Origin of the sequence: Pseudomonas sp. Nvir (assembly GCF_963778085.1) — a bacterium.
GTDB classification, from domain to species: Bacteria; Pseudomonadota; Gammaproteobacteria; order Pseudomonadales; family Pseudomonadaceae; genus Aquipseudomonas; species Aquipseudomonas juntendi.
The window spans coordinates 2,120,128-2,226,060 of record NZ_OY970405.1; the positions used below are offsets into that span (position 1 = coordinate 2,120,128).

133 protein-coding genes and 3 tRNA genes (2 of these 136 cut by a window edge) are annotated in these 105,933 nt (G+C 59.1%); 80 read left to right on the forward strand and 56 right to left on the reverse strand.

From position 1 onward, the window contains the following. Positions 1–1,081, reverse strand: partial view of an SIR2 family protein gene (locus tag AACG97_RS10020; protein ID WP_225785706.1) — the 5' portion only. The gene continues 437 nt to the left of window position 1, outside the view; the window shows 1,081 of its 1,518 coding nt (coding positions 1–1,081); it begins with the start codon at positions 1,079–1,081; its stop codon lies off the left edge, out of view. A gap of 39 nt (positions 1,082–1,120) precedes the next feature. Beyond that, the gene (locus tag AACG97_RS10025) at positions 1,121–1,324 is read right to left on the reverse strand and encodes a hypothetical protein (protein ID WP_225785705.1); all 204 of its coding nucleotides are present in this window, start codon (positions 1,322–1,324) and stop codon (positions 1,121–1,123) included. A 265-nt stretch (positions 1,325–1,589) separates the two neighbouring features. Between AACG97_RS10025 and AACG97_RS27995 the strand changes: the two genes are divergently transcribed. Continuing rightward, positions 1,590–1,835, forward strand: coding sequence for a c-type cytochrome (locus tag AACG97_RS27995; protein WP_397460042.1), 246 nt, complete (start codon positions 1,590–1,592; stop codon positions 1,833–1,835). Between the two features lie 267 nt (positions 1,836–2,102). Here the strand turns inward: AACG97_RS27995 and AACG97_RS10035 are convergent, their stop codons facing one another. From AACG97_RS10035 to AACG97_RS10060, 6 genes are all read right to left on the reverse strand, one after another. Continuing rightward, positions 2,103–4,793 (reverse strand): hypothetical protein, encoded by a 2,691-nt coding sequence (locus AACG97_RS10035; protein WP_225785704.1) that lies wholly within the window; start codon positions 4,791–4,793, stop codon positions 2,103–2,105. Between the two features lie 77 nt (positions 4,794–4,870). Further along, positions 4,871–6,021, reverse strand: a protein-coding gene (locus AACG97_RS10040; protein ID WP_182275479.1) for an IS3 family transposase whose coding sequence is annotated in 2 segments (ribosomal slippage) — positions 4,871–5,787 and positions 5,787–6,021 — 1,152 coding nt in all. Because the reading frame shifts where the segments join, the coding sequence is not laid out codon by codon here. 859 nt (positions 6,022–6,880) lie between these two features. Continuing rightward, on the reverse strand, positions 6,881–8,242 hold the full coding sequence (nhaA, locus tag AACG97_RS10045; protein WP_009682098.1) for a Na+/H+ antiporter NhaA: 1,362 nt from the start codon (positions 8,240–8,242) through the stop codon (positions 6,881–6,883). 176 nt (positions 8,243–8,418) lie between these two features. Then, positions 8,419–9,060, reverse strand: a complete 642-nt coding sequence (locus tag AACG97_RS10050; protein WP_009682099.1) for a 3-oxoacid CoA-transferase subunit B — start codon at positions 9,058–9,060, stop codon at positions 8,419–8,421. Positions 9,061–9,068: 8 nt separating this feature from the next. Next, the gene (locus AACG97_RS10055) at positions 9,069–9,764 is read right to left on the reverse strand and encodes a 3-oxoacid CoA-transferase subunit A (protein ID WP_009682100.1); all 696 of its coding nucleotides are present in this window, start codon (positions 9,762–9,764) and stop codon (positions 9,069–9,071) included. 213 nt (positions 9,765–9,977) lie between these two features. Next, positions 9,978–10,175, reverse strand: a complete 198-nt coding sequence (locus tag AACG97_RS10060) for a hypothetical protein (protein WP_177433802.1) — start codon at positions 10,173–10,175, stop codon at positions 9,978–9,980. Between the two features lie 1,492 nt (positions 10,176–11,667). Here AACG97_RS10060 and AACG97_RS28000 point away from each other — a divergent pair. Continuing rightward, entirely contained in the window at positions 11,668–12,318 is a 651-nt protein-coding gene (locus AACG97_RS28000) for a methyl-accepting chemotaxis protein (protein WP_371928193.1), read from the forward strand. A 25-nt stretch (positions 12,319–12,343) separates the two neighbouring features. Here the strand turns inward: AACG97_RS28000 and AACG97_RS10070 are convergent, their stop codons facing one another. Further along, positions 12,344–13,561 carry an amidohydrolase family protein gene (locus AACG97_RS10070; RefSeq protein WP_115293715.1) on the reverse strand — a complete coding sequence of 406 codons (1,218 nt, stop codon included), beginning with the start codon at positions 13,559–13,561 and terminating at the stop codon, positions 12,344–12,346. A 206-nt stretch (positions 13,562–13,767) separates the two neighbouring features. Then, complete coding sequence (locus AACG97_RS10075; RefSeq protein ID WP_009682105.1) at positions 13,768–13,953, reverse strand: hypothetical protein; 186 nt, start codon at positions 13,951–13,953, stop codon at positions 13,768–13,770. Positions 13,954–14,448: 495 nt separating this feature from the next. Here AACG97_RS10075 and AACG97_RS10080 point away from each other — a divergent pair, with 495 nt between their 5' ends. Continuing rightward, positions 14,449–14,802 (forward strand): SH3 domain-containing protein, encoded by a 354-nt coding sequence (locus tag AACG97_RS10080; protein WP_029885003.1) that lies wholly within the window; start codon positions 14,449–14,451, stop codon positions 14,800–14,802. Positions 14,803–15,212: 410 nt separating this feature from the next. After that, on the forward strand, positions 15,213–15,407 hold the full coding sequence (locus tag AACG97_RS10085; RefSeq protein ID WP_009682107.1) for a hypothetical protein: 195 nt from the start codon (positions 15,213–15,215) through the stop codon (positions 15,405–15,407). Between the two features lie 130 nt (positions 15,408–15,537). Here AACG97_RS10085 and AACG97_RS10090 read toward each other — a convergent pair whose 3' ends face one another. Beyond that, complete coding sequence (locus AACG97_RS10090; protein WP_009682108.1) at positions 15,538–16,443, reverse strand: LysR family transcriptional regulator; 906 nt, start codon at positions 16,441–16,443, stop codon at positions 15,538–15,540. 98 nt (positions 16,444–16,541) lie between these two features. On the opposite strand from AACG97_RS10090, the gene AACG97_RS10095 reads away from it, so the two are divergent. Next, positions 16,542–17,303 (forward strand): sulfite exporter TauE/SafE family protein, encoded by a 762-nt coding sequence (locus AACG97_RS10095; RefSeq protein ID WP_009682109.1) that lies wholly within the window; start codon positions 16,542–16,544, stop codon positions 17,301–17,303. A 1-nt stretch (position 17,304) separates the two neighbouring features. Here the strand turns inward: AACG97_RS10095 and AACG97_RS10100 are convergent, their stop codons facing one another. The 4 genes from AACG97_RS10100 to AACG97_RS10115 all read right to left on the reverse strand — a co-directional run bounded on the left by AACG97_RS10100 (position 17,305) and on the right by AACG97_RS10115 (position 21,482). Further along, positions 17,305–18,726, reverse strand: a complete 1,422-nt coding sequence (locus AACG97_RS10100) for a GGDEF domain-containing protein (protein WP_009682110.1) — start codon at positions 18,724–18,726, stop codon at positions 17,305–17,307. A gap of 135 nt (positions 18,727–18,861) precedes the next feature. Then, positions 18,862–20,694: an SLC13 family permease gene (locus tag AACG97_RS10105; RefSeq protein WP_197885055.1), complete on the reverse strand. Its 1,833-nt coding sequence runs from the start codon at positions 20,692–20,694 to the stop codon at positions 18,862–18,864. Positions 20,695–20,838: 144 nt separating this feature from the next. After that, a complete protein-coding gene (locus AACG97_RS10110; protein WP_009682112.1) occupies positions 20,839–21,231 on the reverse strand; it encodes a glycine zipper domain-containing protein in 393 nt (130 codons plus the stop codon). Between the two features lie 77 nt (positions 21,232–21,308). After that, positions 21,309–21,482 (reverse strand): hypothetical protein, encoded by a 174-nt coding sequence (locus AACG97_RS10115; protein ID WP_165944143.1) that lies wholly within the window; start codon positions 21,480–21,482, stop codon positions 21,309–21,311. A gap of 221 nt (positions 21,483–21,703) precedes the next feature. Between AACG97_RS10115 and AACG97_RS10120 the strand changes: the two genes are divergently transcribed. Further along, positions 21,704–22,864 (forward strand): GGDEF domain-containing protein, encoded by a 1,161-nt coding sequence (locus AACG97_RS10120; RefSeq protein WP_144189613.1) that lies wholly within the window; start codon positions 21,704–21,706, stop codon positions 22,862–22,864. 1 nt (position 22,865) lies between these two features. On the opposite strand, the gene AACG97_RS10125 is transcribed toward AACG97_RS10120, so the two are convergent. Then, entirely contained in the window at positions 22,866–23,156 is a 291-nt protein-coding gene (locus AACG97_RS10125; RefSeq protein ID WP_009682115.1) for an RcnB family protein, read from the reverse strand. Between the two features lie 116 nt (positions 23,157–23,272). Between AACG97_RS10125 and AACG97_RS10130 the strand changes: the two genes are divergently transcribed. Next, complete coding sequence (locus tag AACG97_RS10130) at positions 23,273–23,623, forward strand: hypothetical protein (protein ID WP_009682116.1); 351 nt, start codon at positions 23,273–23,275, stop codon at positions 23,621–23,623. A gap of 119 nt (positions 23,624–23,742) precedes the next feature. After that, positions 23,743–24,564 carry a class I SAM-dependent methyltransferase gene (locus AACG97_RS10135; protein WP_197885057.1) on the forward strand — a complete coding sequence of 274 codons (822 nt, stop codon included), beginning with the start codon at positions 23,743–23,745 and terminating at the stop codon, positions 24,562–24,564. Here the strand turns inward: AACG97_RS10135 and AACG97_RS10140 are convergent, their stop codons facing one another. From AACG97_RS10140 to AACG97_RS10155, 4 genes are all read right to left on the reverse strand, one after another. Continuing rightward, positions 24,565–25,332 (reverse strand): SDR family oxidoreductase, encoded by a 768-nt coding sequence (locus AACG97_RS10140; protein WP_029884994.1) that lies wholly within the window; start codon positions 25,330–25,332, stop codon positions 24,565–24,567. 33 nt (positions 25,333–25,365) lie between these two features. Beyond that, positions 25,366–26,433: a phosphotransferase family protein gene (locus tag AACG97_RS10145; RefSeq protein WP_009682120.1), complete on the reverse strand. Its 1,068-nt coding sequence runs from the start codon at positions 26,431–26,433 to the stop codon at positions 25,366–25,368. A 202-nt stretch (positions 26,434–26,635) separates the two neighbouring features. Next, entirely contained in the window at positions 26,636–26,953 is a 318-nt protein-coding gene (locus AACG97_RS10150) for an SCP2 sterol-binding domain-containing protein (protein WP_009682121.1), read from the reverse strand. A gap of 56 nt (positions 26,954–27,009) precedes the next feature. Beyond that, positions 27,010–27,720 (reverse strand): histidine phosphatase family protein, encoded by a 711-nt coding sequence (locus AACG97_RS10155; protein ID WP_009682122.1) that lies wholly within the window; start codon positions 27,718–27,720, stop codon positions 27,010–27,012. 196 nt (positions 27,721–27,916) lie between these two features. Here AACG97_RS10155 and sohB point away from each other — a divergent pair, with 196 nt between their 5' ends. The 3 genes from sohB (at position 27,917) to AACG97_RS10170 (ending at position 30,287) form a co-directional block, all read left to right on the forward strand. Next, positions 27,917–28,942, forward strand: coding sequence for a protease SohB (gene sohB / locus AACG97_RS10160; RefSeq protein WP_009682123.1), 1,026 nt, complete (start codon positions 27,917–27,919; stop codon positions 28,940–28,942). Between the two features lie 153 nt (positions 28,943–29,095). Then, a tRNA-Cys gene (locus AACG97_RS10165) sits at positions 29,096–29,169 on the forward strand. Positions 29,170–29,309: 140 nt separating this feature from the next. Further along, a complete protein-coding gene (locus AACG97_RS10170) occupies positions 29,310–30,287 on the forward strand; it encodes a site-specific integrase (protein WP_070086140.1) in 978 nt (325 codons plus the stop codon). On the opposite strand, the gene AACG97_RS10175 is transcribed toward AACG97_RS10170, so the two are convergent. The 8 genes from AACG97_RS10175 to AACG97_RS10210 form a co-directional block, all read right to left on the reverse strand. After that, positions 30,284–30,529, reverse strand: a complete 246-nt coding sequence (locus tag AACG97_RS10175) for a helix-turn-helix transcriptional regulator (protein ID WP_070086141.1) — start codon at positions 30,527–30,529, stop codon at positions 30,284–30,286. The genes AACG97_RS10170 and AACG97_RS10175 overlap by 4 nt on opposite strands. 10 nt (positions 30,530–30,539) lie before the next feature. Next, positions 30,540–30,716 carry a hypothetical protein gene (locus AACG97_RS10180; RefSeq protein ID WP_232555114.1) on the reverse strand — a complete coding sequence of 59 codons (177 nt, stop codon included), beginning with the start codon at positions 30,714–30,716 and terminating at the stop codon, positions 30,540–30,542. 14 nt (positions 30,717–30,730) lie between these two features. Beyond that, complete coding sequence (locus AACG97_RS10185) at positions 30,731–31,468, reverse strand: metallophosphoesterase (protein WP_232555113.1); 738 nt, start codon at positions 31,466–31,468, stop codon at positions 30,731–30,733. 56 nt (positions 31,469–31,524) lie between these two features. Then, positions 31,525–31,710: a hypothetical protein gene (locus AACG97_RS10190; RefSeq protein WP_232555112.1), complete on the reverse strand. Its 186-nt coding sequence runs from the start codon at positions 31,708–31,710 to the stop codon at positions 31,525–31,527. Next, positions 31,707–32,195 (reverse strand): hypothetical protein, encoded by a 489-nt coding sequence (locus tag AACG97_RS10195; RefSeq protein ID WP_338463501.1) that lies wholly within the window; start codon positions 32,193–32,195, stop codon positions 31,707–31,709. Before AACG97_RS10195 ends, AACG97_RS10190 begins: the two co-directional genes overlap by 4 nt. Positions 32,196–32,281: 86 nt before the next feature. Beyond that, the gene (locus AACG97_RS10200) at positions 32,282–32,548 is read right to left on the reverse strand and encodes a hypothetical protein (RefSeq protein WP_232555110.1); all 267 of its coding nucleotides are present in this window, start codon (positions 32,546–32,548) and stop codon (positions 32,282–32,284) included. Continuing rightward, positions 32,545–33,039, reverse strand: a complete 495-nt coding sequence (locus AACG97_RS10205) for a hypothetical protein (protein WP_232555109.1) — start codon at positions 33,037–33,039, stop codon at positions 32,545–32,547. Before AACG97_RS10205 ends, AACG97_RS10200 begins: the two co-directional genes overlap by 4 nt. A 237-nt stretch (positions 33,040–33,276) precedes the next feature. Then, positions 33,277–34,200 (reverse strand): DNA cytosine methyltransferase, encoded by a 924-nt coding sequence (locus AACG97_RS10210; RefSeq protein WP_059395579.1) that lies wholly within the window; start codon positions 34,198–34,200, stop codon positions 33,277–33,279. Between the two features lie 43 nt (positions 34,201–34,243). On the opposite strand from AACG97_RS10210, the gene AACG97_RS10215 reads away from it, so the two are divergent. Next, entirely contained in the window at positions 34,244–34,732 is a 489-nt protein-coding gene (locus AACG97_RS10215) for a hypothetical protein (protein WP_059395578.1), read from the forward strand. A 29-nt stretch (positions 34,733–34,761) separates the two neighbouring features. On the opposite strand, the gene AACG97_RS10220 is transcribed toward AACG97_RS10215, so the two are convergent. After that, positions 34,762–35,400, reverse strand: a complete 639-nt coding sequence (locus tag AACG97_RS10220; RefSeq protein ID WP_059395577.1) for a hypothetical protein — start codon at positions 35,398–35,400, stop codon at positions 34,762–34,764. Positions 35,401–35,508: 108 nt separating this feature from the next. Between AACG97_RS10220 and AACG97_RS10225 the strand changes: the two genes are divergently transcribed. Continuing rightward, the gene (locus AACG97_RS10225; protein ID WP_185279409.1) at positions 35,509–35,886 is read left to right on the forward strand and encodes a hypothetical protein; all 378 of its coding nucleotides are present in this window, start codon (positions 35,509–35,511) and stop codon (positions 35,884–35,886) included. Here AACG97_RS10225 and AACG97_RS10230 read toward each other — a convergent pair. From AACG97_RS10230 to AACG97_RS10285, 12 genes are all read right to left on the reverse strand, one after another. Continuing rightward, positions 35,870–36,385, reverse strand: coding sequence for a hypothetical protein (locus AACG97_RS10230; protein WP_185279408.1), 516 nt, complete (start codon positions 36,383–36,385; stop codon positions 35,870–35,872). The genes AACG97_RS10225 and AACG97_RS10230 overlap by 17 nt on opposite strands. Continuing rightward, positions 36,360–36,725: a DUF7740 domain-containing protein gene (locus AACG97_RS10235; protein ID WP_232555108.1), complete on the reverse strand. Its 366-nt coding sequence runs from the start codon at positions 36,723–36,725 to the stop codon at positions 36,360–36,362. Before AACG97_RS10235 ends, AACG97_RS10230 begins: the two co-directional genes overlap by 26 nt. A gap of 81 nt (positions 36,726–36,806) precedes the next feature. Then, positions 36,807–37,349, reverse strand: a complete 543-nt coding sequence (locus tag AACG97_RS10240; protein ID WP_232555107.1) for a hypothetical protein — start codon at positions 37,347–37,349, stop codon at positions 36,807–36,809. Beyond that, positions 37,346–37,975 carry a lambda exonuclease family protein gene (locus tag AACG97_RS10245; RefSeq protein ID WP_232555106.1) on the reverse strand — a complete coding sequence of 210 codons (630 nt, stop codon included), beginning with the start codon at positions 37,973–37,975 and terminating at the stop codon, positions 37,346–37,348. The genes AACG97_RS10240 and AACG97_RS10245 overlap by 4 nt, the downstream gene beginning before the upstream one ends. Beyond that, positions 37,962–38,906, reverse strand: coding sequence for a recombinase RecT (locus AACG97_RS10250; protein WP_232555105.1), 945 nt, complete (start codon positions 38,904–38,906; stop codon positions 37,962–37,964). The genes AACG97_RS10245 and AACG97_RS10250 overlap by 14 nt, the downstream gene beginning before the upstream one ends. A 7-nt stretch (positions 38,907–38,913) precedes the next feature. After that, a complete protein-coding gene (locus tag AACG97_RS10255; RefSeq protein ID WP_232555104.1) occupies positions 38,914–40,038 on the reverse strand; it encodes a hypothetical protein in 1,125 nt (374 codons plus the stop codon). Positions 40,039–40,335: 297 nt separating this feature from the next. Beyond that, a complete protein-coding gene (locus AACG97_RS10260; RefSeq protein WP_232555103.1) occupies positions 40,336–40,557 on the reverse strand; it encodes a hypothetical protein in 222 nt (73 codons plus the stop codon). Then, the gene (locus tag AACG97_RS10265; RefSeq protein ID WP_232555102.1) at positions 40,554–40,769 is read right to left on the reverse strand and encodes a hypothetical protein; all 216 of its coding nucleotides are present in this window, start codon (positions 40,767–40,769) and stop codon (positions 40,554–40,556) included. The genes AACG97_RS10260 and AACG97_RS10265 overlap by 4 nt, the downstream gene beginning before the upstream one ends. Further along, positions 40,766–40,960, reverse strand: a complete 195-nt coding sequence (locus AACG97_RS10270; RefSeq protein ID WP_232555101.1) for a hypothetical protein — start codon at positions 40,958–40,960, stop codon at positions 40,766–40,768. Before AACG97_RS10270 ends, AACG97_RS10265 begins: the two co-directional genes overlap by 4 nt. Further along, complete coding sequence (locus AACG97_RS10275) at positions 40,957–41,370, reverse strand: hypothetical protein (protein ID WP_232555100.1); 414 nt, start codon at positions 41,368–41,370, stop codon at positions 40,957–40,959. Before AACG97_RS10275 ends, AACG97_RS10270 begins: the two co-directional genes overlap by 4 nt. 20 nt (positions 41,371–41,390) lie before the next feature. Then, on the reverse strand, positions 41,391–41,612 hold the full coding sequence (locus AACG97_RS10280; RefSeq protein WP_232555099.1) for a DUF551 domain-containing protein: 222 nt from the start codon (positions 41,610–41,612) through the stop codon (positions 41,391–41,393). 698 nt (positions 41,613–42,310) lie between these two features. Further along, positions 42,311–42,454: a hypothetical protein gene (locus AACG97_RS10285; RefSeq protein ID WP_232555098.1), complete on the reverse strand. Its 144-nt coding sequence runs from the start codon at positions 42,452–42,454 to the stop codon at positions 42,311–42,313. Positions 42,455–42,644: 190 nt separating this feature from the next. Here AACG97_RS10285 and AACG97_RS10290 point away from each other — a divergent pair, with 190 nt between their 5' ends. Next, positions 42,645–42,926 carry a hypothetical protein gene (locus tag AACG97_RS10290; protein WP_156858474.1) on the forward strand — a complete coding sequence of 94 codons (282 nt, stop codon included), beginning with the start codon at positions 42,645–42,647 and terminating at the stop codon, positions 42,924–42,926. Here the strand turns inward: AACG97_RS10290 and AACG97_RS10295 are convergent. After that, a complete protein-coding gene (locus AACG97_RS10295) occupies positions 42,887–43,303 on the reverse strand; it encodes a hypothetical protein (RefSeq protein WP_232555097.1) in 417 nt (138 codons plus the stop codon). The two genes, AACG97_RS10290 and AACG97_RS10295, sit on opposite strands and share 40 nt — an antisense overlap. Before the next feature lie 705 nt (positions 43,304–44,008). Here AACG97_RS10295 and AACG97_RS10300 point away from each other — a divergent pair. Next, entirely contained in the window at positions 44,009–44,323 is a 315-nt protein-coding gene (locus AACG97_RS10300; RefSeq protein WP_024086956.1) for a DUF1654 domain-containing protein, read from the forward strand. 136 nt (positions 44,324–44,459) lie between these two features. On the opposite strand, the gene AACG97_RS10305 is transcribed toward AACG97_RS10300, so the two are convergent. The 4 genes from AACG97_RS10305 to AACG97_RS10320 form a co-directional block, all read right to left on the reverse strand. After that, on the reverse strand, positions 44,460–45,155 hold the full coding sequence (locus AACG97_RS10305) for a hypothetical protein (RefSeq protein ID WP_054882089.1): 696 nt from the start codon (positions 45,153–45,155) through the stop codon (positions 44,460–44,462). After that, positions 45,130–45,486: a hypothetical protein gene (locus AACG97_RS10310; RefSeq protein ID WP_024086958.1), complete on the reverse strand. Its 357-nt coding sequence runs from the start codon at positions 45,484–45,486 to the stop codon at positions 45,130–45,132. Before AACG97_RS10310 ends, AACG97_RS10305 begins: the two co-directional genes overlap by 26 nt. Positions 45,487–45,617: 131 nt before the next feature. Further along, positions 45,618–45,854 (reverse strand): hypothetical protein, encoded by a 237-nt coding sequence (locus AACG97_RS10315; RefSeq protein WP_024086959.1) that lies wholly within the window; start codon positions 45,852–45,854, stop codon positions 45,618–45,620. Positions 45,855–45,856: 2 nt separating this feature from the next. Then, complete coding sequence (locus AACG97_RS10320; protein WP_024086960.1) at positions 45,857–46,678, reverse strand: S24 family peptidase; 822 nt, start codon at positions 46,676–46,678, stop codon at positions 45,857–45,859. Positions 46,679–46,768: 90 nt separating this feature from the next. Here AACG97_RS10320 and AACG97_RS10325 point away from each other — a divergent pair, with 90 nt between their 5' ends. Then, positions 46,769–46,978 carry a hypothetical protein gene (locus tag AACG97_RS10325; RefSeq protein WP_024086961.1) on the forward strand — a complete coding sequence of 70 codons (210 nt, stop codon included), beginning with the start codon at positions 46,769–46,771 and terminating at the stop codon, positions 46,976–46,978. Positions 46,979–47,008: 30 nt separating this feature from the next. After that, on the forward strand, positions 47,009–47,215 hold the full coding sequence (locus AACG97_RS10330) for a hypothetical protein (protein WP_019751332.1): 207 nt from the start codon (positions 47,009–47,011) through the stop codon (positions 47,213–47,215). A 327-nt stretch (positions 47,216–47,542) separates the two neighbouring features. Here the strand turns inward: AACG97_RS10330 and AACG97_RS10335 are convergent, their stop codons facing one another. Continuing rightward, positions 47,543–47,716 (reverse strand): hypothetical protein, encoded by a 174-nt coding sequence (locus tag AACG97_RS10335; protein WP_338463502.1) that lies wholly within the window; start codon positions 47,714–47,716, stop codon positions 47,543–47,545. Positions 47,717–47,756: 40 nt separating this feature from the next. Between AACG97_RS10335 and AACG97_RS10340 the strand changes: the two genes are divergently transcribed. From AACG97_RS10340 to AACG97_RS10580, 49 genes are all read left to right on the forward strand, one after another. After that, positions 47,757–48,746, forward strand: a complete 990-nt coding sequence (locus AACG97_RS10340; RefSeq protein WP_054882091.1) for a replication protein — start codon at positions 47,757–47,759, stop codon at positions 48,744–48,746. After that, complete coding sequence (gene dnaB / locus AACG97_RS10345; protein WP_054882092.1) at positions 48,743–50,083, forward strand: replicative DNA helicase; 1,341 nt, start codon at positions 48,743–48,745, stop codon at positions 50,081–50,083. Before AACG97_RS10340 ends, dnaB begins: the two co-directional genes overlap by 4 nt. Continuing rightward, entirely contained in the window at positions 50,083–50,724 is a 642-nt protein-coding gene (locus AACG97_RS10350) for a hypothetical protein (RefSeq protein WP_054882093.1), read from the forward strand. The genes dnaB and AACG97_RS10350 overlap by 1 nt, the downstream gene beginning before the upstream one ends. 58 nt (positions 50,725–50,782) lie before the next feature. Next, entirely contained in the window at positions 50,783–51,025 is a 243-nt protein-coding gene (locus tag AACG97_RS10355; protein WP_015269578.1) for a hypothetical protein, read from the forward strand. Next, a complete protein-coding gene (locus tag AACG97_RS10360) occupies positions 51,025–51,423 on the forward strand; it encodes a hypothetical protein (RefSeq protein ID WP_232555096.1) in 399 nt (132 codons plus the stop codon). The genes AACG97_RS10355 and AACG97_RS10360 overlap by 1 nt, the downstream gene beginning before the upstream one ends. Beyond that, the gene (locus AACG97_RS10365; RefSeq protein WP_232555095.1) at positions 51,416–51,886 is read left to right on the forward strand and encodes an HNH endonuclease; all 471 of its coding nucleotides are present in this window, start codon (positions 51,416–51,418) and stop codon (positions 51,884–51,886) included. Before AACG97_RS10360 ends, AACG97_RS10365 begins: the two co-directional genes overlap by 8 nt. Beyond that, the gene (locus AACG97_RS10370; RefSeq protein WP_232555094.1) at positions 51,883–52,353 is read left to right on the forward strand and encodes a hypothetical protein; all 471 of its coding nucleotides are present in this window, start codon (positions 51,883–51,885) and stop codon (positions 52,351–52,353) included. The genes AACG97_RS10365 and AACG97_RS10370 overlap by 4 nt, the downstream gene beginning before the upstream one ends. Continuing rightward, entirely contained in the window at positions 52,350–52,649 is a 300-nt protein-coding gene (locus tag AACG97_RS10375; protein WP_196133951.1) for a response regulator transcription factor, read from the forward strand. The genes AACG97_RS10370 and AACG97_RS10375 overlap by 4 nt, the downstream gene beginning before the upstream one ends. Beyond that, the gene (locus tag AACG97_RS10380; RefSeq protein ID WP_232555093.1) at positions 52,640–53,242 is read left to right on the forward strand and encodes a recombination protein NinG; all 603 of its coding nucleotides are present in this window, start codon (positions 52,640–52,642) and stop codon (positions 53,240–53,242) included. The genes AACG97_RS10375 and AACG97_RS10380 overlap by 10 nt, the downstream gene beginning before the upstream one ends. Continuing rightward, a complete protein-coding gene (locus AACG97_RS10385; protein ID WP_232555092.1) occupies positions 53,239–53,385 on the forward strand; it encodes a hypothetical protein in 147 nt (48 codons plus the stop codon). The genes AACG97_RS10380 and AACG97_RS10385 overlap by 4 nt, the downstream gene beginning before the upstream one ends. Beyond that, entirely contained in the window at positions 53,382–54,080 is a 699-nt protein-coding gene (locus AACG97_RS10390; protein WP_232555091.1) for a hypothetical protein, read from the forward strand. The genes AACG97_RS10385 and AACG97_RS10390 overlap by 4 nt, the downstream gene beginning before the upstream one ends. 338 nt (positions 54,081–54,418) lie before the next feature. Beyond that, positions 54,419–54,488, forward strand: a tRNA-OTHER gene (locus AACG97_RS10395). An 81-nt stretch (positions 54,489–54,569) separates the two neighbouring features. Next, positions 54,570–54,893 (forward strand): hypothetical protein, encoded by a 324-nt coding sequence (locus AACG97_RS10400; protein WP_054882101.1) that lies wholly within the window; start codon positions 54,570–54,572, stop codon positions 54,891–54,893. Between the two features lies 1 nt (position 54,894). After that, a complete protein-coding gene (locus AACG97_RS10405) occupies positions 54,895–55,158 on the forward strand; it encodes a hypothetical protein (protein ID WP_232555090.1) in 264 nt (87 codons plus the stop codon). 76 nt (positions 55,159–55,234) lie between these two features. Continuing rightward, the gene (locus AACG97_RS10410) at positions 55,235–55,525 is read left to right on the forward strand and encodes a hypothetical protein (protein WP_054882245.1); all 291 of its coding nucleotides are present in this window, start codon (positions 55,235–55,237) and stop codon (positions 55,523–55,525) included. A 49-nt stretch (positions 55,526–55,574) separates the two neighbouring features. Further along, complete coding sequence (locus tag AACG97_RS10415; RefSeq protein WP_166524978.1) at positions 55,575–55,739, forward strand: hypothetical protein; 165 nt, start codon at positions 55,575–55,577, stop codon at positions 55,737–55,739. After that, positions 55,736–56,188 (forward strand): proteasome subunit beta, encoded by a 453-nt coding sequence (locus AACG97_RS10420; protein WP_016487771.1) that lies wholly within the window; start codon positions 55,736–55,738, stop codon positions 56,186–56,188. Before AACG97_RS10415 ends, AACG97_RS10420 begins: the two co-directional genes overlap by 4 nt. Further along, positions 56,163–56,786 (forward strand): putative metallopeptidase, encoded by a 624-nt coding sequence (locus AACG97_RS10425; protein WP_070085604.1) that lies wholly within the window; start codon positions 56,163–56,165, stop codon positions 56,784–56,786. The genes AACG97_RS10420 and AACG97_RS10425 overlap by 26 nt, the downstream gene beginning before the upstream one ends. Positions 56,787–56,817: 31 nt before the next feature. Then, entirely contained in the window at positions 56,818–57,294 is a 477-nt protein-coding gene (locus AACG97_RS10430) for a DUF2280 domain-containing protein (protein WP_054882200.1), read from the forward strand. After that, the gene (locus AACG97_RS10435; RefSeq protein WP_054882199.1) at positions 57,269–58,588 is read left to right on the forward strand and encodes a phage terminase large subunit family protein; all 1,320 of its coding nucleotides are present in this window, start codon (positions 57,269–57,271) and stop codon (positions 58,586–58,588) included. The genes AACG97_RS10430 and AACG97_RS10435 overlap by 26 nt, the downstream gene beginning before the upstream one ends. 2 nt (positions 58,589–58,590) lie before the next feature. Further along, positions 58,591–59,997 carry a DUF4055 domain-containing protein gene (locus tag AACG97_RS10440; RefSeq protein WP_054882198.1) on the forward strand — a complete coding sequence of 469 codons (1,407 nt, stop codon included), beginning with the start codon at positions 58,591–58,593 and terminating at the stop codon, positions 59,995–59,997. Beyond that, positions 59,997–61,073, forward strand: a complete 1,077-nt coding sequence (locus AACG97_RS10445; RefSeq protein WP_054882197.1) for a hypothetical protein — start codon at positions 59,997–59,999, stop codon at positions 61,071–61,073. The genes AACG97_RS10440 and AACG97_RS10445 overlap by 1 nt, the downstream gene beginning before the upstream one ends. Positions 61,074–61,104: 31 nt before the next feature. Then, positions 61,105–61,971, forward strand: coding sequence for a DUF6651 domain-containing protein (locus tag AACG97_RS10450; RefSeq protein ID WP_329608844.1), 867 nt, complete (start codon positions 61,105–61,107; stop codon positions 61,969–61,971). A gap of 9 nt (positions 61,972–61,980) precedes the next feature. Next, complete coding sequence (locus AACG97_RS10455) at positions 61,981–62,949, forward strand: major capsid protein (RefSeq protein WP_070085606.1); 969 nt, start codon at positions 61,981–61,983, stop codon at positions 62,947–62,949. Between the two features lie 42 nt (positions 62,950–62,991). After that, positions 62,992–63,288, forward strand: coding sequence for a hypothetical protein (locus AACG97_RS10460; RefSeq protein WP_054882230.1), 297 nt, complete (start codon positions 62,992–62,994; stop codon positions 63,286–63,288). Then, positions 63,288–63,659 carry a hypothetical protein gene (locus AACG97_RS10465; protein ID WP_054882229.1) on the forward strand — a complete coding sequence of 124 codons (372 nt, stop codon included), beginning with the start codon at positions 63,288–63,290 and terminating at the stop codon, positions 63,657–63,659. The genes AACG97_RS10460 and AACG97_RS10465 overlap by 1 nt, the downstream gene beginning before the upstream one ends. A gap of 1 nt (position 63,660) precedes the next feature. Continuing rightward, entirely contained in the window at positions 63,661–64,044 is a 384-nt protein-coding gene (locus tag AACG97_RS10470) for a hypothetical protein (RefSeq protein ID WP_054882228.1), read from the forward strand. 2 nt (positions 64,045–64,046) lie between these two features. Further along, positions 64,047–64,436 (forward strand): HK97 gp10 family phage protein, encoded by a 390-nt coding sequence (locus AACG97_RS10475; protein ID WP_232555089.1) that lies wholly within the window; start codon positions 64,047–64,049, stop codon positions 64,434–64,436. Further along, positions 64,433–64,840, forward strand: a complete 408-nt coding sequence (locus AACG97_RS10480) for a phage tail terminator-like protein (protein ID WP_232555088.1) — start codon at positions 64,433–64,435, stop codon at positions 64,838–64,840. The genes AACG97_RS10475 and AACG97_RS10480 overlap by 4 nt, the downstream gene beginning before the upstream one ends. A gap of 126 nt (positions 64,841–64,966) precedes the next feature. Further along, on the forward strand, positions 64,967–65,470 hold the full coding sequence (locus AACG97_RS10485) for a KilA-N domain-containing protein (protein WP_232555087.1): 504 nt from the start codon (positions 64,967–64,969) through the stop codon (positions 65,468–65,470). 66 nt (positions 65,471–65,536) lie between these two features. Beyond that, positions 65,537–66,706 carry a phage tail tube protein gene (locus AACG97_RS10490; RefSeq protein ID WP_232555086.1) on the forward strand — a complete coding sequence of 390 codons (1,170 nt, stop codon included), beginning with the start codon at positions 65,537–65,539 and terminating at the stop codon, positions 66,704–66,706. A 57-nt stretch (positions 66,707–66,763) separates the two neighbouring features. Continuing rightward, complete coding sequence (locus AACG97_RS10495; RefSeq protein ID WP_102667632.1) at positions 66,764–67,204, forward strand: hypothetical protein; 441 nt, start codon at positions 66,764–66,766, stop codon at positions 67,202–67,204. Between the two features lie 83 nt (positions 67,205–67,287). Next, positions 67,288–67,569 (forward strand): hypothetical protein, encoded by a 282-nt coding sequence (locus AACG97_RS10500; protein WP_232555115.1) that lies wholly within the window; start codon positions 67,288–67,290, stop codon positions 67,567–67,569. Positions 67,570–67,616: 47 nt separating this feature from the next. Further along, positions 67,617–67,928: a hypothetical protein gene (locus AACG97_RS10505; RefSeq protein ID WP_102667633.1), complete on the forward strand. Its 312-nt coding sequence runs from the start codon at positions 67,617–67,619 to the stop codon at positions 67,926–67,928. A gap of 42 nt (positions 67,929–67,970) precedes the next feature. Further along, positions 67,971–71,000: a phage tail length tape measure family protein gene (locus tag AACG97_RS10510; RefSeq protein ID WP_232555085.1), complete on the forward strand. Its 3,030-nt coding sequence runs from the start codon at positions 67,971–67,973 to the stop codon at positions 70,998–71,000. A gap of 9 nt (positions 71,001–71,009) precedes the next feature. Continuing rightward, positions 71,010–71,321: a hypothetical protein gene (locus tag AACG97_RS10515; RefSeq protein ID WP_061203076.1), complete on the forward strand. Its 312-nt coding sequence runs from the start codon at positions 71,010–71,012 to the stop codon at positions 71,319–71,321. 39 nt (positions 71,322–71,360) lie between these two features. After that, the gene (locus AACG97_RS10520; RefSeq protein ID WP_232555084.1) at positions 71,361–71,945 is read left to right on the forward strand and encodes a hypothetical protein; all 585 of its coding nucleotides are present in this window, start codon (positions 71,361–71,363) and stop codon (positions 71,943–71,945) included. After that, entirely contained in the window at positions 71,945–72,541 is a 597-nt protein-coding gene (locus AACG97_RS10525; protein WP_232555083.1) for a hypothetical protein, read from the forward strand. The genes AACG97_RS10520 and AACG97_RS10525 overlap by 1 nt, the downstream gene beginning before the upstream one ends. A 5-nt stretch (positions 72,542–72,546) precedes the next feature. Further along, positions 72,547–72,945, forward strand: a complete 399-nt coding sequence (locus AACG97_RS10530) for a DUF6950 family protein (RefSeq protein WP_041506408.1) — start codon at positions 72,547–72,549, stop codon at positions 72,943–72,945. A 53-nt stretch (positions 72,946–72,998) separates the two neighbouring features. Beyond that, on the forward strand, positions 72,999–79,769 hold the full coding sequence (locus AACG97_RS10535) for a phage tail protein (protein WP_338464363.1): 6,771 nt from the start codon (positions 72,999–73,001) through the stop codon (positions 79,767–79,769). Continuing rightward, positions 79,766–80,146 (forward strand): hypothetical protein, encoded by a 381-nt coding sequence (locus tag AACG97_RS10540; protein WP_232554942.1) that lies wholly within the window; start codon positions 79,766–79,768, stop codon positions 80,144–80,146. The genes AACG97_RS10535 and AACG97_RS10540 overlap by 4 nt, the downstream gene beginning before the upstream one ends. Next, the gene (locus AACG97_RS10545; protein WP_169775235.1) at positions 80,130–80,300 is read left to right on the forward strand and encodes a hypothetical protein; all 171 of its coding nucleotides are present in this window, start codon (positions 80,130–80,132) and stop codon (positions 80,298–80,300) included. The genes AACG97_RS10540 and AACG97_RS10545 overlap by 17 nt, the downstream gene beginning before the upstream one ends. A 59-nt stretch (positions 80,301–80,359) precedes the next feature. Beyond that, positions 80,360–80,584, forward strand: coding sequence for a hypothetical protein (locus tag AACG97_RS10550; RefSeq protein ID WP_047594974.1), 225 nt, complete (start codon positions 80,360–80,362; stop codon positions 80,582–80,584). Positions 80,585–80,686: 102 nt separating this feature from the next. After that, positions 80,687–80,869, forward strand: a complete 183-nt coding sequence (locus AACG97_RS10555) for a hypothetical protein (RefSeq protein WP_070086287.1) — start codon at positions 80,687–80,689, stop codon at positions 80,867–80,869. Between the two features lie 125 nt (positions 80,870–80,994). Further along, on the forward strand, positions 80,995–81,426 hold the full coding sequence (locus AACG97_RS10560) for a lysozyme (protein WP_232554943.1): 432 nt from the start codon (positions 80,995–80,997) through the stop codon (positions 81,424–81,426). Further along, on the forward strand, positions 81,423–81,932 hold the full coding sequence (locus tag AACG97_RS10565; protein WP_232554944.1) for a DUF2514 family protein: 510 nt from the start codon (positions 81,423–81,425) through the stop codon (positions 81,930–81,932). Before AACG97_RS10560 ends, AACG97_RS10565 begins: the two co-directional genes overlap by 4 nt. A 13-nt stretch (positions 81,933–81,945) precedes the next feature. Continuing rightward, the gene (locus AACG97_RS10570) at positions 81,946–82,170 is read left to right on the forward strand and encodes a hypothetical protein (RefSeq protein ID WP_070095167.1); all 225 of its coding nucleotides are present in this window, start codon (positions 81,946–81,948) and stop codon (positions 82,168–82,170) included. 87 nt (positions 82,171–82,257) lie between these two features. Next, complete coding sequence (locus AACG97_RS10575) at positions 82,258–82,602, forward strand: LexA family protein (RefSeq protein WP_232554945.1); 345 nt, start codon at positions 82,258–82,260, stop codon at positions 82,600–82,602. Positions 82,603–83,185: 583 nt separating this feature from the next. Continuing rightward, entirely contained in the window at positions 83,186–83,686 is a 501-nt protein-coding gene (locus AACG97_RS10580) for a GNAT family N-acetyltransferase (RefSeq protein WP_009682124.1), read from the forward strand. Between the two features lie 36 nt (positions 83,687–83,722). Here AACG97_RS10580 and AACG97_RS10585 read toward each other — a convergent pair whose 3' ends face one another. Beyond that, positions 83,723–84,442 carry an SOS response-associated peptidase family protein gene (locus AACG97_RS10585; RefSeq protein WP_009682125.1) on the reverse strand — a complete coding sequence of 240 codons (720 nt, stop codon included), beginning with the start codon at positions 84,440–84,442 and terminating at the stop codon, positions 83,723–83,725. A gap of 102 nt (positions 84,443–84,544) precedes the next feature. Between AACG97_RS10585 and AACG97_RS10590 the strand changes: the two genes are divergently transcribed. Next, complete coding sequence (locus AACG97_RS10590) at positions 84,545–84,973, forward strand: LexA family protein (RefSeq protein WP_009682126.1); 429 nt, start codon at positions 84,545–84,547, stop codon at positions 84,971–84,973. Further along, on the forward strand, positions 84,963–86,237 hold the full coding sequence (locus AACG97_RS10595; RefSeq protein WP_054890210.1) for a Y-family DNA polymerase: 1,275 nt from the start codon (positions 84,963–84,965) through the stop codon (positions 86,235–86,237). The genes AACG97_RS10590 and AACG97_RS10595 overlap by 11 nt, the downstream gene beginning before the upstream one ends. Before the next feature lie 60 nt (positions 86,238–86,297). On the opposite strand, the gene AACG97_RS10600 is transcribed toward AACG97_RS10595, so the two are convergent. After that, positions 86,298–86,639, reverse strand: a complete 342-nt coding sequence (locus tag AACG97_RS10600; RefSeq protein ID WP_009681233.1) for a hypothetical protein — start codon at positions 86,637–86,639, stop codon at positions 86,298–86,300. 107 nt (positions 86,640–86,746) lie between these two features. Further along, the gene (locus AACG97_RS10605; RefSeq protein WP_033690011.1) at positions 86,747–86,983 is read right to left on the reverse strand and encodes a hypothetical protein; all 237 of its coding nucleotides are present in this window, start codon (positions 86,981–86,983) and stop codon (positions 86,747–86,749) included. A gap of 207 nt (positions 86,984–87,190) precedes the next feature. Between AACG97_RS10605 and AACG97_RS10610 the strand changes: the two genes are divergently transcribed. Continuing rightward, positions 87,191–87,421, forward strand: coding sequence for a hypothetical protein (locus AACG97_RS10610; RefSeq protein ID WP_125855064.1), 231 nt, complete (start codon positions 87,191–87,193; stop codon positions 87,419–87,421). Between the two features lie 73 nt (positions 87,422–87,494). Here AACG97_RS10610 and adhP read toward each other — a convergent pair whose 3' ends face one another. Continuing rightward, positions 87,495–88,505, reverse strand: coding sequence for an alcohol dehydrogenase AdhP (gene adhP / locus AACG97_RS10615; RefSeq protein ID WP_009681232.1), 1,011 nt, complete (start codon positions 88,503–88,505; stop codon positions 87,495–87,497). A gap of 401 nt (positions 88,506–88,906) precedes the next feature. Between adhP and AACG97_RS10620 the strand changes: the two genes are divergently transcribed. Next, positions 88,907–89,110 carry a hypothetical protein gene (locus tag AACG97_RS10620; RefSeq protein ID WP_009681231.1) on the forward strand — a complete coding sequence of 68 codons (204 nt, stop codon included), beginning with the start codon at positions 88,907–88,909 and terminating at the stop codon, positions 89,108–89,110. 1 nt (position 89,111) lies between these two features. Here AACG97_RS10620 and AACG97_RS10625 read toward each other — a convergent pair whose 3' ends face one another. Both AACG97_RS10625 and AACG97_RS10630 read right to left on the reverse strand, forming a co-directional pair. Continuing rightward, positions 89,112–89,525: a DoxX family protein gene (locus AACG97_RS10625; RefSeq protein ID WP_009681230.1), complete on the reverse strand. Its 414-nt coding sequence runs from the start codon at positions 89,523–89,525 to the stop codon at positions 89,112–89,114. 499 nt (positions 89,526–90,024) lie between these two features. Continuing rightward, positions 90,025–90,109 (reverse strand) — tRNA-Leu (locus AACG97_RS10630). A gap of 73 nt (positions 90,110–90,182) precedes the next feature. Here AACG97_RS10630 and AACG97_RS10635 point away from each other — a divergent pair. From AACG97_RS10635 to AACG97_RS10655, 5 genes are all read left to right on the forward strand, one after another. Continuing rightward, positions 90,183–90,449, forward strand: a complete 267-nt coding sequence (locus AACG97_RS10635; protein ID WP_009681229.1) for a hypothetical protein — start codon at positions 90,183–90,185, stop codon at positions 90,447–90,449. A gap of 35 nt (positions 90,450–90,484) precedes the next feature. After that, positions 90,485–91,540 carry a recombinase gene (locus tag AACG97_RS10640; RefSeq protein WP_197885058.1) on the forward strand — a complete coding sequence of 352 codons (1,056 nt, stop codon included), beginning with the start codon at positions 90,485–90,487 and terminating at the stop codon, positions 91,538–91,540. Between the two features lie 532 nt (positions 91,541–92,072). Further along, positions 92,073–92,798 carry a helix-turn-helix transcriptional regulator gene (locus AACG97_RS10645; RefSeq protein WP_115293845.1) on the forward strand — a complete coding sequence of 242 codons (726 nt, stop codon included), beginning with the start codon at positions 92,073–92,075 and terminating at the stop codon, positions 92,796–92,798. Between the two features lie 97 nt (positions 92,799–92,895). Continuing rightward, on the forward strand, positions 92,896–94,407 hold the full coding sequence (gene iaaH / locus AACG97_RS10650) for an indoleacetamide hydrolase (RefSeq protein ID WP_009681225.1): 1,512 nt from the start codon (positions 92,896–92,898) through the stop codon (positions 94,405–94,407). Between the two features lie 40 nt (positions 94,408–94,447). After that, entirely contained in the window at positions 94,448–95,749 is a 1,302-nt protein-coding gene (locus AACG97_RS10655) for a carbohydrate porin (protein WP_009681224.1), read from the forward strand. 47 nt (positions 95,750–95,796) lie between these two features. Here the strand turns inward: AACG97_RS10655 and AACG97_RS10660 are convergent, their stop codons facing one another. Next, the gene (locus AACG97_RS10660; RefSeq protein ID WP_009681223.1) at positions 95,797–96,705 is read right to left on the reverse strand and encodes a LysR family transcriptional regulator; all 909 of its coding nucleotides are present in this window, start codon (positions 96,703–96,705) and stop codon (positions 95,797–95,799) included. Between the two features lie 111 nt (positions 96,706–96,816). Between AACG97_RS10660 and mdlC the strand changes: the two genes are divergently transcribed. The 5 genes from mdlC (at position 96,817) to AACG97_RS10685 (ending at position 103,842) form a co-directional block, all read left to right on the forward strand. Next, a complete protein-coding gene (gene mdlC / locus AACG97_RS10665; RefSeq protein ID WP_033690010.1) occupies positions 96,817–98,406 on the forward strand; it encodes a benzoylformate decarboxylase in 1,590 nt (529 codons plus the stop codon). A 41-nt stretch (positions 98,407–98,447) separates the two neighbouring features. Beyond that, positions 98,448–99,782 (forward strand): MFS transporter, encoded by a 1,335-nt coding sequence (locus AACG97_RS10670; protein ID WP_033690009.1) that lies wholly within the window; start codon positions 98,448–98,450, stop codon positions 99,780–99,782. 21 nt (positions 99,783–99,803) lie between these two features. Beyond that, the gene (locus AACG97_RS10675) at positions 99,804–101,282 is read left to right on the forward strand and encodes an aldehyde dehydrogenase family protein (RefSeq protein ID WP_197885059.1); all 1,479 of its coding nucleotides are present in this window, start codon (positions 99,804–99,806) and stop codon (positions 101,280–101,282) included. A gap of 95 nt (positions 101,283–101,377) precedes the next feature. Then, positions 101,378–102,652, forward strand: coding sequence for an OprD family porin (locus tag AACG97_RS10680; protein WP_009681594.1), 1,275 nt, complete (start codon positions 101,378–101,380; stop codon positions 102,650–102,652). Between the two features lie 164 nt (positions 102,653–102,816). Beyond that, positions 102,817–103,842 (forward strand): helix-turn-helix domain-containing protein, encoded by a 1,026-nt coding sequence (locus AACG97_RS10685; protein ID WP_009681593.1) that lies wholly within the window; start codon positions 102,817–102,819, stop codon positions 103,840–103,842. On the opposite strand, the gene AACG97_RS10690 is transcribed toward AACG97_RS10685, so the two are convergent. After that, positions 103,811–105,034 (reverse strand): MFS transporter, encoded by a 1,224-nt coding sequence (locus tag AACG97_RS10690; protein ID WP_009681592.1) that lies wholly within the window; start codon positions 105,032–105,034, stop codon positions 103,811–103,813. The genes AACG97_RS10685 and AACG97_RS10690 overlap by 32 nt on opposite strands. A gap of 178 nt (positions 105,035–105,212) precedes the next feature. Continuing rightward, a protein-coding gene (locus tag AACG97_RS10695) for a carbon-nitrogen hydrolase family protein (protein WP_009681591.1) crosses the window boundary here: on the reverse strand, positions 105,213–105,933 show its 3' portion. 296 nt of this gene lie beyond the right edge of the window; the window shows 721 of its 1,017 coding nt (coding positions 297–1,017); the start codon falls outside the window, past its right edge — the gene reads right to left on this strand; it ends in the stop codon at positions 105,213–105,215.

Consider the following 105,933-nt stretch of genomic DNA (forward strand, 5'->3'; position numbering starts at 1 on the left):
CGGCATAATGTTCATGCACCAAAGGCGTGTTGAGTAGCCGATGCAGGTCTTGCCACCGGCCCGCTCTGGTCAAACCAAGTCCGTAACCATAGAACACCAGCGCAGCGGGATAATTGTTCAGCGCCTGCCAGTGGAAAGAACCCCTTGGGTAGCTCTGGCCCACGCGGTACATGGACTTGATGGCCTCGATCATGGAGTCTACTTCGCCACCACAGCCCCAACGTCCCAGTATGGTGCCCAAGCGCGCGAGAGGTTCTGCTGCAGCTTCACGCGAATCCACCAGATCTGGAAATGGCGGGCAAGGAGTGGGCTCACCTGTGCCTAATAACTTGGCAACCTGGTCAAGCGCGTGTCGGGTCTCAGCGCTGATGAGGTCATCCAGGCGAATCCTGTACTCAGGCTTTGCCATGAAGCGCTTGGCCATGGCGAGAGTGAGCTCCAATCCCATGGCATCTGTTTGCTTCGCTTCTTGAAGGGTTTCGAGTTTGAATCGCAAGCCTGTGAAAAAGCTGTCCGCATCACCAAAGGCCACAACCGCTCGGCGGTGGTGGATGAGCTCCTGGCCGCGAGACACTGGCTGTGCGTGGGACAGCCAGAATGTTGGGTAGCGCCGGGCAGGGGCCCGCATGAATGCTGAGCGCAGAGCGTGATCCCATTCCCCTGACCAACCTGCGACGATTAACCCGAACTCGTCAATGATCCTGTCAAGAAGCGCGTTCATAGGTTCAGGGTAATTGCTCAACTCACAGTCGGTGTTGAGAATGCGAGCATCCTTGTAATCGCCATGAATTTTAAGGATGTAGCAAGACGAATGTACCAGCGGCTCAGCGCCAATTAGCGAGTCGACGCTGCTGACGACGGTCGGCTCGATCCCAATATTGCGAAGCGAGCTTTCCATCAGCCGGTCAAAATTGGTAGTCATGATGACTCGGATATGCCCCGCCTTCACCATCGCAGCGATTGCTGTGTGAGCGGCTGTGGGAATTTTTAGACCGTCTTGCAAATCCTGCTCGCTTGGCTCAAGAAATCCCTGAATGATGGATCGGCGCTCAGTTTGCGTGCTGGCCAGTTCTTCGAGCACGCTTGAATAATGAGGCTGATGACCGGTTTGCTGAACATACTAGGTGAGCCAGTCAGATTGTTCACCCGCGCCGGCTGCAGTACCGGCACGTTTGACCAGTTCCATCGTGATCTCCCAACCTGTGGGGATGCCGGCAGCACGAGAAACTCCTGAACCGAGGAGCAGTGCATACACGCCTCGGTTTTCGATCATTGAGAACGCTAATCGGCTTGTCGCATCATCAGAGATTATCGACATGATCATCTGCCTGCTACTGGCCTGCTAGGCCAGCTAGTTGATTGAAGAAGAGTAGCTCACGATGTTCGAGTGGGGTACGAATGTACTCCTGTCTTGGAGGGGCTCTGCCTGTAGCTTGGCTGCCAACTTTTAGCAGGTGGCGGTTGTTCGGTTGCTAGCTCGGAGCGCAATCCACCTCCCTTAAGCACTGATTGGTGCTACCTCAAACCCTGCATTCATCGACGATCCCTTTTCCATTACACCAGCGGGTGATGCTGGGCGACTCAGTTGCTTGGCTGCAGGGCTTGGGCAATCTCAAACAACCGAATCGCTCCACAACCTTCAGATCCAGAGCAACCTGGGCGCTCGGGTCTATGCCGATAACTGTAAGGCTTGTCATCGCAGTGATGGCCAAGGTTATGCGCAGACCTTCCCGGAGCTTGCAGGAAACGGCGTGCTGAATGAGGAAGACCCCACCTCCGTGATAGGATCATATCCTTGGCGGGTATACCCTGGCAGGTACAGAAAAAAGCTGTGACTGCCTTTACGATGCCCGGATTCGGATGGCGCCTGAGCGACGAGGAGGTCGCCGAGGTGGTTACGTTCATCCGAGCGGGCTGGGGAAATCAGGGTAGTCAGGTGACCGCGGAGGACGTTGCGGGTGTGAGAAGCTCAATGACTTCCGCTCAACTCACTGTCCCGGGCATGGACGTGCATGAAGGTGCCATCCGTTCTTTCAAACCATAAATGGTTACCACCTTTCTTGTGTCTACCCCAAGAAATGTGGTTTCGATTCCGCTGGTAATCACTTCATCCTGAAATCGAGCAGGTGATGATAGATGGTGATTTCCTCGCCCTTGAAGCGACGCGTTTCGACGTAATGGCGAGCGGCACTTCTTCTGAGAGTCATAGGAGCTTTTTCCAGCCTGCCTCCCATGGCATCAAACCCGTGGTAATCGATCGACTCTACATGTTCCTTGTACTTTTGACACAAACCTTCAAAGTCGTCAGCTGACGTGTAGACGATGACGAAGAGTGGGCTCAACCCCACGCTGTTGTATCTGGAAAGTTTATCAAGATGGACTTTGATAGTGTTTTTGGCTAGAAAGTCACCGAGCCGGAATGCCTCAATGAGACTGATGTAGTTCTTGTGGTTATCTCGAATCAATCCGTCTAATTCACCTACACCTTTGCCCGAGCCAGAGTGACCCATCCTGGTTTGATCTGAAATTGACCAGCCTGCAAATCGCAAACGCAAATCAAGCAAAGAGGTGAGCCAGTCATTAATCATGTTCTCCTCATCCATGAGGATGACATTGGATTTTCCTTGGATTTCTTTCTTGCGTTGCAAATTGGCAGTGCGCGCAAGAAGCTCACAACAGACCTGCTCTATCGCGGAAAAAAGAAAATTATTAACTGAATCTGATGGCTCATGAAATATTTGACTGTGGGCGTATCCGTCTTTTGCCAAAATATTAAGCCAGAGAGTCCTGAGTTGTTGATGGCTCGAAATTATTTCCGGGGTGGGGGATGGAGTTACCCGGTGCACGAGACTGGAGTTCTCGTTGGAGAGTGTGGTCTCTAAGTGCGATAATTCGTCTAATATTTCTTGCGGAGCGCCTTGGTGTATGCGGATAAGGTCATCCAGGTATTTTTTCGCTTCTTCCAACCGATTGGTCTTCTTCAAGTGTTCAACACGAACCGGAGCCAGCTCGTAAGCCATGCGCTGTTGACGCGTAGCTTTTTCCCATAAGTCGCTGAAAACATCAAGGCGTGAGAGTTTCAAGCACATCTGCAAGATGTAATTGAGGTCGTGATCAGATAACCCTATGTGGCGATTGCCCGGGCGCAACGTATCGTACGTCTGCATCCACATTTCGAAGTAGGTAAGCAGCGGAGCGGGGGGTTGACTGTTTTCTGGCCACTGCAGGACTGCCTGTAGTATGCCTGTAGCATTTTCGAGTGAAGGATTACTTCTTAGTAAATTAACGAAGCTGGATAAAGCTTTGGTGCTGTCTAGCTCAATATTGAGTAATGAGATCAAGTACGCTTTGTAAGCTGTGACCTCCTTGGCGACCTGCCTATGATTGTGCTGGGTCGCATAGGCCCGAAGTGCTTCAAGCTTGTCGTCATTCTGAGTGGTATTGTCATCAAAAATTGCCTTGAGTTCAATCTTGGAGGCGATTTCTTCAATCTGATTATTGAATGTTTTGTGTGCGTGTTTTTTAGCGAATTGGAGAAAGTGGAGGGCAATTTTAGTGTTACCACTGTTGATGGCCTTAAGAATTACGTCAATTACCTCGGGCATCCAGTTGGGTTGTTCTGAGCTGAGATCAAGTTTGTTCAAGACGTCCAGAATCTGCTTTTTATATCCATAGGGTGCAGATTTCTCCAGTAGGGTCAGCAGAGCACTCACAGGCGCATTACAGGAATCCAGCATGGCTAAAAACTTTGTGAATTCTTCTGGGGTGAATTCGTTGGCCATGTCGCAGATCGAAGGCCACAGCCGAATGGGGCTGTGGTTGGACTTGTCATACATGTGGTCAAATCCGCCGAGGAACGCGTCCTGGGTAAACCCAAAGCGTCGGATGATTAACACTATTGCAGGCAACACTTCTGTACGATCGTTCTGTGACACCTTGGCCATGAGGTTGATCAGTAGGCGTAGGTGGGTTCGAGCTGAGAAAGCTATGCTGCGCTTCTTGTCAGAATCGTCCTTCTGCTCAAGCAGTTTGCTTTCATCCAGCAGATGTATGAGGCGCATTTGGCTAAGCCGGGATGCCATCTCGAATGCTCGATGCCAATCAAATTCTTCGATGGCTATGCCGTCATCACAAGCTGTGAAGGGCCCGTTAGATCGCATCTCCATGAGGTCAAGGTAACTGTCAATTATCACCTGGCCTATGACTGCCGGAGTCATTGATGTGTATTCCGGTGCTTGCTTACTTAGCCAGTCGAAGCACCAAAATAGTATCGACCATTCACCCAGCGGCGCTGTTCCATCCTGTATTGTGGCCGCTAGGCTGGCTCGGACGGCCTTGAAAATGCCAGAGAGGTTATTGTCAATAAGGGACTGATGCTGGCCATTGGGCCCGACATATTGCAATCTCTCTATGACATGTCTAAGGCCGGGCAGCTTTGTCTCGGTGATGGATTTGTGCCGCGAATTGTGGCCCAGTTCATTCTGCGAGAACCACACAACCATCTCACAAATATTGGTCATGCAACACTCAATATCTGCTTCGTTCAGATAGATGTCGAAGCTCTCTGTGAAGATCTCGATAGCTTGCATCCACAAAAGATCGTTCCACTTTGTTTCGTAGTCGACATTCTCTGAAATGGCGCGCGTTGACCTTCTCAAGGTTTTGTAGATGCCTATCAGGCCAATATGACTGGTGGTCCACTGAGAGAGCAGGTAGCATTGATAAGGCGGGTAGTCGTGATGCTGGAAAAGGATTTTGACAAGCTTTGGCAACGATTGACTTACTTCAATCATTTGGCGAGTCAATGGGAAACTACTGTTTTTGTAAAAAAGGTTGTTTTCACTCCGAATTATGAATCGCCCCTGGTTTCCTAGACACTCTCCAAGCTCAGGAAATAGCGTTTCTCATATTCTATTGGAGACAGCTGCATAGCACTGCTGTGTCGGCGTTTAGGGTTATAGAACATTTCGATGTAATCGAAAATATCACTTCGGGCTTCTTCACGGGTTGTGTAGATCTTTCGTCGGATTCGCTCCCGCTTCAAAAGCTGGAAAAAGCTCTCGGCTACGGCATTGTCGTGGCAGTTTCCCCGCCGGCTCATGCTGCTGATTACATTGTTAGCCTTCAAGAAGCTTTGCCAATCTGAGCTACTGAACTGACTACCTTGATCTGAGTGAATCATCACTTGCTGCTGTGGCTTGCGTCGCCACACAGCCATCAACATTGCGTCGATAGCCAGGTCGCTGCACATCCTTGGCTTCATTGACCAACCAATTACTTGGCGTGAGAACAGATCCAGCACTACCGCCAGATAGAGCCATCCTTCATAGGTGCGGATGTAAGTGATATCTGTCACCCAGACCTTGTTCGGCTCACTGACCTTGAACTGCCGCGCGAGGTGGTTGGGCGAGGCCACTGTTGGTTTTCCACCGTAAAACCCTGGACGCCGCCGATAGCCCGTTTGCGAACGCAGCCCCTCCGCCTGCATCAAGCGCCCGACTCGATTTCGTCCGCATTCCTCTCCCAGCTCACGTAGGTCATCGTGAATTTTGCGGTAGCCGTATACACCTCCGCTTTCTAGCCAAGCGTGTTTGATCAAGCCAAGCAGACGTTGATCTTCTTTTGCTCGGGCAGATTGAGGCTCGGCCAGCCAGGCGTAGTAGCCGCTGGGGTGCACCTTGAGGGTTTGGCAAAGGCGCCGCACCGGGTAATCAGTCGAGTGCTTCTTGATGAAGGCGTACTTCAGCCGCACTCCTTGGCAAAGTACGCGGCGGCCTTTTTTAAGATGTCTCGCTCTTCCGTCACGCGCTTGAGTTCAGCGCGCAGCTTGCGCAGTTCGGCCTGCTGATCGTCGTCTTGCTGACGCTGCTCTTGGGGCTTGCTGTAGACCTTGATCCAGGCGTAAAGGCTATGCACGGACACGCCCAGGCGCTGGGCGACATCGGCGACGGGTTTGCCTTTCTCGGTCACTTGCTTGACCGCTTCGATCTTGAATTCTTCGGGGTAACGCTGACGACTCATGGCACCTCCTATTTGGGCCTCATTATGAGGCTTGGAGGTGTCTACGAAACCAGGGGCGATTCAGTCAGAGGCAAGCCGCCCAGTGTCTGGGGTCTGGCAGAGAATGTAGGGCCTCAGCGTTCTGCGAATCCCTGCAGCGAGAGTGCTTTCTGCTCCAATGCCTGGATGTCCCAAGGCAGCTCCGGCATTTCTCAGTTGGAGTTAAAAAAATAGGTAATTTCGGTAATCACCCCTTGTCGATCGCCTCCGAGGCCACGGAATTCGTGGCTTGTAGCGATTACTAAAAAAGGTAAGAAAAGGTAAGTGAAAAGGTAATTTTTTGCTAACCCATTGATTTTACTGGGGTTGAGTATTCCCCGATCCAACCAATGGTTTGGGTAATTGGATTACCTACTGATTACTAAAAAATTACCTTTATGTATTTCTCTCAAGCCGTTGATTTACAAGGGTTTCACGGCTGTTTTTAAAATCGATTACCAAAATTACCTTTTTTTGATGGGTCAACATGAAATGGAAAATCTCCATGGGGGAGGGGTGGCAGGGTGACGCCTACAGAAGAGCTGGGAACACTATGGGAACACAGATGCGCGCTCACCCGCTCTCTACCTCACGTAAATCAAGGCCTCCAGCCGTGCTAGCGCCAATACGTTGAGTTCGAATCTCTACGCTTCCGCCACTATTTTTCATCAAAGCCCTGATTTTTCAGGGCTTTTTTGTGGCTGATGGTTTTTCGCCTCATGCTCATGCCAGCATCAGCGGCGTCGGCTGCTCCTGTGTATTAAGAGGGGCCGTCGAACCTGTCCTGGCCAGGGCATTTCAGCCCCGGCCAGCCCGGCAAAGCGGCCCAGTGCAGGCGCTGCTAGGTTGACGAACCCAGGTTGCCTGCAGGGGCTGCACGGCGCACGCTACATACGCCCCAGGTCAGCCCCAACACCGCCGCGATCACCGAGGCCGATAGCACGCCAAGTTTGGCTGCCCCCAGTGAGCCGGGGTCGACGAACGCCAGGTTGGCGATGAAGATCGACATGGTGAAACCGATACCGGCCAACAGGCCCACCAGCGTGATGCTGCGCCAGTTCACCCCGGCGGGAAGCGCGCACCAGCCCAGGCGTACCATCAACCAGCTGACGCTGATGATGCCCAAGGGCTTGCCTGCGACCAAAGCGACTATCACGGCGATCATGACCCATTGTGGGCCCGCCGCAGACAGGTCGACCCCAGCCAGGCTGACCCCGGCATTGGCCAGGGCAAACACTGGCATGATGCCGTAGGCTACCCAAGGGTGCAGCGTGCCTTGCATCCGCACCACCGGCGGCAGCAGTTCGCGCTGTGCCAGGCGCAGGCGTTTCAACGGGTCGATGAGTTCGCTGGCATCGCGCTCTGGTGCTTTGGCGCGGCCCAGCAACTCGTTGGTGAAGCGGCTAATGGCGTCCAGAGGGCGCTCACGCATCGGCATGGCGGCTACCGGGGTCATCAGCCCGAGCACAACGCCGGCGAGGGTCGGGTGGGCACCGGTCAACAGGATGCCTAGCCAAACGATCGCACCGGGCACGATATAGGCGTAGGCCGATCCCACACCAATCTTCTGCAGCGCGATTACCATCAGCAGGCCGATCGCCGCGACGCCGAAACCGCTGTAGTCGAGGCCACCCGAGTAGAAGACCGCGATGATCAGCACAGCGATAATGTCATCGATGATCGCCAGGGCAAGCAGAAACACACGTACGTTGGACGGAATCGACTTGCCCAGCAGGGCCAGTACGCCTACCGCAAAAGCGATATCGGTGGCCGTTGGCACTGCCCAACCCTGATGGTCGGCTGGCGAATGAACGATACCGAGGTAGAGAAGTGCCGGTGCGATTACCCCGCCGACAGCAGCGGCCATGGGCAGCATGGCCTGGCGCAGGCTGGCCAGGGCGCCCTCGTGGATTTCGCGGCGGATCTCCATGCCCACCACCAGGAAAAAGATGGTCATCAGCCCATCATTGACCCAGAAATGCAGGGACTGCGAATACACATACGAGCCCACGCCGAACGTTATCGGGGCATGCCACAGGGCCTCATAACTGTGTGCGGCAGGGGAATTTGCCCAGATCAGGGCGGCGACAGCGGCAACCAACAGGACGATGCCACTGACTGCTTCAATATGCAAAAAGCGTTGAAGGCTGGCCAAGGCGCGCTCGGCCACTTTCTGGGCGCGAGGCAAATCTGTTTTAGGCATAGGCGCAAGTACTCCCGCATGGCGGCCCGACCTGCGCTGTTCTTTAACCTGCCTCACTGCACCATGCAGCAGACACCCGGGCGCTAGTCTACCGAATAACCGCATTCAGATGAACCCGAATGCGGTTATCGATCATACGCCGCGGGGTTGCCTGTACAGCGGGCGCCTGCGCTCGATCACTGGATCAGTGGCACACCGCTGAGTTTCTGCAGTTCATCGAAGTCGATGTCTGCGCATATTTCGATCACTTTCAACCCATCAGCCGTAACTTCCAGCACTGCCAGGTCGGTGTAGATACGGCTGACGCAGCCAATACCGGTCAGCGGGTAGGTGCATTCAGGCACCAGCTTGCTTTCGCCTGTCTTGGTCAGGTGGTCCATCATCACGAACACCTGGCGCGCGCCGGTGGCCAGGTCCATCGCGCCGCCCACCGCCGGGATCGAACCCTCGGCGCCGGTGTGCCAGTTGGCCAGGTCGCCCTTGACCGAAACCTGGAAGGCACCCAGTACCGCGATGTCCAGGTGGCCACCGCGCATCATCGAGAACGAGTCGGCATGGTGGAAGAAAGCGCCACCGGTCAACAGCGTCACGTGCTGCTTGCCGGCATTGATCAGGTCATCGTCTTCTTCGCCCGGGGCCGGGCTAGGGCCCATGCCCAGCAGGCCGTTTTCGCTGTGCAGGAATACTTCCTTGTCACCCAGGTAATTGGCCACCAGGGTTGGTGCGCCGATGCCGAGGTTTACGTAGGCACCTTCCTGAATGTCTGCGGCCACGCGCTTGGCCATCTCGGTACGGGAGAGCTTTTTGGTGATGGTCATGGCAGGCCTCATTCAGCGGTGGCAAGCGAAGCAGCGCTGGTGCCGGTGACGGCGACGACGCGCTGGACGAAGATACCCGGGGTGATGATGTGTTCCGGGTCCAGTTCACCCAGTTCGACAACCTGGTCGACCTGGGCGATGGCCGTCTTGGCGGCCATGGCCATGATCGGGCCGAAGTTGCGCGCCGCCTTGCGGTAGACCAGGTTGCCCCAACGGTCGCCTTTGTGCGCCTTGATCAGCGCAAAGTCGGCGTGCAGCGGCATTTCCAGCACGTACATGCGGCCGTCGATTTCACGGGTTTCCTTGCCTTCGGCCAGCAGCGTGCCGTAGCCGGTCGGCGAGAAGAACGCACCAATGCCCGAGCCCGCTGCGCGGATACGCTCGGCCAGGTTGCCCTGAGGTACCACCTCCAGTTCGATCTTGCCGGCGCGGTACAGTTCGTCGAACACGTACGAGTCGGACTGGCGCGGGAACGAGCAGATCACCTTGCGCACGCAGCCGGCCATCAGCAAGGCTGCCAGGCCGATCTCGCCGTTACCGGCGTTGTTGCTGATGATGGTGAGGTCGCGGGCGCCGGTGGCGATCAGGCCATCGATCAGCTCGGACGGCATGCCGGCAGTGCCGAAGCCACCGACCATGATGGTCGATCCGTCGGTGATCCCTTCCACCGCGCTGGCGATGGACTCGTACGTTTTATTGATCAAGGCGAGCTCCTGGTTGTTCCTGGAGTTGGAGTTGTCGGGCTGGCCGGCGCCTTTAAAGCGGTGGGCCTGTCAGCATGTGCAATCGCTTGCTGACTTTGGCCATAGCGTGCCGCAAGACAGGGCTACAGTAGAGGGGGTTTGGCGGAATTCGTGCGATTATCGAACTGTTGTGCGATCTGCGAGCATCCCGAACGGCGGCGCAGTCCCGTGCGCTCAGGGGCTTGGCGCCTCACTTTGCACCTGAATGGTGCTACCCGCCACCCGAATGGTGTGTTTTTGCACCGTTAGCGGGCGGGATGCGGTGGTAGACCGTGATTCTACCCCGATGCCTCTATTGGCCTGCGACTTGCTATCAAATTGCCATTCGATGTCGCGTATGGTGAAGATAATGTCGCTTTCCAGTGCTTCCATGCAGTTGTCATCCCAAGAGAAGGGCTGGCTGCCCTGGTTTGGCAGAACCGGCAAGTTCAGCATGGGCTGGGCATGTCACTTGAACCGGGCAAATTATCCGCAAATCGAGCAAACCTTCGAGGCCATTGCCCAGACCCGCGTCCGTTTGCTGCAGGAGTGGGCGCACGAACAGTGGGAGCACCTGGCCGAGCTGGCCGAGCAACTGGCCCCCGGCTTTGACCGGCTGGGCAGCGCGCAATTGCAGGACAAGCTGGCCCAGGCCGAGGACTTCTCCGAGCTGTTCGTCGTCGACCCCACTGGCAAGGTGCTTGCCTCGACCTGGCCGCAACGGGCAACAGCGCCAGTCGAGCACACCCGTGCGCTGGCGCAGGGGCTGAAGGCGCCATTTTTGCACGGCCCCTATTGCGACCCGCTGACCTTGAGCATCGGCCCGTCCTCTTCGCGCTTTCACGATGAGGTAACCCTGATGTTCTACCAGCCTGTGAAGGTTACCGGCAACGTCGTGGGTTGCCTCTGTGGTCGCGTACCCAACGATGTGCTGGGCGATTTGATCCAGCGCGAGGCTGGGCATATTTACGCCGAATCGGGTGACAACTACCTGTTCATGGCGCAGTCGCGCTTCGACCCGACGATCCAGCCGGGTACGGCGTTGTCGCGCTCGCGTTTCGAGGATGCCACCTTCACCCACGGCGAGAACCTGAAAAACGGCGTTCACACGGCGTGGGGCACCGTGCAGGTGCAGCGCCATACCGAGCTGGAGCTGCGTTTCACCGACCCATCCACCCGCGAGCTGCACCCGGGGGTACGCGAAACCATCCGTTGCGGCGCCAATGTGTTCGTTACCTACCCCGGGTATTCCGACTACCGCCATGTGCCAGTGGTGGGCAAGGGCGTGACCTTCCAGCTGCCGGGCTCGCCGGACCGCTGGGGAATGATGTGCGAGGCAGACCTCGAGGAAGTCTACCGGCGCCGCTCGCTCAGTTATGGCTTGATGAAGCCCTACCTTGCGACGATGGTCGGCCTGTTCGGTTGCAACTACCTGGTGCAGCACTACGCGGGCCTGCCGCAGGGCCTGAACGAGGTGGTCGAAGCCTTGGCCATGCTCGCCGCCGCGGTGCTGTTCGGCGTGCTCGGGCCGCGCCGTGTGGCGGCGCGCCTCAATGGCATGAGCAATGTGCTGCGGACCATCGCCGAGGGTGAGGGCAACCTGCGCCAGCGGCTGGATACCCACACGGTGGGCAACGATGAAAGCGGCGACATGGCCCGCTGGATCAACAGCTTCATCGACCGCCTGGATGCAGTGGTAGGGCAGGTGGTCAAGGCCAGCCACACGGTGGGCGTCACCAACCAGATGATGCTGGGCCGTAGCCAGGATGCCAGCGTCACTTCGGCTGACGTGGCCGAGGCCGTGCATCAGATGATGATCATCATGGAAGAGCAGTTGGGCGAATTGCAGCAGGCCTCGGTCAGCGCCGAGCAGATGAAGCAGGCCATGGACGAAGTGGTCACCCGCGCCCGCGAGCAGTTCCAGGCGGTGCAGGCCGGTACGCAGTCGATCCGCGACGTGGTGGCGCGCTCGTCCTCCAGTGTGCAACGCCTTGACAGCCGCATGGTCGAGATCGACAACATCACCGGGTTGATCAGTGACATTACCAACCAGACCAACCTGTTGGCGCTCAATGCTGCGATCGAGGCGGCGCGCGCTGGCGAGCACGGCCGTGGCTTTGCCGTGGTGGCCGACGAGGTGCGCAGCCTGGCGGCGCGAACGGCGCGGGCTGCCGATGACATACGCACCATGGTCGAGAGCCTGCAGGGTGAGACCCGTCAGGCCGTGAGTTTCATGGAGCGGGGCGTGCAGGACGTGGACAGCAGCCTGCGCCTGGCCGAGGACGCCTCGTCCGAAAACGTGCAACTGCACCAGGCGGTGGAGGGTATGTTCGCGATCATCCAGCAGCTCAACCGGCGCAGCCTGGAATATGGCAAGACCATCGAGCAGGTCAACCAGTCTTCCCAAGAGATGCGTCAGACTGCGGTGGTGTTGCAGAGCAGTGCGCAGAAGGTGCGGGTGGATGCCGGCAAGTTGCAGAAGCTGGTCGGGCAGTTCGAGACCAGCGAAGAGGGCAAACGGGCGGCTGCCGCTTGAGTGCCGAAGCTGGCCAGGGCTGTTGTCAGCGCCGCAGTTCGGCAGCGAATTGGCCAGCCTGCAGGTGCACCTGTGCAGGCCCGCCCCAGAACGCGCCGTGGCGGACGATCACCCGTTCATGAATGGCAGCCGCCACCGCGGCCGCCGCATTGGGCGCCCTCAACAACACGAAGCTGGCCTCGTTACCTAGGTGCAGGCCGTAATCCTGCTTGCCCATGACCGCGGCACTGGCCTCGGTCGCCATCTGCAGCGCCACCCGCAGCTCTTCGTCGGTGTTGAACCCCGAGCGGTAACCGACCAGCATCGCCCGCTGCAGCATGTCGCCATTGCCATACGGCCACCAGGCATCCTGGATGTTGTCGTTGCCGGTGAACACCTGCACACCCCCGGCGCGCAAGCGCAGCACTGGCGGAAAGGCCCGGTCGCCCGGGGCATTGGTCATGATCGAGATACCTGCGCCCGCCAACGCCTCGGCGGTGTGGTCGACCACCGCGTCGGTGACGTCGCCCAGGCCGTAGGCGTGGCTGACCGCAACCAGGCCTTGCATGCCCAGGGCCTGGGTGCGCGCGGCAATGCGCTGAAGTTGGGCGATGCAGATATCGCCGGGTTCATGCAGGTGGATATCGACTTTAACGCCATGCCGCTCAGCGATGCCGAAGACGATATCCAGCTGGGCGTCAGCGTCGCCGTCCAAGGTGGTGGGGTCGATGCCGCCAACCACCTGAGCCCCTTCGCCGATAGCGGCCTCCATGACCTGGGCGGTGCCAGGGCAGGTGACCACGCCGGCCTGGGGGAAGGCCACCAGCTCGATGTCGAGCAGGTGTTTCCAGTTGTCCCGGGCTTCGAGCATGGCGTGCAGGTGACTCAGGCCGGTGGTGGCGTCCACGTCCACATGGCAACGCATGGCCAAGGTGCCGTACGCAGCTGCCTGACGCATCAGCGCGTCGGCGCGCTCGATGATGGGCGGTGCGCTCGCCAGCTCACGTTTTTCCACGGCCAGGCGCTCGCGCAGGCTGGCGACAGGTTGGTGCGGGCGCCAGCGATCACCCACGAAGCTCTTGTCCAGGTGAATGTGGCCATCAACGAAACCCGGCAATACCAGCAAGCCTTCCAGGTCGATCGTTTCGCGGGCCGGGGTGCTGGCGCGCTGCGCGCCAATGTGGCTGATGCGGCCGTTGCTGACAGCAATGTGCAGGGGCAGGCCATCGGCATCGATGGCATTGATGAACTCACGGTCGTTCATGGAACTGGCCTTTTCTACTGGGGCTTGGTGGCTTGCCACGGTAAGGCGGATGAGCGCTTGCCTCCAATTAATTATCAGGATCAAGGCCAGTGGAATTGTGGATGCGGGGCAGCGTCAGCCGGCCGCAGGGGATCGTTGTGCGGGCCCCCAGGCGGCGCTTTTCAGCCCGGCAGGCTTCACCGGCTGGGGGCACCGCGTGGGTATTCTTACTGCAAGGTTTTTGGTTTGAGGTCATCTGGCAACTGCTGCAGAGCCGCCTCCAGTTGCGCGACAGACTGGGCAAGTTGATCAGCTTCCTGGTGTTTGCCCGCACTTCTCAGGCGGTCCCGCTCAATGCGCAGGTTCAGCAGGTTTTTCTGCAGTTTCAGGGCTGAAGCGTTGAAAGGGTCCATGGGCTTCTCACACTGTGGGCTTCCGTGCCGTTGTAGGAAACATGGACCGTAGCAGCTCGAATTACCTCTAGAAACTGATGTTTCATACAGGAAAATCTGGTGTTCGCGGTATTTCCTACATTGAGCGGTAAAGTTTCCTACAAGATGCATTTCTGTATATGTCGCCACGTGCCGTCTGGCATCCAGTATCCGCTGGGTTGGGCCGGTTCTCCCTCGGCAGGCCCACTGCGCAGGGCTCGATCAGCTTTGGAAATGTTATGTTGCACTTACCTTGCACACCCAGCAGGTGCCGGGCCTTCAGCGACCTGCGCGGGACCTACCCAGAGCCGGTGCAACTTCTGCAAAACAGGGGCTGTCACAATGCTCTGCATGCCGCAGGAAACACCGTGGCATTTGGTATGTATCATTGCCGTTGTCGCCCCATACATGCGCCGATGACGGGCGGTATCTGCCGCCTGAGCTTGGCGCGAAGGTTTTCCGGCCAAGGAGAGGCCCATGCACTACGTTGTGATCGAATCCCACCGCAGTGAGTACCCGCGGCCTATCCGCTTTGCCAAAGGCACTTTGCTGGAGATTGGCCCGCGCTATGAAGGCGAGCCTGGCTGGCAGGACTGGTATTTGTGCAGTTGCACCGGCCAGGAGCCCGGCTGGGTGCCCGCGCAGCTGATTGAACGGCTCAGCGTTTGCCAGGGGCGGGCGCTCGATCATTACTGTGCGCACGAACTGGACGCCGACCCGGGGCAACTGGTGCAGATGGTGCGGCCGCTCAATGGCTGGCTCTGGTGTCGGCGCCATGGTAACGGCGAGCTGGGCTGGTTACCGGCAGAGAAGCTTCAGCAATTGGGCTGAGGGGCGCCCCAGCGCTGCCACGTGCCGTGCGCTGCATCTGATACGCTTTTTTTGCGCCAACCTGAATCTGTAACCGTATCAGCCCAGGCCCGACAATACGCCCATTCCCGCTTCACAACTGTCGAGGTTCCAATGGGCAAGCTGGCGCTGTTCCTGGGGGGTTTTCTGCTACTCACTATTCTGATCGGTCTACTTGGCACCATTCCGCCAAGCTGAGGGTGATCGGTTTTTTCTGCGCGGCCCGTCTACTTCAAGCTCGGGCCCAATTTCCTGGCAAATGGCCACTATTCTCTTCGTCAGCATCGCTGGACCAGCGGTCGCTGCATGGCATTCTCAAGCATTAATACCTCGTGTAGTCTCCCGCCGCCGCTCATTCGGGTCGGCCTTTTCCGCTGGGAGTCGACACATTAATGGAATGCAAGAAAGGCGCCTGCGCCGCCCTGGAGTGGCGTAGCCGTTTCCTCGCCGAGGGCACGTTGGATGAGCAGGGTTACGAGCAGGCGCTGCGTAATGCACAAGCGCTGGAGCAGGCTGGGGATATCAGCATGTCAGAGTGGATCGAGCTGGTAAAGCTGGCCAATGCGGCATTGCTGGGTGTGGGATAAGTCATTCTTTGCGTTGGGAAATCTGTCCACAAAAAACGTGGGTAGGTCTGTGGATAAAGTGCTGTAAGCCATGCCGGTGGCGGGCTCTGTTAAATTGAGCAGAAATTGAACAGCCTTTTCGAAGGGCTGTTCATGGCGCCCGGCCGGCCTGGCGCAGGGCTATCAGCAAGTCGCGCACCCGGGCGGGCAGATCGCCAGCCGGGTATACCGCGTGCATCTGCGGGTCCTGGCCAGTGCTGGAGGTCAGGCGGTATGGCGCGCATACCCGCACCAGGCGCCCGGCCTTGACCTGCGCCTCGCCTACCCAGGCTGCCAGGCGCGCGATACCGGCACCCGCCAGGGCGCCGTGGTACACCGCAGTGCCCGAGGCCAGGCGCAACCGCGGCCTGGGCCGCACGCTGGTGATCTGGCCATCGCGGCAAAAGTGCCAGGCTTTGAGGATGCGCGGTGCGGTATGCAGGATCAGCGAGTGGCCTTCCAGCTGTTCGGGATGCGCCGGCGTACCGGCCAAGGCCAGGTACGCCGGGCTCGCATACAAGTGCCGCTGGTAGGGCCAAAGCGGATAGCCGATCAGTTCGCTGGACTGCGGGAAGGCGCCGCGTACTGCGAAATCCAACTTGCCCAGCAGTGGGTCGAGCGCTTCGTCGCTGTACTGCACATCCAGCGTGACTTGGGGGTGGCGACGGGAAAAATCCGCGAGCACCTGGGGCAACAGGTGTTCGGCCAACAGTTGCGGCACGGCGAAGCGGATCCAGCCTTGTGCGTTCCCGCTGAGCGCAGCCAGTTCGTCGGCTGCATCGCGTTGCACATCCAGCAAGCGCTCGGCGTGCGGCAGCAAGCGTTCGCCCGCTGCGGTCAGGGTGACCGCATTGGCGTTGCGGTTCAGCAACTTGCTCCCGGCGTTGTCTTCCAGGGTTTGCACCGCGCGTGTAACCGCGCTGGGCGAACGCCCTAACGCCCGGGCCGCGGCGACAAAGCTGCGCTTGTGCGCGACGCTGACGAACGCCTGAATTTCCCGCAGCATGTCCAATGCCATGCCCTGCTCCTTGTTGCAGTTTTCGCAATATGGCATTTCAACACAGCCACGCCCTTTTGGTTAGCCTTGCACCTGTACCCACTGCCTGGAACCGCGTCATGATGGATATCGCTGTACTTTCTGTATTCGCCTTCGCCGCCGGCCTGATCGATGCGGCCGTGGGCGGCGGCGGCTTGATCCAGATTCCCGCGTTGTTCAACGTGCTACCCACCGCGCAACCGGCGGCATTGCTAGGCAGCAACAAGCTGGCTTCGGTGTGTGGCACGGCCTTCGCAGCGCGTTCGTTCATCCGCAAGGTCACGTTGGACTGGGGCTTGATCGTGCCCGCGGCGGTCAGCGCCTTTGTCATGTCGTTCGCCGGTGCTGCCACGGTGTCGCTGCTGCCGCCGGGGGTAATGCGCCCGGCGGTGTTGGTGCTGATCGTGCTGATGGCGGTGTACACGTTCTGCAAGAAAGACTTCGGCACCCTGCACAAACCGGCCCGGATCGGCCGCAAGGAGCAATGCCTGGCAGTGCTGATCGGTGGGGCGATCGGTTTCTACGATGGCCTGTTCGGCCCTGGCACAGGCAGCTTCCTGATCTTCCTGTTCATCCGCTTCTTCGCCTTGGATTTCCTGCATGCATCGGCCTCGGCCAAGGTCGTGAACATCGCCACCAACCTGGCGGCGCTGGTGTTTTTCGTGCCGTCGGGCAACGTGCTGTACGCCATTGCCCTGCCCATGGCCCTGTGCAATATCCTTGGCGCGTTGACCGGCACCTGGCTGGCCGTGCGCAAGGGCGCGGGCTTCGTTCGCGGGCTGTTCCTGGTGCTGTTGTGCGTGCTGATCGCCAAGCTGTCGTGGGATGTGTTCGTCGGCTGACTCACACCACCTGGCGCTGCGGGTCGGCATGCTCCACACAGTTGCGGCCGTGGGCCTTGGCCCGGTACAGTGCCTGGTCGGCGCTGGCCAGCAGCAGGTCCAGGCTGGGTGACGGCATGTGCGCTTCGCAGCCGGCCACGCCAATGCTGACCGTAATTTGCAGGCATTTGTCGTCCTGGACCACGTGCAGGTCCTGCACGGCACGACGCAGCCGTTCGGCGGTGAACGTGGCCCGCTCGGGCGCAAGGCCTGGCATCACCACAACGAACTCCTCGCCGCCCAGGCGGGCAAACAGTTCATTGTTGTGCAACTGGTCTTGCAGGGCGCCGGCGAACTGGCGCAACACCTGGTCGCCCACGGCATGGCCATGGGCGTCGTTGATCGACTTGAAATGGTCGATATCCAGCATCATCAGGGTCAGTGGCAGTGCCTGGGCGTGTTGCCGGCTGTCCAGCAGCGCGTTGGCGCGGCGGGTGAAGGCGCTGCGGGAGAGCGCGCCGGTGAGGTGGTCGATGGTAGCCTGGTGGGCCAAGCGGGCCATAAGGCTGCGGTTGGCCTGGCTGACGCAGGCCACCACCAGCGGCCCGAGCACCAGCATGGCAATGCCCAGGCGCGCGGACAACAGTGTCGTCACCCCCGGCGCACTTTGCGGCACGCTGAAATGCATGAGGTTTTGTGCCACGGCCACGATCAGCGTACTCCCAGCGGTAAGCGCCAGCAGCGACACCAGAAACGGCGAGTAGGTCCAGGCACACCACAGCAGTGCGGCGATGGGGAAGGCGATGGCGCCAGGGCCGCCGAAGGCAATGCTGAACGCCAGTGAGGCCAGCAGCCCCAGCAGTGGTGCCAGCCGTACAGGCTGCGCGCCACCGCGTATAAGGGCTCGCATCGAGGGTGCAGTGAGCAGTACGGGCAGGATCAGCACACTGGTCGAGAACTGTTCGCTGAACCACGCCCGCCAAGTGGCGCCAAGGGACTGTTCAAACCAGGGCGCGGCCATGGCTGCTGCCATGCTGGCCGCGACCACGGCGCCGGCGGCACAGGCGGCGAACACGCTGAGTACACCCTGGGGGGTGCGCAAGCGCCGGTGCACACGGGGCAGGCGCGACAGTAGCAGCCAGAGAGTGACCACGACACCTAGATTGCACAGGTTGAACCACAGTGCGGGCAGCCAGGCGCTGCCGCACAGCAGGTCGGCGCCGACCATGGCCAGCCACACCAGGCTGAAGCCGGCCAGCGTGGCTTGGCGCGGGTGCCGCAGCAACACGCCGGCCAGTACCGCATTCACAGGCCAGAACAATGACAGGGATTCGATCGGGCGCGCAAGAATGCCGCCCAAGGTAAGGCCGAAGGTCAGGCATAGCAGAGCAACGTAGGGCAACAGGCGCGATGGGGCTGGGAAAACCATGGGCTCGACCGGCAAGCGGAGACGAAATCCAGGACAACGCCTTGTAGCACCTGGGACTTTGCTCGGCAGTGTGTTTCGTCATGGCAGTTGATGTCAATCTGCCGCGGCCGGTCGTAATAATGCCAAATTGCCGCTACTGCTTGGCAGTTTTTACTGCAGGCCGAAGAACCACGGCACCATCAGCACGGTGACCAGCATCACCAGCACGGTGAACGGCACACCGATCTTGACGAAATCGGCGAAGCGGTATTGGCCCGGGCCCAGCACCAACGTGTTGACCGGCGAAGACACCGGCGTCATGAACGCCGCCGATGCAGCCAGCGCCACGGTCATGGCAAACGGGTAGGGCGACATGCCCAGCTGCGCCGCCGTGCTGACCGCAACGGGTGCCATCAGCACGGCCGTGGCGGTGTTGGAGATGAACAGGCCGATCACCGCGGTAACCGCAAACAGGCAGGCCAGAATGGCACTGGGGCCGGCTCCGCCCAGCACGCTGACCAGGCCGCCCACGGCCAGGTCGATGCCGCCGGTTTTCTGCAGTGCCTGGGCAAATGGCAGCATGCCCACGATCAGCACCAGGCTTTGCCAGTGGATGGCGCGGTAGGCGCTGTTCATGTCGATGCAACGGCCTGCGCCCATCAGCAGGCAGCCGATCAGCGCGGCGATGACATTGGGTACCACGCCGCTGACCATCAGCCCCACCATGACTGCCAGGCTCAGCAACGCCTGCGGTGCGCGAGTGCGGGCTGGTGCTACCTGGTCGATCTCTGCAGGCAGGCTCAGTACCAGGAAGTCCTTGGGTTTGCCCTGCAGCAGGCGCACAGCCTTCCACGGGCCGACCACCAGCAGGGTGTCGCCAAGGCGCAGCTTTTCTTCTACCAACTGGTCTTCAATCGCCGCTTGCTCGCGGCGCAGGCCGACCACGTTGAGGTCATAGCGGGTACGAAACGCCAGTTCAAGGATGCTTTTACCGATCAGCTGCGAGCCAGGCGGCAGCGACACCTCGGCCATGCCCAGTTCCTGGGATTGGTCGATGAAATAAGCCGCCTTGAAGTGCATGGGCTCCAGTTGCATGGTCTGGCACAGGCTACGCAGGTTGTCATGGTTGGCGAACAGGTCGAGCAGCAGCACGTCGCCCTGGTGCAGCACCGTGTTGGAATCGGCGGTGATGACCCGGGTGGTGAACTTGTGCTGGCGCTCGATACCGATCACGTTGGCGCCATGCCGCGTACGCAGTTTCAGTTCGCCAAGGGTATGGCCGATCAGCGGCGAGTGTGGGCGAATACGCAGGCGCCGCTCGCGCCCGTTGAGCTTGTAGTCCAGTACCAGGTCCAGCAGGGTGCGGCGGCTTTCCACGCGGCCGTCCTTGCGCACTTCGCCATTGAGCCAGTTGCGGGTCAGTAGCATGTAGCCGACACCCAGCACCAGCACCACCAGGCCGAAGGGGGTGAAACTGAAGAAGCTGAAGCCGGCGTGGCCATGGCGTACCAGCTCGCTGTGCACCACTACGTTGGGTGGCGTGGCGACCAGGCTGAGCATGCCGCTGATCAGGCCGGCGAAGGCCAGCGGCATCATCAGGCGGCTGGGCGAGAGCTGCAGGCGCGCGGCAATGCTCAGCACCACCGGGATGAAAATGGCGACCACGCCTGTGGAACTCATGATCGAGCCCAGGCCGGCTACCGCCACCATCAGCAGCACCAGCAGGCGCGCCTCGCTGTTGCCGGCCCGCTCGCTCATCCACTCGCCAATGCGGTAGGCAATGCCGGTGCGGACCAAGCCCTCGCCGATCACGAACAAGGCGGCGATCAGCACCACATTGGGGTCGCTGAAGCCGGCCAGTGCCTGCTCCACGCTGAGGATGCCCAGCAGCGGCAGGGCAAGGATCACCATCAGCGCAACCACGTCCATGCGTGGGCGGTTGATGACGAACAGGACAATGACGATGGCCAGCAGGCCAAGCACCCAAAGCAACTCTTGGTTCATGGGGAGGGGGTGTTCCTTCACGCAGGGGCACGTTAGACAGTAGCAGCCAGTGTGCCACCTTGCGGTGAAGGGGGTGTTGATGTACTGCAGGGTTTAAGGCCGCTGCTGCCGATCGGCGTCAGCGGCCCCGTCCAGCTCGGCTGGTCAGTGACGGTGCCGGCGGTGCTTCTTGCCGCCACGGTCGTCGTCGCCTAGATGGTTGCCCAAGGCGCCCCCGGCGGCGCCACCCAGGCCTGCGCCTACAGTCGAGCCGGTCTGCCCGCCAACGGCACCGCCCAGCAATGAGCCGCCCGCCGAGCCCAGGCCGCCGCCCAGCGCCGCTTCGGTACGGTTGCCCTTGCGAGCCCCTACCGCACTGCCTGCTGCGCCGCCAACGCCAGCACCAATGGCTGCGCCGGTCTTGCCGCCCAGTTGCTGACCAACCACATTACCCAGTACGCCACCCAGGCCACCGCCGATGGCGGCAGTACCATCACCGGCGAAAGCGCCTTGGCACAGCAGCAGGCCAAGGGCAACGGAAGGCAGAGTCAGACGCATGATATGAACCTCGAAAATTTCACCAGGTTAAGGTGCCGCCTGAACGGCGGCGAGCCGGGGCTGTAGCCGCTTCAGCGTTAGTAGCGGTCGCCGCGGTATTGACGGTCGTCATCGTCGCGGTCATGCCGGTGGTGGCGATGGTCACGGTCGCGATCACGCCAGCCATCGTCGTCATGGTAGCGATGGCTGTGGCATCCTGCAGTCAGCAGTACAACAGCAACCAGCGAAAGGCTTGCAAGACGGTTTGTCACGAGATAGGTCCTTGATCCACAAAGGTTTACCGCACACTCTGTGAGACCCGGATCGATCCATTTGGTTTCCTGGGCGGACAAAAATTTGTGCTATCCACGATCTTCCACGTGCTTCTCGGTTGCTGTTCTGTCCCGTACGGTCATGGCCGGGCGCCCGTGGCGGCTCTAGACTGCACGGTAAGCCGCAGCCAAGACGGCATTCTGCCATTCAGTGAATCATGATGATCGCGCATACCCCTACCTTGTTCGCCGCTGTTGCTTTGGTTGCCACCATCCTGGCGTTCTGCCTGTTGCTGGTCGGGCACGGCAACCGCCGTGACAACCTGATGCTCACCGGTTGCGGGTTGCTGGTGCACGCGCTGGCTTACGTCTGCTACACCCTTTACGCCCAGGCCCCCCTGTGGCTCAGCTACGGGCTGGGCAACAGCCTGCTTTCGCTGGCGCTGGCCTTCTATACGGCCAGCTTGTTCCGTGTGCGCGAGCGGGTAGTGCCCTGGCGGGTCATTTTCATCATCCCGGCGTTCATGCTGGTGGGGTTGATGCTGCTGCTCGATACCCTGGAGCCGCGCATGTTGCTGGCGACCCTGGTGCTGATGTTGCAATGTGCGCTGATCCTTTATTGGGCATGGCGCCATGGCGAACGACCGGGCAAAGCGCACCTGCTGCTGGAGATCGGTGCGCTGATCAGCCTGGTGGGCCTGGGCATGCGGGTGGTTGCGGTGGCCAATGGCACGGCTGTGGAAATGCGCTATGACACCAGCAACCTGAAACAGAGCATCTCGGTAGCCATTGGCACCGTGACGGTAATGATGTATTCGATCGGGCTGGTGCTGATGGCCAAGGAGCGCAGTGAATCGCGCCTGCAGCACCTGGCCTTGCATGATGTGCTCACCGGTACCCTCAACCGTCGGGCGATTCTCGAGCGCTTTGCCAGCGAACTGGACCGCGCACGCGGGCAGCAGGCGAGCCTTGCGGTGGCGATGATCGATATCGACCATTTCAAGCGCATCAACGACTTGTATGGGCACTTGGCCGGTGACGAAGTGTTGTGCCATTGCGTACGCCAGTTGCAGCAACGCCTGCGCCAGGGCGATAGCCTCGGGCGTTACGGTGGAGAGGAGTTTCTGTTGCTGCTGCCTGCTACCGACCGCGCCGGGGCGCTGACTGCCGTGCAAGGGCTGCGCGAGGCCATTGCGCGCAGCCCGGCCCGGTTTGCCGGTGACCACATCGAGCTACGTTTCAGCGTTGGCCTGTGGTGCGGTGTGCCGGGGAACAAAGACAGCACCGCCAGCCTGTTGGCGCAGGCCGATGCGGCGCTTTACCAGGCCAAGGCCGCCGGGCGCGACAGCGTGCACATGGTGGCGCTGGACGCAGCGGGTTGAATCAGGACGCAGGCTGAATGGCCAGCACCACGCCGTTGGTAATCTGTATCAGCACATAGTGATCGCCCATGCGCACCCAGTGGCTTTCCTTCTCAGGCTGTGGCAGGCCCTTGGCTTTCCAGTTCTTGATGGCTTCCTCGTCACGCTTGTACTGGTCTGGCGCTTTGTCACCGACCTTCAGCTCGCGGTTGTGGGTTTCCGGGGCGGTGACGCTTTCTTCGCTCGAGGGGGCAGCGGTGGCAGCCAATGGCAGGCAGGGCAGGGCGGCGAACAGTAGATAGTGCAGTTTCATGGCAATGTCCTTATGACGGCTTGTATTGTCTGCGACAGCGGAATACGCGTGACAATTCACTCGCGCTGCGTGCCAATGCTAGAGTCGCTTCTTTTTCAAACCCCCGAGGATGGAACATGCGTGCGATTCTGCCGATGGCTGCGGCGCTGATGCTGGTTGGTTGTGCTGCTGCGACCATGGACACTGCCCGCGGCGGCAAGCCGACGGCGCAGCTCGACTCGCGGAAGGCGCCAGAGCTGGTGGCCCAGTGCATTCAGTACAGCTGGCAGGAAGAGAGGGTGTTCGGTGACGATGCCAGTGGCTACCTGCAACCGCGCAAGCAGGGTGGGTTGACGGTATATACCCGTGAAGCCGAAGCGTTCGTGGACGTGTACCCGCAGGCCGGTGGCACGCGGGTCGACTACTACGCGCAGAAGCACGACGGCGTGGCGCTGCAGCGCCGGGCAGCGGCAGCGACCTGCTTGTAAGGGTATTTGGCTACCCTTTGGCGGACAGAGACAGCTGGTTTACATTTTTTTGCAAGGTAGTTCTGTCGGCCAGTGAGTGCGGCGTCTAGCATCAATTGCTCGCATTCAAGGAAGACACCATGGACCATTCCCTGCAACTCAACCGTGCCAGTTGGGATGAACGCGCCCCGCTGCATGCTGCCTCGAAGGACTACGCAATCGAACAGCTCGTCCGCGACCGCGACCGGCTGTCCGACACCGTGCGTTTTGATTTGCCATTGTTGGGCGATATCGACGGCCTTGATGTGATCCACCTGCAGTGCCACATCGGCACCGACACCCTCTCCCTGGCCCGCCTTGGCGCACAGGTGTGCGGGTTGGACTATTCTGCCGCTTCGTTGGCCGAGGCCAGGGTGTTGGCAGCACGCTGCAGAACGTCTATCGAGTATGTCGAGTCTGATGTTTACGCGGCTGACAAGGCGCTGCCAGGGCGCACCTTCGATCTGGTCTACACCGGGATTGGCGCGCTCTGCTGGCTGCCTCGCATCGAGCCCTGGGCCCGTACCGTCGCGGCCTTGCTGAAACCGGGCGGGCGGCTGTTCCTGCGCGATGGCCACCCCATGCTGATGGCTGTCAACGAGGACCACCAGGACCGCTTGCAGCTCGAATACCCCTATTTCGAGCAGCAGGAGCCGACGGTGTGGCATAGCGACCAGACTTACGTCGAAACCGATCAGCGGCTGGCCCACAGCGAAACCCACGAATGGAACCACGGTCTTGGCGAGGTGATCAGTGCCTTGCTGAGCCACGGCCTGTACCTGACCACGCTGGTCGAGCACCAGAGCATTCCCTGGGAGGCGCTGCCAGGGCAGATGATCAAGGGCGACGACGGCGAGTATCGCCTTCGCGAACAGCCCGCACGCCTGCCCCTGAGCTATACCCTGGTGGCGGTCAAAGCCTGATCAGGACAGGAAACCACCGTCGACGTTCAGCGCGGTGCCGGTGGTATAGCTGGAGGCATCGCTGGCCAGGTAGAGCACCGCGCCGGCCATCTCCTTGGGGTCGGCCACGCGTTTGAGGGGGATCTGCTGCAAGGCCGCGTTGAGAATGGCATCGTTCTTCACCAGCGCCGAGGCGAACTTGGTGTCCGTGAGGCCCGGCAGCAGGGCGTTGCAGCGGATACCGAACTGGGCGCATTCCTTGGCGAACACTTTGGTCATGTTGATGACCGCTGCCTTGGTTACCGAATAGATACCCTGGAACAGGCCTGGCGAAACCCCGTTGATCGAGGCCACGTTGATGATGCTGCCGCCGCCATGTTCGCGCATCAGCTTGCCGGCCTCGACCGACATGAAGAAGTAACCGCGGATGTTGACATCCACGGTTTTCTGAAAGGCGCCTGCGTCGGTGTCCAGCACGTTGCAGAATTGCGGGTTGGTGGCGGCGTTGTTGACCAGCACATCCAGGCGCCCGAACTGCTCGCGGATGCCGGCAAACACGTGCTGGATCTGCTCCAGTTCACCGATGTGGCAGGCCACCGCCGTAGCCTTGCCCCCTGCAGCGGTGATGGCGTCCGCCACTTGCTGGCAGCCCTCCAGCTTGCGGCTGGAAACGATCACGTGGGCGCCTTGCTGCGCCAGCAAGTGCGCAATGGCCTCGCCAATGCCACGGCTAGCGCCGGAAACGAAGGCAATCTTGCCATCGAGGTCGAACAGGTGGGTCTTGGGCATGCTGTTTTCCTTGTGATCCGTGGTGGGCGGGGCTCAAAGGCTGGACTTGGCGATGACCTGCAGGGTCATCTGTTCCAGCAAGCGGTTCATGTGGATGAACTGGGCGAAGCGCTTGTCCTGGGTCTGGCCGTGGTAGTAGCGGTAGTAGATCTGCTGGACGATGCCGGCCAGGCGGAACAGGCCGTAGCAGTAGTAGAAATCGAAGTTTTCCAGGCGAATTCCGGCCCGCTCGGCATAGTAGTCAACGAACTGCCGACGGCTGAGCATCCCTGGTGCATTGCTGGGTTGGCGGCGCATGAGTTGCACTGGGGCCGGGTCACCGGCTTCGATCCAGTAGGCGAGGCTGTTGCCCAGGTCCATCAAAGGGTCACCCAGGGTGGCCATTTCCCAGTCCAGTACGCCGATGATGCGCATAGGGTTGTCCGCGTCGAGGATCACGTTGTCGAAGCGGTAATCGTTGTGCACGATGCCGGGCCGCGGGTGGTCGGCGGGCATTTTTTCGTGCAGCCAGGCGGTCACGTGTTGCCAGTGCGGCGCATCCGGTGTCAGGGCCTTCTCGTAACGGTTGGTCCAGCCTTCTACCTGGCGCTGCACGTAGCCTTCCGGCTTGCCCAGGTCGGCCAGGCCGCAGGCGCTGTAGTCCACCTGGTGCAGTTCGACCAGCCGATCGATGAAGCTTTTGCACAAGGTTTCGGTGCGCTCGGCATCCAGCTTGAGTTCAGCCGGAATGTCCGAGCGCAGGATGACGCCCTTGACCCGTTCCATCACATAGAATTCGCTGCCGATCAGGCTGGTGTCGGTGCAGTGTACGTAGGCCTTTGGGCAGTATGGGAAGCCGCTGTTCAGTTGGTTGAGGATGCGGAACTCGCGGCCCATGTCGTGGGCGGACTTGGCCTTCTGGCCGAACGGCGGGCGGCGCAGCACCAGGTCGCGACCAGGGTAGCTGACCAGGTAGGTGAGGTTCGAAGCGCCGCCCGGAAACTGGCTGATGCTGGGCTGGCCATCAAGGCCGGCGATGTTGGCCTTCAGATAAGGATCGATGACGCCCGCGTCGAGCTCTTCGCCGGGGCGTGCCTGGGTGGACTGGTCGGTGAGCGTCATGCGTTTTCCTTATTCTCGATCGCAGGAACTATTGGCTAATCTAATGGCCTGCCCGTTATGGAACAAGCGTCCCAGGTGCGTAATAGGTGGGGGTGTTGCTGTACGATCAGCTGCCTTGATGCAGTCATTGATGGGTTGGGCAGGCAAAAAAAAACCGAAGCCGGTCAGGCTTCGGTTTTCGATCATGCGCTGTTCCCGGCCTTCAGGATGGGAACAGTTCGCTCAACTTCATCGACAACATCATGTCGCCTTCTACGCGCAGCTTGCCGCCCATGAAGGCCTGCATGCCGTCGGTTTCGCCACTGACGATGCCCTTCAGGGTTTCGCTGTCCATCACCAGGGTGCAGTTGGCATCCGGGTTTTCACCTTCCTGCAGTTCGCAGGTGCCGTCCTTGACGATCAGTGCGTAGTGCTTGTCTTCATCGGTGATGTTGAAGCCGAACACCAGGTCCAGGCCGGCGGCAGCGGATGGGTTGAACTTCTCTTGCATCTTTTTGACGGCATCAGCTACGGAGGTCATGGCGCATTCCTTATTGAGTGATTTACACGTCCCCGCAGGGACATAACTAGCCGGATCTATCGGTAAGTGACAAGCTCCGGCGCCCTCAACAGCTGCACATGGGCCTGGCTGTTGAAGGAAGCCAACGCCACGTCGCGGCCGCGAAACTTCAGCTGGCTGAGCGACGTGTTGATGATCTGCCAGTTCAGCGCGAACGCCTGGCTGGGGGTGATACGGGTCACCAGGTGGAGCAGGGCAGCAATGGTGCCCCCCGAGGTGAAGATAGCGATGTTGTCGCCGCTGCCGGCTGCATCCAGCACGCGTTGCAGGCCGGCGTGCACACGGCCGGTGAAGGCCTGCCAGGTTTCCAGGTCATCGTCGCCGTGCTCGCCATCGTGCCAGCGCTGCACCATCAGTGCGAACAGGCGCTGGAACTCGCTGCGGTGCTCGGCACCGTTGCGCAGCACCTGCAGCGCATCGGGCTCTGCCGGCAGCAGCCCAGGCAGCATGGCCCGGATAACACCGTCGGCATCGAACTCGTTGAATGCCACGTCGGTCTCTACAGCGGGTACCGGGCAACCCGTGGCGTGCAAGGCCTGCAGCGCCAGGCGCGCGGTGTCCTGCTGGCGGCGCAGGTCCCCAGCTACGCAGCGGTCCAGCCGCACGCCGAGTCGGGCCAGGTGTTCGCCCAGCGCCAGGCTCTGACGTTCGCCCACTGGCGAAAGTACGTCGTAGTCAGCGGCACCGAAAGAGGCTTGGCCGTGTCGGATCAGGTAAAGGTTGCCCACGGAAGGTTCCGGCCTGTAGGAGGTTGCTGCGAGGTTAGGACGCGGCACAGAGGCTGTCAACGAAAAACATACAAGCGTTTGAAAAGGTTGTTTGAAAGATGTTGCCAGCGTTTGCGTACGCTGGCAGCACGCCAGATGCACCGGTATGCTTGCAACAGTTACGCGCCGTGATGGCGCTGGTATTTAAGGAGTCAACGTGGAGTTTCTTGCCGAATACGCAAGCTTTCTCGCCAAAACCGCCACCCTGGTCATCGCCATTCTGGTGGTTTTATCGGCCATCGCCGGGCTGCGTGGCAAAGGGCGGCGCAAATCGGGTGGGCAGTTGCAGGTCACCCGTCTGAACGAGTTCTACAAGGACCTGCGCGAGCGCCTGGAATCCGGTTTGCTCGACAAGGCCCAGCTAAAGGCGCTGCGCAAGCAGCAGGCCAAGGCGGAGAAACAACAGAAGAAGGGCAAAGGCAAGGCTGACGAGCAGGGCCGCGTGTTCGTCCTGGACTTCGATGGCGACATCAAGGCCTCGGCCACTGAAAGCCTGCGCAATGAAATCACTGCCCTGCTGACCCTCGCTACCGCACGCGATGAAGTGGTACTGCGCCTGGAAAGCGGCGGTGGTCTGGTGCACAGCTACGGCCTGGCCGCCTCCCAGCTGGCGCGCATTCGCCAGGCAGGCATCCCGCTGACCGTGTGCATCGACAAGGTGGCTGCCAGCGGTGGTTACATGATGGCCTGTATCGGCGACAAGATCGTCAGTGCGCCATTCGCCGTACTGGGTTCGATCGGCGTGGTGGCGCAACTGCCCAACGTCAATCGCTTGCTGAAGAAACACGACATCGATTTCGAGGTGCTGACCGCTGGCGAATACAAGCGCACGTTGACCGTATTCGGCGAAAACACCGAGAAAGGCCGGGAGAAGTTCCAGGAAGACCTCGACATCACCCACCAGTTGTTCAAGGACTTCGTTGCCCGCTATCGCCCGCAATTGCACATTGACGAAGTGGCTACCGGTGAAGTGTGGCTAGGTGTGGCGGCCCTCAACCGCCAGTTGGTGGATACCTTGCAGACCAGCGACGAGTACCTGAGCGAACGTGCCCGCAACGCCAACCTGTTCCACCTGCACTATGCCGAGCGTAAAAGCCTGCAGGAGCGAATCGGCGTGGCAGCCAGTGGCGCGGTGGAGAACACCTTGGTGGGTTTGTGGAGCAAACTCGGCCGCCTGCGCTAACACCTTGAACCCGTTGAAATTTTTTTTCGTCGAGGGGGTTGCAAGGTTAAAAGAATGAAGACATAATGGCGCCCATCGAAACGCAGCGAACTTTGAAAAAGGTTCAGTGTTTCAAGGGGATAGCAAAGCGCAAGCTGCTATGTCCGACTTTGAGGCCGAGTAGCAAAGTGGTTATGCTCCGGATTGCAAATCCGTCTACGCCGGTTCGATTCCGACCTCGGCCTCCACCATTCGAAAGCCCCGCAGCCCTTGAGGTTGCGGGGCATTTTTTAATGCCTGCGGATTGACCCCGCCACCTGCATTTGGGACAAATTTGGGACAGCAAAGGAAATTGCGTGTCCCATCTGTCCCCGGCAAAATCCGGTGCATGGCTACCTACGAACAGCGCCCAGGCGGCGCATGGCGGGCAAAGATCCGCCGCAAAGGATACCCGCAACTGTCTGCAACTTTCGATACAAAGGCCGAGGCCCAGCGCTGGGCGGCCGAGATCGAGGGTGACATGTCGCGGGCGCGCTTCGTTGACATGCGGGAGGCAGAGCGCACGACCCTGGCCGAGGCCTTGGACCGTTACGCCAGGGAGATCACCGCGTCGAAGAAAGGCGCGAAGCAGGAGATGACCCGGATCAACAAGTGGAAGAAGCACGCTCTGGCCGACAAAGGCTTGGCTGCGCTGAAATCCAGCGACTTTGCTTTATATAGGGATGGTGAGCTCAAGGAAGGGAAGTCCACGGCCACGGTCCGGCTTGACCTGGCCATCATCAGCCACCTGTTCACGGTGGCGATCAAGGACTGGGGTATTCAGGGGCTGAGCAACCCGGTGATGAAGCTGCGGATGCCCAAGGGGGCAAAAGAGCGGGATCGACGGCCGCAAAGCTTCGAGCTCACGGCGGTGATCGAGAAGGCGGGGGAGATTCACGCCGAAATGCCGGCGATCATCCAGATAGCTGTGGAGACGGCCATGCGCCGCAGCGAGCTGCTGGGCCTGCGCCGCGAGAACGTCAAAGGCAAGCATGTGCTGCTTGAGGACACAAAGAACGGAAGTCGTCGACTCGTGCCGCTATCCACCAAGGCCAGGGCGCTGCTTGATGGCCTGCCTGCGCGCCTGGATGGCCGAGTGTTCTCGCTGGCACCTCACTCGGTCAGTCAGTACTTCAACCGAGCCTGCAAAGCTGCCGCGGTGAAAGACCTGCACTTCCACGACCTGCGACATGAAGGCACATCGCGGCTGTTCGAGAAAGGGTTGTCCCTGATGGAGGTGGCCAGCATCACCGGGCACCGCACCTTGTCGATGCTCCGGCGATACACGCACCTTTGCCCTGACTCCCTGGCCGACAAGCTGGGTTAACGCACGCTGGCGAGCGTCGGCGGGGCCTGGCGCTTCCGCCCGGGCTTTGCCGGGGTGTGTAGGCCCTGCTCAAACTCTTCCAAGAACTTGCGGACGGTGGCGACCCGCCAACACACCCGCTTTCCCTGTTTGAAGAACGGCGGGAGCCAGCTCGCCCCGTCCTGTCGCGCACTGCGGATGGATGATTCAGTTCGGCCGAGCATCTTCGCCAGCTCGGGAACGTGGATGATTTCTTGCTCCATCTGTGCCTCCTTAGGCCAAGAAGTGGTGCCCGACCTTCGCCGCCCTGGCGGCTTCCTCGGTGCGGAACATGAGCCGTGTTTTGCTGGTGCGGCCCCAGCTGTTGTATTCGACGTCGACCCACCAGTGGCCGAACTTGCGGTACGGCTCGCCTAGGATCTTCGTGACGTAGCAGTCGATCAGGTTCATGGATGGCTCCCGGCTCAGTCCCAGCTGAGCTTGGCGGGCGTGGGCGGGATGGTTTCGAGCGTGGCCAGGTTCAACAGGGTGAAATACCCGCCGTCCTGCGGCCGCCAGCCCATGGTGTCGATGTGGATTACGTTGCCGAGCGCTGCCGGCTTGTGCAGCGGCGTGTGGCCCACGACCAGCGCCCGGACGCCTGCAACACCTTCGGTCTCGCCCAGTTCAATGCGGCTTCGCGACCACATGCAGGTGTTCTGCGTCAGGCGCAACTGCTTGGCAGTCTCCGGCGCTTCAAGCGCGGCCCGCAGTTGATCCCAGGACGGGAATGGGCAGTCGGCGTGCACGACACCGACCAGGCCGCCGGGCGTCTCCACCTCGATGGCGATCGGCAGCTCGCGGAACTGGGCGGCGAACTCGCGTTGCTCATCCCAGGACAGGCCGGCGAACCATGCGCCCCCGTTGTACACCCAGTTGTCCACGTCGCAGGTATCGAATCTGCAGACGTAGTCGTCGTGGTTACCGCGCACCGGGTGGAACCAGGGCCTTGCCAGCCATTCGAGCACGTTGCGGCACTCTGGCCCGCGGTCGACCAGATCGCCGACGCTGAACAGTCGGTCAGCCTTCGGATCGAAGCCGGCTACGTCCAGGGCAGCCTGCAGCCGGGTAAAGTGCCCATGAATGTCGCCGACCGCGAAATCGCGGCCAGCCGTGTTTGCGGTGAAGCGCTTGATGCGCACCACCTCGATGTTTTCGAGCATGCAGAATCCTCACCCGCGCATGTCGGCGGGCGTGAGTAGTAGGGGGAGGGGTTCGGTTACAGCAGGTGTGCGCCGGACTCGAGCATCCCGTCGCGATCCTCGCGTAGGCTGTCGCGCTCCTTGGCCAGGCGCTGGATCTCGCGGTGCAGGTACTTGGCGAAGGTCTCGCCGCCGCGCAGGTCGTTGGGCTTGACGCCTTTCAGGATGGCCTCAAGCTCGTTCACGCTGAATTGCTCGATCATGGCGCCACCTGCTTGCGGTAGCCGGCGTCGTGCAGAGCCGCGATCGCGCAATCGACATACTCGCGGGCAGTTAGGAGCTCACCTGCACTGAAGTCCAGCTGGGCATCCGCTGCCATCTGGTCGATTGCAGATTTCCGCTGTTCCGCCGCGATCTGCTCAGGCGTTCGACGAGGGCGAACACGCTTTGCCTCATCTCGATACATGGCAATCTTCTTGCCGCACTGAACCACGCAGAAGTCCTCGCGGCCTTCCGGGTCTTCACCTACGGCAACGCAAACCCCGTCGTGCCATTTTTCGAAGTCTTCGCAGGCGAATGATGCTTCAACCAGTGTGCCAACAGGCGGAAGGCCTTCGCCATCCCAGCGCGCTGGCCGCGGCGTGATGTACTGGATCTGGCCCCGCGTGAAATTGTGCCGGTGATCGCCGGTACCGCCACCGTATGGATAGGCGCGATCCTCGGCGCCTACCACGGCGTACTGGTCCATGTTGATCCACACCTCGGTAATGCCGTGGTGGGCCACAAGGCCGTGACCGTCTGCCCACTCAGGCGCTTTGCTCCAATCGATCTTGCTCACAGCTCATACCTCTCATCAATCCAGCGCCCAGGCGCCAGAGCGGGTGTAGGTTCGGGTTTGGTTTCGTGCGGGGAGATCTGGCGCTCGTTGCCGGCCTGCAGCTGGCTGTCGGGGATGCAGCTGATGCCGCCTTGATTCCCGCCCTGGTAGAGCCAGCAAGTGGCGCCGTGCTCATCGTCGTGGAAGACGCGAACGCCGTACGGCAAAGGTGCTGCGCTGGCGCCGGTGGCCAGCAGCAGGAGGCAGAGGGCGAGGCGGGTCATTGCTCCACCTCAGCGCCGTCTCTGATTTCCTCAAACCGGTACATCTTGATGACCCGTTCCTCGACGCCGGCGACCTTGATGAACTTGGCCTCATTCACCCACGGGTAGGCATTCGGCTCGCCGTGCTTTCCGCCGCCGCTCATCTCGCAGAAAGCCAGGGCGCGGCCGTCAGGCAGGATGAATGCTTTCACGTCGATGTCGTAGTTCCTTCCCCAGCTGTAGTGGCACCACTCGCGGATGCCGCTGACCTGTTCAGCTTCGTATCGCACTTCGTTGATGGCGTCGTCATGCTCGTTTTCTTCGAAAAGAACCTCGAGCAGCTCGCCAGGTGCCGCAGCCAGGAAGGCCAGATCGACGTCGGTAGACTGCCCATCATCGTCGGTGAACGTGTAGCCGTAGCCGAACTGGAGGCCCTTGCGCATGACAAGCAGCTTGGCCAGCTGGCTTGCGGTGAGGGTGCTCAGGTGCTGGTTGATGTTTGCTTCGAGCATACGACTTCCTTGGCCGCCATATCGCGGCAGTGAATAAAGGGGAGGGGGGGTTACAGCTGGTTGGAGTACAAATGTTCTCTAAATTAATTGGCTCCGTATAACCAGAGAAACGGTTTTTCTGGGCTGTAGAGGAGCTTTTAGAGATGGAAAATCTGACTACTGTTTTAGGCTTTGCGAAAGAGCTACTTCAGGTAGCTGGCTTGGTCATTGACTTGTACTTGGCGTTGCGCGATGTGTTTAAGCCGCCTGTAGAAGCGCCTCGATCACCCGCTGGCCTGCCAGCGGCGGTACCGCATTGCCCGCCATGTGCATTGTCAACCGGTGATTGTCTGGGCGCAGAGTGTCAGCCGGAAACGACATCGCGGCCAGGGCCTCGCTGGCGCTGAGCATCCGCATGCGGCCGCCTTCGACCAGGGCCCAGCGATCGAGGGTGGTGATGGTGCCGATCGGCCGGTTGATGTCGCGGCCGGTGGTGCCGGAGCCTTTGCCGTAGTAGGGCATGATGAAGCGGTCGCCGAAGCGCTGGCGGCCGTTGCGTACCCTTTCTAGCGTGGCCTGGGCCCGGCCTGGCTTCTCGATCTGCGACCAGCGCCCGGCGTCAAAGTCGAGGAAGCTGGCGGCCGGCACATGCCGCTCTTGCGGCAGCTGCAGCATCAGAGGGGCCTTGCTGCGCGTCAGCACCATGAACAGGCGCACCCGGTGCTGCGGAACGCCGAGGTCCGCGCAGTCCACGATGTGCGGAGCAGCCTGATACCCCAGCGACTGCACTGCTTGCAGCCAGGCCGGGTAGAGAACCCAGTCGGTGAACTCGGGCACGTTCTCTATCACCGCCGCCTGTGGCCGGTGAAACTCAAGGGCCGATACCGGCGCCCATGCCGTCGAGCGCGAAGCGTCGTGCTCAGGGTTACCCGACTTCTTGCCGCGGGCCTTGGCGTGTCCCTGACAGCAGGGCGAGGCAAGCAGGATGTCGTGCGCCGGCACCTGCTCCCAGCGGGCCTGGTGCAGGTCTTGGCAGACGTGCTGCGTCTCGGGGTGGTTGGCGCTGTGCCATTCAACGGCCACCGGCCAGTGGTTTGCCGCCCAGAGAACCTGGACGCCTGCGGCGCGCGCGCCGGTGCTCCATCCGCCGAGGCCGGCGAATAGGTCGATTGCTGTAGGCATGAGGGTACCTTTGCGCTAGCTTCACTCAAAAAAGGAGGAAGGCATGCTTTATCGAGGGGTTCGGTTAGAAATGCATAAGGCGCTTGAGGGGCGGATCAGTCCGCGTGGCGACCAAATTGAGGTTGTTCCGAGATATGACGGCACCTGGTCATATGACGGGACATTCACCTACGGGTACTCGGAAGATAACGCCGCCCGTGCACATCACATCGAAAACGGGAAGTGGGGTGGCTGCTTTGTATCGACTACTAGAAATTATGAAGTGGCAAAGTATTTTGCTACCACCGACGCTCAAGGTCGCTCATGTCAAGGGGTCGTATACTTCATAGATGACAGTCTGTTCGAGCTCCATGGCGTGGTTTCGAAGTCGTTTGACGACCCTCTATATCCGGAAGAGGAAGAGGTTTCCATTCGAGCATCTGATGCGGGAGATATCCCAACTTCGGTCATCGTCGATATCCGCGAAGTTGGATGCCCCGGGCGTTACATCAGGCAGGAGAGAGATGAGGATCCTTCAATTTCTGCGAAGTAGTTAAGGCGCTGGCGGGCAGCTCCGGAGGGTCAGGCGGCTGGGCGCTCTGCGATGAAGTAGTCCCAGGCAGCTTTGTCGCCCTGGGCAATGAACCACTTCAGGACCTGGCCATCCTCGGTCTCGCTGACCGAACCGCCGTACTGGGCACCAGGGAAGGTGAATCTCGCGCCGTCGCCGCAATACGGGTATCCGCCGGTGAACTCGGTGAAGGTGACGCCGGGCTGGGCAGCAACGACGCGCTCCTTGAACTTTTCGAACCTGGCGTTGCGTGCAGCAACCTCGCTCTCGTGGCCTTCCTTGCATTCCGCCGAGCAATAGACGACGCGACCGTCGAACACCAGGTCCAGAGAGATATCGGTTTCAGCTTCTTCGTCCCAGCGGCTGGCATCGCTGTCGCACCTCGTGCCGCAGTGGTTGCAGTCAAACCACCAGCCTGCATCGATGTAGGCCTGGGCAGGGATGAAGGGCTGATCGGCATACTGATCGGCCCATTGCGCGCGGCGGCAAGACACGTCGCCGAAGTCAACCCCGACCTCCTCCGCGCCCTGGCGCCTAGCCGCAGCGTTCGACGAGGCGAACTGGATCGTGGATTCCTCTGGGTCATTGGTTTCGACGGTGTAGGCCAGCACCTTGCGTGATGCTGGATCTGCTTTCGGCTTCTTGCTCATGGCTTTCTCCAAGCATGCGCCGCCCTCCATTGCCGGGTGCGGCATGGTGGCAATTTGGTTGGGGATGGGGTATTACGGGTTACCGGCATGGGGCCGCAGGGGATAGCTATGGATGCAGCAGTGGTAGGCCTGGCAGGCGTTGTAGTTGGTAGCGCGGCGACGTTGCTTGGGCAATGGATTCAAGCCCATTACACTCAGAAGCGAGAAAAGCGAAAACTGCTATTAGAGGCAGCGATCCAAAATAGAGCACAAGACATCAGCGTTATTCTCGGCAGCAACGAGAAGAGCAGGACAGCAGCCCCTATGGCGGCCTACATTCTTCACCAGCAAGTTATGAACAAGCTTGTAGAGTCAGGAAAGTTGTCAGCTGTAGATGTTGAAAAGGCATTCGCACAACATCTGCTGGATTCAAAAAGGCTAAGCGAGCTTGACTCTGAATGGACGCTAACATCAAAGTTGGAAAATGCAGCTAACGGGAAGGGCTGAGAACCTCGTCCCCTGGGTCTTGCTGAATCATCAGCATGCTCTTCCGGTCGAAGGCCAGTGCCAGGCGTGGCGATATGCTGATCTCGTGCCGCGGCGGGGTGAGAAACTTCTCCGCGTGCGTCCGGCCCAGGGCGTGGATGCCGTGGATCAGCGCCTCGATCATCTGGCTGTAGGTGGCGTCAGCCCAGCCGCAGATGGCGCGAAGGTGCTGGCCCGTTCGCTTCCTGGCTGACAACCGCAGCGGCTCAGTCCGCGCCACGGATCGGTGAGCCTCGATTTCGTGGCGCGCGATCCTGAACAATGCATGATGCCCGAGCGCCTCGATGTGATGAATCATCAGCGTCATCGCCTCGCCCTGTTCCTCGATCCCGGCCCACTCCATCAGTTCCAGCAGGGCCTGTTTAGTCCCTGGTCGAACCTTCAAACGCAGGTCTTCTTCCTGTAGGCGCTCGGCCTTTTCGCGACGTCGCTCGTCACGCTGCTGCTGCGTCAGAGCCATCATCGCCCCCATTGCGCACAAAGGTGGCGCCCGGCCCGATGTCGAGCAGGTCGCACACCCGGTTGATGATCTTGAGCGCCGCGTCGAACACCTTGGGGTCGTCCGGCTCGCGGGCCAGGCGCTTCATGTTGGGCTGATGCTCCAGGCAGACCTTGTCGACCAGGCGGCGGGCCAGCCTGCGCAGGTGGTCGGCGCTGTCGTTGAAGCGCAGGCTGAGCGCAAAGGCCAAGGCCACATCGTCAGGCCGGTACTGGCCGCCGCTGCGGGTGTTGTACAGCTTTTTGACCGGCCGATTCATCCAGGCCGGCAGGGTTACCACTCCAGAGGGCGCTTTCTGCATGTCTGTGCTCCTGTAGGCCGCTGGGCGGCAGGTGGAACTGTTCTTGCCGCCGGCGCTGGCGGACCAGGTTGTTGAGCCTTCTCATTTCCTGATGCGTACCCGTGGGAAGTCGATGCTGTTGCGCTCGATGATCTTCACCAGCGTTCCGTAATTCAGGTCGAGCTGCTCGGCCACCTGGGCACGGTGCAGGCCGGTATCGCGCAGGGCGCATATTTTCTGGACCACTTTCAGCTCCTCGATCCGCTTCAGGTTCCGCTGGATCTGGCGCTGGGCATCCCGCTTGCTGTTGGCTGACTTCTTCCGCTCGGCTCGTCGGAAAACAAAGTTGCCTTCGCGGGCGGCCCGGAATAGGGCCTGCTTGGAAATGCCGGTGGCCTCGTGAACCTGCTGGCAGGTCATGGTCTTCGCCAGCTCGGCCACCGTTGCAACTCTGGCTTTCACCTTTTCCTTTCTCGGGGCTGGGGTAGGCCTCTTGGGCTTCGCCTCAGCGGCTGGCTTTGGCTGCGTATCGGGATGCTTGCGCGGCGGCAGCGGTCGATAGGTGAAGCCCTCCAGCACAACAAGCTGGCCGCCAGACGCGAAGAAGGCCGCTTTGGCGGCCTCCAGGTCGATTGATGGGGTCATGCTGCCTCCTTCATCCGCTCGCGCATCTCCTTCTCCAGGTCGCTGAGCTCTTCCAGAAACGCCTTGATCTCAGCCTCCATTTCGCGGATGCGCTTGAAGTCGCGCTCGAAGCGGTGGCATACGTACTGAAGAGGCTCAGGCAAGCGGTCGTCGTAGCTGACGAAGTCTGCCCAGGCCCTGCCGGTACAGGCCATCTGGGCCAGCATCTGCCACTCGTACTGTGGGTCGTGGCGCTCAGACTGCATGGTGGCGATGTGGGTCGCAGTGTTTGGGCACTTGATCTCCAGCACGCCATCGTCGCCTACAAGGCCATCCGGTGACGCGCCAAAGCCAGCAATTGTCGGGTGCATGACCAGCCCGGTTTCGACCACCATCAGGCCTTTGTCGGCCTCGTAGGCCATGCAAGCAAATGGCTCAAGCTCGACGCCGCGCTGCACGGCAGCATTGCGGGAAAGGTCGGCGCCGCCAGACTGGCCGGTGAGGCGCTCGCAGAGAAGCTCCATCATATAGTTTTTGCGTGTGGCAGATGGTGCGCCGCCCCGGCCGCTGGCCATCACATCCTTCACTCGACTCGCGGTGACGCAGCCAAGGCGTGCTGCGAACCATTCAGCGCTACGCTGCTCCATCTAACACCTCCTCAGATTCGCCTTCGAAGGGCGCCGCCTCTGCCTTGATGGCGTCGGCGCGCTTGGTGACCTCGGCCTTGAAGCGGGCATGGCCGGTCGCATCCTTTGCCTGTTTCATGGCTGCGGTTGCCTGCTGGTACACATCGGTCAGCGCCTCCAGGCTGCAGGCCTTCTGTGCCAATGCGATCCAGCTGTTCACCATCTCTGGATCAGTGGGTGCCGAGCCAGCCAGACTGGCAAGACCCTCACCCCCATCCGTGTTCAAGTGGTGAATCGCCTGCTCCAGGCGCTCTGTCTTCGGCCAGTACTTGTAACCGCGCTTCACCACGGTCTTCTTGGCCATCTCGCCCGGGTCGGTGACCCATGGGCAGGATTTGTTCTTGCTAACCCAAGCTTTCCAGGCGCTGGACCTGTCCCGGATGGCGTTCACATCCTCGATGCTCATGGTCTCGGTCAGGTAGTCGCCGTCGGCGGTCTTAACCACCACATAGACGCCGATCACCTCGCCGCGATCCTTGGCGAACGGGTTGTAGGAATGGGTCGGCGGCTTGTCGAAGCCGTTCAGACTGAAAGCGTCTGCGGCGTAGACCAGTTCGGCCTGGGCCCAGCGTATGGCGCCGGTCGACATGGCCAGGTCCATCAAACCGATGTAGCTGATGTCCAGACAGATGCGGCCGTCGCGCGGTACCAGGTACGCCTGCTTCTTGGCCGGGTTCAGGCTGATGCCGATGGCGGCGATGTTGGTGATCGCGTTGGCCACAGACTGCCGGTTCTGCATAGCCACCTTGGTGGCGTACTCGCTTGAGGTAATCACCTGGATGGCGAATTCGGCCTCGCGCTCGAAGTTCAGCGAGCGGTCAGTCAGCACGTTGGCGAACTGATTCCGCTGCGCGTAAATGTCCTGCGAGATAATGGCTACTGCTTGGCTCATGGCGACCTCAGTAGGAAATCGTGATGTTCGGGATTTTGCGCTCGGCGATCAGCGTGATTGCTTGCTTGGCGCATTCCTCGGTCATGCCGCCGGCGACGAAGGCGTCCAGGGCGGCGCGGTTAATGCTGCGGCGGTGTGCGACGTCGCGCTCTCGGGCTTCCTGCTGGCGCACGATCTCGGCGGCCGCTGCATCGGCACGGCGGCGCTCGTCCTGGCGGGCCTGCTCCGCTGCTTCTTCGGCCCGGCGTGTCGCTGCCTGGCGCTCTTCCTCTGCTTGGCGCAGCGCTGCCTGGCGGTCGGCTTCGGCCTGAGCGGCAGCGCGCTCTGCTTGCTCGGCCTGCAACTTGAGCTGAAGGCGCTGGTTTTCGGCTTCGCGTTCTTGCGCAGCTGCCTGGTCAATCAGTTCCTGCTCCCGGCGGGCAGCTGCAGCGCGTTCGTTGGCGGCACGCTCATCAGCTTCACGCTGGGCCTTTTCTGCCGCCTCGCGAGCGATGGCAGCTTCCCGGTCGGCTTTCTCTCGGGCTTCGGCTTGTGCGCGAAGTTGGGCCAGTTCTGCCTGCTCGGCTTCGAATGCCTCCCGCTTGGTCAAAGCAGCGCGCAGCGCGGTAAGCACCTTGTCTTTCACGGCGCCGGCCTCAGCCTCGAATTCTTCCCAGTGAGCTCCGAGCTGCATGCCCTCAGCCTCAGCAATCAGGCCCTTGATGTGCAGCGAGGTCAGTTCGCCCAGGTCGTCCGACAGAGTCTTCAGCCAGTTCAGGCGGTCGTTGTGGCGGTCGATGCGCGCATCCTCGGCGGCTTCCCACTCGGTGAGCGGGCGGCGCGTTTCGTCCCGCAGCGCGTCCATCTTGGTCACGAACTCGCGCAGCTCAGCCTCGACCACCTTCGGCATTTCCTTGAGGCGGCGCAGGTAGTCGCGGCCCGGTTTCTCGACCGCGGTCTTCGACTTGCTGACCTTGGCGGCCAGGCTGGCGATTCGCTCGCGTCCCTTGCGGGTTTTCAGGTCGGGCACTTCGCCCAGTACTTCACCCTTCACCAGGTCGATGAATTGCTGAAGGCCACCGGCCACGTAGATGGCCGGGGCGTTGTCTTCGCTGATCTCTTCGATCGCGATCAGTTTCTGTTCTGCGGACATTAGAAAACCTCGCGCCAGGCCGGCGCCGTCAGTTGGAATAGGGAATCGCCAGGTCACCCAGGCACGGAGGTACGCTCCAGGCCCTGGCTGCGGTGGATGGTTGCGCGCTCTCGCCGCTTACGCTCCGGGTAGGTCCGGTTATCCCCGAAGGGCCCGCCGGGCTCGGGTGCGTTGAATCAGGAAGTGATGTTGCCGGCCAGTGCGCTGGCGAGCATGAAGACGGAGCATGCGAGGAGCATGGAGAAGGAGCCGCGCAGGATGTAAAGGCGCTTGGCTTTCTGGTAGCCGGTCATGGTTTCACCCCGGAAGGCTTGGCTTAGGGATGCGCTTGAAGTTTTGAACTGGCTGGAGCTTTGAGACGCCATACCAGTGGCACTGTGGGTTCTTCGCGATCGAACGCATGGAGGCAAGAATGCACTCTTTGTGCATTGGGCCTCGGAACCCACCGCCCAGATAATGGCGCAGCCGCTCATTGAACTTGATCAGGTCAAGGTTGCTGTGGAAGTAGCGTTCGCTCATGCCCGCACCTCATAGGCCAGGGTGCACATGCCGCACAGGTAGGCCCTGCCAGACCAAGCCGCAGGGTTCTCGATGTGTGCCAGGCGTGCTTGATTCATGGCGTCCGCCATGGTCAGGCCCTTGAATACCAGCAGGATGCGGTCATCTGGCAGGGCATGCGCAGCCTCGGCCACCTGGTCGTCGATGATCGACGGGAAAATAGGCGTGGTCATGCAACCTCCTTGCGCCCATCAACGATCTTGTTGAGGCGCCCGCAGTAGTGGTTGAACTCTTCGATGGTGATGCGTTGGTCGGCCAGCATTTCGGTGAGGAGCTTGAGGACCATGGCCTGCCAAGACAGTGGCGTCTCAGGGTAAGCCATGGCCTCAAGCTCTTCGTCGATCAGGACGTGAGGGCTTTTCATTGAGCCTCCTCGGCCTGAGCCAGAACCCCTTCCTTGGCGAAGGGGGTGAGCAGCTGGCGGGCGATCTCTTCAAGCGCTGCCTCGGGGTTAGCAACGCTCATGATCTCGTCGGCCGCTGCCTTTGCGTCGCCGGTGACCTTGGAGCGCGCCGCCAGAACCAGGCGGCCCAACACCGAGTTGCTGATGCCGTTCAGGCCCAGCTGGCCCATCACGAACTCATCCACCGCCTGGGCGAAGCGCTCATAGGTGACACCCTGCTTCGGGCGCATCCGACGCTGAAACACAACGTCCCGGCGAGCCATCAGCTCAGCGATGCCATCGTCGACCCACAGGCGCTCCGGCACATCGTCCGGGTGCTCGCCTGGAAGGCGGTTGTCGTACTCAAACTGTGCTGCTCGAAGTGCGCCCATGGTCGCCTCCAGGTGGTGGGTTACTCGGTGGGTGGGGTGAGGTGTGGCTGCCAGTGCGTTACGCGGTGCTCGAAGCACGAGCCATCGCAGTAGCGCCAGTCGATACCATTCCAGTAGAGGAAGCGGGCGCCGTTGAAGGCGCTCTGTGCTTTGCGTGCTGGTGTGTAGGCGATTACCCAAGCCTTGCCGCCACCCTTGGGCAGATGAGGCATGCGCTCAGAGCACTTGATCCAGCCGCTCATGCTGCCTCCGGCCAGTGGCGATTGATGCTCTCTTTGGCGTAAGGGGAAAGGCGCTGGAAGCTGTTCACTCCGCCGCATCCGGGCATGGTCCCTTCCAGTTCAACGCAGGCCTTGACGTCACAGCGCCGGGAGCAGACCCAGCCGCCGTAATGGCAGCGATGTACTTCGCCTTTCGGCTCGGGGTGATAGGCCAGGCCTCCTTTCCAAGAAGGCGACCCGCGCAACTTTAGGCCGCAGCCCCGGCATACGGCCTGGGTTTCGGTGCATTCATGCATGTGGTGATCCTCTGGACCGCATTGGCCAGGAGCCAGGCACGGGTGACCAAACCCACCGTGAAAGGTGGCCTGGCGCCTGCCGATGCGGTCGTTTTGAAGGGAAGGGGTGCAGGCGGTGAGCGCTACCTCACATGCATCTGGTCTGGCCGGGTAGGCCCCGGATTCGCCTGCGTGTACGTCGATTAATGTTTACTGCGATGAGCCTTAAGTTGCATAAGGCTCACGTTGATGCGCTTTAAATCGATGAAAACTGCATCGGTGATCCACATTCCGGGGCAAACCGGGTGACCGGACGCCTCACCAAAGGGCGAGACGCTACCCAGACTCACAATTCGCGGCGATCAACTCGCGTTCAATGTGGATCACCGATGCAGCCTGCGATGGGGAGCAGGGCATCGGGCCGTCTTTCCGGCTGTCAGGGAATCAGTGGAAGACGACAGCTACGAAAGGCGCCCCATCCCAGGTTTCGATCAGAGGTCGATAGTCGCAACCCTGCATCATCGCCACCGGCATCAGCACCACATCACCCATCATGGGCACTCGCACGCTAACCAGTACTTTGCGCATCGTTTTGCCCTCCAGGGCGGTTGATTCAGTGGATTCCCCCTGATGCGCCCCGCTTGAGGCGCACCGGGGAATCGTCTGCGACGTTGTGAGTGCCTGTTTTTGCAGGGGCAGGCTCCCTGTTTCCTCGCTTTCCACAGTCGAGGGAAAACCCTATGCTCCGATCTCCACAGTCGAGATAAGGAACATCGGAATGCCGGACTACATGGTTAGGGTTGAGATATTCAAAGCCGAAAGCGATGAATACTCGGATATGCACAAGGCGCTTGAGGCGCTTGGCTTGAAAAGGACAGTCCCAGGCGACAATGGGCTATGCAAAATGCCGCCAGGCACTTATTTCGGCACAAGCGGCCTCAGCACCTACGACTTGAGGCAGAAGGTTAAAGCCATCGCGGCCCCGTTCTCCTACCCTGCTGATCCCTCGGTATTTGTTTCTCAGTCGAGCGACTGGTCTGGCTGGCTGCGCCCGGCTTGATCGGACCCGCAGCCTGAGAACTGCCTGCCCTTGGGCATCTCGCTTACCCAGTAAGCCAGGTGATTCGAAGCGATGGCGAAGGCCTCATCGAAGCTCACGCTTTCGTCCGTCGCGATCTCCTGAATGATCTGTCGAAACCGTTCAATTTGCTGGGCGCTTAGGCCTTCCACCTTGACGGGAGTTACGCTTCCGCCAAGGGCGATGGCGTAGATATCAACCGGCTCACTGCCCCAAATCATCCTGGCCGTATCGACCGAAACCGGGACGACAATCAGGCCATCCCGCAACGCCTCCATCACGTTATGGGCATCCGCCTCGCCAACGGCGCAGCAGCGTTTCCGTGCCGGGTCGATCCCGGCGTATGCATCAACACTCATGTTGTGACTCCCGTGTGATTTCCCTGATGCCCCTCGCAAGAAGGGCATCGAGGAAACCTGCCGCGACCCGCTACTGGCGTCGGTCGCTGGCTCAAATCGAATGTGCCCGGCCTCGCTACTGGCGACAGGCCGGGGTATTGCGTCAGCGATGTCATAGCCATTTTCCCGCCGCTGATTGCAGGGCTGGCCGTTCGTCGTCGGTGTGGGCTTCGAGCTTCCTCCTCATGGCGGCAATCAGTGCCTGTTCGCCATGGATCGCAGGTCCTTACAACATGCACGCTGCAGCTCTGGTGCCCTGATTTGATGGGGCAGGGTGCATGAGGTCCGGCGCCCATCTGTGCCGAAGCTCAGGGCGCTAATTCAAAAATTCGTGTTGCCGCTCCCGCTTACCGAGGTCGATACGGCCAATCCCAGGGAGCCGCATGGCTATGTGGATTCGCTAACGCCTTTCCCGGCAGGAGCTTGAATCGGTTGAGTTGTGTAAAGAGCGGTTAGGCTTGAGGGCCTCGGCAGTCCCTGGTGAGTGACTGCTTGAGGTCAATTTAGAAAACTAAACAGAGCCCGTCAAGAATAATTTTAGAAATCTAAACAGGCGAGACGGACGGAAGCCACTGCAACGGGCGCAATGTCAAGACTTCCGGCTCTATAGGAGATCGGCTAATCTTGCGTAGAACCTGTATGGACATACAGTTATTGGAGTGTCAGATGGCAAAGTCCCAGAAGCAGCAGGAGAGAGCGATTATGTCGGGCGTGGAGCGCCTTGGTCTTCGGGTGTCATCGATGATCAACCACCCGATCGCGCAGCAGCAGCGATGGGTAGTGATTCACCGCCTGGACACCGACGGTGACCGGGAGTGGGAAGAGGTGATGGGGGTTCTCAAGGAAACTGACGGGATAGAAATGGAGTTCAACGAGGAGGATGCCTCGGTCACGCTGCGTTGGGAGGCATTCTCCGAGGACGACCCCCAGGCAGAGACTCATGATGAATTTGTTGCGATCGAGGAGGAGGCGCCTTTCTGAAGCCAAAAGAAAAGCCCGCACTGCTATGCGGGCTAACGTAGGGAAATCGGATGAGCCTTCACTGTGCAGGGTAGGGCGTGAAAAAAGCGTGAAGGCATGAAAAAGCCCGCCGAGGCGGGCTTATCAGATAGTAATGTCAACTCTGACCTGGGCGACTTTTGAGCTGGGCTGCACGGATCTCATCAAGAATTCGACGATTTGCCTCAGTCTGGTCCTGGGCCTGCTTGATGAGGGCATCAATCCGCTGCTGGTTTACTAAAGCCTCTTTCCCGCCGTCAAAGAACGCCTTACCACCACCAAAAATGGTGGCATTGGCGCCCATAATGCCCAGGACGATGGCTACGCCGATACCAGCCATCCAGAACCGCAGTTCTTTATTGGCTTGTTTCACTTGACCAAATTCGGCTTCGGCACGCTCTACAGCCGCAAGCGTGGCGGCCACCGACTTGTCATTGGACTCCAGGTGCGCTGCTACGGCCTGTTTATAGGCAATCGCTTCCCGCCGAGAAGATTGATCTCGCAATCTCATTTCTCTTCGGAATTCATCAGCAAGACGATCGATCCGGCGCTCCATCCTCTGCTCGATGCTTGCAAGATCTTCCTTCACCGCGTGATCCTCTGCTTCATCAGGCCCAGTATGTACGCTAACCAATGGTTTGTCTTCAGCATTGGCAGGCTCCACCAGTACAGTAGTTTGTGACGATGTGCCGCTTTTCAAGACCATATTGGCTGATGGTATGCCAAGGGCGTAGGCGACCAGATCCTGATTTGTTTTGCTCTTGGCGACTGGTATGACCAAGCTTAGGTTAGGGTTTAGCGACTGCGGCTGCATTTGCCTGGGCTGCCTCTACTTGTTCCACGGATTGTAGAAGAGCCATAGCGAACCCTTTGGCAGCCTTCAATGGCATCACGGCTTGCATCATTTGAACCCGATAGTGGTCAACGTTCTGGGGCTCAACAGTGAGGATAAGCTCGCCAGGATTGTTACCAGCTACGAACACTTCCTCCTTAACGTCCATGCAGTCCCGGGAAAAAGTAATAGAAACCTGAGCGCCGCCATCGTTGGTTTGCATCATAATTACGTGCGTCTGATCAACGACCTCACTTACAAAGGTCTCCGATTTCCGGTGCTGCAGACGTACGCCTGGTGCTGGCTCTTGCATTGTTAAACACTCCGTTGAATATCTCTTTCTAGCTATCCTGACGCGCCCCAGATGCCGCGGCAGCTTAGGTCAATCTTGCAATCTGATCACACCAGGTGCGCATTCCACACCAGCAGCACCCAGCCCTGCGATTACGCTTGCTCCCTGAGGATAAGTCCCGCCTTCACCTCATCCCCATACCCCACCAACCGATCCTCCCCGTTCTGCATCACCTGGCAGATCCTGATCACTGCTTGGGCGTCGTGCTCGTTTCCGGCCAGGCTCAGTCGTTCGGCTATGCGCATCAGCTCGACCGCTGACCATTTGAGGTCAGAAGCCAAGCCCTGGAGGTCGCGGCGAAGGTCTTGGTTGGGCTTGGTTAGGGGCATGGCTACGCCTTCTTTGCGTTCCAGATCAGCAGCACCTTAGCGTGCACCGTAACGTCATCGATCCGCGCTGTCTGGTTCTCGTAGTGCTTGTTGTCCGATATCAGGCGGAAGTGGTCCTCATCAAGGCGCATCAGGCGCTTGATGTACAGCTCTTGATGCCAGGTGATCACGTAGATACCTTCGCCGATGAACTCGTTGATCCCGCGATCGACAATGACCAGGTCCTTGTCGTTGATCGTGCCTTCCATGCTCTGGCCCCAGCCGGTGATCATCGCCAGTGCCGAGGGAGCGGTATAGGTCACGCCTTTCTCGCGCAGGATCTCCTCGCGCACCACCAGGTTGCGTACCGCCTCGTTGTAGTCGGCCGGCACCTGGCCATGGCCCATCGCTGCCCGAACGTCGTACTGGGGGATGAGAATCTCCTCCTGCGTCGGCTTCAGGCTTGAGTAGGCAGAAGGCAGGTACTCCTGGCCATGGTCCGGGCTGTCAGCCTCAGCCGCGGCGGCCATCATCACCTCGCGTGCCTTTTCGGAGAGGTTCTTCCCGGCCTTGGAGGCCAGCATCTGCGCAACCAGCTCTGCAGTAGTCGACGCAGCACCGGCAGATGAGAACTGATCAGTAGCCTGGCCAGTGCCGTCCGACAGCCATTCGGCTGAGCACTCAAGTGCTTTCGCCAAGGCGAGTAGGTTCTTGCCCTTGGCGCCGTTCGTTCCGTTGATCCAGAAGCTCACGGTTCCCTTGGACACGCCAGTCAGTTTGACGAGGTCGGTGGAGCTGAGATTTAGCTCCTTCATGCGCGCTACGACGCGGTCTTTGAATTCCATATTAAGGATTCTAAACACTTCATTGTTTAGATAACTTGCCTTGTGTGGTTTAGAACTCTAAACTCGGTGGCAGACATCGGAGAAACACCCATGACCTACGACGAAGCCCTGAAATTTTTCGGCACCGGCCGCGCAATCGGAGACGCCCTTGGCGTTACCGGCAGCCGCGTTTCTCAGTGCCGTACGACAGGCGGGTTCTCCTACCCAATGCAATGCGTTTTGGAAAAGGAGTCGAGCGGGGCGCTGATCGCGAAACGTGAGGACGACCCGGCCAACTCGCTCAAGAAATCCGCCGCATAACCAATTCCAACCGCAAGGAGCAGTAACCCTATGGGATTCAAAGACCCCCTGACGCAGCGCCGCGACTTGGCCAGAAAGGTTCGCTTGTACCCGCTGCTTGATCGGCAGCTTCAGCGAGCTGCCCACAAGGCTCGCCGCGAGTACGCAACCTACCTGTTCGAGATGCTTGAGTGGGCCGCAGTGAATGGCGGCATCGAAGCCCTCATGCCTGACGACTTGAAGGATATCGCGGGCTAGAGGCCCTCAGGAGGGCACGATGGAATTTTGTGAAGAGAACGTGCCGCCAGAGACCAGAGCCAAGATTCATCGCCTCATGGAAGCCAGGGGCTGGACGTTTGAGGAGGCCGTGAATGAGGTCTTGCTCGAAGCAATTACGTCCGGCGCAACGGTATTCGTAGGAAGGAGAAAGGCCCCGGTTCTGGAGCTGGTGGGACTGAAGAGGCCCTCTACCGGATAGGTGAGGCCCTCACATAGGGACTGAAGAGACCCTCAAATGGCAGGCACAAAAAAACCACCGGGCAGGGTGGCTTCTTGTACTGCATTCGTAACGCTTGTGTGAGGTCATCATATATGCACCAGACCATCCAAAGCAATACCTTGGCCCTCGCGCCACAAAATGCGAAGCACGATTTTGTGGCGCGCAATCATTTCGAGCAGGCCTTGAGTGCCGCTCGCCAGGTCCGAGCCCAGTACTCGCGACAATCCAAACGACAGCTCGTCCGTGAATGCCTGCATCACCTGCATGCGTTCCTGGCTGCCCCTCGCCATGGAGCAGCCCATGAGTAACGTCTTCACCTTCAAATCAGCCGGGGGCTTTACCCGGATGGACAATCAGCTGATGGACGCTCTGGCAGCGGTTCACCTGTCGCCAGCTGAGTTCAAGACACTGCACGCGATTGCTCGCCTGGTGATCGGCTACAACCTGACGGAGCGCCGCATTACTGCCGACGAAGTTGCCAAGATGACCAACATCCTGCCTGCGCACGTTTCGCGTGCGATCAGCAGCCTGCTGGCCCGTCGAGTGCTGTACCGGGTTGGTGGTAGCCGTGGCGAAATCGGCATCTGCTCGCCTTCTGAGTGGGTGTACCAAGAGCCGAAAAAAGAGCAATCGACTCAACCAAAATCAGTCGAAACTACCAAAAGTGGTAATTCCGATAACGTAACGAAACTACCAATTTCCGACGACTCCCTTCTTTATACGAAAGAAAAACCCCTAGTAACTGTTCCTACGGAACAGATTACTGCCCCCCAGGGGGCGGAACCCGCTCCATCGGAAGCCAAGCTGGTTGTGTTCACTGGCGAAGATTTCGAAGTGGACGCCACCCTGATCACCAAGTGGGCAGAGGCCTATGCACCGATCGACGTCGAAGCGGAGATCAAGCGTGCGGCAGCCTGGGCCAGCGGCAGCAAGCCGAAGAAGGACTGGCGCCGCTTCCTGGTCAACTGGCTGGGTCGTGCGTTCAAGCGAAGCCCGAACGGTGCCAGCGAGACCGGTGTTCCGGTGGACAAGATCATCGACCTGTACCACAAGGTCTGCCCGAACCTGCCAGCCGTGACCGTGAAGAGCGACAAGGTTCTGCGCAGCATGATCGCCGAGCGATGGAACGAGTCGCCTGATCACCAGAGCGGGCAGGGCTTCTGGCTTGGCTTCTTTCAGAAGGCCAACAACCGCAACCAGGTGTTTTTCCGTGGCCAGAACGTCCAGCCGCGCCTTGAGGCTCTGGTCAGCCGCGCAGTGTTCCGCGAGATTTCGGAGGCTGCGCAATGATCGAACTTCACAGCCTTGAGGCCGAGCACGGCGTGCTTGGAGCAATGCTCCGCCAGCCCCACCTGATCGACGTGATTTCCGATGAGCTGGCTGCCGATGCATTCGCATGGGATGACAACGCCGATCTGTACCGCCTGATTCTGGAGCTTCACGCTGACGGCAACCCTGTTGATGTGATCACCCTCAGTGATCGTCGCGCAGAACTGCCCAGCGGCACCCGGACGCTGGCCTACGCAGGGGAGATACAGGCAAACACGCCAAGCGTGGCCAACGCCAAGCACTACGCACAGATCATCCGTGAGCGCGCCATCTGCCGTCAGTTGTCGGCTGCTGCGGAGCGAATCCACGAAGTGGCGCATGAGCAGGCTGGTATCGAGGACAAGATTTCCCTGGCCCAGTCCATCGTGCTTGGGCTGGATGCGTCGGGTAACGACGGCGAGTGCCAGATGATCGGCGACATCATGGCCGAGCACGTTGAGGTGCTGCAGGAGCGCCTGGATCGCTTCCAGAAAGGTGTCGTCATGGATGGGCTTGGGACTGGTATTCCAGACCTGGACAAGTTCACCCAAGGCCTGAAGTCGGGGCAGATGATCGTTGTTGCCGGTAGGCCAGCCATGGGTAAGACAACCCTGGCTATGAACGTTGCCGCCGACGTAGCCATCAACCAGAAGAAGCCAGTTCTGGTGGTCAGCTTGGAGATGACCAAGACCCAGCTCACAGACCGGCTTCTGGCGGCTGTCGGCGGAATTCCTCTGCCTTCGCTGAAAACCGGGGAGTGCGCTGCTGACCATGGGCCTGAACTCGCCGCGGCAACGCTGAGGCTGCGGGATGCGCCGATCTGCGTTTCGGACGTTCCAGTCATGACCATTTCCCGAATTCGCGCTGTTGGTCGGCGCCAGGCGCACCGCTTTGGCGGGCTAGGCCTGATCGTCATTGATTACCTGGGCCTGGTTGAGGGCGAGGGCAAGGGCCGAACCGAGGATGTAACGGCTATGTCGCGCCAGATCAAGCTGTTAGCGCGTGAGTTGGATTGTCCGGTGATCGTCCTTTCCCAGCTCAATCGCGGATGCGAGAGCCGCCCTGACAAGCGTCCGGTGCTTAGCGACCTGCGCGAATCCGGGGCCATCGAGCAGGACGCCGACATCGTGATGTTCGTGTATCGCGATGAGGTGTACCACCCGAACACCCAGGACAAGGGCATCGGGGAAATCCTGATCCGCAAGAACCGCGACGGGGAGATCGGCACTGTGGCCACCGCATTCCAGGGTGACAGGTCCCGATTCATGCCTCTGGCCAGTCGCGCCAAGCAGGAAAATGTCGTGAAGGTGAATTTCTGATGAGAGAGCGCAGAGCGATCTACCACCACAACGGCTACCGCCTTCGTTCCTACACCGAGCTGCTCTGGGCTCGTGTGCTTGAGGCTGCCGAGATTTTCTACCTGTACGAGCCTGATTTGGTTCGGGTCGACGACGGGTATTACTTGCCTGATTTCTGGCTGCCGAATGTGGGCATCTACCTCGAGGTGAAGGGGAAAGATCCGACCGATATCGAGATCCAGAAGGCCGACGCTGTCATGGCGAGGACTGGCCGAGAGGTCGCGTTTCTAGTGGGCCGGCCTGAGTCGGACGATCAGGGCCTCATGAACTGCGGAATGCTGGTTCGGGGCGCCGCTGGTTGGTCCTACGGCATTTCTCCAAATGATCTCCATTGCCTGGTCAAGGACCATGTCGGCCACTCCATGTGGTCACGAATCAACCTTGCCGCCAAGGGCGACATCATGGATAGCGTCCGGCCTATTGGCGACATCCTTGAGGAGTTGTTCCTTGGCCTGGCCGACCGATCCGACATGGAGCAGTGCCTGCGCGAGACACATGCGCCAGTGAATTCCGAGCGCATGGCTGCACTTCCAGCGCCGAGCGTTTGCGAGCGGGCCATCAAGTGGTTCCTGGATCGCCAGCAGTTCCGAGGTGCCGCATGAACCAGTTCGCCAAGTTGAACATCAAGCGCGCCGGGCAGCCGGCCGGGGAGGGGGTGTGATGTGTACCTGGGCTGAAACCGAAAAACTCGACGGCTCCGGCGACGTGGTCACGAGCGTTTACGAACTGGCTCGCTCCTTTGGCTGCCAGCCCTCCGATCTGGTGAGCCTTTCCGGCCGGGCGCTGGATGAGGATGAGTGCCTGTGCGATCTGGACGAGGCCGCCACAGGCAAGAAGCTGGGCTACGCCGTTTCGTACCCGGACGAGCGATTTGACGTGCTGTTCACGCAGGAGGCGCACTGATGGACACCAACAAGATGCGCGAGCAGTTCGAGGCGGCGTTCGTGGAGCGGCAGGTGGGCGCCTTTGGCGAAGACTACCGATCCACAGCTCAGCACATGCTCAAGCGTGAAGGCGACTTTGATGAGCCTCCCACCGCCTACAAGCTGCACTGCCGCAATCGCGGCATGTACGACACGTACTGGGTAGAGATGGCTTGGTGGGCCTGGCAGGCCTCCCGCGAGGCCGTGGTGGTGGAGCTTCCTACGGCCTGTGCTTACGAGGGGCTGACTGAGCACTTGGGTTGCGTGATCGAGCTCACGTACGAGAGGCCAGAGCACGACCCTGTGGGGCTGGCTCGCATTCCTGATGTGCGCTCAGTTATCGAGGCCCACGGCCTGAAGGTGGCCGGCCATGATTGAAAATCTTCGGCTCGACCAGGAAACCGGATTTTTGTACTGGACTGGAGGCGCAAGGAAAGGTCGCCGTGCCGGATCTGTAGACAAGTATGGCTATAGACAAATCGGTCTGGGCGGGAAAGTCCTTCGTGAGCACCGAGTTGTGTGGAGGCTTGCTTACGGGGCGTGGCCTGTCGGGACGATCGACCACATCAACGGCATCAAACACGACAACCGGCCTTCGAATCTGCGTGAAGTCTCCCAGCGTGAGCAGATGCTCAACAGATTTGAGCAGTCGACGAACACCAGTGGGTTTACCGGGGTTACTCGTCACAAGAAAACCGGTAAGTGGCAGGCCGGCATTCAGGTCGACGGCCGACACCATCACCTTGGGCTTTTCGATGACCCAGAAGCCGCGGCAGCTGCGAGGAAAGACGCTGAGAATCGCCTTGGCTTCCACAAAAACCACGGGAGAGCGCGGCCATGACCGAGAAAATCTCCGTCAACTCCCAGGCCAAGCTCTCCGAGGCCGTGACCATGCTCACCCGCATGTTCCGCGACAAGAAGTTCGTCGTGGTCAGCATGCGCCCGGGCAAGGACCGCACCCTGGACCAGAACGCGTTGTGGTTCGCGTTCTACAAGCGCATCGCGGAGATGACCCAGATCGGCGATGCGGCCGACGCCCGGCGCTACTGCAAGCTGCACATCGGTGTGCAGATCCTGCTGAACGAAGACGCCGAGTTCCAGCAGGCCTGGTACCGGGTCATGCGCCACCTGACCTATGAGGAGAAACTGGCGGCCATGGGTGGATGCAAGCTCTTCGGACCTGACGGAATGCCTGTGACCAGCCTGTTCAACCGCGCCCAGGGCGTGGCCTACACCGACCGCATCCTGGCCGAGTTCACGGCCAAGGGCGTGTTCTTCGGCGACTTGGTGGGCGAGGTGGCGGCATGAAGAGCCAGGAAGCAAACCTCAAGCGGAACAAGGATCAAGGCGTTTTCGCGGCGCCGGGCTGGCGGGGGCTGTATGGCCATGGCCTAACTCGGCGTGGTGTGCAGTGTGTGGTTCTCGCTGCATCAGGGAAGAGTGGTAAGCAGATCGCTCGCGAGCTCGGCATTTCGCCGGGCACGGTAACTAGCAGGATGGCTGATGCCCGCCTGCACTTGAAGGCATCCAACCGCACCGAACTTGTCGCCAAGGCAGTTGCAGCAGGGATTATCTACTCATCGGAGGCCGAGCCATGCGCGTAGCCGAGATCAAGCCGAAGAAGTGCAAGGCGCCAGGCTGCGGTCAGCGCTTCAAGCCCATGCTTTCGACGCAGAAGGTATGCAGCCCGGCATGCGCTTTGGCCATGGCCAAAGACCCTAAGCTCCAGAAGGTCGCGGCCAAGGCCATCACCAAGCAGGCCCGGGAAGACCTCAAGGAGCGCCGGGAGAAGCTGAAGACGCGCCGCGAGCACTTGTCCGAGGCCCAGACGGCGTTCAATGCGTACATCCGCGAGCGTGACGCCGGCCTGCCGTGCATCAGCTGCGACTCGCTGCCGAGCGATCACGACCTCATCACCGGCAGCCGCTGGGACGCCGGGCATTACCGGTCGGTGGGAGCCTGCCCGGAGCTGCGCTTCGAGCCGTTGAACGTCCACCGCCAGTGTGTCAAGTGCAACCGGAACCTGTCGGGGAATGCCGTCGAGTACCGCATCCGCCTGGTGAAGCGCATCGGCGTCGACCAAGTTGAATGGCTCGAAGGGCCTCATAAGCCCCAGCGCCTGACCATCGAAGACCTGCAGGCCATCAAGGCCCTGTACAGGCAGAAGCTCAAAGACCTGAGGAGGGCTGCAGCATGACACCAGCATGGGGATTCCTGATTTTGGCCACCCTCATGGTGGTGGGTGGTGTGGCGTTGTCCTGGGCGGGCGCAGTGCGCCGCAAGCGCAACTACGAAGAATTCATTTTGAGCAAGGCCAAGCGGGCAGGGGGTGGGCAATGAACTATCAGAACGTGGTATCGGCAGTGGTTCGCGCTCTGGCGGCTGAGACAATCAACAGCGCGGGCGGGCGCAACGTTGAACCGCGGGTTCAGACCAGCAAGCTCAAGGGCGAGATCTCTGGCAAGGACGCCGCTCTGCTGGCTGACTGCATCGTACACAAGCTGCTGCATGCCCAGCTCAGCCCGCGACACTGGAATGCACTGGTGGCCAAGTACAGCACCCACCGTGGGCGCAAGATTGATTCAATCGGCCGCCTGGTTTCCGTGGTGCCTACTCCGGCACCTAAGCTATTCACCCAACAGGCGGTGCTGGTTTGGGCTGTGCCGGAGCAGAAGAAAGGCGTGCAACGTGTTGCGACACAGGCCAGACCGGTCAAGCCACTGGAATCCGCCGAGGACTGCGGCTGCAAGGATGGTTGCAAGCTGGAGTGGCGTAACCGTGCGGCTCGTCAGGCGGTGGAACGGGCCAATGCTCACGCCAGAGCTGTTGCTGAGCAGCGATCTGGCGAAATGATCGTGCTCGCCGAATCGAACTACGACATGACCAACTGGGATTCCCAGGGTCTGACCGAGCGCACTTACCAGCGCTGGAACAAGGCCATCAAGGATTCCCTGGAGTCGATGGTCAACGAAGCGCTGGTGGAGGCACAGCACATGCTAGAGGCGGTTGGGGTGCTTTCCGGCGAGGCGGCGTAAAAGGCCCTCAAAAGGGCTTGCAATATCATGTCGCCATGTCGTAAATTTGATCCATCCTGTCATTCCTGCGCGTGTTGAGGAGTGACCACAAAAGCCCGGCCATTGAGCTGGGCTTTTTTGTGCGCGCAAAACGCAACTGCAGCCAGGGCAGGCCCTCACGGGACAGCCTGGACACTGCTAGCCGGTAGTGTGGTGATACGGAAAAACACCGGCAGCCCGCGCATCCATTCCCTCACTGTGCTGATGGATGGCGCGAGACTTGACCGGCGAGACTGGTGCATCAGGGTGCCAGCGCTGGAATGGCCTTCGGCAGACAGGTGGGGAAAGACCCACGCAAAGCGGGTAGCGCAGGTCGCTAGACAGCCCTCCAAGCTGGCGATCGGGGTTCGATTCCCCGTATCCGCTCCAATTTCGTTATGTGCTGCTCCGCACGTTTGCCCTGGCCCTCTATAGGGCATCAACCGGGCCTTTTATTCCAAGGACACCCCTATGGCCGAACCAACAAGCGCCGCCGCGAGCGTAGTGCTGGGCAAGTACGGGGTGGTGATGGCTGCATTCATCGGCTCGATCCTCTCACTGGGATTCCTGAAGGACCTAACCCGGTTCCAGGCCGCCACTGCGGTCGCCACCGGATTCGGCTTCTCGGTCTACCTGACCCAGCCCGTTACCGCCTGGCTTGCCCCAAAGCTTGAGCTTGCGGTCACCGATGACCTGCTGTGCGGGGTAGCGTTCGTGCTTGGCCTCACCGCCATGAACATCATCCCCGCGATCAAGGCTGCCATGGGGTCGTTCGTCACGGCGCGAGGTGCCTGATATGAACAACATCCTGGTTTCAGCGCTGACCGCCCTGGACGTGTTCCTGTGCGTTCTGGTGGTGGCTGCAGCGTGTGACTACCTGCGCAAGGTTCGCCCGGCTGACCAGCCGCTGCTGAGCATCGCCTTCTACCTGGTGGCCATTGGCGGATTCGGTGCATTCGTCACCGCTCTGCAGGGTCACTGGGTTAACCCGTTCGGCGTGATGCTTCACGCTGGGGTGGTGGCCTATGCCTGGGCCCGTCGCGGCCACGTCTTCACATAAGCCGCGCCACAAATTCGGCATGCGCCGTTTCGTGGCGCGCCATCAACTCAGCCTGTGCGCAGGCCGGAGAATCCCCATGAAGACCGAATACCAAGTTCGCCCGGTTACCCGCTACATCGTTACCCGCTATGCCCTTGACGGCGCAAGCGAGGGCGGCGCCCAAGGTGCCTCATCCGTAGCGGTGGGGGAGTTCGATAACGGCCAACAGGCAGATCTGGTGGCTGATGCTCTGGTCGCCAAGGATCAGGCCGATGGAATCGAGTCCAGCCGTTCGCGCCATGGGCTGAGCCTGGGCGAGGTTATCTCTGGTCAGCGCCTCAGCACCCCCATGGTCGATGGCTATGGGATGAGTCGTAAGGGCGTCTAGCCAATCTCAAAGGTCGTTATGCGCCGTTCAGAGGCGCCAGGGCAGTGATATGGCATCGGTATCCGCACGCATCGTTTTCCGCCATCGCTGGTGGCTCAAATGCTACCTGGCCGGCGTCCTCGCCGTTGCACAGATTACCGGTCGCGAACCATGCCCGGAGCGTATCAGCTACTGGGTAGGGCGCGGCATCAAGATCGAGGTTCATCCTGAATGACCACCATCGCCTACAAGGATGGCGTGATTGCCTACGACTCCCGCCAGACCCGCAGTGGCTCCATCGTTTCCGATGATTGCCAAAAGCTCACCGTCGTGGATGGCGTCAGCTTCTTCCTATCCGGTGCCGTGTGTGACGAGAAGGCCCTGATTGCGGCCTACTTCGGCACGCCATCGCCGGTGCCTGTCGAGTGCTCGGGCTACGTGGTGGATGGCGGCAGGCTGCAGATGGTAGGCCATGACGACAAGACCGGCGTATGGCGGCAGGACCTCGACCCGGCCAACCCTGACGCGATCGGCAGCGGCTCGGCCTATGCCCTGGCAGCAATGGACATGGGCGCAAGTGCCGAAGAGGCTGTGCGCGCCGCGATGAAGCGGGATATTTACACCGGCGGCAAGGTTCGGACTATGAGGATTGACCAGCATGGAAAGGCCAGTTCCTCCGGCTGATCTCCTTGAGCTGACCGAGCTATCGATGCTCGGAACCAGGCTTCAGCCAGCGCCCGAGGTGGGCGAATGGGTACAGGCAGCGATCCTCAGCGAGAGTGGCGAGCTGCACAACCCTGACCACGCGCACCTGATCGACGCGCCGCTACGCTTCCTGTGGGCGTCTGCCTGCTTCGAGAAGCAAGGTCGAACCGTGGTAGGCCAGGCCGAGGCTGTGATGTTTCGAACTGGCGGGTGGCAGAAGGCCAGGCAAGAGCAGCAGATGATCGACTGGTTCGGCGAGGTGCCGGGCTTCGTCATCACCCTCGCTGCGGATTACTGCTCCCAGTGCTCCGACACCGAGTTCTGCGCCCTCATCGAACATGAGCTGTACCACATTGCCCAGAAGCTCGATCAGTACGGCGCGCCGAAGTTCACCCAGGACGGGCTGCCTAGCCTGACGCTTCGTGGTCATGATGTGGAAGAGTTCGTCGGGGTGGTGAGGCGCTACGGTGCCGGACACGACGTACAGCAGCTGATCGACGCTGCAAGCCGGCCGCCTGAGGTGGCCAAGATCAACATTTCGAGGGCCTGCGGAACCTGTCTGCTCAAGTCGGCGTGATTCTGGACAGGCTCTGGACGGATGACAGCCTATGGCAGCCCTCAGCAACGACGTGAAGGCCTTTATCGTTCAGGCCTTGGCGTGCTTCGACACGCCTTCACAGGTGGTAGAGGCCGTCCAGAAAGAATTCAGCGTCACCGTGACCCGCCAGCAGGTGGAAACACACGATCCCACGAAGTACTCGGGAAAGGGCCTGGCCAAGCGCTGGGTGGCTCTGTTTGAAGACACCCGCAAGCGATTCAGGGAAGAGACGGCAGAGATACCGATCGCCAACCGGGCCTATCGCCTCCGTGCGCTGGGCAGGATGGCCGAGAAGGCGGAGAGCATGCGCAACCTTGCCCTGACTGCCCAGTTGCTGGAGCAGGCAGCCAAGGAATGCGGCGACATGTACGTCAACCGCAAGATCGAACCCGACAAGCCCCTGGGCTCCCAGGCGGACCAGCAGCACGCCGTTGCTGAGTACAAGCTGGAGCCAGACGAGAATGTCCCCGCTACCCCGTACCTATGAGGCGCCGGTCAAGCTGACGCCGAAGCAGGCGAACATCTATGTGTGGGGCTTCCAGCGTAACGCGCGATTCCGTGATGCCGTGTGCGGTCGCCGGTTCGGAAAGACCTTCCTCGGCAAGGCAGAGATGCGCCGAGCTGCCCGGCTGGCTGCAGAGTGGGGCGTTAGCGTCGAGGACGAGATCTGGTACGCGGCCCCAACGCAGAAGCAGGCTCGCCGAGTGTTCTGGCGCCGGCTGAAGCAGGCCATCCCGCGAGAGTGGCGGGACTGTAAGCCGAACGAGTCGGACATGCTGATCACGCTCAAAAGCGGGCACCTGATCCGATGCGTTGGCCTGGAGAACTACGACGACCTGCGCGGCTCCGGCCTGTTCTTCGTCCTGGTGGACGAATGGGCAGACTGTAAGTGGGCTGCCTGGGAAGAAGTCCTGCGACCGATGCTGTCCACCTGCGAGTACTTTGTGCCTGGTGTCGGTAAGTGCAAGGGCGGACATGCGCTGCGCATCGGCACCCCCAAGGGCTTCAACCACTGCTTCGACACATACCGCGACGGGCAGGCTGACGGCGAGCCTGACCACAAGAGCTGGCTCTACACATCGCTGCAGGGCGGAAACGTACCGGCTGAAGAGCTGGACGCGGCACGCCGCAAGATGGACCCGCGCACGTTCCGGCAAGAGTACGAAGCCAGCTTCGAGAACTATGCCGGCGTCGTCTACTACACGTTCAGTCGCAGCGAGAGCCGCACAAGCGAGCGCATCAAGCCAGGTGAGGCCCTGCACATCGGCATGGACTTCAACGTCATGAAAATGGCAGCGGTGGTCTACGTCGTTCGCGATGGACTGCCCCTGGCGCTGGATGAGTTCCATTCGGTGCGCGACACGCCGGAGATGATCGAGAAGATCAAGGCCAGGTTCCCCGGCCACGGCGTTGCGGTTTATCCCGACGCCAGCGGCCAGAACACAAGCAGCAAGAACGCCAGCGAGTCCGACCTGTCCCTGCTGCGCAAGGCTGGATTCACGGTGATCGTGGATACCCAGAACCCGAGTGTCAAAGACCGGGTGAACTCGGTCAACGCCATGCTGCTGAACACCTACGGCGAGCGCCGGCTGAAGGTCAACATGGACCAGTGCCCGCAGCTGACCCTGTGCCTCGAGCGGCAGACCTATGACAAGCATGGCGAACCCGACAAGGACCCGAAGAAGGGGCACGACCACATGAACGACGCCGCCGGCTACTTCATCGCCAAGCGCTACCCGATCAACGTGGCGACGACCACAAGCCAATCCCTGAGAATGTGACCATGAGCGATAACCCGAGCATCACGCTGCCCGCTGTCGACGCGATGCGCGCCTACTGGGCCGTGATCTCGCCGCTCATGGGTGGAACGATGGCGATGCGCGCGGCGGGCAAGACCCTGCTGCCGCAGTACCCAGCCGAAGACGACGAGGCCTACAAAGAGCGCCTGCGCCTCTCGACCCTGCTGCCGGCGTATTCCGAGACCGTGGGCAACATGACCTCCCGAGTGTTCGCCGAGCCGCTGCAGGTTGGTGACGATGTGCCAGAGGCCATTGTCCAGATGACCACGGACATCGATCACGCCGGCAACGACCTGAATTCCTGGGCTGTTGGCTTCTTCACCGAGGGGCTGAGCCACGGCCTGTGCCATGCTTTCGTCGATCATCCCCCGGCGGGCGAGCTGAAGACCCAGGCCGATGAGCAGGCCGCCGGTGTGCGCCCATACGTTGTGATGGTGAGGCCTGAGCAGGTTCTGGGCTGGCGCTCCAAGGGCGGCGTGCTGACCATGATCCGCTACATCGAGGTTGTCGAGGAGGAAGATGGCGAGTTCGGCGCCAAGTGCGTCGAGCAGATTCGCGTGCTGGAGCCTGGCGCCTGGCGAACCTATCGCAGGTCGGCCAAGGCCGTGCGCGGTAAGCAGGCCGCATATGGCGGTACCTGGGAGCAGCACGATGAGGGCACCAATAGCCTGGACGCGATCCCATGGGTCACCTTTTACACCGGCCGCACCGGCTTCATGACGGCCAAGCCGCCGCTGATTGAGTTGGCGCACCTGAACGTGAAGCACTGGCAGAGCCAGAGCGACCAGGACAACATCCTTCACGTGATCCGCGTCCCGATCCTGGTTCGCATCGGCATCCAGACCCAGTACGACAACCAGGGGAAGGTGATCCCGCCAGAATTCAAAGTGGGCACAGGCCAGCTGACCGATCTGCCCAAGGATGGCGACCTCAAGTACGTCGAGCACACCGGCCAGGCCGTTGAGTCGGGCCGCACCGCGCTGCAGGACCTGATCAACGAGATGCGCATGGCCGGGGCCAAGCTGCTGACTCCGGACAAATCGTCCACCAAGACCGCCACCCAGGCGGAAGAGGAGGCGGCACAAGAGCTGTCCCCGCTGGCGCGCATGGCGCACCACTTCGGCGATTGCCTGGCCCAGTTGCTCCAGTTCATGGCCGATTATCGCGGCCTGGGCGATGGCGGAACCGTCGAGATGCGCGGCAATTTCGATGTTGACTACATGCCAGAGGTGTCGCTGCCGACGCTTGTATCCATGGCCAATGCCGGGATGATCAGCAAGGAGACGCTATTCACCGAGATGCAGCGCCGCGGCGTGATCAGCGACGAATACGACTGGGAAGAGGAACTGGCGAAGATTGAGGCCCAGGGCCCGGCACTCGGTACGCTGTGATGAAGACGGCCAACGAGAAGCTGCTAGATGAGCTGATCGGCCATGAGGTTGACCTGTCCAGGCTGAGCAACAGCCAGGTCGTGGCGATCATCAGGATCCTGAACAGTTCTGACCCTGAGCTGCGGGCAGCGCTCATTGCTGCCATCGACAGCCTGGATGCCGGCGCGTCCGTTGCAGCGATCGATGCCGCTCTGGCGCCCGTGCTGCGGATCAATCAATCGACGCTCTTTAGCCTGCAGCAGGCGCTCACAGGCGTCATCGACGGCGTGGCCAGTTACGAGATTGCCTTTCAGGCCGCTGCGCTTACAGCGGCTGTTCCTGAGCTTGTGGAGGCGCGATTCCCGGTTGCCGTGGCACAGTTCAGTCAGGTACGCGCCATTGCGCTGGCAAGGCCCTTCCAGGGGCGGCTGCTCAGCGAGTGGATGGCCGGCATTGAGGCTGACCGTGCTGCCTCGATCCGCGATGCCGTGCGGTCTGGCGTGCTTGAAGGACGCACGACGCCGGAGATCGTCAGGCAGATCATGGGTACCAAGGCTGAGAAGTACGCTGATGGCATCCTGCAGAAGTCTCGCCGGGAGGTGGAGGCGGTTGTCCGGTCGGCAGTGTCCAGCACAGCAGAGACGGCCAGCGACAAGGCATTCGAGGCCAACAGCGACATCATCAGCCATGTTGAGTGGCTGAGCACGCTGGATAACCGGACATCGACGACCTGCCGAATCCGTGACCGCCTGCCGTACACGCTGGGCACGTACCGACCGATCGGGCACAAGGTGCCGTGGCTGGCCGGCCCGGGCCGAATCCACTTCTGCTGCCGCTCGACCAAGCTGCCGATCCTCAAGAGCGCTTTGGCGCTGGGGATCAGCGACGCGGCGACCCGGGCGAGTATGGACGGCCAGGTGCCGCAGCAGACCACCTATGCGCAATGGCTTGCCCGCCAACCTGCCGCACGCCAGGACGAGATCCTTGGGCCGGAGCGGGGGAAGCTGTTGCGCCAGGACAAGCTGAAGCTGCAGGACTTCTACAACGACAAGGGCAAGTTCCTGACGCTCGACGAGTTGCGGGAGCGCCTTCTGTAGCGCGCGCCACAAAACACCAGAGCGCCATTTCGTGGCGCGCAATTCCAGAGCCTCGCCCAGTGCGGGGCTTTTTCATGCCTGCGGTTCGGATGGACGGGGCGACCTGGGGCCGGATGGCTCACCAACAGGCCGGATGGCCCAGAGAGACGAGATGAAACTCAAAACCGTTGAAGTGGATGGCAAGCAATATGCAGTGATCGAAGATGGCAAGCCCGTCTACACCGATGACGACGGCAAGGACGTCGCTTTCGATGCGGTCGGAACCCGCAACACCATCACCCGGCTGAACGCCGAGGCGAAGTCGCACCGCGAGCGCGCGGACAGCTTCGAGAAAACTGCGAAGGCGTTCGAAGGCATCGAAGATGCTGCGGCCGCCAAGAAAGCCCTGGAGATCGTCGCCAACCTCGACGCCAAGAAGCTGGTGGATGCCGGCGAGATCGAGAAGGTGAAGGGCGAAATCAGCAAGGCCTTCCAAACCCAGCTGGATGAAGCCAACGGTAAGGCGCAGACCTTCGAGCAGCAGCTGTATGCCGAGAAGATCGGCGGGAGCTTTGCCCGTTCCCAGTTCATCGCCGAGAAGATGGCTGTGCCGGCGGACATGGTCCAAGCCACCTTCGGCAGCAACTTCAAGATCGAGGAAGGCAAGGTCGTCGCTTATGACGCCCAGGGCCAGAAGGTCTTCAGTCGCTCCCGCCCGGGTGAACTGGCCGACTTCAACGAAGCGCTCGAAACCCTCGTCTCGCAGTACCCCCATCGCGACCACATCCTGAAAAGCTCCGGCGCCAATGGCGGCGGCGCGCCGAACGGTGGTGGCCAGCACAAAACCACGAAGGGCAACTTCGGTGGCACCAAGGCTGAACGCCTGGAAGCCATCAAGGGCCTGACCGCAAGCGAATAAGGAGGCCCAATGGCCCTTTCGAACATGAAGGTATTCAACGAATACCTCAAGCGCACCACCATCGAGACCCTTGCCCAGGACGTCGAGAAGTTCAACGCATCCTCGGCTGGCGCCATCCGCCTGACCACCCAAGGCATCGACGGCGACTTCCTGCAGGAATCGTTCTGGGCCGGCCTGCACGGCGCCCAGCGTCGTGTCGACCGCTATGCCGCCAACGGCAACCAGGCGTCCACCCCGCTGGCCCAGAAGCAGTACGACTCGGTGAAGATCGCCGGCGGCTTCGGCCCGATCCTGTGGGAGCCTTCCCAGCTCTCCTGGATCCAGAAGAACCCGGAAGAAGCGCTGGAGGTGATCAGCCGCAACCTGTCTGAAGCCATCATGGCGGACCAACTGAACACCGCCATCTCGGCCCTGGCCGGCGCGATCGGCAACCAGCCGGGAGCCACCAACGATGTGTCGGCCACCGCTGGCGTGACCTACGTGGCGATCAACAACGCCCATGCCCTGTTCGGTGACGCCTCGCAGCGCCTGGTGGCCCAGGTCATGACCGGCGCCATGTACCACAAACTGGTCGGCCAGAACCTCGCCAACGCCGAGCGCCTGTTCCAGTTCTCCGGCGTGCAGGTGGTCGACATCCTCGGCAAGGCCGTGATCATCACCGACGCCCCGGCGCTGTACGAGGCCGGCACCCCGAACAAGCAGAAGGTGCTCAGCCTGGCCGACGGCGCCGCGGTGGTAATGGATGGCTCTGACCTGATCACCAACATCGAGACCTCCAATGGCAAGGAGCGCATCGAGACCACCATGCAGGCCGACTACACCTTCGGTCTGGGCCTCAAGGGCTACACCTGGGACACCGCCAACGGCGGCAAGTCGCCGACCAACGCCGAGCTGTCCACCGGCACCAACTGGGACCTGGTGGCGAACAGCATCAAGGCCTCGGCTGGCGTGCTGACCATCGGCGACGCCACCAAGTAATCGGTACCGCGCCCTTCGGGGCGCATTTCCCAGGAGATCGCCATGAGCGAGAAAGTGATTTACGAGAAGCACCCGGTCAGCCCTGAGCGAAAAGCCGAGCTGCGGCAGAAGGGGTACAAGATCATCGATGCGCGCTTCGCGCCCGATGACTACGAACACCCGGATCCGCTGAAGGAGGCCAAAGGCTCGAAGGCTGGCAAGTCCGCGGCCGACAAGAAGGCTGCCGAAGAAGCCGAGCTGAAGGCAAAGCTGCATGCCTCCCTGAACGAAAAGGGCGTGCAATTCAGCCCTGACGCCAGCCTTGAAGACCTCCAGAAGCTGCTGGGCGAGGCCAAGTAATGACCATCTACATCACCGTCGAGCAGGTAGACGCCCTGCTTGGGCAAACCTGGGCGCCCGCCGACCAGAAGGCCCGGGCGGTGCTGATGGCCAACACCTGGCTCACCAATCTCGGCCTGCCTGAGTTAGATCCGGTACCGGATGACGTGATTCAGGCAGGCGCCGAGATCGCCCGAGAGGCTGCGGCGGGCAACATCTACGGCAGGAAGGAAACCGGTGTGCTGGCCAAGTCGGTCAACGCTGACGGGGCGTCCAGCAGCAAAACCTACGCGGAATCATCGCGCACCATCAGCGCGGGCGAGTCGTTTGCCCTGGCGCTGCTGGCGCATTACCTCAATAGCAGCGGCCAAACCAAGATCGTGAGGGGCTGATATGGGACTTCGCGATGAGCTGCAGGCTGATCTTGCCGAGGCCTTCAATACGGACTTGGCTGATGCGGTGCTGGCCTTCACTGGCGAGTACATGGGGCCTGGTGTCGTTGATCCGGTCACCGAGGAGAGCACCGCCCAGGCGGTGACCTACGCCGGGCGTGGCGTGCTGTCGCGCTACGAAGACAGCCGGATCGACAACGTGAACATCCTGGTTGGCGACTTGCGCCTGACCGCGCTGGCCAACGAAGTCACGGATACCCCCGATGTCGGGCATACGATCACCGCGCCTGACCTGATGGACCGCTCTAAGCAGGTGATCTACCTGGTCAAGTCGGTGCGCTCCGATCCGGCCTCGGCCACCTACCGACTGCAGCTGAGGAAGTAGCCATGGCCAAGAGCAGAGGATGGAGCACGCCGCCAAGTATGTTCACTGGCCTGGTCGAAGAAGCTTTAACGCAGCGTGTGCGTGTCATTGCTCTGGCCATGCTCAACGAGATTGTGCTGCGGTCACCGGTCGATACCGGCCGATTCCGTGGTAACAACATCGTGAGTGTGGGCGCGCCCGTGTACACCAGCAGCGCGAATGTCGATCCGATCGGATCGGAGACCATCCAGCAGGGCGTCAGGGTGATGACTGGCCTTGAGCCGTATACGCAGGTCTTCATCCAGAACAACCTTATCTATGCGGTGCCGCTTGAGGATGGCCACTCCCAGCAAGCGCCCGCCGGCATCTACGCGGTGTCGTTCAACGGAGTTGCCGAGGCCTACAGGACATGACCTTCGAACAGATCCGGGCCATCGTCACTGGCCGCATGACGCAGTGGGCGGGCATTCCTGCTGACGCTGTCGATTATCCGAACAATCCGAAAGGGCCGTTCAACCCGGCCGGCAAGCCCATTTGGGCCAGGCTGGCGGATGTGCCCGGGCTATCCAGCGCCACAGAGACCGGTATCGGCCCATGCGTGCGCCGCACCGGCATCATCATGATTCAGCTGTTCGTGCCCAGCAACAAAGGCACCCTGGCCATTACCAAGGCCGCCGACACCCTGGTGCAGCACTTTGAGTTCTACAGCGACCCGACAGGGCCGTTTGAGTGCTACGCAGCCTCGGCGAGCACCATCGGCGATGACGGCCATGGCTGGTACCAGGTCAACGTGTCGATCCCATACCGGGCCTACTGAGCCCGCCAATTTCTGCCGCAAGGCAACCAAACACGCAGCCTAGGCCCGTACAGCCGAACGGTGGATGTTCGTTCATCCGTCCGCCCCGGCTGCGTTTCTATTCGCCTGATGAACGAGGTGTCACAGATGATCGAGAGCAACGTCATTCCGTTTCACTACCAAGGCCAGGCTGTTCGCTTCAATAGCGATGGCTGGATCAATGCCACTGATGTAGCCAAGCGATTCGGTAAACGCCCGGTCGATTGGCTGAAGCAGGACGAAACCAAGCAGTACATGGGTGTTTTAGCCGAAGCGCTTAATTGTGATCCTGAGTCACTTTTAGAAACTCGCCGCGGGCGCTACCAGAGCGGCACCTGGCTGCATCCGAAGCTGGGGGTGGCCTTTGCTCGATGGCTGGATCTGAAGTTCGCCGTCTGGGCCGACCTACACATTGATGCCCTGCTGCGCGGCGAGTTGAACGAGAAGCAGCAATTTGACCGCGCCTGCCGTGCCCTGGACGACGCGAAGGCCGTTGCAAGCCTGAGCGGTCGTGAGCTGGCCCGCTGGCGCAACAAGAAGCCAGGCCTGGAACACCAGGTCGAATACTGGCGCGACCAGTTGCAAATGACACTCGGGCTCGACGCGGCCTGATCAGAGCCCGACCAATGCACCGCCACATGGCGGTTTTTTTACGCCTACTCATAGGAGAAACACCCCATGTCGAGCGGTGCAAAAGTACAGCTTGCCTCCATCAAAGAGGTGACGCCAGGCGTAACGCCGGCCGGTGACTGGAAGGTGCTAACCCGCATCAGCAATGGCCTGATGCCGACCTTCAACTCGGAAGAGAACAACGAAATCGGCTTCACCCGCATGTCGCAGGGCACCGCCCAGACCACCGTGGATGTGGGCGGCGATATCGAAACCAAGTGGCGCTTTGGCGCACTGGACGATTTCATGGCCTCCTGCTTCGGCAAGGCCTGGGCAGCGAACGTCCTGACCATGGGCGACGACCGCATCACCTTCTCGATCGCATCCTACGCGACCGATATCGGTGTATCGGCCATTGCCCGTGGCGTGCAAGTCGCCAACATGAACTTCGATTTCCCAGGCGACAACGAAGTCACGGTCACCATGACCATGGCGGCGCGCTCCTGGGACGACAAGGGCGACAACACGTCGTTCATCGTCAACGCCCAGCCCGAGTCCAGCCAGCGGCGGTTCAGCTTCAAAGACATCAGCGGCCTGCGTATCAACGGGGTCCAGGTTGGTGAGGGCAACGCCTGCGTCGACAGCTTCAACCTGCAGTTCGACAACAACGTGCAGACCCAGCGTTGCATCGGCAACGGCAACCCGTATCCGGGCAACATCATTGCCACCACCTTCACCCCGTCCGGCGCGATCACCATCAGCTGGTCGAAGATGGCCTACGAGCTGTGGAAGGCCCAGAAGGGCAACGACGCGATCAGCTTGGAATTCACCATCGGCAACGCCGACGGCGGATACAAGTTCCTGATACCTGAGATGGAAGTGACAGCCGATTGGCCTGATGGCGGCTCGACCGACATCATTCAGGTCGAACTGAACTACACCGCCCGCCGTGTCGCCCCGACCATCACCCGGCTGCCGGCGCCGATCGTTGTGGCTGCCGTGGATGTCACCCCGGCCACCCTGAGCCTGGAAGTTGGCGATACCGGCGACCTGGAAGTGGTGGTCACCCCGGCAGGTGCCAGCCAGCAGGTAGCCTGGACCAGTTCGGCCCCGGGCATCGTCACTGTGAGCGAAACCGGCCTGGTGACCGCCCTGGCCGCAGGCACCGCAACCATCACGGCCACCAGCGCTGCAGACGGCACCAAGACCGACACCTGCGCTGTCACCGTCACCGCTTAACCCTTTGCCCGGCGCGCCCTGCGGTGTGCGTCGGGCCTTTTACCGCAGAGGAATACCATGGGCATCACCATTGCAAAGAAGCCTGAGCTGGACCTCAATGGTCAGCGCTGGGTTGAGTTCGCCCCGGGCGCCGAAATTCTGGTCGGCTCCATTGCCAGTCCGATCTACAAGTCACACCAGGCCTTGATCAATCGCCACCTTGCACTGATCAATCAGCAAGCCCGCGTCGGCACCTCCGAATTCAGCCTGTCCGACATCCCTGATGTAGAGCTTGAGACCGATGACGACCTGTTCATCGAGTTGGCTGCCAAGCACCTGATCAAGGACTGGAAGGGCGTAGACGTCGAAGAGCGCCCTGGCGAGCCAGTCCCATACACTCCCGAGCTTTGCATCCAGCTGATCAAGCAGATGAACAGTGTCTACTTCCTAGCCCTGCGCACCGGCACCGACATCGCTCGCCGCGTCGAGGAGAAGGCCGCAGCTACGGTGGAAAAGTAGTCGCGGCATACCTGTGGGGCAGGGAGTGGGCCGGACCTGAGAACGAGAAGAAGCGCTGGAAGCATGAGCGCCTTGGTTTGAAGGTGCAGGAGCCGCCAGAGATCGATGGTGTTACCGCAGAAATCTTGGAGGCCTACGCCTACATCAGTCGGTCCAGGCGGTATGTCGGCATGGTAGGTGCTCCGGCGCCTATCTCCCCATCGGCCATTACCGATTATCTAGACCGGTACCCCACGGCGATATGCCGCGAAGAGCTCGACGCCGCAGTCTTCGCGCTGGATGACCAGTTCCGGAAAAGCTGGGACGAGCAGGAGGAGAAGGCCAGAGCGGAATCTGAAGGGAAGGGCAAGGCGAGGAAGCGGTGACCTGAGCGCCACTGTGTTAGATTCTGGCCATCTTTATGGAGGAAGCCATGAATCGAACGCTATTGATCGCCGCCCTTGTCTGCATGCCTTTGCCTGCTCTCGCTGCGAGCGGAGTCGAAACCTGCAAAAAAATATCGGCTATGGCCGGTAAGGCAATGGAGGCGCGCCAGGATGGCGAGCTTCTGGAGGATGCCATGGCATCTGTAGGTGACCAGAGCAAGTTTTCTGACGCAATGGTGGTTAAGGCCTATGCCTTGCCAGTGGCCACAAGCTCTGCCGGAAAGGAAAAGTACGTTTCCGAGTTCAGAAACGCAGCATACGCAGAGTGTTACCAAAACATCATTGAGCCAATGAAATAACAGAACCCGCTTCGGCGGGTTTTTTAACCCCCGGAGAAAGGTATGGCGCAGGAATCACGCCTTGCGGTAACGATCGACTCGCGGGGCGCAAAGCGCAATGCGGATGACCTGAGCGGGTCCCTTGAGCGCATGGAGCGCGCCGGCGACTCGGCCGCATCATCCGCCGATGGCGTAAGCAGCAGCCTTGAAGATCAGCGCAAAGAGCTTTCGCAACTGCTTGGCCAGATCAACCCTACGGTTGCCGCGCTGGGCCGCCTGGACGACATGCAGGAGAAGCTGGCGAAGTACAAGAAGGCTGGCATCGTCGAGAGCGACACGTTCGTCGAGTACACCCAGCGCATCAACGATATGCGCGAAGGCATCGGCCAGGCCTCGGAAGGTATGAACAAGGCCGGCATGTCGGCAAAAGCCTATCAGGCGGCGTTGCGCGGCGTGCCAGCGCAGTTCACTGACATTGCCGTCAGCCTTCAGGGCGGCCAAGCCCCGCTGACCGTATTCCTGCAGCAGGGCGGCCAGCTCAAAGACATGTTCGGCGGCATCGGGCCTGCCGCCAAGGCCCTGGGCGGCTATGTGCTCGGCTTGGTTAACCCATTCACCGTAGCGGCGGCTGCCGCTGGTGCGCTTGCCCTGGCCTACTACAAAGGCTCTGAGCAGTCCGACGCTCTGCGCAACAGCCTGATCCTGACCGGTAACTTCTCGAAGGCATCCGAAGCGCAACTGATCAGCCTTGCAGAGTCGGCAGACCAGGTGACGGGCACGTTTGGACAAGCGGCAGGCGCACTGGCCCAGCTAACTGCTGCCGGCGAGAACACGACTGGAAACTTCAAGCTGATCACGACGACAGCTGTGGAGATGCAGCGCGTCACGGGCAAGGCGATAGAGGAAACCGTTGCTGAGTTCATCAAGCTTGGCAAAGATCCTGTCGCCGGCATCGTTGAGCTGGATGAGAAATACCGGTTCCTGACCGCTTCTGTGTATGCGCAGATCAAGGCCTTGTCTGACCAGGGCAATGCTGTTGGCGCTGCTGATCTGGCGGAGCGTACCTATGCAGAGGCAATGGGGCAACGAACCTCGAAGATCCGCGAAAACCTCGGAAGCATTGAGCGCGGATGGCTGAACATCAAGGATGCCACCAACGAGGTGCTTGATGCGTTCGCCAGCATTGGTCGGAAAAGCGTTGAGAGCGAGCAGTCGGCTATTAAGCGGCTTCAACAGGAACTGGCCTATCGGAACAGCTTGCTCAATACCGGGTATGAGGACGACACAACCAGGTCCCGCATAGCCGAAATCGAAAAAGAGCTCGCCGCGAAGAAAGAAATCCTCAGCCTCAACCAGAAAACCCTGGAAGAGGAAGAGAAGCGCCGACGTGTTCAGGAAGAGGGACGCAAGGGTCTCGACGCGCTGGACGCCAGCTACAAGAGCGCGCTGACCCAGACTCAACGACTGAACAAAGACCTCTCGGATCTCGACAAAGCCAAGGCGAAAGCTGTTGCGGCCGGAGTGTTCACTGCCGCAGAGGAAGCAAAGTACGCCACTGCCCGCAAGAACATTGAGCAGGAAATCGCGGACATCAAGGCCCGCGAGGCGAAGAAGAACGCGCCGAAGAACGTCAATCAAGGCGTCGCCGAGGCTCAGAACACCTTCGCTCGGCTGTATGGCCAGTACGATCCGGCGGCACAGGCAGCCAGGGCGCTGACCAAGGAACAGGGGCAGCTGGACTTGGCGCTGAGCAAGGGCAAGATCAGCCAGGAAGAGTACGGCAAGGCGCTGGCCCAGGCCTCGCTGAACTATGCCGCTGCCATCAAGGGCGCCCAAGGCCTGACCCAGGCCGAGCAGTACCGGGCGCAGTTGGAGCGACAGCTGGCCAGTCAACGTAGCGAGTACAGCATTGCTGCCGCCGGCGTAGGCATGGGCGACCAGCAAACGCAACGCATGCAGCAGCGCGTACAGCTGGAGCAACAGACCAACGAACGCATTCTGCAACTGCGAACCGAGCTGGCCAATGCCACGACCGAGAAGCAGCGGCAGGAACTGCAGGGCCAGATCGACCTTGAGCAGGAGTATCTGCCCAAGCGGCTGGCAGCGTTGCAAGCCGGCTTCTCTCAGTACGACACGGCTGTTTCTGACTCCATGAATGGATGGAGCGCGGCCTTGACTAACTTCCAGACCAGTGCAGCCAACGTTGCAGGACAAACACAGACCCTGTTCAGTGGGGCTTTTGGCAGCATCCAGACCAGTGTCGGTAGCGCATTTGAGGCTATGGCGCTGGATGGCCAGACGTTTGGCAAGTCCGTATCCAACATCACCCGCAGCCTGTTCGGTAGCGTGATCAATTCGCTCGGCCAAATGGCTGCGCAGTGGGCGGTGAACCAGGCCATGCAAGTTACGTTTGGTCAGACGTCGGCGGCAATGGCGGCTCAGCAAATCGCTCAAGTCGGTGCTGTCACGACAGCTGAGACAACAGGCGCTGCAGCTGTAGCCACTGCGAAAGTGGCTGCTGATGGCGTGGTCACTGCATCCAGCCTTGCGTCCACCGCAACAACCACGGCCGCCCAGACCGCTGCCGCAGGCACGACGCTCGCTGCCTGGTTGCCTGCGGCCCTTGTGGCCTCGGTGGGCTCATTCGGGGCGGCTGCGATTGTCGGGGGCACAGCCCTGATGGCGGCTTTTGCGATGTTCAAAGGGTTTTCCACCGGCGGCTATGTCTCCGGCTCCGGCACTGGCACTTCTGACAGCATTCCTGCACGACTGAGTAACGGTGAGTTCGTCGTGAATGCCAAGGCTACTTCGCGAAATCGAGAGCTGCTGGAGGCGATCAACTCGAATGAGCGGGTCTCATTCGCCAGCGAGAACTTGTCAGTGACCAAGGGCAGTAAGGGTCGCACAGAAGGCCAGCAGTCTGATGGTGGAGGGCGGCCTGTGACTGTTAACCAAGTCTTCAACGTGAACGGCGATGTGAGCCCTCAAACGGTTGCCATGATTGAACAAATGGGGATGAGGGTGGCTAAATCATTCCAACATGACATCAATCGTAACGGTCCAATGATGCAAAGCATCCGCAAGAAACTCTAAGGAGAACCAATGAAAATCGACTGGGACAAGGAAGATCTGGCGGGCAAACTTTCCGATCTATTTGCAGAGTTTTTTATGGGGAAGATTGATGGGGATACCCCAATGCAGGAAGTCAGGAGTCGGGCCGAACTGGCTGGCTCGCTGCTTGGGCGCGCAGTGGCGGTCATTCAGCATGAAGGGCCTATTAGTGCGGATATTGCGGTAACCATCAGGAGTCTCGAGCAACGGTTCAGTAAAGAGATCGCCGACAATGTTGGGAAGATGGGCAGCCCTGGCGGGCAGCTTCGGGAGCTCTGGAATCAGGCCGCCGACATTGAGTAGCGGCGCAGTGAATCTGCTGCAATAACGCAAGGTGGAAAAATGGCGATCGAATGGCCAACCGAGGTATGCCCGGCGCAGATGAACTGGGGCATGGTTTACAACAACCGAGACTTTACCTCCTCGCTGAACAACAGCCAGCAGATCGTGGGTTACCCGGGCTCGTACTGGAGGTGCTCGCTTTCGCTACCCCCGTTGACCCGAGACCGTGACCGAATAGTGACTGCCTTCATGGGGCGCCTGCAGGGCCGCTTCGGTACGTTCAAGCTGCCGGCGTTCACGCGAAAGCGGACTGACAACATCGGCGCGCCGGTTGTGCAGGTCGGGGCTGCCATGGCCTCAACCATCACCCTGAGCGGGCTGCAGGGCAGTCGTCGGGTGTTTAGCCAGGGCGACTACATCACCATCGGCGGGGTGATGCATGAGGTGGTTGAGGACGTGGTTTCGAACGGCGATGGCACGGCCATTTTGCCTCTCAACAGACGGTTGCGCTCAGCTCTGGTGGTTGGCACCGCGGTGGAGTATCGAAACCCTTATTCGATCATGCGCCTCACCGAGGACAGCTACACCCTTTCAGTCAGGCCTATTGTGGCTGAACTTTCCATCGAATGTCGGGAGGCCTTCTAATGGCTGCGGTTTTCCCATTTTCCCAATCAGTGCTGAGCATCATTGCTGCTGGCAACTTCACGCCTGTATTTGCCTGCGAGCTGGATTTTGCCGACGGCATGGTCAGGGCCCACACGGGCACCGGCCAGCTGATCATCAACGGCTACGCCTACGACGGCGTTGGCTCCTTCGGCGAAGTGGGCCAGGCCAGCGAAAGCGCTGATTCGGGCTCCTCTTTGTCCATCGATCTGACGCTGAATGGCCTGGACAGCTACATCCTTTCCCAGACCTCAGTCGCGGGCTGCCGAGGCCGGTCGGCTCGTCTGATGTTTGTCGTCTATGACGAGGCCGGGAATTATGCGGCCGACATCCTGTTCAGCGGCCGTATGGACGCGGCCAAGCTGTCCTACGGCGGCGCGTCGGGCGACAGCACGATCACGGTCACCATCATCGACCGGATGGCCGAATGGAACCGGATTGGCACAGAGCGCTGGACGGACGAGAACCACCGCGCCCGTCATGACGGCGACCGCTTCTTCTATGCCGTCGCGCAGATGGCCGAATGGCCCATCTACTGGGGCGCCAAGAAAGACGCGCCGTCCTTCACCTACGAGTAAACGTCATGCGCTATCGAGACTGGCCCACGAGGCTACACGAGACCATTCAGGCCGCTTTCGAGCGGCCTTTTTTGTGGGGCGAATTTGACTGCTGCCTGTTTGTCGCTGACTGCGCGGCGGCTATCTGCGGTGTTGATCCGGCGAAGGAATACCGCGGGCGATACAAGACGCAGATCGGTGCCAAGCGCGTGATGGCGTCGACGCACGGCTCAGTCGAGGCGGTGCTCGATACCTACTTCGAAAGGGTTGATGTGCAGTTCGCCCAGCGCGGCGACATCGTCAGCTTCGAGGGCGCGTCGGGGAAGTGCGTGGCGGTGCTCTGGAGCGGCCGGTATTGGGCGGCCACTGAGTCTGGTGCTGCAGCCGTTGATTGTGAGCCCTTGGTGGCCTGGAGAGTTGAATAGTGGGCAAATCAATCAAATCAGTCGTCAAGCTCGTCACTGCGCCGATCAAGGCGATGTACGACCCGGTGGGCGCGTTCAAGGATGTGTTTGGTGGTGTGCAAGGAGTCTTTGCGGGCCTGACTGGTGCGGCAAAGATTTCTGGCGGCCCAAGCTCCGAACCAAGCTCTCAGACCGTTCGCTCGTCGAAAGCCCCGGTGCGCTTCATTCTCGGTCGGGCCAGCACCGGCGGCGTGCTCGCCTGGGTTCAGGAACAGTCTGGCGACCAGACCAGTGGAGAGTGGATTCACATCGTCTACGTGCTGTCCGAGGGCGCCATCGCGGGGGTCGATGAGATCTACGTGGATGAGCGTCCGCTGTCTGACCTGGGGGAGAATGCCACGTCCGAGGTGATCATTGATCCGACCCAGGTGAACGCATTCCTCCTGGCAAACTGCCCAGACTGGCGCCAAGAGCAGATCGGCCGGGGCCTGTCGTTTGTTCGGTTGTCGTTCAAGTATGACGCCGAGAAGTTTCCGTCGGGCATCCCGGATGTGCGTTTCGTGGTCCGTGGGCGCAGCGACATTTATGACCCCCGCAACGGGAATTCCGGCTACTCGGCCAACACAGCGTTGCTGATCCTCTGGTACCTGCGCAACCGCTGCGCGATCCCTGACGACGAAATCATTTTTCAGTCCTTCGCGAGTGCTGCCAACATCTGCGATGAAACCGTCATCGGTCCGGATGGCAAGATGTCGCCCCGTTACTTCGCCGGCGCAGTCATTGGCGCAGATGAAAAGCGCAATACCGTCCTGGATAACCTGCTGTCGGCCTGCGCGGGAACGCTGATCCGGGTTGGCGGGCGCTGGTCGCTTCAGGTGGGCGCCTACTACGGGCCAGCCGACTTCACCATCAACGAAGACATGGTGATTGGCACTGTTGAAGGTACGACCGAGGTCAGCAACAGCGATGCCATCAACACCATGCGCGGGACGTTTGTTGACCCCGCGCAGGCCTGGGCAGAGACCGACTATCCGGAGGTCGCAATTCAGGACTGGATCGCTACCGACGGCGGCGAGCTCGCTGAGTCGCAGTCGTTTGCCTACGTGACAGATGCGTACCTGGCGCAGCGGCTCGCAAACATCAGCCTTCGGCGTCGGCGCTCGGGTGGCTCCCTGGCCGTGCCGCTGAACTTCAATGGCTACAATTGCCGCCCGGGGCGTGCAGTCAAAGTCGATCTGCCGTCGCTGAATATCCTGGGCGAGTTCATGGTCACCGATTGGACCATGGGCGCCGCTGATGCCTGCAAAGTCACCCTCAAGCCCTATGAGCAAGCCATTTTTGATGATGCTGTGGGTCAGCCCTATGACCCGCTGGGGTTCATCAACCTGCCGGTCGGCGGCCTGGCTGCAGTCACTGGCTTGGCGTGGACCCCCAGCGGTGTGGCCGAGGTAGTCCAAGGCGTGCTGAGCTGGACGCCACCGATACAGACCGTGCTCAGCTACACCGTGACGATTCGCAAGGGCACCGAGGTTGTACAGTCCCTCAAGATTGGCGGTGAAGCCTCGGGGTGCAACATCAATGGCCTCACCTCTGGCGTTTACGCCATGAGTGTTGTTGCCTTTGGCCCTGGCACCCGATCTGGCGAGGCAAGCATCAGCGTTAACGTGGGTGGCCCTCCCGTTCCGGAGAGCTGTGCTGTGTTTGCGTCGGTCGATACCATCACGCTGGTACCGGCCAACCTGCAAAACAGCCTTAATGGCGGCACCTATGAGTACTTCTATGCCACCAACCCTTCGGCGCCTATTGCGGACGCTGTGTACTTGGGACAGGGCCTGACCTTTACCCACACTGGGCTGGCATTCGCCCGGGAGTACTTCTACTACGTGCGGGCCGCGAACGCGTATGGAAAAAGTGATTTCCTGTTCGTGCCTGCTGCGACATCCAGCGATCCAACCCAGATGCTGGACGTCATTGCAGGCCAGATCACCGAAAGCGAACTGGGTAAACAGCTCACCAGTCGCATCGACCTGATAGACAAGAATGGCCCTGGGTCGGTGAACGATCGGATAGGGACGGCCAAGACCGAACTGGCCCAGCAAATCAGTGAGGTGAACAACGCCCTCAACACCACCAAGGGCAACTTGCAGCAGCAGATCACCGCTGTGAGCGTTGATGTGTCGGCTGCCAAGGCCGACCTGCAGCAGCAGATCGCCAACGTCTCGGCCTTGGCCGGCTCGTTGCCGTACCGGAAAGACAAGGCCTACAGCGTCGGGCAAAGCGCCCTGGGCAGTGATGGCAAGTTGTACCAGGCCCTAAAAGCGGTACCGCTGAACACGCCACCGCCGAACGCCACCTACTGGACCGATGTTGGCCAGGCGGTGGTGACTGCCAACGGCATGGCCGCGCGCGTCCAGACCATGGAAACCAAAGTCGAAACCCTGGAGGGCGCCACCTCAGCCCAGGCCCAGCAGATCTCGGGCCTGCAGTCGAGCCTTACCACCACCAACGGCAACGTGTCGGCTGCCCAGCAGGCTGCGCAGGATGCGGCCACGCTCGCGGGCGGGAAGGGCAAGGTCATTGTTCAGTCGGCCGCGCCTGCCGTCGCCGACCGTCTGGCTCAGAACCTTTGGATCGACACCACCAGCAATGCCAACACGCCGAAGAGGTGGAGTGGCACCGCCTGGGTCGCTGTTACTGACAAGGTTGCAACCGATGCTGCCGCAGCTGCCGCCGGCGCATTGGCCTTGGCCCAGACTAAGGCCGACGCCACGGTAGTCAGCAGCCTGACCACCCGGGTCAGCGATGCCGAGGGCAAGCTCACGTCGCAAGCCACCCGCATGGACGGCATGCAGACCAGCATCGACGGCAAGGCCAGTTCGCAGGCGCTGCAGCAGGTCACGAGCCGTGTGACGGCGACCGAGGACAAGGATAAGGCCCAAGATCAGCTCATCAGCTCGCAAAGCCAGGCGCTCACCTCGCTGACTGACAGCGTGAGCAAGAAGGCGGATGCTTCGGCTGTCCAGTCCCTGGGTAACCGAGTAGAGGCTGCTGAAGGGGCACTGAGCAGCCAGAGCACTGATATCACGCAGCTGAAAAACAGCGTAGGCGCTGCCCAGCCATTCGTTGCTGGCCGTGCCTGGGAGTTCACCGGCTCGACAAGGGGTTGGGTGGCGACCGCGACAAACGGGACGATTACTGCGGGCCCGCTGTTTGCTACCGTGACTGCAAACACGAACCTTCAGTGCAATTTCACCCCAGTCGTTGCAGGCGCAGAGAACCCTTATCTGCGGATCAGGCTACGGCGGCGTAATACCAGCCGGGCGGGTGCCCAGATGTACTGGGCCAACGAAGACGGCGGGTTGGCCGAGGCAAGGCGCTTTGGGTGGTTCATCAGCACCACAACCACGGATTGGCAGGACATCGAGCTTGACCTGTCCGGCCATGCCGGGTGGAACGGCAAGAAAATTTACGCCATCCGCCTGGACATGATGAGCTCCGGTGATACAGGCGGCGAGATCGATATCGCTTATATCGCCGTTGGTAGGCGTTCCGCCTCGGCCTCTGCAGAAGCCGTTTCCACTCTGAGCAACGCGGTTACCGAAGCAGAAGGAAAGCTATCCAGCCAGAGCCAGTCGATCGTAAATCTGCAGGGTGGGCTCAATGCCACAAACGGTAATGTATCAGCTGCGCAGAAGGCTGCCCAAGACGCATACAGCCTCGCTGATGCCAAGGGCAAGGTGATCGTCCAAAACTCAACACCTTCAGCCATCAACCAGCAGATCCAGAACCTTTGGATTGATACCACAGGTGGTGGGAACACACCCAAACGGTGGAATGGCTCCGCATGGCAGGCAGTTTCGGACAAGGTAGCCACGGACGCAGCAGCAGCAGCAGCCAATGCCCTGACTGTTGCCCAGAGCAAAGCCGAGGCCTCGGTGGTGCAGAGCCTGAGCAACAAGGTCAGCGATGCCGAAGGCAAGTTGACCACCCAAGGCCAGTCGATCACGGGCCTGCAGGGCAGCCTTACCACGACCAACCAGAACGTCACGGCTGCCCAGCAGGCCGCGCAAGCGGCGGCCACGGCGGCCGGTGCCAAAGGGGAGGTGATCTACGGATCGGCCGCACCGGCCACTGACAAGCGCCTGGCGCAAAACTTGTGGATCGATACCAGTGGCAATGCCAACACGCCCAAGCGGTGGAGCGGCAGCGCCTGGGTGGCGGTTACCGACAAGGTGGCCACCGACGCAGCGGCGGCGGCGGCCAATGCGCTGACAGTCGCCCAGAGCAAGGCCGATGCCTCGACCGTTCAGAGCCTGACCAACACGGTGAGCCAGCAGGGCCAAGACCTGATCGCCCAAGGTCAGGCGCTCACGGCAATAGACGTCTCCATTGGTGATGCCGGCGGGGAAAACCTGCTCTACAACCCGGCTTTCACCAAGGTCAACACGGTCGATCTGAGTGTGCCTGATGGTTGGGCCCGAGATGGCGCCGCGCCGAACAATTCCAGCATGGTTGAGTCTTGGCTGAATGCTGGAGAGCGCGCGTTCAGGTCGGCTGTGACGGGTGTTACCAGTGGCTCGCCGCATCTGTCGCTGATCCCTGCGTCTACGCGAAGGGTAAAGGTCGGTGGTTCGCAGACCGTTACGTCGTCGATTTACGCCCGGCGAGCAGCCACCTCTGGCCTGCTTTCCCTGCGCCTGTACTTCCAGTGGTTGAATGCTTCGGGCGGGGTGATTTCGGCCCCATTCTCGACGCTCAACCCGATCAGTGTTGACGGTAGTCGCCACACCCTGACGGCAGTCGCCCCCGCCGATGCGGTGGCCGCCGTTGTCTATTACCGGGTGCATGCGCCGACCACGACGGCCACCAACGGTACGTTTGAGCTGGCTCGGCCGCAGGTCGAGTACGGTTCTCGTGCCTCCGGCTGGCGGGACAGTGGCCAGGTGAATGCGGCGAACAACGCGGCCACCTCGACCGCTGTCGAGAATCTGACCTCGACGGTGAACCAGCAAGGCGACAACCTGAGCAGTGTGGCCGGGAGGACCACAAGCCTGGAGAACGGCCTTACCACCACCAACCAGAACGTCACCACGGCGCAGCAGGCCGCGCAGGCGGCGGCTACGGCGGCCGGTGGCAAGGGTGAAGTGATCTACGGTTCGACCGCGCCGGCGGCTGACAAGCGCCTGGCGCAGAACCTGTGGATCGATACCACGGGCAATGCCAACACGCCCAAGCGCTGGAACGGCAGCACCTGGCTGGCCGTCACCGACAAGGTGGCCACGGATGCGGCCACGGCCGCCGCCAGTGCGCTGAGCCAGGTGGCGACCAAGGCCGAGGCGTCGGCCGTGAACTCGCTGACCAACCGTGTCAGTAACGCCGAAGGTACGCTCAGCAGCAACAGCAGCGATATCACCCAGCTGAAAAACAGCATCGGCACGGCGCAGCCCTTCGTGGCGGGTAAGTCCTGGGAGTTCATCGGTTCAACCCTTGGATGGGTTGGCACCATCAGCGGTTCGACGTTCACCGCCGGCCCGCTGTTCGCCACGGCGGGCAAATGCCCGAACCTGCAGTGCAACTTCACCCCGGCGATTGCCGGCGCCGAGAACCCTTACCTGCGTATCCGGCTGCGTCGACGCAACACCACCCGTTCGGGCGCCCAGATGTATTGGGCGAACGAGGACGGCGGCCTGGCCGAGGCCCGCCGGATGGCGTGGACCATCAGCCTGACCACCAACGATTGGCAAGACATTGAGTTTGACCTGTCTGGCCACGCCGGCTGGAACGGGAAAAACATCATCGCCATTCGCCTGGACATGATGAACTCGGTGGACGCGTCCGGCGAAATTGACATCGCCTACATCGCGGTGGGACGCCGCTCGGCAGCCGCTTCGGCGCAGGCGGTGGCCAGCCTGGAGAGCAACGTTACCCAGCAGGGTGGCAATCTCACCGCTGAGGGGCTTCGCATCGACGGGCTGTATACGTCGGTCGCGGATGCCAACGCGGCGATTCAGAACGAAGCCAAAGCCCGGGCTGATGGGGATGGGGCGTTAAGCCAGCAGATTCAAACCACGCAGTCGTCTTTGGGCGCTACCAATGCTTCGGTGCAGCAGATCAGTACGGCGCAAACCGGATTGAATAATCGGGTCAACGCTCAGTACTCGGTCAAGGTGGCAGTTACCCAAAACGGAGTGTATGCCCTTGGCGGGATTGGGGTCGGCATCCAGAACCAGAGTGGTGTGCTGCAGTCGGTAGTGGCCGTTCTGGCGGACCAATTCGCGGTAATCAACGCCGCTGGCAATGGTTACGTCAGTCCGTTCGCGATTCAAGGCGGCCAGGTGTTCATGAATGATGCCTTCATCCGCGATGGCAGCATCATCAACGCCAAGATCCAAGATGCCGCTATCAGCAACGCCAAGATCGCCAACGGCGCTATTACGTCGGCAAAAATCGGGGTGGCCGAAATTGACACGCTGCGCATCCGTGGCAACGCCGTCACGGTTCCGGTTTCTGCTAGCAGCCCTGGTATTGTGTATGGAGCTGGTGAAGGCCAATGGCGAGACTTGATAGCCATTGGCGTACAAATGGATGAAGGGGGGTACATCACTGCGCAGTACAGCTGCTATCAGGGATTTGGCAGCGGTATCCGTAAGTACCAGTTCCGCATGGAAATCAACGGCCTGGTAATCGCAGAAGGTGGTGGCGACTGGGCGGACGGCTTCCCCAACCTGATGGGCTCAATTGGCGTAGGCCCTGGCTACTTCGTCATCACGGTGAAGTGGTGGGGGGAAAACGCGGGCGTGAGCGTCAAAAACCACACCCTCTACGCAATGGGGACCAAGCGATGAGCAGCATTGAACACTATGCCGCCTACGAGACAGACGGTCGGATCGTGTTTGCCGTCAGCTGCCCGCCTGAGCACGGCAAGAACATTATCAGGCTAAACACCGACCGGCCCTTCGTCCAAGTGGCCACACCAGCACGGCCGGCCGAACACTACGTCATTGGCCAGATGCTCAAGGAGCGCCCCCAGATGGGGGCGGTTCTCCAAGGGAACTGGTTAAAGGGTGTGCATGAAGGTGCCGCCGTCAACATCGAGAGCGAAACCTACACCGCTGACGGCAGTGACATCGAGCTGGGTTTCTCGGCGCCCGGTACCTACCACGTGACGGTCACTCTGTGGCCGTATCGCGATCAGGAGTTCACCGTTGAAAATTCAGCATAAGTGCGACCACGCTCGGCGCCGTTCGGCGGAGTACCCGCCGGTCGAAGAGCAGCTGGACATGCTCTGGCACGCCATGGACCAGGGCCTGATGCCCAAGGCTGAGCCGTTCTACACGACCTTGCAAAAGGTCAAACAGCAACACCCGAAAGCTTGAATGCTGCACACCAACCCATGCCCGCCGAGAGCGGGCTTCTTTTTGTCTGGAGAAAACCCATGCCATTTGTCGCCATCAACCTGAGCAATGACTACGAAGTTGCCAACAAAATCCGTTACGCCACCCAGGAGGAGGCCGACGCCCGTGCCCGCGAGATCCTGACCCAGTTCCCGGCCGCCCAGGTCTGTGTCGCGCAGGTGCTGAAGGACTACACCGCCAAGGTCTCCATCAGCGCGAAAGATCCGGCAGAGCCAGCACCGGAGCCTGAAGCGCCAGTTGCCTAATACGGCTCAAATCACTTTTCTTGGGTGGTGGCATATTGCTACATTGCGCCCCGCAAATTCCCAAGGATGAATCTTCACATGAAACATATGCTCTTCCTGGCCATGATCGCGGCAAGCAGCGCTCTGACTGGCTGCGTTGTCCAAAGCACATACAGCAAGACGATTGCTGTCACCAAAGACGCTGATGGCAAGGTACTACAGACTGTCGAAACCGAGACAGTTGTACAGCCTGCCCAAGGCTACCCGATGCGTCTGCAGATGATTAAAGGCATCCAGCCTAACTGAGCTGAGCCGCAGAAAGAGAGCCCGCCGCGAGCGGGCTTTTTAATGCCGAATGACAGTGCAATGGCCAACTAGAAGTTCAAACCGAGCCCGCCTAGCGCGGGCTTTTTTTCGCCTGGAGAAACCCAATGCGTACATCGCAACGCGGCTTGAGCCTCATCAAGTCATTCGAGGGCCTGCGCCTGCAGGCCTATCAAGATTCAGTCGGGGTCTGGACGATTGGCTACGGAACCACCAGGGGCGTGCAGGCCGGCATGAAGATCAGCAAGGAACAGGCCGAGCGCATGCTGCTGAACGACGTGCAGCGCTTCGAGCCTGAGGTGGAGCGACTGATCACCGCACCGCTGAACCAGAACCAGTGGGATGCGCTGATCAGCTTCACCTACAACCTGGGCGCGGCCAATCTTGAATCGTCCACGCTACGCCGGCTGCTCAATGCAGGCAATTACGCAGCTGCTGCCGAACAGTTCCCGCGCTGGAACAAGGCAGGCGGGCAGGTGCTGGCCGGTCTGGTCCGCCGGCGGGCTGCTGAGCGGGATCTGTTCCTGGAGGCAGCTTGAACTGGCTCGGCGCGGTACCGGCCTGGTGCTGGTGGCTGATCGCGCTGGTTGTCGTGGCCGGCGGCCAGCAGTACCGGGTTATGGTCGCCCAGGGCGCTACGGCCCAAGCCCGAAAAGAACTGTCAGATTACCGCCTGCAGGTAGCCGAGCGCGACCGGCGCGCTGCGGCCCAGGCCCGACAGGAAGAACAACGCCGCCAAGCTGTGGCGGACAAGGAGGGCGAGAGTGCACGACAAAAACTGGAACTGGCTCAGGGCCGCGCCGCTGCTGCTGAGTCTGCTGCTGGTGGGCTGCGGGGTGAAATCGATCGACTGCGCGCCGGCCGAGCAGCCACCTGCGGTGCCATCGCTACCCAGCAGCGCCAGGCAGGAAGCTCTGCCGTCGTGGTGCTCGGGGGATTGCTTGAAGAGTCTGACCGAATGGCGGGAGATCTCGCAGCAGCGCTTGAGCGAAGCCGAATAGCGGGCCTGGCGTGCGAGTCCATCTATAATGGCCTGACTAAATGAGCAGGTCACCGGAATGGACAAGCGCACCTTCATTGGCATGGTCGAGGCCGGCGAGCCGCTGATTCAGCAGGCCATCGACGCCATGCGCGAGTATCACCAGGCCCAAGACCATGGCGCGCCGGCGGAGGAGGTCGAGCGGCTGCGCCTGCTGGCCGAGTCCCTTTTCCAAGCTGTATCCGACTATCAGCTCAGGGCCGTGGCCAAGGCGCGAGGCAAGGAGCTGCCGCCACTGCATTAGGCCGCCGGCCGGTGCTTGCCGCAGGTGGCCAAGTCATCAGATACTGTATCAATATACAGTTATCGGCCAGCCACCATGCCTTCAACCATGCCCTCAGAAACTGACCACCTACAGGTGTCCATCGACGATTTGCTCAAACTGCGCGCGCCCAACGTCTACCTGGTCAAGGTGGAGGGCGACAGCATGCAGGGCGCCGGCATCTATACCGGTGACCTGCTGATAGTCGATCGCCTGGCTGAGCCCAAGTCTGGCAGCATCATCATCGCCGCGCTGAACGGAGATGCCACCTGCAAGCGGCTGATGATCCGTGACCGCCAGGTGGTGCTGGTGCCGGACAACCCCAAGTTCCCGTCCAGGTACATCATGGAGGGTGACCAGTTCGAGGTTTGGGGTGTGGTGACTCACAGTATCCGGGATCACGACCGGTCATGACAGGGGCGGGACAATCCTGGGACACCGGTTGTCCCAAATAGGCATGAACTACCAGCACCAGCAATTAAGCGTTTTCCCATGTATTCCGGGGCTTGCAGGGCAAACCCCAGCAAAACCAAGGGGGTCATAACGGATTGCAAATCCGTCTACGCCGGTTCGATTCCGACCTCGGCCTCCACCATTCGAAAGCCCCGCAGATTAACGTCTGCGGGGTTTTTCTTTGCGCGTCAAAAAATGCCAAACGTTCCTAAACTAAAGGCAGCCCTACGCCTGATGCCTGTCAGTTAAGCGTTACTGGGGCTGCTTTGCAGCCCTTCGCGGGCACGCCCGCTCCCACACGTTTCAAACGCTGAACTCAGGAAATGCGCGATCCCCTGTGGGAGCGGGCGTGCCCGCGAAGGGCCGCAAAGCGGCCCCAAATTACGTAACTGACAGGCATTAGCCCTACGCCTGATTGCGTACTGCTGAGCCCCGGCCACGACGCTGTCTTGCGCCCCTTACGAGGCGCACGTGCGGGCTGGCCGAAATCAAGCTGTTGCTGGCATGCTTGTCTGCGCACGAAAGGGAGCAAAGGGTGCCCGTAATGAATCGTTCTTGCACTACCTACTACTTGGAAATGACTTCGGCTTCAGACCTGCAGGCGAAGCCCCAGCGGCATGACCTACAGATTATCGAGTGCGAAGTGCCTCAGGCGCTATTCAACAAATTCCTCTACCAGCTCGTAGGCGCGTCCTGGGAATGGGGCGATCTTGATACCTGGCATGACGCCGATTGGCAGGCACTCGTTGAGCAGGATTGCCATCGAACGTGGGTTGCCTACCACCGAGGTGCAATTGCCGGCTACTACGAGCTTTATCGTCCCGATGGCCGTAACAGTGAGATCCGATATTTCGGGCTGGCGCCGCAGTTCATAGGGAGCGGGTTCGGCGGGGCGCTGTTGAGCCACGCCGCCCTATCTGCATGGGAGTGGCCTGGCACAGAGCGGGTATGGGTGCACACATGCACACTTGACCATCCTGCTGCCCTTCAAAACTATCAAGCACGGGGATTTCGCATTTACAAGCAGGTGGAGGAAGCAGGCTAATGAGCGCCTGCGAAGCGGGAAGCCCGGCTACCCGCTTCAAAACCCCAGGTCCCCCTGACGGTCCCGATCATTGGCAGGCTCTATCAACTCCGCCCCCTCGTTGCGAACATTGCCCACTGCTTTTCCAACCGGAAACCAGCGGAAATCCTGTGCGGGGCGGCAGCCTTTTTCGATGATCGTCGCCGCACGTTGCGCCGATGTGGCGGGGTCCAGCCATTCCCTTGCCAGTTGCGGCGTCAGCACCAGAGGCTTTCGGTCGTGGATGTCGATAAGCCCTTGGTCTGCGGCTGCAGTGATGATCACGAAGCCATCGCGCTCATCCGGTGCCACGCCGTGGTGCACCTCTGCCAGCGCCGCAAAGAAAAGCGGGCCGCCGTCGGCACTGGTGATGTAGCAGGGCTGCTTGCGCTTTGGGTCCGCTGGATCCGCGAGCCACTCAAACCAACCATTGGCAGGCGCCAGGGCTCTGCCGTTCGGCCAAAGCGCCTTGAAGAACTTACCTGTTACTGCCGTCTCGGCTCGAGCATTGATCGGATCCGGGCGCTTGCCTTTGGCCCAGGCAGGCGACCAACCCCACTTGACCCGATCCACGTACAAACCGTCACCACGCTGGCGAACGAGTTCCACGCGCGTGGACGGCGCAACGTTGTAGCGGTTGATCGGCTCGTGGTCGTAGCCATTGATCACCACCAGGTCCAGCGCGAGCTGGCGCAGGTAGTGATCCATCGACTCGTAGATCGAGTAGCGCCCGCACATAATCCACCTCTCGTCCGTCAGAATTTTCGCCGTGCGTGATTGACCGCATGCCCAATGCCGGATTTACTGTATATGCATACAGTTTGCATTGGACCTTCCGTCATGACCATCACCTATCTCGGTCCGCCGACTGGCGGCACCGAATCCTTCCCGCAGTACTCGTTCCACGTTCCGGCCGGTTTCCCTTCGCCTGCCGCAGACCACCTGGAAGGCCATATTTCCCTGGATGAGCTGTTCGACATCCGCGCACCCCATGTGTATCTGGTGAAAGTTGAAGGCGACAGCATGCAAGGCGCTGGCATCTACTCAGGTGATCTGGTCATCGTAGACCGTGGCCGTGAGGCGGAGCACGGCGACATCGTCATTGCCGCGGTCAACTGCGAGCCGGTGTGCAAGCGCCTGCACCGCCGCGACGGGGTGGTGATCCTCAAGTCTGAAAACCCCGCTTACCCGGCGCGGTACATCATGGAAGGGGATGACTTCGTGGTATGGGGCGTTGTGCGTTACAGCGTTCGTGACCATGCGCAGTGACCCGGTTTTCGCGCTCATCGACTGCAATGCGTTCTACGCGAGCTGCGAGCGTGTGTTCAGGCCCGACCTGGCCAAGACCCCGATCGTGGTGCTGAGCAACAATGACGGCTGCGTGATTGCCAGGTCATACGACGCAAAACCCTTCGTGAAGATGGGCGAACCGTATTTCCAGGCCAAGGACAAATTACGCCGCCACGGCATCAAGGCTTTCAGTAGCAATTACGCGCTGTATGGCGACATGAGCGAGCGCGTCATGTCGCTGATCGAGTCGATGGTGCCTGCCGCCGAGGTCTACAGTATCGACGAGTGCTTCGCTGACCTGTCCGGAATTCAGGGCGACCTGACCCTGTTTGGGCGAAATGTGCGTTCAAGAGTCTTTCAATGCACGGGCATCCCGGTTGGCGTTGGCATCGCCGGTACGAAGACGCTCGCCAAGCTGGCCAACCATACGGCCAAGCGCATACAGGCCCAGACGGGCGGGGTTGTGGACATTACCGATGCGTTCAAGCGCGACTGGGTGCTCCGCAATACCAAGGTGAAGGAGGTGTGGGGTGTTGGCCGGCGCATGGCCGCCCACTTCGAGGCAATGGGCATCCATACGGCGATGGACCTGGCCAGGGCCGATGCCTGGACGCTGCGACGCAAGTTCAGCGTGGTCGTGGAGAAAACGGCCCGGGAGCTGGCCGGTACGCCCTGCCTTGAGCTGGATGAGGTCGAGCCGCCGAAGCAGGAAATATGCTGCAGCCGCATGTTCGGCAGGCGGCTTGCTGAACTGGCGCCGATCAAGCAGGCAGTGGCCACCTACGTTGGCCGTGCGGCGGAAAAATTGCGTGCCCAGGGTTCGCTGTGCAAGCGCATGCGCGTCAGCATCCGCACCGGCATGTTCAACCCGCAGGAGCCACACCACGCCCAGGGAGCATTGGTGGAGCTGCCCTATCCGACCTGCGACACACTGCTCATGACCGGGCTGGCTACGGCAGCGGTCGAGCAAATCTTCCGCCCCGGGTTTCGCTACAGCAAGGCCGAGGTGCTGTTGATGGACCTTCGACAACCGGGCGAATTTTCAGAAGATCTTTTTGCCCTGAAGCAGTCGGTGGCGTGCGACCGATTGATGGCGGTCATGGACGACATCAATGGGCGCTGGGGGAGGGGTACAGTGCGCACTGCCAGTGTGCCCGCGGTGCCGGATTGGGGCATGAAGAGGGAGATGATGAGCCAATCCTACACGACGCGAATTGACCAGTTGTGGAAGGTAAAATGCTGAGTCGCGCCTCGGCTTGAGTTCTCCGCAGGCTAAAAGCCTGCGGAGGGTACGTCGGTTAGCTCAAAACCCTGTTTGACCGTTGTTGTACAGGATGGTGTAAGAGTCATCGGTTCTTGGCTCTATCATGATGGGCATGCCGAACAGCTCGCCTCGGCATTGGCATTCACTGATCTTGCAGCGAGGCACATCACCTCGCCTGAACACCCTCCATAAGGCCTCATCGTGTATCAGGATGCGCTTGACCAAGTTCCCTGGCGCCTCGCTGACCTGCGCAACGTAGTGGTCAAGATCACAACCGAAATACGGTATGGTAACTTCTTGTACAAAGCCGATATTCACACCATGCTTCTCGAGATCCTGCCTGATACGCTCGATCACCTCTTCTGCTTCACTTTTTATCATGATGGGTATCTCACGTTGCGTGTGTTCATCAAGAACTTTAGCTCACGCGGCGGTGATGCCCTGGTCACTCTGTCGGATTTTTGTGCGCAGCAGCGAGTAACGCAGCGCTAGCCTTCCGGCAGGCTCGTTCCACAGATGAATTCCTTCGACCCCAGCCGGTGTGACCCATGCTCGACCACATAGCCCGCGCCGCGCCGCCGCGCCTCTGCCTGTGCTGTTTGCTGGTCGGCATAGACATCGACAAAATGCCAGGGGTAGCGGTCTCTTAGTACACCCCATCCAAGCACCCAGCCTGGACGGCTGGGGTCTTGGGGAAGAATTCTGGCCAGGCTGCGAATGGTCATTGCTGTCTCCTGCAAGTACAAGCCGCACAGACCATTCAAAACCCTCACGTCGAACAGTGCGAGATTTTTCTTTGAACCTGGTGTGCCGGTGATCGGTCAGCATCACCGAAGGGAGTGGTCTGTATCAGGGTATTTCCCAGCGTACTGTTGAAATGTTTCTCAGCTATGGTTGAACGTAAGCGATGTTCACCAACGACGGAGTCAGGAATGGATTATTCCAGCATGGTTGAATCGTTGGACAAGATTCTCAAAGAAGCGGCTGCCGATTGCCCGCGTGAGGGTGGGCCGGCCGGCCAAGTGTTTGCCGGTGCTGGCAATCATCAATGTATTCGTAGCCATGCGTGCGCAACGTCGCCACTCGTGGACGGGGTGACCCCTTTGCTACAGGGCATGAACGCGCGGTCGAACTTGAGCGTTGCCCCAATGGGCAGAAACTGACCGGTGGAAGCGAAGCCCGCAACGGATTGTCTGCGGGCTGTGCAGTGGTAATCTTCGGCGCGTAGTCAGCAGGTCAACCTTCGAACTGGATCACCATGCGGCCTTTGATCTTGCCTTCCAGCATCTCGTCGAAGATCTGGTTGATGTCTTCGATCGGCCGGAGTGTCACCTTCGGCACGACTTTGCCTTCTGCGGCAAACTGGAAGGCCTCCTGCAAGTCCTGGCGCGTGCCCACCAGCGAGCCGACTACTTCGATGCCGTCCAGTACCAGGCGGGGGATGTTCAGGTTCATGGCTTCGGAGGGCAGGCCGACCGCAACTAGGCGGCCACCGGCACGCAGGGCGTCTACCGCCGAGTCGAATGCGGCTTTGGCTACTGCCGTAACCACGGCTGCATGGGCACCACCGGTCTTGGCCTGAATGACTTTCGCTGCATCCTCGGTGCGGGGGTTGACCACCATGTCGGCGCCCATCTCGCTGGCGAAGCGCAGTTGCTCGTCGTTGACGTCGATGGCAATCACTTTGGCGTTGAACACATTCTTCGCATATTGCAGGGCCAGATTGCCCAAGCCACCGAGGCCATAGACGGCGATCCACTGGCCGGGGCGAATGTTGGAGCTTTTCACGGCCTTGTAGGTGGTGACGCCGGCGCAGGTGACGCTGCTGGCCGCTGCAGAGTCGAGGCCATCAGGCACCTTGACCGAGTAGTCGGCCTTGACGATACAGGCCTCGGCCATGCCGCCGTCGACGGTGTAGCCGGAATTCTTCACTTCGCGGCACAGTGTTTCGTTGCCACTGGTGCAGTATTCGCAGTGCCCACAGCCCTGGTAAAACCAGGCAACGCTGGCGCGGTCGCCGGGCTTGAGCGAAGTGACACCAGGGCCTACCTCCTGAACCACTCCAATGCCTTCGTGACCCAGCACGACACCGGTCTTGTCACCGAAGTCGCCATTTTTGACATGCAGGTCGGTATGGCATACCCCGCAGCATTGCATCTTCAGCAGCGCTTCGCCGTGTTCCAGTGGGCGCAGGGTTTTCTCGACAACGTCCACGCGACGGCCTGGCGCAACAACAGCAGCTTTCATAGGAGCCTCCGTGTCTATCCGAATGAGCTTGGGTGATGGCCGGATCAGCATAGACCTTGCGCGGGAGGGGAAAACTGCTCCAGATCATGAGGGTGAGCAGCCACAGGCTGTCGAACAAAGAAAAGCCCGCGGCAAATGTGCGGCGGGCTGCAAGAACGTACGGAGCGGGGTCAGTGTGCGCAAGCAGATGTCGGTATTTCGTGAAGCGCAGGTGATCAGCCTGTCATTTGGGGCGGAGTCATTGGCGGGGCGGAAAAAAGCCCGCCATGAAGGCGGGCAAGCAACGTTTGAAGGGAGAGCCTGCAGATTGGGCTGGTGGCATTAACGGTGCATTAATAGCCCCCATTGACCCGGCACCTCGATCGGCCTATACAGGCCTGCCAAACACTTCAGGAGCCAGCATGCGCGACCAAGACGACCTTCACGAGCCGGAGCACGATTATCTGCTCGATCACGAATTCCTCTATGGCGACGACGTGGAACACGAGGCGGACGCCCAGGGCGCCGAAGATGAGCTGGAGGAAGACGAAACGCCGGGTGACTTCGATGACCTTGATGAAGAGCGGCTCGAGCACCCGGCGTGGTTCGATGACTGCGACGACTGACTCAGCGCCCGTCTACGGAGAAGCGCCCAGGGCCGCTCACGGCCAATAGCAGCAGGCCACCCATAATGGCCATGTTCTTCAGGAACTGGGTCATGTTGGCACTGCGTTCGGGGTCGACCATGTTCCAGAAAGGGTGGCCGATCAGCGCGGTGCCCAGCACGAACAGCGCGAACAGCGCTGCCAGTGGCCGGGTATAGAAGCCAACGATCAGCAGGATGGCGACCACGAACTCCATCAGTACCGCAATTGCGGCCGCCAGCATGGGGGCGGGGGCACCCAGGGAGGTCATGTAGGCGACGGTCCCGTCGAAACCGGTCAGTTTGGCCCAGCCTGACAAGACGAACAGGATCATCAACAGCACGCGGGCAAGCAGGATGATGATGTCGCGTTGACCATCGAATAGGGAGTAGCGCATGGCGGCGTTCCAGTGGGCGAATGTATGCTCCACTTTAGCAGCTGCGCAAAACATTGCTGCCAGACGCTAAAAAGGTGCCATGCAGGCGCCTTTTCAGGGGAATTTGGTGCGAGTGGCGGGACTCGAACCCGCAAGGCTCACGCCGACAGATTTTAAGTCATTCTGCCCCTCATTCCGCTTACGAGAGCTGTTGAAAGCTTACGAGAGCTGAACTCGGCTTACTTGAGCTTAAAAGGTTTGAGAATCAAAGCCTTGAAGTGAGTATTGCACCGCTGCCGAGGGCTTGTGAGAGCTGAGCAGGGCTGTTGGGTGCTGAGTTGAGCTGCCGGCGCAGCTACCAAGCCCGCTACCAAGAGCTACTAAGCTATCGAGTCGAATGAATTGATCGTTTTTTAGACAGCTTTAAGGCATGTGAAGGCTCACATAGCTTAGGCACGAGAGATAGATCAGCAGGAATGTGGTGCTGATGGCCGGGTCTTGCGAAGGAAGGGGTGTTTAGTGGTGCCCCGAGCCGGACTCGAACCGGCACACCTTTCGGCGGCGCATTTTAAGTGCGATGTGTCTACCAATTTCACCATCGGGGCGCGATGTGAGCTGGCGATTAGACACGAAAATCTTGCGGAAATCAACGGTTTAGAGCCAGGAAGGAGTGTGGGCGTGGCATTGAAGATCAATTTCACTAAAGATGCGCTTAGAGACCTGGTTTGCCCTGAGGGTAAGTCTGAGATTTATGTGTATGACACTCATACAAAAGGCTTGGCTTTACGCGTCACCAAAGCCGGTGGAAAAACCTTTAAAGATCAGCGGCGCAAGATTGACGTCTTCGACTACAAGTCTACGAAACTACCAGTTATCAGGGAGGTTGCTGAAAAGATCTACGCTAACCTTGATGTGATTTTGGTTGAGGAGCATAAAAGAGCCTGAGGGAAAGCATTACTGTTAATGAAGCCTTTGAATCGATGATTGCTAATAAAACTAAACTTGCTAAAAGCACTATTGGCGATTATACGAAAACCTACGATAACTACATCAGACCTGTGTACGGTGATCTAGCGTTGATCGCTGTGACGAATGACATTGTGCTTGAACTGCATGCTAAAACAACTGCGCCAGTGATGAGGGCTAGTGGGGAAATGAGTCAGCCGCGCAACCGTTCGGCTAATAAAGCGGTTTCGTTATTGGGCTCGGTTTTCTCTTATGTCATCGTTTTTTTTAAGGATGAGGCAGGGGTGCGTATTTATACTTACAATCCGGTGGATATCATGACTGCGCTTGGCAATTGGCATGACAACAAGCGCGACAAGATTCGGGTAAATCCAAACGAGCTTGGAGCTGTTATCTCAAGTGCAATTGAAATTGGTGATGCTCAGCCACGGCGCGAAGTCCCAACCTCATTTAAAACTGCATCAGCAGCTGTTCTCTTTATGCTTTTTTCGGGTGTTCGTCCTGGCGAAATTGAGAAGATCAGGAAAGACTATGTTTGTCATGAAACCAGGTATATTGTATTACCTCCTCGTGACAAAGCTGATGAGTCTGATTCGCTAAAAAACTCCGAGGAATTCCACTTGGTACTCAATGACTCTGCGTATTGTCAATTGCTATATGCGATGAGGCAAACTAGTGGTGATTGCGTATTTGCTGGTGTCGATCAACCCAAAATTAGTGAGTCGAATGTCAGGGACTTTTTGACTAAAGTTTCTGAAAGTCTTATCGATAGGAAGCATCTCCCACGGAAAATTCTTCGAGCCATTTTCATTTCTATTGCTGAGCGTGCTGAGGTTGGAGCGTTTTATATTAAAGTCCTCTGCGATCATGACGGGGAGGGGCAGTCCGTGGACGTTACCGATGGCTATAAAACTGCATATCTCTCAGAGATTCGGCGAGCTGCAATTAGGGTCGAAGATGAGATTTATTCCAACGCCCAGGTTGATAAAGGATACGTTTGTCGTGGCTTTCTGCACACCTTGAGACCTCTCGACACTCAAATACTTGACGCAAAGTCAGTATCGCTCTAGCAGCGATTCGACTACCTGTAAGCGAAATCGCAATAGTTGCTTGCGACGTCGCAGTATTGTCTTGTGGTTTCGCACTTGATTACTGTGATTTCGCTTTGTGTTCCTGCGGTTTTGCACTCTGGTACTGCGATTTCGCATTCACACCTTGCGAGGGTTTGGTTATATATTCAACTTTCTCGAATTAATTGTTGAGGCACTAGAAGTGACCGGTCGTTTCGTTGTGCGAAGCAATGTTGTGCAGCAGCATGGAGTTGCCGCCAGCAAGCTGAACTTCCCATTCATGGAGGGGCTGCATCTGGACGTATCCTTGGGTGTGGGGTGCTGCCTATAAGTGGCCGCAATCTAAGGCACAAGCGGCCCAGCAGCAACCTCACTCCAGAATCCGCTTTACCTGCCAGCCGCAATGCAGACCGAGCAGGATGCACGAGTGGGCTTGAATGGTTTGTCCCCAAAAATTCTCGGAAAGGGTCAGCCGCACACAGTCGAGGTACGCTTTTTGCTAAGGAAATGCGTTTCTTGTAGGAGGTCGATCATGAAAAATAATCAAGTGGACATGACCACTGACGAGCTTGACCTCTTCACACAGGTCATCTGGAGGCTCAAAGCCTCTGGTGGTGACCAGGAGGATGTGAGGCGTCAAATCCTGGTGGATGTTACCAAGCTTCTCAAATCCGACTTCGGGGCTTCATACGTTTGCGACGATAGGCGCGCAGTTTCCACGCGTTGTGTATCGCTGAACATCGATTCCCGCAAGCTCATCGAATACGACAGCCACAGGCATGTGAATGACATCGTCACCTGGAAAATGCGGTCATTGAGGACAGCGACCTGTGTAGATGATGTGATCGACCGGAAATCGCTCGAGGCCAGTGAGCATTACGTTGATTTTCTGAAGCCATGCGGTATGCACCACGGGATCAACGTCTTCTTCTTTGATCAAGGGCGCGACATCGGAGACCTGAGGATATGGCGTAGCGCCGACCAGCCATCATTCAACTATCGCGATGTGGCCATGGTGAACGCCCTAACGCCCTATTTCGAACAGTCGTTGTCGTGCGTCTCTCCGCCCCCTGGCGTGGGCCTTACCAGGCGGGAGGTATCGGTGATCGAACACGTCGCAGCAGGTTGCAGCGACAAGGAGATCGCACGTTTGATGGGTATTGGATTTACCACAGTCAGAACGCACCTCAAGAATGCGATGCACAAAACTGGTGCAAGCAATCGTACCGAACTGGCGGTACGGGGCCGGCCCCACTGAACACATCCTCAATTATGAGGATTTTTGAGTAGTTCTCCGTATGGGTAAATGAGGCACCGGTGCCGGAGGGGTATCGGCCAAACCTCGGAAACCTAACGTGAATAAAAAAACAGCACTGCTGGCTTTGACCATCACATCCGGAATTTCAAACAGCTACGCTGCGGAAGCTCTGAGCCCTCTCTACACCCTCAGCGCTGAGCAGACCGCTCAGGCAATCTGCAGCAAGCAGGTCACCAGCCAGGAAGTAGTCAAATACTGGTTACAGCGGATTGATGCACGCCCCCAGCTCAACGCGTTCATCGCTGTAGATCACCGACGTGCCTTGGCGGAAGCTAAAAAGGTCGATGCTCGGCTTTCAAGCGGTAGGGAATGCAGGCCACTCGATGGCGTCCCGATTGCCATCAAAGACAACATTCAAGTTGTAGGTTTCGCAAATACTGCTGGCACTCCAGCCTTGCGCCATTTCATGCCTAAGGCGAACGCCCCTATCATCGACAAGCTCGAGGCCGCTGGGGCAATCATCCTCGGCAAAACCAACATGCATGAGTTGGCGTTTGGCGTGACGGGGTACAACCTGGGTTATCACACCAAAGATGTGATCGGCATTCGTAACGCTTTCGACCAATCTCGGATCTCAGGTGGCTCGTCATCTGGCAGCGCAGTTGCTCTTGGAGCGAGAATGGTGCCTATAGCACTGGGTACTGACACAGGTGGGTCAACTCGAGAACCTTGTGCGTTGAATGGCTGCTTAGGTTTCCGCCCCACGGTTGGTCGCTACAGCGGTCAGGGTATCACCCCCATTTCCCCTACCCGTGATACAGCAGGGCCCATGGCGAATACAGTCGGGGATGTGGTGTTACTCGACTCAATTCTAAGCGGGAAAAACCCATTGCCCGCAAAACCAGCAAATGGAATCCGCCTCGGACTACCGGATTTCTTTTGGGCAGATCTGGATAGCGACGTAGGGAAAGCTGCAAGTCAAGCACTTGAAAAACTCCAGGCAGCAGGCGTGCAGGTCGTGCCAGTTCAGATGCCTAAGCTCAAAGAGCTTGCTGCGGCAGTAGCCACTCCCGTAGCGATTGTTGAGGCCAAGAAAGCACTCTCAGCATATCTGAAGGAGCAAAATACTGGTGTCTCGTTCGACCAGTTGGCTTCACAGGTAGCAAGCCCTGACGTCAAGGCCATTTTCAACGACATGGTTGTTCCGGTACTCGTTCCTGGTGCTGATGGAAAGATGGTCGCGGGTCAGCCTATCTATGACCAAGCCATCAAAGAAAGCCTTCCTAGACTGGAAGAACTCTATAAGCGCACTTTCGCAGAGAACAAAATTGACGCACTTCTGTTCCCTGCTGTTCCTGAGGTGGCAATCAAAACTGGCCCAGAAGCCGGAACCCCTGAAAACTTCCTACGCATCATCCGGAACTCCGATCCGAGCAGTAATGTAAAAATGCCCGGCTTGAGCATTCCAATTGGCCTAGGTGAAAAATCCAAGCTTCCCGTAGGAATGGAGATTGACTCCCTACCTGGCCAAGATGACGAGCTTCTCGCCATTAGCCGAACCCTTGAGTCGATTTGGGGCCCTGGCCCGATTCCAAGCATCGCTCACTGAAAAGCAAGTCAATAGCTATTTTTGAGTTCTGGGTAGACGTATGAATAAGTATAAAAGCTTTGCGGGCACCCCTGTGCGTGAATTAAGTTTTAAAGCGGTATTGACCATCACCGCAATCACTGGAGTCTTATTATCCAGCGTTGCGTTGGGAGATGACAGCGCATTCAAACCGCATTATGTCGTCACGAACCAATCTCTTAAAAATCTGGACACGGGGCCACGCCCCCACAGCTTTGCGAATGCGGGGGCGATCTTTGCAGGAGCCGATTTAGACCTCGGCAAGCTACTTGATAACAACCTGGGTACTTTTCACTTCGAGTACACTTTCTTCCCTTGGATGAGGAATGAGGGCGTACCTACTGCCGATAAATGGCAAGGTGCAGTGGGCAGTGCTCTGGCCGGTTCGGTGATGCACAATGACATCGATGCAGGCTATTTGTCGCTCTTTGCGTACAGCCAGAATTTCCTGGATGATCGTTTGCAAATTACAGCTGGTCGGACTAACGCCAAGCGTTACTTCTATGTGTCCAACTGTGGGACTATCGTAGCATGCAACGACCCACTGATTGAGTACACAACCGGCATTCTGCCTTACCCATATGGCAGCTGGGGTGGCTATGCCAAATACACTGTGAATGACAATATGTATGTTCACGGTGGTGTATTCGAATCCAACCCCGAAGACTATCTTAAAAAAACTAAGGGGGTTCACTGGGATCCGGGCAATGCCAGCGGAGCAACCAGCCTCGCCGGGGTGGGCCTTGAGCAGACAATTGCCCAGAACCCCTATCCATACCGCTATGAGCTTAATGCCTTCCACAACAGCGCTGAGCAGATAGATATTTCTGATGGCTCGAAACATCGAGGCAGCAGCGGGGCCATCTTCCGGTTCAGTCAGACCGTGGCTCGTGATGACCTCTCAGATCCCAAGTCGCTTGGCCAGGCCTGGCAGGTGTTCGGGGCATGGTCATACAATGCTGACAACTCGCAGCCGTTCGAGCATTTCCTAGAGGCTGGTGTTACCCGAGTGGGGCCATTCGGTCGACCTCAGGATTCTGTAAGCCTCAAGGCTAGCTACCTGCGCCTGTCCGACAAGCAAGTTGATTTCCAGAATCAGCAGCGCTTCGCTGCAACTGGCCTAGATCAGCATATGTCAAAGGGAGAGTCTCGGGTCGAGCTGAACATGCATTGGCAGGCAACCAAGTACCTGTCATTTGAGCCGAGCGTTCAGTACATCTTCAATCCGAGCAACTTTTACAACCCAAGCGCTGAGGTGAGCGGAAATGGCACGGTGCTCGGCCTTCAAGTCGTCTACGACCTGGGCTCGCAGATTGGACTGTAGATAAATCGATGGTTGCCTACCACTAAAGGTGGGCAACCTCCGTTGAATCACTCGTTTTCGCCAATTGCTGCCTGGACTTGGTTGATAAACCAAGTAAGCGCAGTAGATTGCTCACTGCGTGAGTGCCAATGCAACGTCACTTCAAAGCATGGAACCTCAAACGGTAACTCCATTGTTTTCAACTTGGAAGGCAGCGGCATCTCGCAGAAGCTCTTGGCAATCCTGCTTGGCAGAATGACAAGAAGCTCAGTACCTGGAATTACTTTCGGCAGGACTGAGAAGTGGGGAAGCTTCAGTTTAATTCTCCGCTTGATACCAAGCCGCTGCAGGACATCCTCTGCCATCCCGTGTCCTGAGGTTCTGGTGACTAACACATGGGGTTCGATCTTGAACTGCTCCATAGATAGGTCAGATCCAATACGAGGGTGAGCACCATCAAGCAGGCAGACGTAACGTTCAGAAAGTAACGTTTTTGATGAGATACCAGCTGCGGTAAGAGTCCGGCTGCAGATTGCGGCGTCAACATGACCCTCACTCAGCCAAGTGCCAACAGACTCAATTTCTAGAGGAACAATTTCCAGCTCTATGTTTGGAGCCGTCACATTGAAGTTATGCATCAAGCCCGGCAGAAAGGCCATTTCTCCCAGGTCAGACAGTGCAAGTTTGAATCGTCTGGTGGAGTGGCTTGGCTCAAAGCGCTTCGCATCTGCCACCACGGTATCAATGCACCTCGAGGCTTCCTTAAAGCCTGGGTACAGCTGAGCAGCCAGCCTGGTGGGTTGCATCCCCTGGCTACTTCGCACGAAAAGAGCATCGTCAAACTGCTCCCGAAGCTTAGCCAGCGAGTAGCTGACGGACGGCTGAGTGACGCAAAGGCGCTCAGCTGAAACGGTCACGCTGCCGGTTTCATATAGCGTAATGAAGGCCGTGATGAGGTTGAAATCGAACTGGGGCATAACAGGCACCAAAATAAAGGCTGTCTATATAGTACACACAAAACATTGATTTGATCGATTCTTAAGCGCTTTTTACGATAGTCCTGTCACGTACCAACGGGAATTCTCTAAGTGAAAACAATACATTCCGCCTCCTACGCCCTGCTTCGCCGTCATGGCATGACCACCATGTTCGGCAACCCTGGCTCCAACGAATTGCCCTTCCTGAAAGACTTCCCGGAGGACTTCCAGTACATCCTCGGCTTGCACGAGGGCGCAGTGGTGGGTATGGCGGATGGCTATGCGCTGGCGAGCGGCAAGCCTGCTTTCGTAAACCTCCACGCTGCCGCAGGCACCGGAAACGGCATGGGAGCGCTCACCAACTCCGTGTACTCCCACAGCCCTTTGGTGATCACTGCAGGCCAACAGGTTCGTTCGATGATCGGCGTCGAAGCGATGCTGGCAAACGTGGATGCGCCACAACTTCCCAAGCCCCTAGTGAAGTGGAGCTACGAGCCCGCCAACGCCCAGGACGTACCACGTGCGCTGAGCCAGGCCATCCACATCGCCAACACAGAGCCCAAGGCTCCCGTTTACCTTTCGATTCCCTACGATGATTGGGAGCAGGACTCTCCTGCAGGTGTTGAGCATCTGGTAGATCGCGAAGTGCAAGTTGCCGGCCTGCCAGATACCCGGCAATTGGCGGTGCTCGCTCAGCGGCTCGACGCAGCCAAGAACCCGGTTTTGGTTCTGGGCCCGGATGTTGATGCCACGCGTGCGAACCACGCTGCAGTAATGCTGGCGGATAAGCTTCGCCTGCCTGTCTGGGTGGCTCCATCCGCTTCACGTTGCCCGTTCCCGACCCGCCACCCTAGCTTCCGTGGCGTACTGCCAGCTGCTATCGCTGGGATTAGCAAAACGCTTGATGGTCATGACCTGATTTTGGTCGTAGGTGCTCCAGTATTCCGCTACCACCAGTTCGCTCCAGGTGATTACCTGCCGGCAGGTGCCCGCCTGATTCAGATCACCTCCGACCCCCAAGAAGCCGCGCGCGCGCCAATGGGCGATTCTCTAATCGGTAACATCCGGGCCACCCTAAGCGCTGTGGCTGAAGCCGTTCGGCAGCGTGACATCGCTTATCCAGCACAGCGTGAAATCGCCCCTGCCGCCGCAGACGAACCCAATCGCTTGCACCCCGATTCGCTGTTCGAGGTTCTCGACGCAGTTGCCCCGTCAGACGCCATCTATGTGAAGGAATCTACTTCGACGACCACTGCTTTCTGGCAGCGCATGAACCTTCAAAACCCTGGCAGCTATTACTTCCCGGCAGCTGGTGGTTTGGGCTTCGGCTTGCCTGCCGCAGTAGGTGTCCAGTTGGCAGAGCCAAATCGCCGCGTAGTAGCACTGATTGGTGATGGTTCCGCTAATTACGGGATCACCGCTCTTTGGACTGCTGCCCAATACAAAATCCCAGTAGTTTTCGTGATTTTGAAAAATGGAACCTACGGTGCCCTCAGATGGTTTGCCGGCGTATTGGAAGTAGATAACGCACCAGGCCTCGACGTTCCTGGCTTGGACTTCTGTGCGATTGCCAAAGGCTATGGCGTTAAAGCGGTTAATGCGGATACCCGAGAGAAGTTTGAAGCAGCATTGCGTGCAGCCCTGGACTCCACGGAACCAACTGTCATTGAGGTTCCAACTGTAACTATCCAGCCTCACTAAGAAATCTGTCATACATTATAACAACAAGAGAAGTGCTTACTATGTCTAATCAAAGTGCGCTATCAGCTGCCGCGAACGCCCCACTCGGGCGTTTGCACTACGGGCTCCTTTTTTGGTGTTCGTTTATCATGCTGTTCGATGGGTACGATCTGGTCATCTACGGATCTGTTGTACCCCGTCTCATGGAAGAGTGGGCAATTTCACCAATTCACGCAGGTTGGATGGGCAGCGCCGCGCTGTTCGGGATGATGTTCGGCGCTGTGCTTATCGGCCCCCTGGCCGACCGGTTAGGTCGACGAAAAATCATCTTGGGCTCGATGAGCCTAGCAAGCTGCTGTGCTCTGGCTACAGCTGTTGCCTGGGACGCACCAAGCTTCGCAGTCCTGCGATTTGTCACTGGCGTGGGGCTGGGAGCCGCGATTCCCAATATCGTGGCTTTGATGAACGATTTGGCCCCTGCGGCTCGTCGCAGCAGTCTCACCACCATCATGTTGAGCTTCTATTCCGTAGGAGCTATGGCATCCGCGATGATAGCGATCTGGATCATCCCTAGATTTGGATGGGAAGCAACGTTTCTGGTAGGTGGTCTGCCCCTGCTCGCGATGCCTTGGATGTACCGCCAACTGCCTGAGTCCTTGGCATTCTTGCTGAGCAAAGATAAGGCCAAGGCTGCAGAGCTGCTGCAACGCCTTAATCCGCACGTAGACATCGCCAACGTTCACGTTGAGTCCGTAGAGAAATCCTCGACAAGCACCCCTCTGTCTCGTCTTTTCAGCGAAGGCCGAGCGGTTGGTACGGTATTCCTCTGGCTCGGCTTCGGGATGTGCATGCTGATGGTTTATGGCTTGAACACCTGGTTGCCCAAGATCATGGTCGCTGCAGGTTATCCCCTTGGATCGAGCCTGATGTTCCTGGTGATTCTGAACCTCGGTGCGACTATCGGCGCCCTAGGTGGAGGTTGGCTCGCTGACAAGTGGGGGTGCAAAGCTACCCTGATCCTTTTCTTCGCCTTGGCGGTGGTTTCCCTCAGCATCCTAGGCATCAAGCCCGGCCCGTTTGTGTTGAACGTCATGCTGTTGATTGCGGGAGCCACCACCATCGGTACTTTGGCTGTCATCCATGCTTTTGCAGCCCAGCAGTACCCAAGCACGATCCGTGGCACGGGCGTCAGCTGGTGCTCAGCAATCGGTCGGTTCGGTGGTGTGGCAGGCCCGGCCTTGGGCGGCTTGATGCTCAGTCTGAACCTGCCAACTCAGCTCAATTTCCTACTGTGTGCAGCACCAGGAGTGATCGCGATTTTCGCTATCGTCCTCATCAAGAATGCAGCGAAAGAGCGTTCAGACATCCGTACCAGCGCCATCGACGCGCATTCCTGAATTCGAGACTAGGAGTACATCATGAGCGAGCAAAAAACCGATCGTTACGCCGATTTGAATCTTTTGCCAATTGCAGGCAAATGGCGCGAGGGTCGCGCCGGCAAGGCCCTTCAAGACACCAACCCTTATAGCGGTGAAACCTTGCTCCAGATCGAGCAGGCAAACCGTGAAGATCTCAATGAAGCCTATGCTGCGGCCCAAGAGGCACAAGTAGCCTGGAAAGAAATGGGCCCTGCTCAACGGTCTGGGATTATGTTGCGTGCGGTTCAGATCTTCGATGAACGCAAGGAAGAAATCATCGAGTGGATCATCAAAGAATCAGGCTCGACCCGCATCAAAGCTCAAATTGAATGGGGGGCTGCGCGTAGCATCACCCTGGAATCGGCTTCGTTCCCTGGACGTGTCCATGGCCGCATTCTGCCCTCCAATGTTCCAGGCAAAGAGAACCGCGTTTACCGCGAACCACTGGGCGTTGTCGGCGTAATCAGCCCGTGGAATTTCCCATTCCACCTGACACAGCGCTCTGTAGCACCTGCACTGGCTTTGGGTAACGCAGTCGTCATCAAGCCTGCGAGCGATACACCCGTGACTGGTGGTCTTCTCAGCGCTCGTATTTTTGAAGAAGCAGGCGTACCGGCTGGAGTAATCAGTGTTCTGGTCGGCCCTGGCGCAGAGATCGGCGACGCCTTCGTTGAGCACCCGGTTCCCAAATTCATTTCCTTCACAGGGTCGACCCCGGTTGGAGCGAACATTGGCCGTATTGCCAGTGGCGGGAAGCACCTGAAACATGTGGCACTTGAGCTGGGCGGTAACAGCCCGTTCGTGGTCTTGGCTGATGCCGATCTCGATCAAGCGGTAGCGGCTGCGGTCATGGGCAAATTCCTGCACCAAGGGCAGATTTGCATGGCCATCAACCGGATCATTGTGGAAAGCCCTCTGTACGATGCGTTCGTCGACAAATATGTAGCGCGGGTCAAAGCCTTGAAGGTGGGTGATCCAAGCCTGCCTGACACCGTGATCGGCCCAGTGATCAACCAAAAGCAGCTTCAGGGCCTGGTTGAGAAGATCCATCGCGCCCATGAAGAAGGGGCCAAGCTGGTAGTAGGCGGAGAGCCTAATGGTCAGGTACTACCGCCGCATGTGTTTGTTGACGTCACAGCGAACATGGAGATTGCCAGGGACGAAATCTTTGGGCCGCTCGTAGGCATTCAGAAGGCTGACAGCGAAGCACATGCTCTCGAGCTGGCAAACGACAGTGAATTCGGACTGTCGAGCGCCGTGTTCACTGGCGACCTGGAACGTGGTGCACGTTTCGCTCGCAAGATCAAAGCCGGGATGACTCATGTGAACGATATCCCGGTGAATGATGAAGCTCATGCTCCATTCGGGGGGGAGAAAAACTCGGGGCTTGGCCGATTCAATGGTGAGTGGGCGATTGAAGAGTTCACAACTGATCATTGGATCAGTGTTCAAAGCGTTCCTCGCAAGTATCCGTTCTGATCGAAAAAGCTCGATAATTTAAAGCTGTTCCAGCTGGCTCCCATGATGGGAGCCAGCTGTGATTCACCATCCAAAAATAATAAAGGTGAGAAGTAATGCATAACTTCCCTCAAGGGTTGTATGGGGCGCTCGTCCTGGGTATTTCTATTTCAATACCTTTTTCAGTCGCGCACGCTGACTTTCTAGATGATACTTCCGTCAGTTTAGGAATGCGCAATGCCTATATTGACCGCGACTTTCATCAGTCCGATGCACCAAAATCCCGTGTTGGCAGCTGGAGCCAAGGCTTCGATCTGCGTATAAACTCAGGTTACACGGAAGGGCCCGTTCAGTTCGGCCTGGATGTCGATTCCCAATGGGCCTACAGGCTTGACGGAGGCGGCGGCAGAGGCCCGGATAGCGTCTTGCCCTATCACGCTTCAAGCCAGTCACAAGCTCGAGTTTACGGGCGTACAGGTGTAACAGGTAAAGCCCGGTTCTCAAAAACTGAGCTCAAGGTCGGCGAGCTTCGCCCGATGTTACCAGTAGCCTACATTGATGACTCGCGCCAATTAGTGACCACCTACCAAGGCGCTCTCATTGAATCTAAAGAGATTGACGGTCTTAGTGTTACCGCAGGCAGGATCACTGAGATCGCATCACGCGAGTCATCTAACAGAGAAAAGATTTACTTAATGACCGGGAGTGGTCGGGTAGCCCGCAGTGACGGCCTAAATTTTGCGGGCGGAACTTACGAGCTAAGTAAATCGCTTTCCGCAACATACTTTTACGGCCAGCTGGAAGACATCTATAAGCAAAATTATCTCGGATTAGCTCATGTTCTTCCATTCGGGGATGGATATAGCCTGAAGACTGATCTTCGCTATTACCATAACACCGAAGATGGCGCGGCGCTTTACGGGGAAATCGACAACCAGGCATATGGCGTCATGACTGCCCTGAAAAAAGGAGGTCATACATTCACAATTGCCTACCAGCGCATGCTTGGTGACGATGGGTTCCCCGTTTTCAATGGCTATGCTCCGCAACCCTACTTGGTTAACTGGTCGACGTTAGGCTTCTTCAAGCCAAACGAAAGCTCATGGCAAGCCCGTTACGACTATGACTTCGCCGCTTCCGGTATTCCCGGGCTGCGTTTCATGACTCGATACATGAGAGGTACGGGTATTGATCGTGGCGACAACCTTGATAAGAACGTGGAGAGCGAACTCAACCTGGTTCTAAACTATGTGATCCAGAGTGGCCCACTCGCCGGCCTTGGCTTTGAATGGCGGCACATTGATGTCAAGACTCGATATGGTTCTGCCACCTTGGCAGGAGCAGATTACGACGAGAACCGCCTGATCACCACCTATACCTACAAGTTTTGAAATCCTCCCAAGGCGCTCCATTCCGGGGCGTCTTGCACATGAGTGAGCATAGGCGCTCTGCAATTTGTTAATCTACAGGCCGCCGAACACTCCATGTCACCAAGACGGCATCTTCGGTACAAAACTTGCTTGACTCACTCTTATTTGTAGGTGGGGCTTTCGAAATGGGTACATTCATCACCACTGCAGCCGTCCCCGGATCGGATGTGCCTAGCTTCTGGAACGAGATCAGTAAAAAATACTTCGTGGAGCTCAAATGTAGCCTTGGTTCCAGGTTGGCTCACAGCGCTAGCACTTCTTTTCAGGCCTCGCTCTCCCACAATGCACTCGGAAATCTCGATCTCATCGACCTCCGTGCTACCCCGCACGCGGTACAGAGAGCAAACAATCACACTCAGTCCGAGGAATTTTTCATACTCAGCCTTCTAACTGAGGGTGTTTGTGATCTTTCTCAAAATGACAGAATGTGCCGAGTCTACCCCGGGCAGTTGGTGCTGTATGACACAAGAAGCGAATACAAGGTCGAGCTTCTCGAAACTTTCAGAATGTGCTCCATTAGGATTCCAGTGGACACAATGCGGCTATATTCTCCTGCGGCAAGCAATGCCGTGGCCCTGCCTATCGATACCATGACCGGCATCGGCAGAATTATTTCAAATTTGATGCTTAATATATTTGAAGAGAAAGAGAGCAGTCCAGATATTAAAATGGACGATCTGGCAAAACCTTTGTTGGAAATGTTAAGCATAGGCCTTGATGGCGTCTGCGGAGTCAATGAGAAGCCAAATTCACGTTTATCTAATTATCACGCTGGAAGGGTAAGGCAATTCATTGAGGATAATCTTTATGATCCTGGTTTGACTGTAGATGCTGTAGCTACTGCCCTGAAAATGTCTTTGAGCTCGGTGCATAGAGCATTCGTGCATCAGCCATTGTCCGTAGGTGAGTTTATTGTTAGGCGGCGAATTGAAGCATGCCAGCAAGATTTGATTAGCCCAGTCACAGCCAACCGCTTGATTAGCGACATCGCCTATGATTGGGGTTTTTCAAGTAACGCGCACTTTAGTCGAGCGTTCAAAAAATATACTGGCCTGAGCCCTCGTGAGTACCGGTCGCTGCACTCACAAGGAACCCAAGAGGCGGGTAAGAAAACTCCCCTCAAGCCTGTGTTGCCAAGGGAGCACCTTTAGCCTTTAACGCGAGTGGAGCTGTCTCCACAAAAGCGATTGAGACGACAGCGATAGCTGCGAACGCCACCCCCACCATTATCATTGGATATTGCAATCCAAACTGGTCAGCCAACCCACCTGCAACAATGGGCATGACAACGCCACCGAGCATTTCTCCGACACAGGTTGGAATACCTACTGCACTGCCTACAATGCGGCTTGGTACCGTTTCTGCGGGAATGATTGCCAGGAAAATAGGTGCAGTACCAAACCCAAAAATCCCCGCAACGAACAGCAGCCCGAACATGGCCGCCGGTGGTAATGGGTACAAAGCAAATATCAGCATCAAAACGCTGTACACAGCGGCGCAGGCGACCATGATTGGCTTCCTGCCCAAACGGTCTGAGATGGCGGGCATCGCGATCATGCCGATGAAACCACCAAAGCCCCAGCCGGAGATGATGATTCCGACTGTATCAAGCTCAAGCCCAACGACTTTTGTTAGGTAGAGCGCGACGAAAGTGGAGAATACGAATAGTCCAGTCTGGAAGAAACATCCGGCAACCGTTGCTACCCATATATTTCGGTAACGCAGGGCTGCAAACGCTCCAGCATTCTCGTGTGGTGAATTTTGTTCAAGTGGCGCATTCGGCTCCTTCATAACCTTGGCAATACAAAACGCTAAGATCAAACCAGGAATGCCAACCACAACAAACACCATCTCCCATGGCATGTAGTTATTAAGTTGAGTGGCGATGATGGGGCCCAGACCGATTCCAAGCAGGGGGAAAAATGCCTGATGGATCCCTAAGTTCATCCCCTTTTTTTCGGGCCGTGATGCCATGGCGATTGCAGCTACGCTGGTGCTGAATACGCCACCTTCTCCTACGCCCAGTAAGCCTCGAACCACGAGCATACTGGTGAAGCTTTTTGCCAATGCAGTCATCCAAGTCATCAGGGAGAAAAAGACGCTAGAATAAATAAGGACTCTTTTTCGTCCATATTTATCGGACAAACTCCCCAGCACCCAAGTTGATATCGCCCAAGTTAACGCCAACACAGATGCTACAGCTCCTGCCTGCATGTTGTTCAAACCAAGCTCCGGAATAATAACCGGGAACAGGTATAGAACCACAAATCGGTCAAGCCCTACTATACCGAAAAGCAAGGCAAGCAAAAGTACAATCTTAAACTCATACGTCATCGATTTCATGATGTGCTTGTGACCTTTGAATTCAAATTTTAATGTTATTTAAAAACCAAAGCCGTAAGCTACACCGGACACCAGGCGCACGCGGCGAAATTTTTCATAGGAGCTCCACAAGTATTGTTATTAGGCAGTGAGCTGAATTGCAGAGAGGTCAACATCTTCGTGTTGAATCTCACCACTCTCAATTTATTTCGGGCACTTCCTCCGACTGGATAATGTTGGTTTCGTTTATTTGACCTTCATTGATGACCACAACGGGTCGGCGTGGAGACTTGTTTAACAAAAGTTGAGTAACATCAGGTCTCGAGTAATGACCGGCGGGATCAGCAGCGAGCTTAGCGAGACTGAGCACTCCCAGATCCAAATCTGCAAGTAGTAGCCCTTCAGAATGCTCATCGATTGGAGAAGCTAAAGGCGAACCATCTGGGCCAAAAATTCGGGCGTGCCCACCACCCTCAGGCAAAAGCTTTCGAGCGTCATCGTTCATGCACAGGATTTCAATCATCTCCGGGCTGACAACGGAGCTGGGTGCGATGACGAAGCACTGACCTTCAACTGCATACGTCTGGGTGACAGCCGTGTTCACCTCAGGCCCAAGCGAGTAGGCAACGTCCCTATACAGTGAGAAGCTGGGCCAGGCTGCGATATGTATCTGCTCGTGCTGCGCATACATTGCATATTTGGTAAGTGGCTGGACATGCTCCCAGCAACACAGTGATCCGATCTTTCCGAGACTGGTGTCAACGACTGTCAGGTCGCTGCCATCCCCTTCACCAAACAAACAGCGCTCCACTAGCGTGGGCTTGAGCTTTCTGCGTGTGCTTAACGTGACGCCTTTATTGCTGATCAAGGCCTGAGCCATATACAGGCTGCCCCCTGATCTTTCGCTGAATCCAATAGAA

Excerpts from the sequence above, each read along its gene's own strand:
- AACG97_RS10025 (WP_225785705.1), bottom strand. The coding sequence starts at position 1,324 with ATGATCATGTCGATAATCTCTGATGATGCGACAAGCCGATTAGCGTTC.
- AACG97_RS10035 (WP_225785704.1), bottom strand. The coding sequence starts at position 4,793 with ATGATTGAAGTAAGTCAATCGTTGCCAAAGCTTGTCAAAATCCTTTTC.
- nhaA (WP_009682098.1), bottom strand. The coding sequence starts at position 8,242 with ATGCCTAAAACAGATTTGCCTCGCGCCCAGAAAGTGGCCGAGCGCGCC.
- AACG97_RS10050 (WP_009682099.1), bottom strand. The coding sequence starts at position 9,060 with ATGACCATCACCAAAAAGCTCTCCCGTACCGAGATGGCCAAGCGCGTG.
- AACG97_RS10060 (WP_177433802.1), bottom strand. The coding sequence starts at position 10,175 with ATGGAAGCACTGGAAAGCGACATTATCTTCACCATACGCGACATCGAA.
- AACG97_RS28000 (WP_371928193.1), top strand. The coding sequence starts at position 11,668 with ATGGACGAAGTGGTCACCCGCGCCCGCGAGCAGTTCCAGGCGGTGCAG.
- AACG97_RS10070 (WP_115293715.1), bottom strand. The coding sequence starts at position 13,561 with ATGAACGACCGTGAGTTCATCAATGCCATCGATGCCGATGGCCTGCCC.
- AACG97_RS10075 (WP_009682105.1), bottom strand. The coding sequence starts at position 13,953 with ATGGACCCTTTCAACGCTTCAGCCCTGAAACTGCAGAAAAACCTGCTG.
- AACG97_RS10080 (WP_029885003.1), top strand. The coding sequence starts at position 14,449 with ATGCACTACGTTGTGATCGAATCCCACCGCAGTGAGTACCCGCGGCCT.
- AACG97_RS10085 (WP_009682107.1), top strand. The coding sequence starts at position 15,213 with ATGGAATGCAAGAAAGGCGCCTGCGCCGCCCTGGAGTGGCGTAGCCGT.
- AACG97_RS10090 (WP_009682108.1), bottom strand. The coding sequence starts at position 16,443 with ATGGCATTGGACATGCTGCGGGAAATTCAGGCGTTCGTCAGCGTCGCG.
- AACG97_RS10095 (WP_009682109.1), top strand. The coding sequence starts at position 16,542 with ATGATGGATATCGCTGTACTTTCTGTATTCGCCTTCGCCGCCGGCCTG.
- AACG97_RS10105 (WP_197885055.1), bottom strand. The coding sequence starts at position 20,694 with ATGAACCAAGAGTTGCTTTGGGTGCTTGGCCTGCTGGCCATCGTCATT.
- AACG97_RS10110 (WP_009682112.1), bottom strand. The coding sequence starts at position 21,231 with ATGCGTCTGACTCTGCCTTCCGTTGCCCTTGGCCTGCTGCTGTGCCAA.
- AACG97_RS10120 (WP_144189613.1), top strand. The coding sequence starts at position 21,704 with ATGATCGCGCATACCCCTACCTTGTTCGCCGCTGTTGCTTTGGTTGCC.
- AACG97_RS10125 (WP_009682115.1), bottom strand. The coding sequence starts at position 23,156 with ATGAAACTGCACTATCTACTGTTCGCCGCCCTGCCCTGCCTGCCATTG.
- AACG97_RS10130 (WP_009682116.1), top strand. The coding sequence starts at position 23,273 with ATGCGTGCGATTCTGCCGATGGCTGCGGCGCTGATGCTGGTTGGTTGT.
- AACG97_RS10135 (WP_197885057.1), top strand. The coding sequence starts at position 23,743 with ATGGACCATTCCCTGCAACTCAACCGTGCCAGTTGGGATGAACGCGCC.
- AACG97_RS10140 (WP_029884994.1), bottom strand. The coding sequence starts at position 25,332 with ATGCCCAAGACCCACCTGTTCGACCTCGATGGCAAGATTGCCTTCGTT.
- AACG97_RS10145 (WP_009682120.1), bottom strand. The coding sequence starts at position 26,433 with ATGACGCTCACCGACCAGTCCACCCAGGCACGCCCCGGCGAAGAGCTC.
- AACG97_RS10150 (WP_009682121.1), bottom strand. The coding sequence starts at position 26,953 with ATGACCTCCGTAGCTGATGCCGTCAAAAAGATGCAAGAGAAGTTCAAC.
- AACG97_RS10170 (WP_070086140.1), top strand. The coding sequence starts at position 29,310 with ATGGCTACCTACGAACAGCGCCCAGGCGGCGCATGGCGGGCAAAGATC.
- AACG97_RS10175 (WP_070086141.1), bottom strand. The coding sequence starts at position 30,529 with ATGGAGCAAGAAATCATCCACGTTCCCGAGCTGGCGAAGATGCTCGGC.
- AACG97_RS10180 (WP_232555114.1), bottom strand. The coding sequence starts at position 30,716 with ATGAACCTGATCGACTGCTACGTCACGAAGATCCTAGGCGAGCCGTAC.
- AACG97_RS10185 (WP_232555113.1), bottom strand. The coding sequence starts at position 31,468 with ATGCTCGAAAACATCGAGGTGGTGCGCATCAAGCGCTTCACCGCAAAC.
- AACG97_RS10190 (WP_232555112.1), bottom strand. The coding sequence starts at position 31,710 with ATGATCGAGCAATTCAGCGTGAACGAGCTTGAGGCCATCCTGAAAGGC.
- AACG97_RS10195 (WP_338463501.1), bottom strand. The coding sequence starts at position 32,195 with ATGGACCAGTACGCCGTGGTAGGCGCCGAGGATCGCGCCTATCCATAC.
- AACG97_RS10200 (WP_232555110.1), bottom strand. The coding sequence starts at position 32,548 with ATGACCCGCCTCGCCCTCTGCCTCCTGCTGCTGGCCACCGGCGCCAGC.
- AACG97_RS10205 (WP_232555109.1), bottom strand. The coding sequence starts at position 33,039 with ATGCTCGAAGCAAACATCAACCAGCACCTGAGCACCCTCACCGCAAGC.
- AACG97_RS10210 (WP_059395579.1), bottom strand. The coding sequence starts at position 34,200 with ATGCCTACAGCAATCGACCTATTCGCCGGCCTCGGCGGATGGAGCACC.
- AACG97_RS10215 (WP_059395578.1), top strand. The coding sequence starts at position 34,244 with ATGCTTTATCGAGGGGTTCGGTTAGAAATGCATAAGGCGCTTGAGGGG.
- AACG97_RS10220 (WP_059395577.1), bottom strand. The coding sequence starts at position 35,400 with ATGAGCAAGAAGCCGAAAGCAGATCCAGCATCACGCAAGGTGCTGGCC.
- AACG97_RS10225 (WP_185279409.1), top strand. The coding sequence starts at position 35,509 with ATGGATGCAGCAGTGGTAGGCCTGGCAGGCGTTGTAGTTGGTAGCGCG.
- AACG97_RS10230 (WP_185279408.1), bottom strand. The coding sequence starts at position 36,385 with ATGGCTCTGACGCAGCAGCAGCGTGACGAGCGACGTCGCGAAAAGGCC.
- AACG97_RS10235 (WP_232555108.1), bottom strand. The coding sequence starts at position 36,725 with ATGCAGAAAGCGCCCTCTGGAGTGGTAACCCTGCCGGCCTGGATGAAT.
- AACG97_RS10240 (WP_232555107.1), bottom strand. The coding sequence starts at position 37,349 with ATGACCCCATCAATCGACCTGGAGGCCGCCAAAGCGGCCTTCTTCGCG.
- AACG97_RS10245 (WP_232555106.1), bottom strand. The coding sequence starts at position 37,975 with ATGGAGCAGCGTAGCGCTGAATGGTTCGCAGCACGCCTTGGCTGCGTC.
- AACG97_RS10250 (WP_232555105.1), bottom strand. The coding sequence starts at position 38,906 with ATGAGCCAAGCAGTAGCCATTATCTCGCAGGACATTTACGCGCAGCGG.
- AACG97_RS10255 (WP_232555104.1), bottom strand. The coding sequence starts at position 40,038 with ATGTCCGCAGAACAGAAACTGATCGCGATCGAAGAGATCAGCGAAGAC.
- AACG97_RS10260 (WP_232555103.1), bottom strand. The coding sequence starts at position 40,557 with ATGAGCGAACGCTACTTCCACAGCAACCTTGACCTGATCAAGTTCAAT.
- AACG97_RS10265 (WP_232555102.1), bottom strand. The coding sequence starts at position 40,769 with ATGACCACGCCTATTTTCCCGTCGATCATCGACGACCAGGTGGCCGAG.
- AACG97_RS10270 (WP_232555101.1), bottom strand. The coding sequence starts at position 40,960 with ATGAAAAGCCCTCACGTCCTGATCGACGAAGAGCTTGAGGCCATGGCT.
- AACG97_RS10275 (WP_232555100.1), bottom strand. The coding sequence starts at position 41,370 with ATGGGCGCACTTCGAGCAGCACAGTTTGAGTACGACAACCGCCTTCCA.
- AACG97_RS10280 (WP_232555099.1), bottom strand. The coding sequence starts at position 41,612 with ATGAGCGGCTGGATCAAGTGCTCTGAGCGCATGCCTCATCTGCCCAAG.
- AACG97_RS10285 (WP_232555098.1), bottom strand. The coding sequence starts at position 42,454 with ATGCGCAAAGTACTGGTTAGCGTGCGAGTGCCCATGATGGGTGATGTG.
- AACG97_RS10290 (WP_156858474.1), top strand. The coding sequence starts at position 42,645 with ATGCCGGACTACATGGTTAGGGTTGAGATATTCAAAGCCGAAAGCGAT.
- AACG97_RS10295 (WP_232555097.1), bottom strand. The coding sequence starts at position 43,303 with ATGAGTGTTGATGCATACGCCGGGATCGACCCGGCACGGAAACGCTGC.
- AACG97_RS10300 (WP_024086956.1), top strand. The coding sequence starts at position 44,009 with ATGGCAAAGTCCCAGAAGCAGCAGGAGAGAGCGATTATGTCGGGCGTG.
- AACG97_RS10305 (WP_054882089.1), bottom strand. The coding sequence starts at position 45,155 with ATGCAGCCGCAGTCGCTAAACCCTAACCTAAGCTTGGTCATACCAGTC.
- AACG97_RS10310 (WP_024086958.1), bottom strand. The coding sequence starts at position 45,486 with ATGCAAGAGCCAGCACCAGGCGTACGTCTGCAGCACCGGAAATCGGAG.
- AACG97_RS10315 (WP_024086959.1), bottom strand. The coding sequence starts at position 45,854 with ATGCCCCTAACCAAGCCCAACCAAGACCTTCGCCGCGACCTCCAGGGC.
- AACG97_RS10320 (WP_024086960.1), bottom strand. The coding sequence starts at position 46,678 with ATGGAATTCAAAGACCGCGTCGTAGCGCGCATGAAGGAGCTAAATCTC.
- AACG97_RS10325 (WP_024086961.1), top strand. The coding sequence starts at position 46,769 with ATGACCTACGACGAAGCCCTGAAATTTTTCGGCACCGGCCGCGCAATC.
- AACG97_RS10330 (WP_019751332.1), top strand. The coding sequence starts at position 47,009 with ATGGGATTCAAAGACCCCCTGACGCAGCGCCGCGACTTGGCCAGAAAG.
- AACG97_RS10340 (WP_054882091.1), top strand. The coding sequence starts at position 47,757 with ATGAGTAACGTCTTCACCTTCAAATCAGCCGGGGGCTTTACCCGGATG.
- dnaB (WP_054882092.1), top strand. The coding sequence starts at position 48,743 with ATGATCGAACTTCACAGCCTTGAGGCCGAGCACGGCGTGCTTGGAGCA.
- AACG97_RS10350 (WP_054882093.1), top strand. The coding sequence starts at position 50,083 with ATGAGAGAGCGCAGAGCGATCTACCACCACAACGGCTACCGCCTTCGT.
- AACG97_RS10355 (WP_015269578.1), top strand. The coding sequence starts at position 50,783 with ATGTGTACCTGGGCTGAAACCGAAAAACTCGACGGCTCCGGCGACGTG.
- AACG97_RS10360 (WP_232555096.1), top strand. The coding sequence starts at position 51,025 with ATGGACACCAACAAGATGCGCGAGCAGTTCGAGGCGGCGTTCGTGGAG.
- AACG97_RS10365 (WP_232555095.1), top strand. The coding sequence starts at position 51,416 with ATGATTGAAAATCTTCGGCTCGACCAGGAAACCGGATTTTTGTACTGG.
- AACG97_RS10370 (WP_232555094.1), top strand. The coding sequence starts at position 51,883 with ATGACCGAGAAAATCTCCGTCAACTCCCAGGCCAAGCTCTCCGAGGCC.
- AACG97_RS10375 (WP_196133951.1), top strand. The coding sequence starts at position 52,350 with ATGAAGAGCCAGGAAGCAAACCTCAAGCGGAACAAGGATCAAGGCGTT.
- AACG97_RS10380 (WP_232555093.1), top strand. The coding sequence starts at position 52,640 with ATGCGCGTAGCCGAGATCAAGCCGAAGAAGTGCAAGGCGCCAGGCTGC.
- AACG97_RS10385 (WP_232555092.1), top strand. The coding sequence starts at position 53,239 with ATGACACCAGCATGGGGATTCCTGATTTTGGCCACCCTCATGGTGGTG.
- AACG97_RS10390 (WP_232555091.1), top strand. The coding sequence starts at position 53,382 with ATGAACTATCAGAACGTGGTATCGGCAGTGGTTCGCGCTCTGGCGGCT.
- AACG97_RS10400 (WP_054882101.1), top strand. The coding sequence starts at position 54,570 with ATGGCCGAACCAACAAGCGCCGCCGCGAGCGTAGTGCTGGGCAAGTAC.
- AACG97_RS10405 (WP_232555090.1), top strand. The coding sequence starts at position 54,895 with ATGAACAACATCCTGGTTTCAGCGCTGACCGCCCTGGACGTGTTCCTG.
- AACG97_RS10410 (WP_054882245.1), top strand. The coding sequence starts at position 55,235 with ATGAAGACCGAATACCAAGTTCGCCCGGTTACCCGCTACATCGTTACC.
- AACG97_RS10415 (WP_166524978.1), top strand. The coding sequence starts at position 55,575 with ATGGCATCGGTATCCGCACGCATCGTTTTCCGCCATCGCTGGTGGCTC.
- AACG97_RS10420 (WP_016487771.1), top strand. The coding sequence starts at position 55,736 with ATGACCACCATCGCCTACAAGGATGGCGTGATTGCCTACGACTCCCGC.
- AACG97_RS10425 (WP_070085604.1), top strand. The coding sequence starts at position 56,163 with ATGGAAAGGCCAGTTCCTCCGGCTGATCTCCTTGAGCTGACCGAGCTA.
- AACG97_RS10430 (WP_054882200.1), top strand. The coding sequence starts at position 56,818 with ATGGCAGCCCTCAGCAACGACGTGAAGGCCTTTATCGTTCAGGCCTTG.
- AACG97_RS10435 (WP_054882199.1), top strand. The coding sequence starts at position 57,269 with ATGTCCCCGCTACCCCGTACCTATGAGGCGCCGGTCAAGCTGACGCCG.
- AACG97_RS10440 (WP_054882198.1), top strand. The coding sequence starts at position 58,591 with ATGAGCGATAACCCGAGCATCACGCTGCCCGCTGTCGACGCGATGCGC.
- AACG97_RS10445 (WP_054882197.1), top strand. The coding sequence starts at position 59,997 with ATGAAGACGGCCAACGAGAAGCTGCTAGATGAGCTGATCGGCCATGAG.
- AACG97_RS10455 (WP_070085606.1), top strand. The coding sequence starts at position 61,981 with ATGGCCCTTTCGAACATGAAGGTATTCAACGAATACCTCAAGCGCACC.
- AACG97_RS10460 (WP_054882230.1), top strand. The coding sequence starts at position 62,992 with ATGAGCGAGAAAGTGATTTACGAGAAGCACCCGGTCAGCCCTGAGCGA.
- AACG97_RS10465 (WP_054882229.1), top strand. The coding sequence starts at position 63,288 with ATGACCATCTACATCACCGTCGAGCAGGTAGACGCCCTGCTTGGGCAA.
- AACG97_RS10470 (WP_054882228.1), top strand. The coding sequence starts at position 63,661 with ATGGGACTTCGCGATGAGCTGCAGGCTGATCTTGCCGAGGCCTTCAAT.
- AACG97_RS10475 (WP_232555089.1), top strand. The coding sequence starts at position 64,047 with ATGGCCAAGAGCAGAGGATGGAGCACGCCGCCAAGTATGTTCACTGGC.
- AACG97_RS10480 (WP_232555088.1), top strand. The coding sequence starts at position 64,433 with ATGACCTTCGAACAGATCCGGGCCATCGTCACTGGCCGCATGACGCAG.
- AACG97_RS10485 (WP_232555087.1), top strand. The coding sequence starts at position 64,967 with ATGATCGAGAGCAACGTCATTCCGTTTCACTACCAAGGCCAGGCTGTT.
- AACG97_RS10490 (WP_232555086.1), top strand. The coding sequence starts at position 65,537 with ATGTCGAGCGGTGCAAAAGTACAGCTTGCCTCCATCAAAGAGGTGACG.
- AACG97_RS10495 (WP_102667632.1), top strand. The coding sequence starts at position 66,764 with ATGGGCATCACCATTGCAAAGAAGCCTGAGCTGGACCTCAATGGTCAG.
- AACG97_RS10505 (WP_102667633.1), top strand. The coding sequence starts at position 67,617 with ATGAATCGAACGCTATTGATCGCCGCCCTTGTCTGCATGCCTTTGCCT.
- AACG97_RS10510 (WP_232555085.1), top strand. The coding sequence starts at position 67,971 with ATGGCGCAGGAATCACGCCTTGCGGTAACGATCGACTCGCGGGGCGCA.
- AACG97_RS10515 (WP_061203076.1), top strand. The coding sequence starts at position 71,010 with ATGAAAATCGACTGGGACAAGGAAGATCTGGCGGGCAAACTTTCCGAT.
- AACG97_RS10520 (WP_232555084.1), top strand. The coding sequence starts at position 71,361 with ATGGCGATCGAATGGCCAACCGAGGTATGCCCGGCGCAGATGAACTGG.
- AACG97_RS10525 (WP_232555083.1), top strand. The coding sequence starts at position 71,945 with ATGGCTGCGGTTTTCCCATTTTCCCAATCAGTGCTGAGCATCATTGCT.
- AACG97_RS10530 (WP_041506408.1), top strand. The coding sequence starts at position 72,547 with ATGCGCTATCGAGACTGGCCCACGAGGCTACACGAGACCATTCAGGCC.
- AACG97_RS10535 (WP_338464363.1), top strand. The coding sequence starts at position 72,999 with ATGTACGACCCGGTGGGCGCGTTCAAGGATGTGTTTGGTGGTGTGCAA.
- AACG97_RS10540 (WP_232554942.1), top strand. The coding sequence starts at position 79,766 with ATGAGCAGCATTGAACACTATGCCGCCTACGAGACAGACGGTCGGATC.
- AACG97_RS10550 (WP_047594974.1), top strand. The coding sequence starts at position 80,360 with ATGCCATTTGTCGCCATCAACCTGAGCAATGACTACGAAGTTGCCAAC.
- AACG97_RS10555 (WP_070086287.1), top strand. The coding sequence starts at position 80,687 with ATGATCGCGGCAAGCAGCGCTCTGACTGGCTGCGTTGTCCAAAGCACA.
- AACG97_RS10560 (WP_232554943.1), top strand. The coding sequence starts at position 80,995 with ATGCGTACATCGCAACGCGGCTTGAGCCTCATCAAGTCATTCGAGGGC.
- AACG97_RS10570 (WP_070095167.1), top strand. The coding sequence starts at position 81,946 with ATGGACAAGCGCACCTTCATTGGCATGGTCGAGGCCGGCGAGCCGCTG.
- AACG97_RS10575 (WP_232554945.1), top strand. The coding sequence starts at position 82,258 with ATGCCCTCAGAAACTGACCACCTACAGGTGTCCATCGACGATTTGCTC.
- AACG97_RS10580 (WP_009682124.1), top strand. The coding sequence starts at position 83,186 with ATGAATCGTTCTTGCACTACCTACTACTTGGAAATGACTTCGGCTTCA.
- AACG97_RS10585 (WP_009682125.1), bottom strand. The coding sequence starts at position 84,442 with ATGTGCGGGCGCTACTCGATCTACGAGTCGATGGATCACTACCTGCGC.
- AACG97_RS10590 (WP_009682126.1), top strand. The coding sequence starts at position 84,545 with ATGACCATCACCTATCTCGGTCCGCCGACTGGCGGCACCGAATCCTTC.
- AACG97_RS10595 (WP_054890210.1), top strand. The coding sequence starts at position 84,963 with ATGCGCAGTGACCCGGTTTTCGCGCTCATCGACTGCAATGCGTTCTAC.
- AACG97_RS10600 (WP_009681233.1), bottom strand. The coding sequence starts at position 86,639 with ATGATAAAAAGTGAAGCAGAAGAGGTGATCGAGCGTATCAGGCAGGAT.
- AACG97_RS10605 (WP_033690011.1), bottom strand. The coding sequence starts at position 86,983 with ATGACCATTCGCAGCCTGGCCAGAATTCTTCCCCAAGACCCCAGCCGT.
- AACG97_RS10610 (WP_125855064.1), top strand. The coding sequence starts at position 87,191 with ATGGATTATTCCAGCATGGTTGAATCGTTGGACAAGATTCTCAAAGAA.
- adhP (WP_009681232.1), bottom strand. The coding sequence starts at position 88,505 with ATGAAAGCTGCTGTTGTTGCGCCAGGCCGTCGCGTGGACGTTGTCGAG.
- AACG97_RS10620 (WP_009681231.1), top strand. The coding sequence starts at position 88,907 with ATGCGCGACCAAGACGACCTTCACGAGCCGGAGCACGATTATCTGCTC.
- AACG97_RS10625 (WP_009681230.1), bottom strand. The coding sequence starts at position 89,525 with ATGCGCTACTCCCTATTCGATGGTCAACGCGACATCATCATCCTGCTT.
- AACG97_RS10640 (WP_197885058.1), top strand. The coding sequence starts at position 90,485 with ATGATTGCTAATAAAACTAAACTTGCTAAAAGCACTATTGGCGATTAT.
- AACG97_RS10645 (WP_115293845.1), top strand. The coding sequence starts at position 92,073 with ATGAAAAATAATCAAGTGGACATGACCACTGACGAGCTTGACCTCTTC.
- AACG97_RS10655 (WP_009681224.1), top strand. The coding sequence starts at position 94,448 with ATGAATAAGTATAAAAGCTTTGCGGGCACCCCTGTGCGTGAATTAAGT.
- AACG97_RS10660 (WP_009681223.1), bottom strand. The coding sequence starts at position 96,705 with ATGCCCCAGTTCGATTTCAACCTCATCACGGCCTTCATTACGCTATAT.
- AACG97_RS10670 (WP_033690009.1), top strand. The coding sequence starts at position 98,448 with ATGTCTAATCAAAGTGCGCTATCAGCTGCCGCGAACGCCCCACTCGGG.
- AACG97_RS10675 (WP_197885059.1), top strand. The coding sequence starts at position 99,804 with ATGAGCGAGCAAAAAACCGATCGTTACGCCGATTTGAATCTTTTGCCA.
- AACG97_RS10680 (WP_009681594.1), top strand. The coding sequence starts at position 101,378 with ATGCATAACTTCCCTCAAGGGTTGTATGGGGCGCTCGTCCTGGGTATT.
- AACG97_RS10685 (WP_009681593.1), top strand. The coding sequence starts at position 102,817 with ATGGGTACATTCATCACCACTGCAGCCGTCCCCGGATCGGATGTGCCT.
- AACG97_RS10690 (WP_009681592.1), bottom strand. The coding sequence starts at position 105,034 with ATGAAATCGATGACGTATGAGTTTAAGATTGTACTTTTGCTTGCCTTG.